Origin of the sequence: Mycobacterium sp. NPDC050551 (assembly GCF_040674075.1) — a bacterium.
GTDB lineage: Bacteria > Actinomycetota > Actinomycetes > Mycobacteriales > Mycobacteriaceae > Mycobacterium.
In genome coordinates, this window is record NZ_JBFARC010000001.1 from 225211 (window position 1) to 340553 (window position 115343).

General features: G+C 68.3%; 105 protein-coding genes, 1 tRNA gene and 3 pseudogenes (2 of these 109 only partly in view). 45 read left to right on the plus strand and 64 right to left on the minus strand.

The window, feature by feature from the left end:
* The 6 genes from AB0K11_RS01110 to fabG form a co-directional block, all read right to left on the minus strand.
* Positions 1–192 carry the start of a hypothetical protein gene (locus AB0K11_RS01110; RefSeq protein ID WP_364971525.1) on the minus strand. It extends 207 nt beyond the left edge of the window, so the window shows 192 of its 399 coding nt (coding positions 1–192); it begins with the start codon at positions 190–192; the stop codon falls past the left edge of the window.
* A gap of 198 nt (positions 193–390) precedes the next feature.
* Positions 391–1575 carry a CoA transferase gene (locus AB0K11_RS01115; protein ID WP_364971526.1) on the minus strand — a complete coding sequence of 395 codons (1185 nt, stop codon included), beginning with the start codon at positions 1573–1575 and terminating at the stop codon, positions 391–393.
* 13 nt (positions 1576–1588) lie between these two features.
* Positions 1589–2257, minus strand: a complete 669-nt coding sequence (locus AB0K11_RS01120; protein ID WP_364971527.1) for a GntR family transcriptional regulator — start codon at positions 2255–2257, stop codon at positions 1589–1591.
* Positions 2258–2260: 3 nt separating this feature from the next.
* The gene (locus AB0K11_RS01125) at positions 2261–3454 is read right to left on the minus strand and encodes an acyl-CoA dehydrogenase family protein (RefSeq protein ID WP_364971528.1); all 1194 of its coding nucleotides are present in this window, start codon (positions 3452–3454) and stop codon (positions 2261–2263) included.
* Positions 3451–4665: an acetyl-CoA C-acetyltransferase gene (locus AB0K11_RS01130; protein WP_364971530.1), complete on the minus strand. Its 1215-nt coding sequence runs from the start codon at positions 4663–4665 to the stop codon at positions 3451–3453. Before AB0K11_RS01130 ends, AB0K11_RS01125 begins: the two co-directional genes overlap by 4 nt.
* Positions 4665–5405, minus strand: a complete 741-nt coding sequence (gene fabG, locus AB0K11_RS01135) for a 3-oxoacyl-ACP reductase FabG (protein WP_364971531.1) — start codon at positions 5403–5405, stop codon at positions 4665–4667. Before fabG ends, AB0K11_RS01130 begins: the two co-directional genes overlap by 1 nt.
* A gap of 98 nt (positions 5406–5503) precedes the next feature.
* Between fabG and AB0K11_RS01140 the strand changes: the two genes are divergently transcribed.
* Both AB0K11_RS01140 and AB0K11_RS01145 read left to right on the plus strand, forming a co-directional pair.
* Positions 5504–6667, plus strand: a complete 1164-nt coding sequence (locus AB0K11_RS01140; RefSeq protein ID WP_364971533.1) for an acyl-CoA dehydrogenase family protein — start codon at positions 5504–5506, stop codon at positions 6665–6667.
* 49 nt (positions 6668–6716) lie between these two features.
* Positions 6717–7535: a mycofactocin-coupled SDR family oxidoreductase gene (locus tag AB0K11_RS01145; RefSeq protein ID WP_364971535.1), complete on the plus strand. Its 819-nt coding sequence runs from the start codon at positions 6717–6719 to the stop codon at positions 7533–7535.
* On the opposite strand, the gene AB0K11_RS01150 is transcribed toward AB0K11_RS01145, so the two are convergent.
* The 6 genes from AB0K11_RS01150 to AB0K11_RS01175 all read right to left on the minus strand — a co-directional run bounded on the left by AB0K11_RS01150 (position 7522) and on the right by AB0K11_RS01175 (position 12942).
* Positions 7522–8451 carry an alpha/beta hydrolase gene (locus AB0K11_RS01150; RefSeq protein ID WP_364971536.1) on the minus strand — a complete coding sequence of 310 codons (930 nt, stop codon included), beginning with the start codon at positions 8449–8451 and terminating at the stop codon, positions 7522–7524. The genes AB0K11_RS01145 and AB0K11_RS01150 overlap by 14 nt on opposite strands.
* A complete protein-coding gene (locus AB0K11_RS01155; RefSeq protein ID WP_364971537.1) occupies positions 8448–9086 on the minus strand; it encodes a TetR/AcrR family transcriptional regulator in 639 nt (212 codons plus the stop codon). Before AB0K11_RS01155 ends, AB0K11_RS01150 begins: the two co-directional genes overlap by 4 nt.
* Positions 9086–10429 carry an NAD(P)-binding domain-containing protein gene (locus tag AB0K11_RS01160; RefSeq protein WP_364971538.1) on the minus strand — a complete coding sequence of 448 codons (1344 nt, stop codon included), beginning with the start codon at positions 10427–10429 and terminating at the stop codon, positions 9086–9088. Before AB0K11_RS01160 ends, AB0K11_RS01155 begins: the two co-directional genes overlap by 1 nt.
* Positions 10430–10478: 49 nt before the next feature.
* On the minus strand, positions 10479–11573 hold the full coding sequence (locus AB0K11_RS01165; protein ID WP_364971539.1) for a phosphotransferase: 1095 nt from the start codon (positions 11571–11573) through the stop codon (positions 10479–10481).
* Positions 11570–12421 carry an SDR family NAD(P)-dependent oxidoreductase gene (locus AB0K11_RS01170; protein WP_364971540.1) on the minus strand — a complete coding sequence of 284 codons (852 nt, stop codon included), beginning with the start codon at positions 12419–12421 and terminating at the stop codon, positions 11570–11572. Before AB0K11_RS01170 ends, AB0K11_RS01165 begins: the two co-directional genes overlap by 4 nt.
* A gap of 68 nt (positions 12422–12489) precedes the next feature.
* Positions 12490–12942 (minus strand): MaoC family dehydratase, encoded by a 453-nt coding sequence (locus AB0K11_RS01175; RefSeq protein WP_364971541.1) that lies wholly within the window; start codon positions 12940–12942, stop codon positions 12490–12492.
* A gap of 1379 nt (positions 12943–14321) precedes the next feature.
* On the opposite strand from AB0K11_RS01175, the gene AB0K11_RS01180 reads away from it, so the two are divergent.
* Positions 14322–15068 carry a hypothetical protein gene (locus AB0K11_RS01180; protein ID WP_364971542.1) on the plus strand — a complete coding sequence of 249 codons (747 nt, stop codon included), beginning with the start codon at positions 14322–14324 and terminating at the stop codon, positions 15066–15068.
* Positions 15068–16906 carry an EAL domain-containing protein gene (locus tag AB0K11_RS01185; protein WP_364971543.1) on the plus strand — a complete coding sequence of 613 codons (1839 nt, stop codon included), beginning with the start codon at positions 15068–15070 and terminating at the stop codon, positions 16904–16906. The genes AB0K11_RS01180 and AB0K11_RS01185 overlap by 1 nt, the downstream gene beginning before the upstream one ends.
* Here AB0K11_RS01185 and AB0K11_RS01190 read toward each other — a convergent pair.
* Positions 16853–17650: a hypothetical protein gene (locus tag AB0K11_RS01190; RefSeq protein WP_364971544.1), complete on the minus strand. Its 798-nt coding sequence runs from the start codon at positions 17648–17650 to the stop codon at positions 16853–16855. The two genes, AB0K11_RS01185 and AB0K11_RS01190, sit on opposite strands and share 54 nt — an antisense overlap.
* A gap of 672 nt (positions 17651–18322) precedes the next feature.
* On the opposite strand from AB0K11_RS01190, the gene AB0K11_RS01195 reads away from it, so the two are divergent.
* Together AB0K11_RS01195 and AB0K11_RS01200 are read left to right on the plus strand one after the other, a co-directional pair.
* Positions 18323–19000: a TetR/AcrR family transcriptional regulator gene (locus AB0K11_RS01195; RefSeq protein ID WP_364971545.1), complete on the plus strand. Its 678-nt coding sequence runs from the start codon at positions 18323–18325 to the stop codon at positions 18998–19000.
* A gap of 56 nt (positions 19001–19056) precedes the next feature.
* Complete coding sequence (locus AB0K11_RS01200; protein ID WP_364971547.1) at positions 19057–19704, plus strand: TetR/AcrR family transcriptional regulator; 648 nt, start codon at positions 19057–19059, stop codon at positions 19702–19704.
* A gap of 10 nt (positions 19705–19714) precedes the next feature.
* Here the strand turns inward: AB0K11_RS01200 and AB0K11_RS01205 are convergent, their stop codons facing one another.
* The gene (locus AB0K11_RS01205) at positions 19715–20116 is read right to left on the minus strand and encodes a PAS domain-containing protein (protein WP_364973600.1); all 402 of its coding nucleotides are present in this window, start codon (positions 20114–20116) and stop codon (positions 19715–19717) included.
* Positions 20117–20338: 222 nt separating this feature from the next.
* On the opposite strand from AB0K11_RS01205, the gene AB0K11_RS01210 reads away from it, so the two are divergent.
* The 3 genes from AB0K11_RS01210 (at position 20339) to AB0K11_RS01220 (ending at position 23454) form a co-directional block, all read left to right on the plus strand.
* Positions 20339–21571 (plus strand): acyl-CoA dehydrogenase family protein, encoded by a 1233-nt coding sequence (locus AB0K11_RS01210; RefSeq protein WP_364971548.1) that lies wholly within the window; start codon positions 20339–20341, stop codon positions 21569–21571.
* Entirely contained in the window at positions 21572–22693 is a 1122-nt protein-coding gene (locus AB0K11_RS01215) for an acyl-CoA dehydrogenase family protein (protein WP_364971549.1), read from the plus strand. It begins immediately after the preceding gene.
* A gap of 158 nt (positions 22694–22851) precedes the next feature.
* Positions 22852–23454, plus strand: coding sequence for a TetR family transcriptional regulator (locus AB0K11_RS01220; protein ID WP_364971550.1), 603 nt, complete (start codon positions 22852–22854; stop codon positions 23452–23454).
* Between the two features lie 19 nt (positions 23455–23473).
* Here the strand turns inward: AB0K11_RS01220 and AB0K11_RS01225 are convergent, their stop codons facing one another.
* Entirely contained in the window at positions 23474–24145 is a 672-nt protein-coding gene (locus AB0K11_RS01225) for a nucleoside/nucleotide kinase family protein (protein WP_364971552.1), read from the minus strand.
* A gap of 204 nt (positions 24146–24349) precedes the next feature.
* Between AB0K11_RS01225 and AB0K11_RS01230 the strand changes: the two genes are divergently transcribed.
* The 3 genes from AB0K11_RS01230 to AB0K11_RS01240 all read left to right on the plus strand — a co-directional run bounded on the left by AB0K11_RS01230 (position 24350) and on the right by AB0K11_RS01240 (position 26830).
* Positions 24350–24799 carry a hypothetical protein gene (locus tag AB0K11_RS01230; protein WP_364971553.1) on the plus strand — a complete coding sequence of 150 codons (450 nt, stop codon included), beginning with the start codon at positions 24350–24352 and terminating at the stop codon, positions 24797–24799.
* Between the two features lie 65 nt (positions 24800–24864).
* Entirely contained in the window at positions 24865–25329 is a 465-nt protein-coding gene (locus tag AB0K11_RS01235) for a hypothetical protein (RefSeq protein ID WP_364971554.1), read from the plus strand.
* 7 nt (positions 25330–25336) lie between these two features.
* On the plus strand, positions 25337–26830 hold the full coding sequence (locus AB0K11_RS01240) for an NAD(P)-binding domain-containing protein (RefSeq protein WP_364971556.1): 1494 nt from the start codon (positions 25337–25339) through the stop codon (positions 26828–26830).
* A 1-nt stretch (position 26831) separates the two neighbouring features.
* Here the strand turns inward: AB0K11_RS01240 and AB0K11_RS01245 are convergent, their stop codons facing one another.
* A complete protein-coding gene (locus AB0K11_RS01245; RefSeq protein ID WP_364971558.1) occupies positions 26832–27296 on the minus strand; it encodes an ATPase in 465 nt (154 codons plus the stop codon).
* On the minus strand, positions 27293–27997 hold the full coding sequence (locus AB0K11_RS01250; protein WP_364971559.1) for a DUF899 family protein: 705 nt from the start codon (positions 27995–27997) through the stop codon (positions 27293–27295). Before AB0K11_RS01250 ends, AB0K11_RS01245 begins: the two co-directional genes overlap by 4 nt.
* Positions 27998–28091: 94 nt before the next feature.
* On the opposite strand from AB0K11_RS01250, the gene AB0K11_RS01255 reads away from it, so the two are divergent.
* The gene (locus tag AB0K11_RS01255) at positions 28092–29060 is read left to right on the plus strand and encodes an aldo/keto reductase (protein ID WP_364971560.1); all 969 of its coding nucleotides are present in this window, start codon (positions 28092–28094) and stop codon (positions 29058–29060) included.
* Between the two features lie 7 nt (positions 29061–29067).
* Here the strand turns inward: AB0K11_RS01255 and AB0K11_RS01260 are convergent, their stop codons facing one another.
* The 15 genes from AB0K11_RS01260 to AB0K11_RS01330 form a co-directional block, all read right to left on the minus strand.
* A complete protein-coding gene (locus tag AB0K11_RS01260) occupies positions 29068–31449 on the minus strand; it encodes an excinuclease ABC subunit UvrA (RefSeq protein WP_364971561.1) in 2382 nt (793 codons plus the stop codon).
* 59 nt (positions 31450–31508) lie between these two features.
* Positions 31509–32756 (minus strand): cytochrome P450, encoded by a 1248-nt coding sequence (locus tag AB0K11_RS01265; RefSeq protein ID WP_364971562.1) that lies wholly within the window; start codon positions 32754–32756, stop codon positions 31509–31511.
* On the minus strand, positions 32753–33931 hold the full coding sequence (locus tag AB0K11_RS01270; RefSeq protein WP_364971563.1) for a cytochrome P450: 1179 nt from the start codon (positions 33929–33931) through the stop codon (positions 32753–32755). The genes AB0K11_RS01265 and AB0K11_RS01270 overlap by 4 nt, the downstream gene beginning before the upstream one ends.
* Positions 33921–34274, minus strand: coding sequence for a hypothetical protein (locus tag AB0K11_RS01275; RefSeq protein ID WP_364973603.1), 354 nt, complete (start codon positions 34272–34274; stop codon positions 33921–33923). Before AB0K11_RS01275 ends, AB0K11_RS01270 begins: the two co-directional genes overlap by 11 nt.
* 68 nt (positions 34275–34342) lie before the next feature.
* Positions 34343–35407, minus strand: coding sequence for a dihydrodipicolinate reductase (locus tag AB0K11_RS01280; RefSeq protein WP_364971565.1), 1065 nt, complete (start codon positions 35405–35407; stop codon positions 34343–34345).
* A 14-nt stretch (positions 35408–35421) separates the two neighbouring features.
* Positions 35422–36474, minus strand: a complete 1053-nt coding sequence (locus AB0K11_RS01285) for a dihydrodipicolinate reductase (RefSeq protein ID WP_364971567.1) — start codon at positions 36472–36474, stop codon at positions 35422–35424.
* Positions 36471–37547 (minus strand): dihydrodipicolinate reductase, encoded by a 1077-nt coding sequence (locus tag AB0K11_RS01290; RefSeq protein ID WP_364971569.1) that lies wholly within the window; start codon positions 37545–37547, stop codon positions 36471–36473. The genes AB0K11_RS01285 and AB0K11_RS01290 overlap by 4 nt, the downstream gene beginning before the upstream one ends.
* Positions 37544–37897: a hypothetical protein gene (locus AB0K11_RS01295; protein ID WP_364973605.1), complete on the minus strand. Its 354-nt coding sequence runs from the start codon at positions 37895–37897 to the stop codon at positions 37544–37546. Before AB0K11_RS01295 ends, AB0K11_RS01290 begins: the two co-directional genes overlap by 4 nt.
* A gap of 96 nt (positions 37898–37993) precedes the next feature.
* Entirely contained in the window at positions 37994–38743 is a 750-nt protein-coding gene (locus tag AB0K11_RS01300; RefSeq protein WP_364971570.1) for a hypothetical protein, read from the minus strand.
* Complete coding sequence (locus AB0K11_RS01305) at positions 38740–38871, minus strand: hypothetical protein (protein ID WP_364971572.1); 132 nt, start codon at positions 38869–38871, stop codon at positions 38740–38742. The genes AB0K11_RS01300 and AB0K11_RS01305 overlap by 4 nt, the downstream gene beginning before the upstream one ends.
* Positions 38872–38883: 12 nt before the next feature.
* Positions 38884–39687 (minus strand): CbbQ/NirQ/NorQ/GpvN family protein, encoded by an 804-nt coding sequence (locus AB0K11_RS01310; RefSeq protein WP_364971573.1) that lies wholly within the window; start codon positions 39685–39687, stop codon positions 38884–38886.
* A 22-nt stretch (positions 39688–39709) separates the two neighbouring features.
* Entirely contained in the window at positions 39710–41242 is a 1533-nt protein-coding gene (locus tag AB0K11_RS01315) for a MorD protein (RefSeq protein WP_364971575.1), read from the minus strand.
* 211 nt (positions 41243–41453) lie between these two features.
* A complete protein-coding gene (locus AB0K11_RS01320; RefSeq protein WP_364971576.1) occupies positions 41454–42056 on the minus strand; it encodes a TetR/AcrR family transcriptional regulator in 603 nt (200 codons plus the stop codon).
* A gap of 192 nt (positions 42057–42248) precedes the next feature.
* A complete protein-coding gene (locus AB0K11_RS01325; protein ID WP_364973607.1) occupies positions 42249–42941 on the minus strand; it encodes a hypothetical protein in 693 nt (230 codons plus the stop codon).
* 183 nt (positions 42942–43124) lie between these two features.
* A complete protein-coding gene (locus AB0K11_RS01330; RefSeq protein ID WP_364971578.1) occupies positions 43125–43673 on the minus strand; it encodes a TetR/AcrR family transcriptional regulator in 549 nt (182 codons plus the stop codon).
* 302 nt (positions 43674–43975) lie between these two features.
* On the opposite strand from AB0K11_RS01330, the gene AB0K11_RS01335 reads away from it, so the two are divergent.
* Complete coding sequence (locus tag AB0K11_RS01335) at positions 43976–44764, plus strand: SDR family oxidoreductase (protein WP_364971580.1); 789 nt, start codon at positions 43976–43978, stop codon at positions 44762–44764.
* Positions 44765–44771: 7 nt separating this feature from the next.
* Here the strand turns inward: AB0K11_RS01335 and AB0K11_RS01340 are convergent, their stop codons facing one another.
* The 3 genes and pseudogenes from AB0K11_RS01340 to AB0K11_RS01350 all read right to left on the minus strand — a co-directional run.
* Positions 44772–45530 (minus strand): alpha/beta fold hydrolase, encoded by a 759-nt coding sequence (locus tag AB0K11_RS01340; protein ID WP_364971582.1) that lies wholly within the window; start codon positions 45528–45530, stop codon positions 44772–44774.
* A gap of 46 nt (positions 45531–45576) precedes the next feature.
* On the minus strand, positions 45577–45759 hold the full coding sequence (locus AB0K11_RS01345; protein ID WP_364971583.1) for a dihydrofolate reductase family protein: 183 nt from the start codon (positions 45757–45759) through the stop codon (positions 45577–45579).
* A gap of 46 nt (positions 45760–45805) precedes the next feature.
* Positions 45806–46141 (minus strand): annotated as a pseudogene (locus AB0K11_RS01350) (dihydrofolate reductase family protein); the annotation flags it as partial.
* A gap of 134 nt (positions 46142–46275) precedes the next feature.
* Here AB0K11_RS01350 and AB0K11_RS01355 point away from each other — a divergent pair.
* The 3 genes and pseudogenes from AB0K11_RS01355 to AB0K11_RS01365 form a co-directional block, all read left to right on the plus strand.
* Positions 46276–46815: pseudogene (locus AB0K11_RS01355) on the plus strand (sigma-70 family RNA polymerase sigma factor); the annotation flags it as partial.
* A 97-nt stretch (positions 46816–46912) separates the two neighbouring features.
* A complete protein-coding gene (locus AB0K11_RS01360) occupies positions 46913–47260 on the plus strand; it encodes a nuclear transport factor 2 family protein (RefSeq protein WP_364973609.1) in 348 nt (115 codons plus the stop codon).
* A 47-nt stretch (positions 47261–47307) separates the two neighbouring features.
* A complete protein-coding gene (locus AB0K11_RS01365; RefSeq protein ID WP_364973612.1) occupies positions 47308–48504 on the plus strand; it encodes an FAD-dependent oxidoreductase in 1197 nt (398 codons plus the stop codon).
* Positions 48505–48610: 106 nt separating this feature from the next.
* Here the strand turns inward: AB0K11_RS01365 and AB0K11_RS01370 are convergent, their stop codons facing one another.
* Positions 48611–49885 carry an HNH endonuclease signature motif containing protein gene (locus tag AB0K11_RS01370; protein ID WP_364971584.1) on the minus strand — a complete coding sequence of 425 codons (1275 nt, stop codon included), beginning with the start codon at positions 49883–49885 and terminating at the stop codon, positions 48611–48613.
* Between the two features lie 75 nt (positions 49886–49960).
* Positions 49961–51358 (minus strand): protein kinase, encoded by a 1398-nt coding sequence (locus tag AB0K11_RS01375; protein ID WP_364971585.1) that lies wholly within the window; start codon positions 51356–51358, stop codon positions 49961–49963.
* 96 nt (positions 51359–51454) lie between these two features.
* Here AB0K11_RS01375 and AB0K11_RS01380 point away from each other — a divergent pair, with 96 nt between their 5' ends.
* The gene (locus AB0K11_RS01380; RefSeq protein ID WP_364971586.1) at positions 51455–52333 is read left to right on the plus strand and encodes a peroxiredoxin; all 879 of its coding nucleotides are present in this window, start codon (positions 51455–51457) and stop codon (positions 52331–52333) included.
* A gap of 43 nt (positions 52334–52376) precedes the next feature.
* On the opposite strand, the gene AB0K11_RS01385 is transcribed toward AB0K11_RS01380, so the two are convergent.
* From AB0K11_RS01385 to pgm, 3 genes are all read right to left on the minus strand, one after another.
* Positions 52377–52449, minus strand: a tRNA-Ala gene (locus AB0K11_RS01385).
* 55 nt (positions 52450–52504) lie between these two features.
* Positions 52505–53773, minus strand: coding sequence for an MFS transporter (locus AB0K11_RS01390; RefSeq protein WP_364971587.1), 1269 nt, complete (start codon positions 53771–53773; stop codon positions 52505–52507).
* Entirely contained in the window at positions 53770–55404 is a 1635-nt protein-coding gene (pgm, locus tag AB0K11_RS01395; RefSeq protein ID WP_364971589.1) for a phosphoglucomutase (alpha-D-glucose-1,6-bisphosphate-dependent), read from the minus strand. Before pgm ends, AB0K11_RS01390 begins: the two co-directional genes overlap by 4 nt.
* Before the next feature lie 70 nt (positions 55405–55474).
* Between pgm and crcB (AB0K11_RS01400) the strand changes: the two genes are divergently transcribed.
* The 6 genes from crcB (AB0K11_RS01400) to mbtN are packed head-to-tail and all read left to right on the plus strand — an operon-like array spanning position 55475 to position 60334.
* The gene (crcB, locus tag AB0K11_RS01400; protein ID WP_364971591.1) at positions 55475–55870 is read left to right on the plus strand and encodes a fluoride efflux transporter CrcB; all 396 of its coding nucleotides are present in this window, start codon (positions 55475–55477) and stop codon (positions 55868–55870) included.
* Positions 55867–56235 carry a fluoride efflux transporter CrcB gene (crcB, locus tag AB0K11_RS01405; RefSeq protein ID WP_364971593.1) on the plus strand — a complete coding sequence of 123 codons (369 nt, stop codon included), beginning with the start codon at positions 55867–55869 and terminating at the stop codon, positions 56233–56235. Before crcB (AB0K11_RS01400) ends, crcB (AB0K11_RS01405) begins: the two co-directional genes overlap by 4 nt.
* Entirely contained in the window at positions 56232–57278 is a 1047-nt protein-coding gene (locus tag AB0K11_RS01410; RefSeq protein ID WP_364971594.1) for a DUF190 domain-containing protein, read from the plus strand. Before crcB (AB0K11_RS01405) ends, AB0K11_RS01410 begins: the two co-directional genes overlap by 4 nt.
* 40 nt (positions 57279–57318) lie before the next feature.
* Positions 57319–57588: an acyl carrier protein gene (locus AB0K11_RS01415; protein ID WP_364971595.1), complete on the plus strand. Its 270-nt coding sequence runs from the start codon at positions 57319–57321 to the stop codon at positions 57586–57588.
* 5 nt (positions 57589–57593) lie between these two features.
* On the plus strand, positions 57594–59168 hold the full coding sequence (gene mbtM / locus AB0K11_RS01420) for a long-chain-fatty acid--ACP ligase MbtM (protein ID WP_364973614.1): 1575 nt from the start codon (positions 57594–57596) through the stop codon (positions 59166–59168).
* On the plus strand, positions 59165–60334 hold the full coding sequence (mbtN, locus tag AB0K11_RS01425) for a mycobactin biosynthesis acyl-ACP dehydrogenase MbtN (RefSeq protein WP_364971596.1): 1170 nt from the start codon (positions 59165–59167) through the stop codon (positions 60332–60334). Before mbtM ends, mbtN begins: the two co-directional genes overlap by 4 nt.
* Here the strand turns inward: mbtN and AB0K11_RS01430 are convergent.
* A complete protein-coding gene (locus AB0K11_RS01430) occupies positions 60328–60957 on the minus strand; it encodes a GNAT family N-acetyltransferase (protein WP_364971597.1) in 630 nt (209 codons plus the stop codon). The two genes, mbtN and AB0K11_RS01430, sit on opposite strands and share 7 nt — an antisense overlap.
* Positions 60958–61019: 62 nt before the next feature.
* Complete coding sequence (locus AB0K11_RS01435) at positions 61020–61442, minus strand: hypothetical protein (RefSeq protein WP_364971599.1); 423 nt, start codon at positions 61440–61442, stop codon at positions 61020–61022.
* A 35-nt stretch (positions 61443–61477) separates the two neighbouring features.
* Here AB0K11_RS01435 and AB0K11_RS01440 point away from each other — a divergent pair, with 35 nt between their 5' ends.
* Positions 61478–61696, plus strand: coding sequence for a hypothetical protein (locus AB0K11_RS01440; RefSeq protein WP_364971600.1), 219 nt, complete (start codon positions 61478–61480; stop codon positions 61694–61696).
* A gap of 2 nt (positions 61697–61698) precedes the next feature.
* On the opposite strand, the gene AB0K11_RS01445 is transcribed toward AB0K11_RS01440, so the two are convergent.
* The 4 genes from AB0K11_RS01445 to AB0K11_RS01460 form a co-directional block, all read right to left on the minus strand.
* Complete coding sequence (locus AB0K11_RS01445; protein WP_364971601.1) at positions 61699–62394, minus strand: proteasome protein; 696 nt, start codon at positions 62392–62394, stop codon at positions 61699–61701.
* A gap of 18 nt (positions 62395–62412) precedes the next feature.
* Positions 62413–63081, minus strand: coding sequence for a TetR/AcrR family transcriptional regulator (locus tag AB0K11_RS01450; RefSeq protein ID WP_364971602.1), 669 nt, complete (start codon positions 63079–63081; stop codon positions 62413–62415).
* 46 nt (positions 63082–63127) lie between these two features.
* The gene (locus tag AB0K11_RS01455) at positions 63128–64648 is read right to left on the minus strand and encodes an FAD-dependent oxidoreductase (RefSeq protein WP_364971604.1); all 1521 of its coding nucleotides are present in this window, start codon (positions 64646–64648) and stop codon (positions 63128–63130) included.
* Between the two features lie 101 nt (positions 64649–64749).
* Entirely contained in the window at positions 64750–65727 is a 978-nt protein-coding gene (locus AB0K11_RS01460; RefSeq protein WP_364971605.1) for a LacI family DNA-binding transcriptional regulator, read from the minus strand.
* 95 nt (positions 65728–65822) lie between these two features.
* Between AB0K11_RS01460 and AB0K11_RS01465 the strand changes: the two genes are divergently transcribed.
* Positions 65823–66602, plus strand: coding sequence for a TIM barrel protein (locus tag AB0K11_RS01465; RefSeq protein ID WP_364971606.1), 780 nt, complete (start codon positions 65823–65825; stop codon positions 66600–66602).
* A 28-nt stretch (positions 66603–66630) separates the two neighbouring features.
* Here AB0K11_RS01465 and AB0K11_RS01470 read toward each other — a convergent pair whose 3' ends face one another.
* The 3 genes from AB0K11_RS01470 to AB0K11_RS01480 all read right to left on the minus strand — a co-directional run bounded on the left by AB0K11_RS01470 (position 66631) and on the right by AB0K11_RS01480 (position 72175).
* Entirely contained in the window at positions 66631–69513 is a 2883-nt protein-coding gene (locus tag AB0K11_RS01470) for an MMPL family transporter (protein ID WP_364971607.1), read from the minus strand.
* 163 nt (positions 69514–69676) lie between these two features.
* Complete coding sequence (locus AB0K11_RS01475; protein ID WP_364971609.1) at positions 69677–70921, minus strand: peptidoglycan DD-metalloendopeptidase family protein; 1245 nt, start codon at positions 70919–70921, stop codon at positions 69677–69679.
* Between the two features lie 72 nt (positions 70922–70993).
* Positions 70994–72175, minus strand: coding sequence for an acyl-CoA dehydrogenase family protein (locus tag AB0K11_RS01480; protein WP_364971610.1), 1182 nt, complete (start codon positions 72173–72175; stop codon positions 70994–70996).
* A gap of 90 nt (positions 72176–72265) precedes the next feature.
* Here AB0K11_RS01480 and AB0K11_RS01485 point away from each other — a divergent pair, with 90 nt between their 5' ends.
* Positions 72266–73072: an SDR family NAD(P)-dependent oxidoreductase gene (locus AB0K11_RS01485; RefSeq protein ID WP_364971612.1), complete on the plus strand. Its 807-nt coding sequence runs from the start codon at positions 72266–72268 to the stop codon at positions 73070–73072.
* 13 nt (positions 73073–73085) lie between these two features.
* Here the strand turns inward: AB0K11_RS01485 and AB0K11_RS01490 are convergent, their stop codons facing one another.
* Complete coding sequence (locus AB0K11_RS01490) at positions 73086–73868, minus strand: SDR family oxidoreductase (protein WP_364971614.1); 783 nt, start codon at positions 73866–73868, stop codon at positions 73086–73088.
* Positions 73869–73894: 26 nt separating this feature from the next.
* Positions 73895–75655: an amidohydrolase family protein gene (locus AB0K11_RS01495; protein ID WP_364971615.1), complete on the minus strand. Its 1761-nt coding sequence runs from the start codon at positions 75653–75655 to the stop codon at positions 73895–73897.
* A 76-nt stretch (positions 75656–75731) separates the two neighbouring features.
* Here AB0K11_RS01495 and AB0K11_RS01500 point away from each other — a divergent pair, with 76 nt between their 5' ends.
* Positions 75732–76370: a TetR family transcriptional regulator gene (locus AB0K11_RS01500; protein WP_364971616.1), complete on the plus strand. Its 639-nt coding sequence runs from the start codon at positions 75732–75734 to the stop codon at positions 76368–76370.
* A gap of 7 nt (positions 76371–76377) precedes the next feature.
* Here AB0K11_RS01500 and AB0K11_RS01505 read toward each other — a convergent pair whose 3' ends face one another.
* Positions 76378–77136, minus strand: a complete 759-nt coding sequence (locus AB0K11_RS01505; protein WP_364971617.1) for an alpha/beta fold hydrolase — start codon at positions 77134–77136, stop codon at positions 76378–76380.
* A gap of 262 nt (positions 77137–77398) precedes the next feature.
* On the opposite strand from AB0K11_RS01505, the gene AB0K11_RS01510 reads away from it, so the two are divergent.
* The 10 genes from AB0K11_RS01510 to AB0K11_RS01555 all read left to right on the plus strand — a co-directional run bounded on the left by AB0K11_RS01510 (position 77399) and on the right by AB0K11_RS01555 (position 88398).
* Positions 77399–78817 carry a DUF4185 domain-containing protein gene (locus AB0K11_RS01510; protein WP_364971619.1) on the plus strand — a complete coding sequence of 473 codons (1419 nt, stop codon included), beginning with the start codon at positions 77399–77401 and terminating at the stop codon, positions 78815–78817.
* A gap of 118 nt (positions 78818–78935) precedes the next feature.
* Positions 78936–80006, plus strand: a complete 1071-nt coding sequence (locus AB0K11_RS01515) for a GGDEF domain-containing protein (protein ID WP_364971620.1) — start codon at positions 78936–78938, stop codon at positions 80004–80006.
* Positions 80007–80028: 22 nt separating this feature from the next.
* Positions 80029–80478, plus strand: coding sequence for a universal stress protein (locus AB0K11_RS01520; RefSeq protein ID WP_364971621.1), 450 nt, complete (start codon positions 80029–80031; stop codon positions 80476–80478).
* 118 nt (positions 80479–80596) lie between these two features.
* A complete protein-coding gene (locus AB0K11_RS01525) occupies positions 80597–81034 on the plus strand; it encodes a hypothetical protein (protein WP_364971622.1) in 438 nt (145 codons plus the stop codon).
* A gap of 168 nt (positions 81035–81202) precedes the next feature.
* Positions 81203–81955: a CDP-alcohol phosphatidyltransferase family protein gene (locus AB0K11_RS01530; protein ID WP_364971623.1), complete on the plus strand. Its 753-nt coding sequence runs from the start codon at positions 81203–81205 to the stop codon at positions 81953–81955.
* A gap of 131 nt (positions 81956–82086) precedes the next feature.
* On the plus strand, positions 82087–82761 hold the full coding sequence (locus AB0K11_RS01535) for a lysophospholipid acyltransferase family protein (protein WP_364971625.1): 675 nt from the start codon (positions 82087–82089) through the stop codon (positions 82759–82761).
* A 12-nt stretch (positions 82762–82773) separates the two neighbouring features.
* Positions 82774–83682 carry a phosphatidate cytidylyltransferase gene (locus tag AB0K11_RS01540; protein WP_364971627.1) on the plus strand — a complete coding sequence of 303 codons (909 nt, stop codon included), beginning with the start codon at positions 82774–82776 and terminating at the stop codon, positions 83680–83682.
* A gap of 8 nt (positions 83683–83690) precedes the next feature.
* Positions 83691–85988, plus strand: coding sequence for an ATP-binding cassette domain-containing protein (locus AB0K11_RS01545; RefSeq protein ID WP_364971629.1), 2298 nt, complete (start codon positions 83691–83693; stop codon positions 85986–85988).
* A gap of 167 nt (positions 85989–86155) precedes the next feature.
* Positions 86156–87511, plus strand: a complete 1356-nt coding sequence (locus AB0K11_RS01550) for an NAD-dependent epimerase/dehydratase family protein (RefSeq protein ID WP_364971631.1) — start codon at positions 86156–86158, stop codon at positions 87509–87511.
* Complete coding sequence (locus AB0K11_RS01555) at positions 87508–88398, plus strand: SDR family NAD(P)-dependent oxidoreductase (RefSeq protein ID WP_364971632.1); 891 nt, start codon at positions 87508–87510, stop codon at positions 88396–88398. The genes AB0K11_RS01550 and AB0K11_RS01555 overlap by 4 nt, the downstream gene beginning before the upstream one ends.
* 115 nt (positions 88399–88513) lie before the next feature.
* On the opposite strand, the gene AB0K11_RS01560 is transcribed toward AB0K11_RS01555, so the two are convergent.
* The 7 genes from AB0K11_RS01560 to AB0K11_RS01590 all read right to left on the minus strand — a co-directional run bounded on the left by AB0K11_RS01560 (position 88514) and on the right by AB0K11_RS01590 (position 96629).
* Positions 88514–89233, minus strand: a complete 720-nt coding sequence (locus AB0K11_RS01560) for a DUF4189 domain-containing protein (protein ID WP_364971634.1) — start codon at positions 89231–89233, stop codon at positions 88514–88516.
* Positions 89234–89408: 175 nt separating this feature from the next.
* Positions 89409–90929, minus strand: coding sequence for an adenylate/guanylate cyclase domain-containing protein (locus AB0K11_RS01565; RefSeq protein WP_364971636.1), 1521 nt, complete (start codon positions 90927–90929; stop codon positions 89409–89411).
* A 94-nt stretch (positions 90930–91023) separates the two neighbouring features.
* A complete protein-coding gene (locus AB0K11_RS01570) occupies positions 91024–91545 on the minus strand; it encodes a PaaI family thioesterase (RefSeq protein ID WP_364971638.1) in 522 nt (173 codons plus the stop codon).
* Positions 91546–91637: 92 nt separating this feature from the next.
* Positions 91638–93056: an SDR family NAD(P)-dependent oxidoreductase gene (locus tag AB0K11_RS01575; RefSeq protein ID WP_364971640.1), complete on the minus strand. Its 1419-nt coding sequence runs from the start codon at positions 93054–93056 to the stop codon at positions 91638–91640.
* Between the two features lie 45 nt (positions 93057–93101).
* Positions 93102–94727, minus strand: coding sequence for a diguanylate cyclase (locus AB0K11_RS01580; protein WP_364971641.1), 1626 nt, complete (start codon positions 94725–94727; stop codon positions 93102–93104).
* 119 nt (positions 94728–94846) lie between these two features.
* Positions 94847–95623 carry an alpha/beta fold hydrolase gene (locus AB0K11_RS01585; protein WP_364971643.1) on the minus strand — a complete coding sequence of 259 codons (777 nt, stop codon included), beginning with the start codon at positions 95621–95623 and terminating at the stop codon, positions 94847–94849.
* Between the two features lie 82 nt (positions 95624–95705).
* Entirely contained in the window at positions 95706–96629 is a 924-nt protein-coding gene (locus AB0K11_RS01590; protein ID WP_364971645.1) for an SDR family NAD(P)-dependent oxidoreductase, read from the minus strand.
* On the opposite strand from AB0K11_RS01590, the gene AB0K11_RS01595 reads away from it, so the two are divergent.
* Positions 96592–98076: an NAD(P)/FAD-dependent oxidoreductase gene (locus AB0K11_RS01595; RefSeq protein ID WP_364971646.1), complete on the plus strand. Its 1485-nt coding sequence runs from the start codon at positions 96592–96594 to the stop codon at positions 98074–98076. The genes AB0K11_RS01590 and AB0K11_RS01595 overlap by 38 nt on opposite strands.
* A gap of 19 nt (positions 98077–98095) precedes the next feature.
* On the opposite strand, the gene AB0K11_RS01600 is transcribed toward AB0K11_RS01595, so the two are convergent.
* From AB0K11_RS01600 to lnt, 3 genes and pseudogenes are all read right to left on the minus strand, one after another.
* The gene (locus AB0K11_RS01600) at positions 98096–99181 is read right to left on the minus strand and encodes a transglycosylase family protein (protein WP_364973616.1); all 1086 of its coding nucleotides are present in this window, start codon (positions 99179–99181) and stop codon (positions 98096–98098) included.
* Between the two features lie 234 nt (positions 99182–99415).
* Positions 99416–99844: pseudogene (locus AB0K11_RS01605) on the minus strand (transposase); the annotation flags it as partial.
* Positions 99845–99875: 31 nt separating this feature from the next.
* Complete coding sequence (gene lnt / locus AB0K11_RS01610) at positions 99876–101390, minus strand: apolipoprotein N-acyltransferase (protein WP_364971647.1); 1515 nt, start codon at positions 101388–101390, stop codon at positions 99876–99878.
* A 103-nt stretch (positions 101391–101493) separates the two neighbouring features.
* On the opposite strand from lnt, the gene AB0K11_RS01615 reads away from it, so the two are divergent.
* Entirely contained in the window at positions 101494–102012 is a 519-nt protein-coding gene (locus AB0K11_RS01615; RefSeq protein ID WP_364971648.1) for a hypothetical protein, read from the plus strand.
* Between the two features lie 219 nt (positions 102013–102231).
* A complete protein-coding gene (locus AB0K11_RS01620; protein WP_364971649.1) occupies positions 102232–102609 on the plus strand; it encodes a hypothetical protein in 378 nt (125 codons plus the stop codon).
* A 97-nt stretch (positions 102610–102706) separates the two neighbouring features.
* On the opposite strand, the gene AB0K11_RS01625 is transcribed toward AB0K11_RS01620, so the two are convergent.
* Positions 102707–109951 carry an Ig-like domain-containing protein gene (locus tag AB0K11_RS01625; protein ID WP_364971650.1) on the minus strand — a complete coding sequence of 2415 codons (7245 nt, stop codon included), beginning with the start codon at positions 109949–109951 and terminating at the stop codon, positions 102707–102709.
* Between the two features lie 712 nt (positions 109952–110663).
* Between AB0K11_RS01625 and AB0K11_RS01630 the strand changes: the two genes are divergently transcribed.
* Together AB0K11_RS01630 and AB0K11_RS01635 are read left to right on the plus strand one after the other, a co-directional pair.
* The gene (locus AB0K11_RS01630) at positions 110664–111257 is read left to right on the plus strand and encodes a TetR family transcriptional regulator (protein WP_364971651.1); all 594 of its coding nucleotides are present in this window, start codon (positions 110664–110666) and stop codon (positions 111255–111257) included.
* A gap of 141 nt (positions 111258–111398) precedes the next feature.
* On the plus strand, positions 111399–112253 hold the full coding sequence (locus AB0K11_RS01635; protein WP_364971653.1) for an alpha/beta fold hydrolase: 855 nt from the start codon (positions 111399–111401) through the stop codon (positions 112251–112253).
* A gap of 21 nt (positions 112254–112274) precedes the next feature.
* Here the strand turns inward: AB0K11_RS01635 and AB0K11_RS01640 are convergent, their stop codons facing one another.
* Positions 112275–113897: an NAD(P)/FAD-dependent oxidoreductase gene (locus AB0K11_RS01640; protein ID WP_364971654.1), complete on the minus strand. Its 1623-nt coding sequence runs from the start codon at positions 113895–113897 to the stop codon at positions 112275–112277.
* 123 nt (positions 113898–114020) lie between these two features.
* On the opposite strand from AB0K11_RS01640, the gene AB0K11_RS01645 reads away from it, so the two are divergent.
* Together AB0K11_RS01645 and AB0K11_RS01650 are read left to right on the plus strand one after the other, a co-directional pair.
* Positions 114021–115076 (plus strand): ferredoxin--NADP reductase, encoded by a 1056-nt coding sequence (locus AB0K11_RS01645; RefSeq protein WP_364973618.1) that lies wholly within the window; start codon positions 114021–114023, stop codon positions 115074–115076.
* An 88-nt stretch (positions 115077–115164) separates the two neighbouring features.
* Positions 115165–115343: the 5' end (the start) of an acyl-CoA dehydrogenase family protein gene (locus AB0K11_RS01650; protein ID WP_364971656.1), read on the plus strand. It continues 1003 nt past the right edge of the window; the window shows 179 of its 1182 coding nt (coding positions 1–179); its start codon is at positions 115165–115167; the stop codon falls past the right edge of the window.

Genomic DNA, 115343 nt, shown 5'->3' on the forward strand with positions numbered 1-115343 from the left:
CTCGTCCCAGCGGACCGGGTTGACCCTCTTGTTCCCGGTCTCCACCGGCGGATCGCCCGGGCACCACGTATTGGGGCCGCCGGGAGGCGTCTGGGCTCCGGCGACGCCGGGGGACAGACCGAGACCGGTGGCGGCAAGGGACGCGGACAGCAGTGCTCCGGCGATCAGCCGCTTCCGGTGGTGAGTGGTCATGTGGCTTCTTTCTCGTCATGCGCCCGTCGGCCGCGGTGAGCCGAGTCGACAGCGGCGCGAGCGCTGCCGATCCCAACAAGCCGGTGATCCGAGTGTGGCAGTGCACGCGAACGTTGTGTCGGTATTCTGCGAGGCCGACGTGTGCCGGCACATGAGGTGATCACCTCATATTCGGTTCCCCGGCCACCCCGGGAAACGTCACACGATTTCCTGACGCCGCAGGTCGGCGATGTCCGTGGCACCGTAACCGATCTCACCGAGGATCTCGTCGGTGTGCTCGCCGAGCAGCGGCGCCCGCCGGCGGATCGTGCCGGGCGTCTCGGACATCCGAAACGGTGTGTCGAGGATCGGCACGTCACGCGATGCGCCGGGGAACGGGACGCGCTGCAGATAACCCATCGCCCGGACGTGCGGGTCATCGAGCACGTCCTGTGTCGAGTGCAGGGGGGCCGCAGGCAGTTTCGCGGACTCGAGCAGGGCGAGCACTTCGGCCTTCGTCTTGTCCGCGCACCATGCCGACATCAGATCGTTCAGTACGTCGCCGTGTTTCCACCGCTTGTCGTCGTCGGCGAACCGCGGATCGTCGAAGAGGTCCTCCCGGCCCATCAGCCGGCACCACCGCTTGAACATCGGCTGCCCCGCCACCTGCAACAGCACCCAGCCGTCGTCGGCGGTGCGGTACAGGTCGCAGGGCGCCACCGACGCCCCCTGGTTCCCCATCCGGGGTTTGTCGGTGCCGAGCAGTTCACGCTCGATCAGGAAGGCGTTGGAGAGCATCATCGCGGTGGGCAGCAGCGCGCCCTCGACGTGTTGGCCCTGACCCGTGCGCTCGCGGTGGTACATCGCCATCATCACGCCGATGGTCAGGGTCAGCGCCGTGCCGAAGTCGGCGTAGGGCACGACGGTCCGGATGGGCAGGTCGGGCAGCCCCTGCCGGAACACCGCGCCCGACATGACCTGTCCCGCACCGTCGAATCCGATGCGATCGCTGTAGGGACCGCCCTCGCCGTAGGCGGTGGCACTGGCCAGGATGATGTCGGGCCGGATCGCGCGCAGCGTCTCGTAGTCCAGCCCGTTGGCCCGCATGCCCGCAGCGGGCATGTTCGCCACGACGATGTCGGCGCCCGCCACCAGCGTGCGGGTGATCTGTGCGCCGGCGTCGGTGGTGGTGTCCAGCGTCAGCGAGCGCTTGTTGCGGTTGCACTGCAGGAACGTGCCGCCCTCGCCGCCCTCGGTGACCGCCTGCACCCAACGGTCCTCGCCGCCTTCGCGTTTCTCGACGCGGACGACGTCGGCGCCCATGTCGGCCAGCAGTGCGCTGCACCACGGAGCGGCGATGAATCGGCCGAAGTCGAGCACCCGCACACCGTCGAGGACACCCATCACGCGGCCCTCTTCACCGGACCACTCCGCGGGTCAGCAGGTGAGCGATCAACGGTTCCGCGCCCGCCGCGAGATGCTCTGACATCACCTCGCGGGCCAGTGATTCGTCGTGCGCCGCCAGCGCGGCGAGCAGCCTGCGGTGATGGTCGGTGGACTGGGCGGGCCAACCGGCGATCGTCGGGAACACCGCCTCCGGCGCATATCTGGTGATCAGCGACATCAGCTGCGCCAGCTTCGGCGAGTCCGCGGCGACGTTGATGGCGCGGTGGAAGTCGTGGTTGAGCCGCGTCGCTGCCTCGTCGTCGTCGCGGGCATACGCAAGCTCCAGCGCCTCCTGGATGGCGGCCAGCTCGCGGACCTGCTCGTCGGTGACCGCGCCGGCCGCTCGTGCGGCGAGCTCACCGCCGACGTGGGCCTGCAGGTTCGCCACATCGGCGATGTCACGGCTGGTGACCGGCAGCACCACGAATCCCCGGCGCGGCTGCTGGTCGAGCAGGCCTTCGGCGCGAAGCGCGAACAGTGCCTCACGCACCGGCGTGACACTGATCCCGAGCTCGACGGCGAGCTGGTCGAGGCGGATGTACTCCCCCGCCGGGTAGCTGCCGTCGAAGATGCGCCTGCGCACCAGCCGGGCGACGTCCTCCGAGAGCTGAGGGCGGACAACGAATTCGGGGACGGTCATCGGTCAGACCCGGTAGTCGGCCAGCAGGCGCTTGCTGATGATGTTCTTCTGGATCTCGCTGGTGCCCTCGCCGATGAGCAGGAACGGCGCATCGCGCATCAGCCGTTCGATCTCGTACTCCTTGGAGTAGCCGTAGCCGCCGTGTATCCGGAAACTCTGCTGGGTGACCTCCGAGCACACCTCGCTGGCGAAGTACTTGGCCATCCCCGCCGCGACGTCGTTGCGCTCCCCGGAGTCCTTGAGCCGGGCGGCGTTGACCATCATCAGATGCGCGGCTTCGACCTTCGTGGCCATCTCGGCCAGCTGAAAGGCGATCGCCTGGTGCTCGGCGATCGGCTTACCGAACGTCTGGCGCTGCTGTGCGTACCGGACGGCCAGCTCGAAGGCCCGCACACCGACGCCGCACGCCCTGGCGGACACGTTGACCCGGCCCACCTCGACGCCGTCCATCATCTGGAAGAAACCCTGCCCGGGCGCCTCCCCGAGCACGGTGTCCGCGGCGGCCTGGTAGCCGTCGAAGATCAGTTCGGTGGTGTCGATTCCCTTATACCCCAGCTTGTCGAGCTTGCCGGGGATCAGCAGGCCCGGCGCGACCTCGCCGAAGCCGGCCGGCTTCTCGACGAGGAACGCGGTCAGGTTGCGGTGCGGCTTGTCGGCGCCCTCGTCAGTGCGTACCAGCGCAGCCACCAGCGTGGAACTGCCGCCGTTGGTGAGCCACATCTTCTGGCCGTCGATCGTGTAGCCGCCGTCGCCGTTGCGCCGGGCGCGGGTGCGGATGGCGGCGACGTCGGAGCCGAGTTCGGGTTCGGACATCGAGAACGCGCCGCGGGTCTCGCCGGTGGCCATCCGAGGCAGGAAGTGGCGTTTCTGTTCGTCAGTGCCGTGCTGGCGGATCATGTAGGCGACGATGAAATGGGTGTTGATGACGCCCGACACGCTCATCCACCCGCGCGCCAGCTCCTCCACGCACAACGCATAGGTGAGCAGCGACTCACCGAGGCCACCGTACTCCTCCGGGATCATCAGCCCGAACAGGCCCATCTCCCGCATCGCATCCACGATCGCCTGCGGGTAGCTGTCGGCGTGCTCGAGTTCCTGAGCGGTCGGGATCACCTCTTTGTCGACGAACTGCCGCACGGTGGAAAGGATCTCGGTCTGAACCTCGCTGAGTCCCAGTGTCTGCGCGAGTCTGGTCATGCGTCCGCCCTCTCGAACACGGCCGCCAGCCCCTGCCCGCCGCCGATGCACATCGTCTCCAGCCCGTACCGCCCGCCGCGGCGGTGCAGTTCACGCGCCAGCGTCGCCAGCATGCGACCCCCGGTCGCCCCCACCGGGTGGCCGAGCGAGATCCCCGAGCCGTGCACGTTGGTGCGCTCCAGATCTCCTGCCGTGAAACCCCACTCGCGGGTGCAGGCCAGCGCCTGCGCGGCGAACGCCTCGTTCAGTTCGATGAGGTCCATGTCGGCGAGGCTGAGTCCGGCCTTCGCCAGCGCGGACGCGGTGGCCGGGACCGGGCCGATGCCCATCTCCTCTGGCGGTACGCCGGCGACGGCCCACGAGACCATCCGGACCAGCGGCGTGAGACCGAGGTCGGCGGCCCGTTGCGCGGTGGTCACCAGGCACATTGCGGCGGCGTCGTTCTGTCCGCTCGAATTCCCAGCCGTCACAGTGGCTTCCGGGTCCGTCCTACCGAGCACGGGTTTGAGTTTCGCCAGCGACTCCAGCGAGGTGTCGGCGCGGGGGTGCTCGTCGGTGTCGACCACCTCCGTCCCGCTGCGCGTGGACACCGTGACCGGGACGATCGTCTCGGCCAGCAACCCGTCGGTCTGCGCCCCGACGGCACGCCGGTGGGACAACACGGCCAGTTCGTCCTGCTCCTCGCGCGGGATCGAGTACCTGCGGCGCAGGTTCTCGGCGGTCTCCAACATTCCGCCGGGCACCGGGTGGTGCCTTCCGCCCGCGGTCGTCCTGCCGCGCGCGAGCGCGTCGTGCACCGTGATGCCGCCGCGGGCGCCGCCCCATCGCATGTCGGTGGAGTGGAACACCACGTTGCTCATGGACTCGGCGCCACCGGCGACGACGACGTCGTTGTGGCCGCCGGCCACCTGCATGCACGCCTGGATCACCGCCTGAAGTCCGGACCCGCAGCGACGGTCGATCTGCATGCCCGGCACCGTCACCGGCAGCCCCGCGTCCAGCGCGATCACCCGCCCGATCGCCGGCGCCTCCATGCTCGGGTAGCAGTGCCCGATGATCACGTCCTCGACCGCGTCGGGGGCGACACCGGTCCGTTCGAGCAGTCCCTGCAGCGCGGCGACGCCGAGGTCGACGGCGGTGAGCGCGGTGAGCGATCCGTGGTAACGCCCGATCGGGGTGCGCACGGGTTCGCAGATGACCGCCTCACCCATCACAGATGCCGTCCCCCGGTGACTTCGAGGACCGTGCCCGTCATGTAGGAGGACAGGTCGGAAGCCAAGAACAGGGCGACCTTGGCGACCTCCTCGGGCTCGCCGGCCCGGCCCATCGGGACCTCGGCCACCTTGGAGTCCCAGATGCGTTGCGGCATGGCCTCGGTCATCGCGGATCGGATCAGCCCCGGCTGAATGGCGTTGACCCGCACACCGAGATGGGCGAGCTCCTTCGATGCGGCCTTCGTCATCCCGACGATGCCCGCCTTGGCCGCCGAGTAGTTGGTCTGCCCGACCATGCCGACCTTGCCCGAGATGGACGACATGTTCACGATCGCGCCGCGCTTGTTCTCGCGCATCACCGCAGCGGCTGCCCGCAGGCCGTTCCAGGTGCCCTTCAGGTGGACGGCGATGACCTGATCGAACTGGTCCTCGGTCATCTTGCGCAGGGTGGCGTCGCGGGTGATCCCGGCGTTGTTGACCATGATGTCGAACCGGCCGAACCGTTCGGTCGCCGCGGCCACCAGCGCGTCGACGTCGGCGCCCGACGTCACGTCGCACCGCACCGCGACCGCCGTGGTGTCCCCGCCCAGCCGCTCGGCGGCGGCCTGGGTGGCTTCCAGATTCAGGTCGCCGAGCACGACGCGTGCCCCCTCGGCGACGAACTGTTCGGCGATGGCCAGGCCAAGACCCTGCGCACCGCCGGTGACGACCGCCGTCTGACCACTGAGCAACGACACTGACTGCCCCTCTCCTCGACCCCGGAACCGCCCCGGTTCGGGCGATCATATTTCATATACGATGCACGAGAACCGTGGCCCGCGGAAGGAGATGCTCCATGAGTGAAGTCGGCGACGAGGATTTCCGCGAGATCCTCGACCAGACGCGGCACTTCGTGCGCACCGCCGTCGTACCGCGCGAACAGGAGATCCTGGCCGACGACCGCGTCCCCGACGATCTGCGGGACCAGGCCAAGAAGATGGGACTGTTCGGCTACGCGATCCCCCAGGAATGGGGCGGACTCGGCCTCGACCTCTCCCAGGACGTCGAGCTCGCGATGGAATTCGGTTACACCTCGCTGGCGCTGCGGTCGATGTTCGGCACCAACAACGGCATCGCCGGGCAGGTGCTCGTCGGTTTCGGCACCGATGAGCAGAAGGCGCGCTGGCTCGAGGACATCGCTTCCGGCGCGGTCATCGCTTCGTTCGCGCTGACCGAGCCCGGCGCCGGTTCGAACCCAGCGGGCCTGCGTACCAAGGCGGTTCGCGACGGCGAAGACTGGGTGATCACCGGGAGCAAGCAGTACATCACCAATGCGCCGACGGCGAACCTGTTCGTCACCTTCGCGCGCACCCGGCCGGCGGACTCCGACGGGCCGGGCATCGCGGTGTTTCTGGTTCCCGCCGACGCCGAGGGTGTCGGGGTCGGCGCCAAGGACGCGAAGATGGGCCAGGAGGGCGCCTGGACCGCGGACGTCAACTTCGACGACGTCCGGGTCGGAGCCTCGGCGCTGATCGGCGGGGCCGAGGACATCGGCTACCGCGCCGCGATGACCTCACTCGCCCGCGGACGCATCCACATCGCCGCGCTGTCGGTCGGGGCGGCCCAGCGTGCGCTCGACGAGTCGGTCGCCTACGCCGCCTCCGCCACCCAGGGCGGCACGCCGATCGGTAGCTTCCAGCTCGTCCAGGCGATGCTCGCCGACATGCAGGCGGGGGTGATGGCGGGCCGTGCGCTGGTGCGCGACGCGGCCAGGATGTGGGTGACCGGTGAGGACCGCCGGATCGCCCCGTCGACCGCGAAACTGTTCTGCACGGAGATGGTCGGTAAGGTCGCCGACCTGGCGGTGCAGGTGCACGGCGGCAGCGGCTACATGCGTGACGTGCCCGTCGAGCGGATCTACCGCGACGTCCGGTTGCTGCGTCTCTACGAGGGCACCAGCGAGATCCAACGGCTGATCATCGGCGGCGGGCTGGTACGGGCGGCGCAGCGCCGAAGCTGAGCCACCTTCGATCGGCACCACATCACCCAGACCAATGAGGAGTACGAACTTGAGCGAGAGACTCACCGGCAGGGTCGCTTTCGTGACCGGCGCAGCACGCGGACAGGGGCGTGCACACGCCGTCCGGCTGGCCTCCGAGGGCGCCGACATCATCGCGGTGGACGTCGCGGGCAAGTTGCCGTCGTGCGTTCCCTATGATTCCGCCACGCCGGAGGACCTCGCCGAGACCGTCGATCTGGTGGAGGCGACCGGACGGCGGATCCTGTCCACGGTGGTCGACACCCGCGATCACGACGGACTCCGCGAGGCGGTTGATGCGGGGGTCGCCGAGCTGGGCCGGCTCGACGTCGTCGTCGCCAACGCGGGAATCACCGCACCGCAGGCGTGGAACACCATCACGCCCGAGGACTTCCGCGACGTGACCGACGTCAACATCACCGGCACCTGGAACACGGTGATGGCAGCCGCGCAGCATCTCATCGACGGTGGCCGCGGCGGGTCGGTGATCCTGATCAGTTCGGCCGCAGGGTTGAAGATGCAGCCGTTCATGGTGCACTACACCGCCAGCAAGCACGCCGTCACGGGCATGGCGCGGGCGTTCGCCGCCGAACTGGGCAAGCACCGGATCCGGGTCAACAGCGTGCATCCCGGAGCGGTCAACACGCCGATGGGCACCGGCGACATGGTGGAGGGACTGGTGCGCGCCGACGCGACGAACCCCGGCCTGATGAACATGGTCACCCCGTTCATCCCCGACATCGCCCAGCCCGAGGACATCGCCGACGCGGTGGCCTGGCTGGCCAGCGACGAGTCACGTTTCGTCACCGCCGCCGCGATCGCCGTCGACTGCGGCTCTACCCAGTTCTGACCGGCGGGGCCTGCTGCGCGAGCGCGCGCCGCAGAAAGCCGATCTGGTGTCCGGCGGCGGTCATGAACCAGTCGTGCCCCGGCCACACGTCGAAGTGGTCGCACGGGTAATGGTGCACCTGCGCGCGGGCCTGCGCGGCGGTCCTGGCCACCGAGTCCGCAGGCACGAACCGATCGAAGTCGGCGATCTGAACCAGGACGCGGGCACGAATCTGCTTGGCCTCCTTACCGGTCCGGATCTTCATCAGTTCGAACCCGATCCCGGCGTCGATCTCGTTGCGCCACGTCGGTCCGGCGATACGGCGGTAACTCTCGTAGGCGCCGTCGAGGGCGAGCGCACCCGACTCCCCCGGCGGCGCCGCCAACGGCATCAGGGACGGACGCCGCCCCCGCGCCACCTGCACCCGGCTCTTCACACCCACCAGGGTCCATCGCAGCGCTGCGAGGAGATCCCGGTGCGCCACCGCCGCACGGCTCGCGGCCAGTCCACTGGTCAACGGGGTCATGGCGATCACCGCGGCGACCTCCGGGCACTGGGCGGCCACCCGTAGCACGTGACTGCCCGAGAACGACGAGCCCCACAGCACGACGCGGCGGCGGTCCACGCCGGGTAGGCGCTGCGCGGCGGCCACTGCGGCCCGGTAGTCCGCCAGCTGTCGGGCGACGGAAACACTCTGGCGCGGTAGACCTTCCGATGAGCCGAAGCCGCGATAGTCGAAGGCCATCACCTGCAGGCCGGCGGCGCTGAACTGATCGGCGAACGGCGCCAGTCCCGAATCCTTGGTACCGCCGAACCCGTGCGCCATCACCACCACCGGACGCCCGCCCGGTGAGTCGAAGTCCGCGCCGCGCGCCGGGAAATGCCAGGCGCTGCAGGTGACGCCCTCCGATTCGAAGGAGATCTCGTTGTAGGTCATGCAAGCTCCTGCGATCGGTCGGGGGCGGTGTTGATGCCGTAGATGGCGCCCAGCCAGACCGCGGCGGCGCCGTCCAGGAGCTGTGCCGGAGTCAGCGTCCCGCCGAGTGTCAGCCGTTCCAGCAGCCGGTCGTTGAACTCCAACAGCACGGTCGCCAGCACCTCCGCGTCGGCACCGGCGGGCGCGACACCCGCGGCGCGGTCGGCACGGATCATCGCCGCGATCGAGTCGACGAAGGCCTCCCGCGCGCTGTCCCAGATGTGGCGCACCGAGGCGCTGGACCCCCGCGCCTCGAGCATCGCCGAGAACAGGTGCCGGTGACGCTCCCAGGTGTCGAAGAGTCCGTCGAGCATCGCCCGCACCCGCGCCGGCGGTGGCTGTCGCATCGCGGTGAAAGTGTCGTTGACGACGAAGGTCTCGTCGACGATGCGCTCCATCAGCGCCGCCACCGCCGCCGCCTTGTTCTCGAAGTAGAAGTAGAACGCCGACCGCGTGACGCCCGCCTGCTGCGCGATGTGGGCGATGTTGACGTCGTCGAGGGTCGTCTCGCGCAGCCATTGGTCGAGGGCGGACAGGATCGCGTCGCGCCGCGCGTCGCTACGGTTCGGTGGCCGGCGGTCGGTCGTCGACCTCATTACACCACCGGTATCCGCGGTGCGGCTGCGGCTCTCGTTGCGCCCGCGGGTAGCTCGCGGGTCCGGATGTCGTGTTCGTAGTAGAAGTAATCGACCTGCTGGGTGTGTCGCGGCCGGTCCGTGCAGTGCCCGACGTAACGCTGCTGATCGGCGTCGATCACCCGTTCCATCTCAGCGACCGGCGGCAGTGCGTAATGCCCGATCGCGTACGCCGCCAGCAGCCGGGACTGGCACTCGACGAACGGGAAGAGCGTCGGGACGGCCTGGGCGAAGCCGATGAACGCCAGATCGGTGATGCCGGGCAGGAACATCCGCTTGTAGAGTCGAATGGTGTTGTCGGGTGCGCTGATGACGTCAGGGTCGAAGAACGGGAACGTGATGTTGTAGCCGGTGGCGTACACGATCACGTCGAACTCGTCGCTGGTGCCGTCCTCGAAGTGGACCGTCCCGCCGTCCAGTCGGGCGACGTTCGGTTTGGGGATCACGTCGCCCGAGCCGAGACGCAGCGGCAGCTCCACCGACTGCGTCGGATGGGCCTCGAAGAGTTTGTGGTTCGCCGGCGGCAGGCCGTACCGGGTCGGGTCGGTGCCCATCGCCGGCGCCAGCATCTGCAGCGCCTTGCGCTGCCACGACAGCGGGAGGTAGGGGGTGGTGCGCCACATGGTGTCGCCGGGGCGGCCCGCGATGTACTTCGGCACGATCCAGGCGGATGACCGTGTGGACAGCGTGACGCGGTTCTGCAGCGCCTTGGACGACAGTTCGACGGTGATGTCGGCGGCGCTGTTCCCCAAACCGACGACGAGGATGCGCTTCCCGGTGAGCTCGAGCGGGGCCGTCGGATCGATGTAATGGTGCGAGTGGATCGACTCTCCGGTGAAGGTGCCCGCGAAAGCCGGGAGCCGGGGGTCCCAGTGGTGGCCGTTGGCGACCACCAGCAGGTCGAAACGGCGCCGCTCCCCACCCTCGTCGAGGATCTCCCAGCCGCCCTCGTCGAGGCGATCCGCGCGGACCACGCCGTTGCCGAACTCGATGTGGTCGAGCAATCCGAAGGTGTCGGCGTAGGCGTCCAGGTAGTCCTTGACGTCCGAGTGGTGCGGGAAGGTGGGAAAGTGTTCCGGCATCGGGAAGTCCTTGAACGACAACCGTTGCCGGGAGGTGTCGATGTGCAGCGAGCGGTAAGCGCTGCTGTGCCCGTTCGGGTTTCCGAATGCCCAGTTGCCGCCGATGCGGTCCGAACTCTCGAACGTGGTGTAGCGCACCCCGTAGTCGTTGAGCATCTTGCCGGCCGTCAGGCCACTGATGCCCGCACCGATCACTGCGACGTGCCGATGCTGTGTGGCCATGCCCACCTCCTGCTGTGATGCAGGACACTAACAGCGCGTTTGACACACGTCAATGAACATTGACGTGTGTCAAATACTGGGCGGCGGCCTGCTCGGCGGAGTCGGCCTCGGCGACCAGTTCGAGCGTCTGCAGGTCGCGGACGGCCACACAGGCGCGGTGCAGCATCGCGAGCACCAGATCCGCGGACCGTCCTCCGGGTTCCGTCGCGGCGAGTGCCGACCCGCAGCTCAGCACAGCCTGCAACATGGCGTACCGGAAATCGTGCCAGCAGGTTTCGAGGTCATATCCGATGACTCCGTGCTCGACCAGCGCGGTGTGATACACCGTGACGAGCTCGTGGTCGACAGCCGATCTGAGTCCGGGCTCCAGCCCGGTTCCGGCCAGGCAGGCGACGTCCCGCGCGGGCAGTCCGACCGTGAGTGTCCGCCAGCCGGTCACCCGGACCGCTGCACCGTCGGGAGAGAACAACAGGTGCTCGAGGCGGAAGTCACCGTGTAACAGGCTGTATCGTCCCTGGACCGCCGACACCCACGATCCGACCGCGGTCATCGCCCCGAGAAGGGTGTCGGTGTCCTCGGCGGAGATGCGCGCACCGAACCGCTCGACGATCCGCTGCCCACTCGCCCGCGCGGCGACCCCGAGCGCCTTGGCCGCGGCGCTGTCCGGCATCGACGCGACGAGACCAGGGAGACGCAACCATTCGGGCGCGCACCAGGTCGGTGCGTGCAATCCGGCGATGGCCGCGACGGCCACCCGTGCCCGCTCCTCGTCGCAGCCGTCCGAATGGTCCAGCGCGACCGCCGGCGCCGGATCAGCCAGCAGCAACCCGAAATCCCTTGTCTCGGGATCGATCTCACAGAGGTAACAGTCGGGCACCGGGACCTCCACGCAATCGCGGACCGATGCGTAGAACGCACACTCGCTGCGATATCCAGAGCCTCCGGGCATCTTCAGAACGAAAGTGTCCGGCAAGTCCGGCTGCGCAGCCGCATACGTCGGTCTCAGCCGGAACGCTCGGTCGTCGGCGGGACCGATCGGCGAAACGTCGACGGCGTCCACACCCACGTCACGGCCTCCCGCACCGAGCACCGCCGCCAGCCAGGAACCGGTGACCTCGGGAAGACGCGGGTGCGGCGGGCTCACGTCGCTGCTTTCTCCGCTCCTGCGGCGGCCCGTTGACGAGCGACGAACCGGATGGCCATTCGCTGCATCAGGCCCGGTGCGAAGCGGGCGAACAACCATCCGGCGTACGCCTGACGGGGTGTCACCAGTAGGGCGCGGTTGCGCTGCACGGCGCGCAATGTGTCGCGCGCCAGCCGGTCCGGGTCGTGGAAGTGCTTGCTGCCCTGACCGCTTCGGTAGAACTCCCGGCCGTCGAAGCGGCCCACCGCGCCCTTGTCCAGGATGGGCGTCTCCACTGCGGTCGGGCACACGGCAAGTACTCCGATACCGTGCGCCACCGCTTCGCTGCGCAGCGCCAGCGACAGCCCGACCACCGCGTGCTTGGTCATCACGTAACTCGTGATCTGGCCGGCGGCAGCCAGGCCTGCCATCGATGCGGTGTTGACGATGTGGCCGCCACCCTGGCGGATCATCTGTGGGTAGGCCGCCGCCACCCCGTGCACGACGCCCCGGATGTTCACGTCGATGATCGCGTTCCAGTGCGCCAGGGTCAGGAGTTCGGTGTCCCCCGCCCACGTGATGCCCGCGTTGTTGAACATCAGATCGAGCCGGCCGGCGCGTGCGACGACGCCGTCCACCGCGCCTTGCACCGCGGCGGCGTCGGTGACGTCCAGGCGGGCAGACCGTGCGGGCGCGCCCAGCCCGTCGGCCGTGCGTGCGGCGGCATCCGCGTCGATGTCGGTACAGAGCACCTCGGCCCCGGCGGCTGCGAGCGCACGGCACAGCGCGGCCCCGATACCGGAACCGGCGCCCGTGACGATGGCCTGTTTGCCGGAGAGATAGGACAACGTGCCTCCCAGTCGCGCCATGCCCAGCCGCCGTGACGATACGTCCACTGTAAGCAATACGGTAGCGACGCGGGCCGGCCCCGCCTGGGTCAGCCGATGAAACGGACGATCGACTCCGCGACCGCGGCCGGCTTGTCCGATCCGTCGACCTCGACGGTCACGGTCATGGTCGCCTGCACGGCGCCGTCGAGCTGCTTGACGTCGGCGATCTCGGCGCGTGCGCGCAGCTTCGCGCCGACCGGGACGGGGGTGATGAACCGAACCTTGTTGTAGCCGTAGTTGATGGCCATCGCGACGTTGTCGACGCGGTACAGCTGGTGGGTGAAGTGCGGCAGCAGCGAGAGGGTCAGCAGCCCGTGCGCGATGGTGCAGCCGAAGGGGCCCTCGGCCGCGCGCGCCGGGTCGATGTGGATCCATTGGTGGTCGTCGGTGGCGTCGGCGAACAGGTTGACCCGCTCCTGACTGACCTCCAGCCATTCGGTCGGACCCAGCTGGACACCCGACGCGGCGACGAGCTCGTCGAGACCGGCGAACACCTTCATGATTTCTCCTCTCGACGCCGACCTCGGCGGCAACCTGGACCACAAGATAGCTGTTCGCCGCCCGCGTGGGACCACCCGGCACGGCAGATCCGCAGTACCGTGCACAGGGCTGCGGTTCTCCGCTCGCGGGCACGAGCCGCCTCGAGACCGCGCCTGTGCGGGCCCACCCCTGCTCCAGGTCGACCGTCGAGTCGTGTGCTGCGACCTGTGCCAGCGTCCTCCTCTGACGGCCCCGCGTCTCGAGGCTCACCGCCCACGGGCAGACCGGCTGGTCGAATCGAATAATCAGTCCAGGATTTACGCCGCCGCCATTTTTTTGGTCGCATTAATTGGCGAAGCCGTCACACGACCGATAGATGTGGACGTTGACGCAGCGGACAATTGGACGGCAGTAACAGTTATTAGCCGGGTGTGAGCGAAGACACGTTGATTGGTCACCGCGCCGAGTGCCTGATCTGCGCTCTGGCGTCGATGGCGAACGATATTGCCGTTGCGTCGACGGCAAAACGCAAAGCCTGTCAACCTATCGTGCCGCCATCGTTTACCGGCGCACCCGGCAGTTTTGATCATGAATGGCACCCCGGCCCGGAGCGTCCTGGGACACCGTCCCGTGGAGCGAACGCGGTCACGGCTCGTGCGTCGTCGGCCGCGCCGGTGATAGCACGGGTCGCGGTGGACGCCCCGGGTGACCCGCGTCGTTCGGTACCCGACCGCATCGGCGAAACCTGTGCGTACGCCGAGAATCCACGCGCAGCGACGCGATCGGCACCGTCGCCGGTGAACCTTGTGAACGTTCAAGCATCGGCGGCGACCGGGCAAACACCACCAAACCGGTCGTACGGCGCCGCGAACGACCCCCGGAGGGCTCCGCGGGGTCATGACGCGGTGATGTCCCCCCGGGGGCGCTCGACCTTCGGCTCGCATTTCGGCCCGCCCGCCCAGGCCGGCGAATACGCCCGGCCACTCTTGCAGACGAATCTCACCGCGCCTGCCCGGACGCTGTGCGCCACTCTCCAATGGCGGTGAAATCGGCATCCCGGCTCATCTCCCGGGCAAACACGAAAAATTGTGATGCGGCCACTCGGCGGCACCTATCGGCCCACCGAAACTATTGCAAAGTTCGCCAGCCGGCGCCGATGAGGCAATACGACCAGCGGTGACGAAGATTAGCCGAGATTGCCATCTTTCGCGGCCTGGGTGCGAACTCCGATGCACGCTCGTCACCATTAAGCGCAATGCTGGACAAGTCTCTCTTGCTAGCTGGAATTGAAGTCGCCGCGGACGGGATACTCACTAACGCGTATTCGTAACCCCGCGTGATGCGCGCCAGAATCAGCCGCTTCGACCCCGGTGGTCGGCTGCCCGAAGGATGGACTCACATGACCGCTCCCCAGCTAGACACCTTCGGCGCAGTCGGCCTGGGCCTGGAGACGAGCCCCAGCTGGTGGGACCCTGACAGCGAATGCACCATTGTGGTGGCACAGCCGACGGCCGAACCGGAGCTGTGGGGCGAGTATGTTCGCGGCGCCGAACTCAGCTATCGGAAGCACGGTGTGGAGGCGGCCCTGGACGTCCCGGCATTGCGTCGCGGAAAAGACACGGCATTGTTTTGCGTGGGAATCAATACCGAGGGGCGCGTGGTCGGCGGCGTGCGAGCAAAGGGTCCCTATCGTAATGTCGACGAATGCCATGCCGTTGTCGAATGGAGCGGTCAACCGGGATTGGACGCGGTACGAAAAATGGTCAGCGATCGATTGCCGTTCGGCGTCGTGGAGATCAAATCGGCGTGGGTGTCCGATGACCCCGAACAGAGCCGTACGTTGACGAATGTGTTGGCGCGTATGCCGCTGCATTCGATGGTAATGCTCGATATTCAATTCGCCGTCGCCACCGCAGCGGCTTACGTGCTCAACCGCTGGCTATCATCGGGAGGTGTGCTGGCGGCCAGGATCCCGGCGACGCCGTATCCCGACGAGCGGTACCAGACCAAGATGATGTGGTGGGACCGTCGCACCTTCGCCAACCGCGCGGACGCCCATCAGGTGTCCACGTTCTTCACCGAGTTGCAGAAGATCGCGGCGTCGACCGGAGTCGCACAGCCTGCGGCAGCCGCCGCGAGCACGTGATGGCCGAAGGAGCCGACCCGGGCAGCCTCGACGATCTCGTCGCGGCCGTCGCCACCCACCTGATGGCGGTCGATGCGGCGACATCGGTGCCGGCCAGTGAACGGGTACTGGCCATCCTGACCGCTTACTTCGGCGTCGACGCCGGTTTCCTGCGGCACAACGACGACCGCGGCCGGGTGTCCCGCCTCATCGCGCAGTGGCCGCCTCGCGACACCGCCGACGTCGACCTGTCCACCGCCGTGCCGTTGGAGACGGACGCGGACCTCGGCCGTGGCCGGCTGCTCGGCGAGCCCCTCGTCCTCGAGCAGCGGCCCGACGCCCTGTCCCCCTCACCCGCACACGGATCGATCGAGACGGCCCTGGTGCCCCTGCTGTCGGGTGACATGACCACGGGCGTCCTCGGCTTCGCCACGACGGGCCACCGCGACTGGAAGCCGACAGAACTCAACGCCCTCAAAGCGATCGCATCGCTGTTCGCACAGGTGCAGGCGCGCATCGGCGCCGAGGACAGGTTGCGCTACCTCGCCGACCACGACGACCTCACGGGCCTCTACAACCGCCGGGCGCTGTGGTCGCATCTCGACGCCAGGCTGGCCGCGGGCCGGCCGGGGCCGGTGTCGGTGCTCTTCATCGACCTCGACCGGCTCAAGGCCATCAACGACTACCTCGGCCACACCGCCGGTGACTGGTTCATCCGGATCCTGGCCGAGCGCCTCCGCCAGGACGACGCGGACGACAATCTGATCGCGCGACTCGGCGGCGACGAGTTCGTGGTCGTGCCCGCCTCGCCGCTGGCGGCCGAGGAGGCCGAACGACTGGCCTATCGGCTGCAGGAGGTGCTCCGGGAGCGGGTCTCCATCGACGGCGAGATGCTGACCCGGACCGTCAGCATCGGCGTCGCCGTCGGGGTGCCGGGGCGCGACACCACGTCGAACCTCCTCAGTCGCGCCGATCAGGCGGTGCTGACCGCGAAGTCGCACGGCGGCAACCAGGTCGCGGTCTACTCGGCGGAGATGTCTCTCGACAGCGAGTTCCGCAACGACATCGAACTGCACCTGCAGAACGTGATCGAGAGCGGATCGCTGGTGCTGCACTACCTGCCGGAGGTGGACATGCGCACCGGCGAGATCCTCGCGGCCGAGGCACTCGTGCGGTGGCAGCACCCCACCCGGGGGCTGTTGTCGCCGGACGCGTTCATCGGCGTGGCCGAGTCCATCAATCTCGCCGGCGAGCTGGGCCGGTGGGTGATGCGCAACGCGTGCGCGGAGTTCGCGCGCTGGCGAGCGGCCGGCGTAGGACACGGAATCGTGCTGCGTATCAACGTTTCCCCAGTTCAGCTGGTCACCGACGGCTTCATCGATTCGGTCGCCGACATCGTCGGAGAGTTCGGTCTCGAGCGTGGTTCGGTCTGCCTGGAGATCACCGAGAGCGTCGTCGTGCAGGACATCGAGACCACGAGGATCACGATCGGCGGCCTGAAGGACGTCGGTGTGCAGGTGGCGATCGACGACTTCGGGACGGGTTACAGCGTGCTGTCGCTGCTGAAGTCACTGCCTGTGGACGCGCTCAAGATCGACAAGGGCTTCGTGCAGGACCTCGGCTCCAATCCCGGTGACCTCGCCATCGTGCGCGCGATCATCGCCCTCGCCGAGGCGTTCGATCTGCAGCTGGTCGCCGAGGGGGTGGAGACCGAGGCCGCAGCCCTCGCGCTGTTGCGGCACGGCTGTCACCGAGCACAGGGATTCCTGCTGTCCAGGCCGCTGCCCGGCGATGCGATGAAGTCGCTACTGGCCGGCGGGCGGGTACCGGTGCACTTCGCGCCCACGCCCAGCGTCTGACCGCAACGCCCTGCCGTCGCGGGGCGTGTGACGCAGCTGCCGGTTCACGGACTGACAGGTCAGCGCGCGCTCCGGGAGCGCGGTCCCGGTGTTCAGCAGTTCGAGCCGGGCGAACCGGCTGGCCGACTGACTCACCAGGCACAACTGCGCGTATCCGTCGTAGCCGTGCAGTGGCCGCTCACCGGCGGCCACCGCGTGACCGTCGGCCGGAGCGATCGTCACCCCGTGCCGGGCACGGACCGCATACGGGCCGTCGACGCTGTCGACGACCACACCGGCGACTTCGCCGTCCTCGAACACCACGCGCTCCAACGCGACACCGTCACGAACCCTGATGCGCCGGTCGCGCGCCTGCCCGGCGAGCCAGTCGGCCAGCGAGGGCGCCGCCGTCGCAGCCGTGGCCACCGCGCCGAGCGGCTTGACCTCGATCGCCCGCCCGCTGAGTGTGCGCATCGTGGTCGTCTGCCAGTCCGACACCCGTGAGTGCAGCAGCCCGTACGGCGAGCGGAGGCACTCCGAGGCCCAACCCCTGAGCTGTCCGCCATAGAAGGGCTCCACCCATCGGCCGTCCCGTTCGTCAGCGGTCTGGGCCCGCACCACCCGCGTCGGCAGCTCCATGTCGCCCGCGACGGGGTCGAGCCTCGCCAGGTCGTCCGACAGGGCCGTGAAGTAGTCGCGCGTCTCGTCCTCATCGGGTGCTTGGGTCAGCCATCCCCGCTCGAGATGAGAGGGAGGCGGCGCCATGACTTCGTCGGCGATCGTAAGCGGCGCTGTGGCGATGAACACCTCGGCGCCGGCGTCTACGGCGACGACGGCGCTCGCGAGGGCTCCAACGGCCCCTCCGACACAGACGACATCAACTTCTTCGTCCCACATTGTTAACTACCTCGACGTTGCTGATGGACGCGGACTCGAGAACGGGTGATCGAAGCGGCGGTCGATCGCGGCCGTCGATCGCGGCGAATCATGGTTGATGCGACGGTATTCGACGCTACGGAGGGCCGCCGCCGGACATCGGCGCGACGGCCGGGTGATTCAGTGATTTGAGTCACCACAGCCCGCACTGACCAACGAGGGGTTTTGCCAGGACGGGCGGTGGCAACAGCGCCACGGTATCACTCGAGCGACCTGCGCAAACGCTGCGGTTACCGGTTCGCCGACGCGCCGCCATGCTCGGGCGCATGCCGGGCCCTCTCGGGAGCCTCGAACCGAAAGTCATCACGATCGGGCACTTTACATACCTATGGCATGTTTTGCACCCTCTCAGATGACTTAGAGTATTGACGTGTCGTTAAATCACCAGCGACCGGCCATCCCTCGGGGATTCGGCGGGCGATCAATCCACCAGCGGGTCCCCTGCCCGTCCGCCGCACTACAGAGCGGATCGACCGTCCGTCCCGCCGCCGAGATGGCGCCGTGAGCGATCAGGCCGACCGGAAAGCCGACGCCACCCGCCTGCTGATCGTCCAGGCCGCGGCCCGGCAGTTCTCCCGGCGCGCATACGGCATGGTCAGCCTCGACGACATCCTGGCCGACGCGGCGGTGACCAAGGGGGCGATGTACTTCCACTTCCGGTCGAAGTACGCGCTCGCGGTGGCGATCGTCGACCACCGGGCCGAACAGAGTCGCGCCGTGGTGGCCGAGGTGCTCGCCCGGCGCCTGCCTGCGACGGAGACGCTCATCGACGTGATGTTCGTGATCGCCGTGGAGGACCTCGGCGACCACCTCGCCAGAGCCGGCCTGAACCTCCTCGAATCCATCGGCCGCACAGACGGACTGGCCACCCGCGTGCACGGTTCGTGGATCACCGGCTTCTCGGGCATCGCGCAACGCGCCATCGACGAGGGTGACCTGCTGGACGGTCGCGACGCCGATGGCGTCGCACGGCTGCTGGTCGCGATGTACCTGGGGATCCGGCAGACGAGCGACCTCGACGACCCCCAGCCGTTCCTCGAGCGGCTCGTCGACGCCTGGGAGGTCGTACTGCCCGGCATCGCACGGCCCGACCGGCTGAACTACCTCACCCAGTTCGCCCGGCGGCGCGGTGCGCAGGCGCTCAAGCGGGCCTCCCCGCTGCCCGCCGATGACTTATGATCGCCATCCGGGCTGCAGTCCGGAGAACACGAGGCCATCGCCGGAGGTGAGCGCCTATGCCGCGGCAGGCCCGCTCTGAGGCGACGCGGCGCCGAATCGTCGACGCAGCGGTCGACCTCATCGGCGAGATCGGTTATCCCGCAGTCGGTCTGGGAGACATCATCGAACGGGCCGCGCTGACCAAGGGCGCGCTCTACTACCACTTCGACTCCAAGGAGTCACTGGCCGTCGCCATCATCGCCGAGGGCGGGGCCAATTTGCTGGCCACGTTCCACAGCATCAGCGAATCGAACTCGCCTGCGCTGGAGAACATCATTCACGGCCTGTTCATGGTGGTCGACCGCGTCTCCACCGACCCGCTCACCCGCACCGCCGCTCAGCTGCTGCGGGTGTTCGGCGGATTCAGCGAGGTGTCCCGCCAGGTCTACGCGGGCTGGCTCGCCGAGATGGTGGGCGAGGTGCGCCGCGCCTCCACCGAGGGAGACCTGCGGGAAGGCCTCGATCCGGGCGCAGTGGCCGAGACCATCGTCTGCGCGATGCTCGGCGCCGAATTGTTGTCGGGTGTCGACGACGACCTGCGCAACCGGTTGACCCGGATGTGGCAAGTGCTTCTTCCTGCGGTCGTCGCCGACGAGTCGCTCGACTACTTCCGCGAGTTCCTCGCCCGCGAGGCGCTCCGCGCGCCGTCGCCACCGTCCGACTAGGCGCTCGACCTCAGAGTTCTTCCACCCACAGCCGCTCGGTGAGGTCCTGGAACGTGGCCAGCGCAACCGGGTCGTCGCCGCGCAACAGCGCGGACCGGCTCATCTGCGCGCGGACCACCGACCCTTCCCGGTCCACGAGCTCGACGATCATGTCCGCGTGCTCGTGCACGACTGACAACACGGACCCGTCGGCGGGAATCGTGGTGCAGATGTCCGCGAACCGCATCTGCTGGACATCGTCGGCGCTGCGACCCAGCATCGCGGCGAATGCGCCGTTGGCGAACAGGATGGCGCCGCCTTCGGCAACCGCCAGCACGGGCACGGGGAACCGCTCGAGCAGCACCAGCGCCGGCATCTGCTCGAGCAGCTCCCTGGGTGATCGATTGTCCTGACTGCTGCGGCGCCGATCCACGATGCGGGTCCTGTCCATGAGTGAGGTGGAGCCAGTGTGGCCTCCGGCCCGGCGTCACGCCGCGCACAGCAAAGCCTAGTCGGCCGTCATCATCACCGATCGCCGCCGCTGCGGCGGGTGATTGACCAACAATCGCCGCCCTGGGTGTCCGAGGGCCCGTTCACCTCACCTGACTAACTAGGTTTACTCTGTGCGTACCCACAACGACGCACAGGAGGTCCGATGGACCTGGACTGGTCACCGGACGACCTGGCCTTCCGCGACGAGGTACGCGCCTTCCTCGACGACCGGCTCACCCCCGAGCTGCGGCAGGCGGGCCAGTTGATGACGAGCGTGTACGCCGACCACGACGCCAGCATGGAGTGGCAGCGCATCCTCCACGAGCGGGGCTGGGCGGCGCCCGCGTGGCCCGTCGAACACGGCGGCTGCGACTGGACCCTGACCCAGCACTACATCTTCAGCCGTGAGACCACCCTGGCGGGCGCCCCGTCGCTGTCGCCGATGGGTATTCGGATGGTCGCGCACGCGATCGTCGAGTTCGGCACCGACGCGCAGAAGGAGTACTTCCTGCCGCGGATCCTGACCGGCGAGGTGTTCTTCTGCCAGGGCTACTCCGAGCCCGAGGCCGGCTCCGACCTGGCCGCGCTGTCGATGGCGGCCGTCGACGACGGCGAGCATCTGGTGTGCACCGGGAGCAAGATCTGGACCACCCACGCACAGGAGGCGAACTGGATGTTCGCCCTGGTGCGGACCACCCGCGCGGCGAAGAAACAGCAGGGCATCACGTTCGTGTTGATCGACATGACCAGCCCGGGCATCGAGATCCGGCCGCTGGTGATGACCTCCGGCGAAGAAGTCCAGAACCAGGTGTTCTTCGACGACGTCCGGGTGCCCAAGACCAACGTGATCGGCCGGATCGACGACGGCTGGACGGTGGCGAAGTACCTGCTGGAGTTCGAACGCGGTGGCGGCGCCTCGTCGCCTGCGCTCCAGGTGCTCGCCGAGGAGATCGCGACCGTCGCCGCCGGCCAGCCCGGTCCGGACGGCGGCAGGCTGATCGACGACGCCGCATTCGCGCTGCGGCTCGCCGATGCGAGGATCCGGACCGAGGTGCTCGAGATCCTGGAGTACCGGGTGCTGGCGGCCGTCGCGGCGGGGAAGAACCCGGGATCGGCGTCGTCGATGCTGAAGGTCCTCGGCACCGAGCTGAGTCAGTCGCTCACCGAACTCTCGATGGTGGCGGCGGGACCGCGAGCGCGGGTCTACCAGCCCCACGCGACCAAACCGGGCGGGCCGATCGCCGAATACGAACCGCCCGCGGACGGCTACGTCAGCGGCGAGCCATGGCAGGCCGTGGCGCCACTGCGCTACTTCAACGACCGGGCCGGCTCGATCTACGCCGGCAGCAACGAAATCCAGCGAAACATTCTCGCCAAAGCCGCATTGGGGCTCTAGATGGACTTCACGTTGACCAAGGAACAGGAACTCCTGCGCGACGGGCTGTCGAAGTACCTGTCGACGCGCTACGACCTGGAGAAGAGCCGAGCGGCGGCCAAGACCGGCGCCGGCTGGCAGCCCGAGATCTGGCGCGGGTTCGCCGAAGAACTGGGGATCCTCGGGGCGGGGCTGCCCGAGGACGTCGGCGGCATCGGCGGCGGACCGGTCGAGACCATGGTGATCGCCGAGGCGCTCGGCCGTGCCCTGGTGGTCGAACCCTACGTCGACACCGCGGTGGTCGCCGCGGGACTTCTGCGGCGGGCCGGCGGACCGGCGGCCACGGCGCTACTGGAGAAGATCGTGGACGGCTCGGCGATCGTCGCTCTCGCCGCCACCGAGGCGGCGTCGGGCGATGACTGGCAGCGGGTGGCGACCGAAGCGCGACGCGGCGAGACCGGATGGGAGCTGCACGGCGAGAAGGTCGTGGTGATGAACGCGCCGCTGGCCACCCACCTCCTGGCCACCGCACGCACATCGGACGACGGCGTGTCACTGTTCCTGCTCGAGCAGGATCGGCCGGGCCTGCGCACGCACGGCTACCGCACGATCGACGACCGTCGCGCGGCCGATCTGGTCCTCGACGGCGTGCAGGTATCGGCGGACGCGCTGATCGGGGCGCAGGGACAGGCGGGGCTGTCACTGGCTCAGGCACGCGACGAGGGTGCGGCCGCGGTCTGCTCGGAGGCGGTGGGCGCGATGCGACGGGTGGTGGCCGACACGGTCGAGTACTGCAGGCAACGCCAGCAGTTCGGTCAACCCATCGGCTCGTTCCAGGCACTGCAGCACCGCATGGTCGACATGCACATGGAGCTCGAGCAGTCGGTCGCCGCCACATATCTCGCGGTGCTCAGGCTCGGCGCCGAACCGGCTGAGCGGGCCCGCGCGGTGTCGGCGGCCAAGGTGACGGTCGGCCGCGCGGCGCGGTTCGTCGGTCAGAACGCCGTCCAGCTGCACGGCGGGATGGGCATGACCGAGGAACTCGCGATCGGGCACTACTTCAAGCGGTTGACGGCGCTGCAGTACGAATTCGGCTCGACCGACCACCACCTGAAGCGGTACGCGCAGCTGACCCGACCTTGAGGCACGCCGGCTGGACATGTGTCCGGTTGAAACCGTCCATACCGGCGTGCGATCTCCGTCGGCAGTGTCGACCCCCTGAGCAGTGAGCGAATCTTCCATCCGGCGCGAGTGATCCGGCCTTCATTGCGCTGCAATGGCCCACCGACTAACCTGGACACATGTCCAGTGCAGATGTGGTGCACGTCACTTCACTGCGAGACTCACACCTTCGACGCAGGCGCACCTGTCAGCGGGTGTTCACCGCCGCCGCCCAATTGCTCGACGAGTCGGGCGATGCACCCGGTGTCGTCGACGTGTCGCTCCCCGCGCTGGCCGCGCGGGCGCGCGTCGCACCGACCGCACTGCGGGCGCACTTCGACTCCCTCGACGCCATGTTCGCCGAGCTGTACCTGCACCGGATCTGCGCGCTACCGCTCGACGTCGATCCTGCGCTCGGTGCCGCGGCGCGGGTCAGCACCCAGCTCCGTGCCGTGACGATGGTGCTGGCCGACGAGCCTCGGCTCTCCGAGGCGTGCAGCCGCGCCCTGTTGCGCAACGACGATGACGTCGTGGCCGATGTCCGGGTCCGGATCGGCGCCGAGGTACAGCGTCGCATCGCCTCCGCACTCGGCCCGGGAGCCTGGCCGGAGGTGCAGGCCACCCTGGAAACCGTGTTCTGGGGAGCGCTGCTGCAGGTCCGTTCCCGGTCCGTGAGCTGTCACCGGATGGCCGATCGACTCGACACGATGCTCGCGCTGATCCTGTCCGACGCCGACCACTGACCGCTCCGGCGATCGGCCGTCACGCCGAGCCGTCCCGGATCAGCAGCACCGTGTCGCACGACGGCCGTGTCGCGGCGATCAGCCGGGCGTTGGGCTCGTCGACGGTGTCGACCCACCGCTGCGCCTCCATAGCGGCGAGGCCACTTCTCGTGTGCCGGTCCAGCAACCGCCTGCGCCGGACATCCGGTAGGGCGTCGACGTAGTACAGCCGCTCGAGCAGCGGTCGTACCGCGGCCCAGCCATCGGCGGCCAGCGCCAGGTAGTTGCCCTCGGTGACGACGACTCGCGCCCTTGCGGGCACCACCCGCGCAGCCGCGACCGGATCGTCGAGTCTGCGATCGAAGTCCGGCACGAAGACATCGGCCACCGCGTAGCTGTGCGTGAGGCGCGTGAGAATGGCCCGGTAGCCGTCGACGTCGAAGGTGTCAGGAGCCCCTCTGCGCTGCCGCGCACCCAGACGATCGAGCTGAACCTTCGCCAGGTGGAAACCATCCATCGGCAGGTACGCCGCCGATGAAGGCGACCACGCGTTGAGCTCGTCGACGAGGCCGGAGGCGAACGTCGACTTCCCGGCGCCCGGCGGCCCGGTCACCCCCGCGATCAGGCGCCGGACCGGGCGTCCGTCCACACCGGTCAGTTCGGCGGCCACGGCGCGCCGGGCTTCCTCGCTGGTCAGGGTCGCGGGGGCCATCGGCCTCACGGTACGTCGCCGTATGCCCAGGTGAGAGGCCGGTCGGCGAAATTTCTCCGCGACGAGTTCGCCAGGGCGGTTTACCTGCGCCCTGGACGGGGGAACCTCAACCGCATGACGGGTCGACATCGACTGCAAGAAGCTCCGGTCCGAATACCTGCGGCGACCGGTCGTAATGCCCCGCGGACCTCATCTCGGTCCAACGTGGTGATCGGCGCCATCTCCGCATCAGTCGCCGGTGCCGGCGTGGTGGCCGCCGCGGCCGTCCAGTTGCTGGCGCCCGCCGAAGCCCCCGCCCCACCCGCGGCGTCCACGGCCCCCGCCGCCGCCCATGCGCCGGCTCTCAACCACGAGGGTCGCCTGGTCGCCGTCACCGCCGATTCGGTGACCGCGCGCAGCGCCGACGGCGTCACGCAGACCTATCGCATCACTCCCGACACCACGGCGCTGACGGTGGAGGGCAACCACACCGTGAGCCCCGCAGCGACTTTCGACGTCGATGACGAGGTGGCCATCGTCGCGATCGTGCAGAACGGCACCCCGGTCGCGACCACCGTCGCCGACCGCCAGGTGGCCGGCCTCAACGGGCCGCCGATGGATGCCGTCGACGTCCAGCCCGCGAGCCACACCAGCGCCACCGCCGCGACCAGCTGATCTCCCGCCGACTCCCGTCGCGTGAACCCATCCGGGCCACCCGCGGTCCCATAGACTCGGCCCGCATGAGGCCGTTACTCGCGATCGTGCTGCTGGCCGGACTGCTCACCGGGTGCAGCACCGCGATCCAGGGCCGTCCCGTCGCCGGTGCGGAACTCACCGCTCCCGTACCCGTCACCGAAGCCTGGAAGCGGGACGTCACCTCGGCGGTCGCCGCCATCGGCAGGGCGCTGGGCACCGCCGGTGAAGCGATGATCAACAGCGAGTACTCCACGGTCCGTGAGGGGTGCAGGGATCTCAGGGATGCCACCGATCTGCTCGAGGCCCAACTGCCCAGCGAGGACGAAGACGTCAACGACGCCCTGCAGAACGCCGTGGACCAATACCGGTCGTTCGCCGACATCTGTGGCAGCCTGACGCCGAACAGCAGTGGCGCCGAGATCGACCGCCTCGAGGCGACACTCGACCGGGCGGACGCCAGCATCCGGGACGCCATGGCACTGCTCGACATCGACATGCCCCGGCGCTGAGCGTCCCATGCCGGAACGGGTCGCGGTCATCGGAGCGGGCCCGGGCGGCCTGGTCGCCGCGCGCTGGCTGTCGTCGTGCGGCTTCGAACCGACGATCTACGAACGCAATCCGGTTCTCGGCGGACAGTGGTCCGGACTGCCGGGCTGCAGCGGCGTCTGGCCGTCGATGCACACCAACACCAGCCGCATCCTGACGGCCTTCAGCGACCTCCCGTTCGGTGGTCACCTCGTGCATCCGCCGAACGCCGATGTGCTCCGCTACCTGCACCGCTACGCGGGATCATTCGGACTGACCGCCCGGATCAGATTCGGCACGGCGGTCGACTCAGTGGATCGGCAGGGCACCCGCTGGGCCATCCGGCACGCCGACGGCACCGAGGTCTTCGACCGGGTGGTGGTGGCCAGCGGCAGATTCCATGCCCCGGCCGTCCCGGCCGTTGCGGGGCTCGAGTCGTTCTCCGGTGACCCCGGCGTGAGCTCGACCTATGACTTCCGCGACCACGAGCGGTATCTGGGGAAGCGGGTGCTCGTGGCCGGCGGCGCCATCAGTGCGCTCGAGATCGCCTCGGAACTGGCACAACTCGGCGCGTCGCGCGTCGTCGTCGCCCAGCGGCGGCAACGCTACGTGCTGCCCAAGTTCGCCGCGGGTGTGCCGTCCGATCATCGGATCTTCACCCGCTACGGCACGCTGTCGAACGAGGTCCTACCGCCTGCGGAGATCGACCGCCAGTTGAAGGAGATCGTCACCGAGGCCGGCGGCAGCCCCGACCAGTACGGCGCCCCGGCACCCGATCCGTCACTGTTCGCCGCGGGCGTCACCCTGGGCCAGAGTTACCTTCCCCTCGTGGCGGAGGGCCGGATCACGGTGTGCCCGTGGATCGATTCCGTCGCAGGCGCCACCGTCACGTTCGCCGACGGACACGCCGAACCCTTCGACGCCATCCTGTTCGGCACCGGATTCCAGCTGAGCCTGCCGTTCCTCGGCGAGGACGTCAGGGCGACACTCGACCTCGACGGCGCCCACCTCGACACCGACCGCCACACCTTCCATCCCGACCTCCCCGGCCTGGCCATTGTCGGGATGTGGGATCAGTCCGGCGGGTACTTCGTGCCGCTGGAGTTACAGGCGAGGTGGATCGCCTACCTGTGGAGCGGAATCCTGCCCGCGGTGACCGAAGCAGAGCAGCGCGCATCGGTCGCGGCCTGCCGGTCACGTCGCGGTGCGTCGCAGAAGACCCGGATGAATTTGGCGGCGTTGACCTTCGCACGCGCCGCCGGTGTGGAACCAGATCCGTCGCGATGGCCGGATCTCCGCCGGGCACTCCTGTTCGGTCCGTTGGCGCCGAGCTGTTTCCGACTCGAAGGCCCCGATGCGTTGCCCGGCGCGGCAACGGATTTCGCGCAGGACGCCGCGGCGTTCGGCGCGATCACCGGCAACGAACTCACCGGACGCGAACAGCGGTACTGGTCGATGGTCGAGGGCGCTCGTCAGGCGCCGTGAGTCAGAGGCAGCGTTCCAGCGCCGCCAGTGACTCGGCGATGAAATCCTCCGGGAAGGGCGGCATCCCGCCGACTTGATCCCGGAAACTCTGCGGTGTCCCCGTCCAGTCGTAGGTGAGCGTGACCGCCGTTCCCTCGCCGTGCGGGACGAGGTCGTAACGCCAGGACCAGCCACCGGGAACATGGGCGCCCGACTCGTCGCGTTGTCCCGGCAGCCAGGCGATCACCCGGTCCGGCTCGAAATCGGTGACCAGGTTGTCCATCACGTAGTGCCCGCCTGCGGCGTCCAGGTACATGTTCACCGTGAAGATCTGTCCGGTGCCGGTGATCGGCGTCGGGTCCACCGCATCGCGCACCCAGTCCCCCGGCTCGGTGTCCTTGTGCCGCGCCGGGTCGGCGAGGACGGCGAACACCGCCGACGGCGGCGCCGCAATCGTCCGGCCTGCGACGAATCGTTCCGCGCTCACCTGTCGCCCTTCCCATAGAACCGGGCGATGTCCGGTGAGTCCAGCCAGCCCGAATAGGTCGGCCGGCTCGGCCAGCCGTCCGGCGAATCGAGCCACTCCTCCTGACGGCCGTACGGCAGGATGTCGATCAGCGGAAAACTGTGGCTGAGCTGTTCGGTGCCGCGGCCGTTGGTGTGCCAGGTGCGGTAGACGGTGTCCCCGTCGCGCAGGAAGACGTTGACCGCGAAGCCGCCGCCGGGCGGTGCGTCGACGTCGGCGCCGAACGAACTCTCCGACGACGAGTACCAGTCCATCGCGTTCCCCACCTTCTCCCGGTACGCCAGTGCCTCCTCGATCGGGCCGTTGGTGACGACGACGAACCGGGCGTCGTAGCTGTCCAGGAAGTCGAGCCGGGTGAACTGGCTGGTGAAGCCGGTGCACCCGCCGCACTGCCACTGCGCGCCGTCGCTCCACATGTGGTGGTAGGTGATCAGCTGCGAGCGACCGCCGAACACGTCTGCCAGTCGGACCGGACCGTCGGCGCCGATGAGCGTGTACTCGGGCAGTTCGACCATCGGCAGCCGCCTGCGCGCAGCGGCGATCGCGTCGAGCTCGCGGGTCGCCGCCTTCTCCCTACGCCGCAGGTCGTCGAGGGCGGCTCGCCACGTGCCCTCGTCGGCCACCGGCGGCTTCGCGGCCGTGGTGGTTTGGTTCCCTGTCATCACAGGCTCCCTTCCGAGCAGTCGGAATCCTCTTACGACTATCAGACTCGACGGCGACCCGGGACTCATCGCACACGCCGGTACCGTCGGAGGAATGAAGCATCTCGACGTCGAAGGAATCGGACCGGTGAGCCGCATCGGCCTCGGCACGTGGCAGTTCGGTTCGCGGGAATGGGGGTACGGCGACCAGTACGCATCGGGGCCCGCTCGCGACATCGTGCAGCGCGCCCGTGCACTGGGGGTGACCTTGTTCGACACCGCGGAGATCTACGGGTTCGGCAAGAGCGAACGCATCCTCGGTGAAGCGCTCGGCGACGAGCGCGCCGACGTGGTGGTGGCCAGCAAGATCATGCCGATCGCGCCGTTTCCCGCCGTGGTCAGGCAGCGCGCGCGGGCCAGTGCGGAGCGGCTCGGCGTGGACCGCATCCCGCTCTACCAGATCCACCAGTCCAATCCGCTGGTACCCGATTCGGTCATCATGCCCGGTATGCGGGATCTGCTGGAGCGCGGCGAGATCGGTGCCGTCGGGGTGTCGAACTACTCGCTCGAGCGGTGGCGCAAGGCCGACGCCGCACTGGGCAGGCCGGTGGTGAGCAACCAGGTGCACTTCTCGCTCGCCCATCCGCAGGCGCTCGACGACCTGGTGCCGTTCGCCGAACGCGAGGATCGCATGGTGATGGCGTACAGCCCGCTGGCGCAGGGCCTGCTGGGCGGCAAGTACGGACCGGACAACCGGCCCGGCGGTGTGCGCGCGATGAATCCGTTGTTCGGCACCGAGAACCTGCGCCGCATTCAGCCGCTCCTGAACACCCTGCGCGACGTCGGCGCCGAGGTGGGCGCCAAGCCCGCGCAGGTGGCATTGGCGTGGCTCATCAGCCTGCCCGGTGTGGTGGCGATTCCCGGCGCGTCGAGCGTCGAGCAGCTGGAGTTCAACGTCGCCGCCGCCGACATCGAGCTGAGCACGGAGTCCCGCGATGCGCTCACCGCGGCGGCGCGGGCGTTCCGTCCGGCGTCGGCGGGCCGGTTCTTCACTGACCTGCTGCGCGAGAAGGTCGGCCGCTAGGCGTTTGTCAGCCGCCGACGTAGCCGGCGAGGTGCTCGCCAGTCACGGTGGAGCGGTCGGCGATCAGGTCGGCCGGCGTGCCTTCGAAGACGATGCGTCCGCCGTCGTGGCCGGCTCCCGGGCCGAGGTCGATGATCCAGTCGGCGTGCGCCATGACGGCCTGGTGGTGCTCGACGACGATCACCGACTTACCGGATTCCACGAGCCGGTCGAGCAGGGCCAGCAGCTGCTCGACATCGGCGAGGTGCAGGCCGGAGGTCGGTTCGTCGAGGACGTAGACCTCTCCGCTCTCAGCGCCCCGGTCACTCATCCTGGTGGCCAGCTTGAGCCGTTGCCGCTCACCGCCGGACAGCGTCGTCAGCGGCTGGCCGATGGTCAGATAGCCCAGGCCCACCGCCTCGAGATTGGTCAGGATGCGATGAGCTGCGGGCAGTTTGGCGTCGCCGTCGGCGAAGAACATCAGGGCGTCGGACACCGAGAGGCCCAGCACGTCGCTGATGTCCAAGCCGGCGAAGACGTACTCGAGCACCGATGCGTCGAACCGCCTGCCCTCACAGACCTCGCAGGTGGCGGCGACACCGGCCATCATCGCCAGATCGGTGTAGACCACGCCTGCGCCGTTGCAGTTCGGGCATGCGCCTTCGGAGTTGGCGCTGAACAGCGCCGGCTTGACGCCGTTGGCCTTCGCGAAGGCCTTTCGGATCGGATCGAGTAGTCCGGTGTAGGTGGCCGGGTTGCTGCGCCGTGAGCCGCGGATCGGGGTCTGGTCGACCACGACGACCCCGTCGCGGCGCACCACGGACCCGTGGACCAGCGAACTCTTCCCCGAGCCCGCGACGCCGGTGATCACCACCAGCACACCGAGTGGGATGTCGACGTCGACGTCGGCCAGATTGTGCGTGTCGGCGCCGCGGATCTCCAGGACACCGGAACGCTCGCGCACCGCGTCCTTCACCGAGGCCCGGTCGTCGAGGTGGCGGCCGGTGAGCGTGTCACTTCCCCGCAGCCCGGCCACCGTTCCCTCGAAGACGATCTCGCCGCCTGCGGCGCCCGCGCCGGGCCCGAGGTCGACCACGTGGTCCGCGATGGCGATCACCTCGGGCTTGTGCTCCACGACGAGCACGGTGTTCCCCTTGTCGCGCAACTGCAGCAACAGTGCATTCATCCGGGAGATGTCGTGGGGATGCAGCCCGACCGTCGGCTCGTCGAACACGTAGGTGACGTCGGTGAGCGCGGAGCCCAGGTGACGAATCATCTTGACGCGCTGCGCCTCTCCACCCGACAGCGTGCCCGACGACCGGTCCAGCGAGAGGTAGCCCAGTCCGATCTCCACGAACGCGTCGAGACCCTGACGCAGCGCCGCGATCAGCGGCCCCACCCGTCCGCCTGCGTCACCGAGGTCGTGCACCCATTCGGTGAGATCGCTGATCTGCATCGCGCACAGGTCGGCGATGTTGCGGCCGTTGATCTTCGACGACCGGGCGGCCTCGGACAGCCGCGTCCCGTCGCATTCAGGGCACGTGGTGAACGTGACGGCGCGCTCGACGAAGGCACGGATGTGCGGTTGCATCGCCTCGACGTCCTTGGCGAGGTAGGACTTCTGGATCTGCGGGATCAATCCGAGGTACGTCAGGTTGACGCCGTCGATCTTGAGCTTGGTGGCCTCCTTGTACAGCAGGGCGTCGAGTTCCTTGGCCGTGAAGTCCCGGATCGGCTTGTCCGGGTCGAAGAAGCCGCAGCCGTTGAAGATCCGGCCGTACCAGCCCTCCATGCTGAAACCCGGGATCGTGAGCGCACCGCCGTTGAGCGACTTGCTGTCGTCGTACAGTGCGGTCAGGTCGATGTCGTTGACCGCTCCGCGGCCTTCGCATCGCGGACACATACCGCCGACGATGGCGAAGTCACGGCGCTCCTTGACGGTTCGTCCGCCCCGTTCGATGGTGACCGCACCCGCTCCGCTGATGGAGGCGACGTTGAACGAGAACGCCTGCGGCGACCCGATGTGCGGTTCTCCCAGGCGGCTGAACAGGATGCGCAGCATCGCGCCGGTGTCGGTGGCGGTGCCGACCGTGGACCGCGGGTCGCTGCCCATCCGCTGCTGGTCGACGATGATGGCGGTGGTCAGGCCCTCGAGCACATCCACCTCGGGCCTGCCCAGGCTGGGCATGAAGCCCTGGACGAAGGCGCTGTACGTCTCGTTGATCAGCCGCTGCGACTCGGCGGCGATGGTGCCGAACACCAGCGAGCTCTTGCCGGAGCCGGAGACGCCGGTGAACACGGTGAGACGACGTTTGGGCAATTCGACGTCGATGCCCTTGAGGTTGTTCTCGCGCGCCCCGTGCACGCGGATGACGTCATGGGTGTCGGCGGCGGGAAGTGCTCTGCTCATCGAGTCAGATGGTGCCACGGCGCGCCGGTCGCACCGGGAGTCGGGCGAGGGTCGCCGACTCAGTTCCGGGCGGCCACCGGTGTGTCGAACTCCACCGGCAGGCTGGTGGGGCCGCTCATGCCGAGCATCGGCTTCCACGGCGCCGGACCGGTCCGGCGCAGATTCGGCAGTCGGCCCGCCAGGATCCGCACGGCTTCGCCGAGCTCGAGCCGGGCCAGGTTCGCTCCGAGACAGTAGTGCACACCGCCGCCGAAGGTGAGGATCGCCGGCGGGTCGTCGCGCGTGATGTCGAATCGGTCGGGGTCGCGATAGACGGCCGGGTCGCAGTTGGCGGCGAACGTGTTGACGAGCAGGAACGTGCCCGCGGGGAAGGTGTGACCGGCGACGGCGACGTCGGCGTTCACCGTCCGCAGGGTGCTGCACACCGCCGGCGAGTGGCGCATGGTCTCCTCGACCGCGCGCATCGCCAGGCCGGGTTCGGCGCGCAGCATCGCCCACTGTTCGGGGTGGTCGCACAGCACCTGCAGGGAGGCGGACAGCTGATTGCGGGTGGTGTCGGTGCCGGCCACCAACAGGCTGGCGACCGTCATGCGCAGTTCGTCGGCGTTGAGCCGGTCGCCGTCGTCCTCGGCACGGATGAGGTCGGAGAGCAGGTCGTCGGTGAGATTGCGGCGCCGCGCGGCGATCATCGTGTCGACGTATGCGTCCAACTCGCTCCAGGCGGCCATGACGGCGGGGATCTCGTCGACGAGATCGACGTCGAAGCTGACCATCTTGAAGATCTCCTCCGCCCAGCGGGAGAACATCTGCCAGTCCTCACGGGGCGCGCCGACCAGTGCGCAGATGATCGGGATCGGGTAGTGCCTGGCGATGTCGGTGACGACATCGCAACCCTTCGCATCGGCGACAGCGTCGGCCAATTCGTTGACCACCGCGACGATCGTGTCGTGCAGCCGGGCCGTCGCGCGCGGTGTGAAGGCCTTCGACACCAGGCTGCGCAGCCGATGGTGGTGCGCGCCTTCGGCGCACATGATGCTGCCGACCACCCGGTCCCAGAGCGGTCCCGAGGTCACCCCTTGGGCCGCGAGATGGATGCCGGGCGGAATGACGAACCGGCTGTCCCGCAGGATCGTCCGGGCGAGTTCGTACGACAGCACCTCCGGGCCGAGCGGCCCGATGGCGACCGGTGCCTGCGCTTGGGCTTCCCGGATTCTCGGCAGCACCTCGCGCGGCGTCTCCGTCGCCTCGTAGTGCAGCGTCGGGAGCTCGGATTCGAACACACTCGGCGCCGCGGTCTCGACGTTCATGGTGCCTCCTTGGCGAGGAATCTGACGGGTAACCGCGGCAGGGTGCAGGTGGCGGCGGGCCAGGTGATCTCGGGTGTGTGGTCGGTGGCGAGCTCGAACTCCGGTATGCGGCGGAGCCATTCGGTGACCACCAGGTTCAGCTCCATCCGTGCCAGGTGCGACCCAAGGCAGCGGTGGGCGCCCCCGCCGAATCCCCAGTGTCTGTGCAGTCTGCCGTCGAGGATGAGGTCGTCACCAGAGGTCGCGTCGCTGCCGTCGCGGTTGATCGCGCCCAGGCAGAGCCGGACCTCCGCTCCGGCGGGGATCGTGTGGCCCGCCACGGTCACCGGCCGCGTCGTCACCCGTCCGACGACCGGGGCCGGGGGTTCGAGTCGCAAGATCTCCTCGACGAATCCGGGTATCGCAGAGGGGTTGTCGCACAGCTCGGTACGCAGGCCGGGACGCCTGGCCAACTCGAGCATCGCCGCGCCGATCGCCGAGGTGACGGTGTCCAGTCCGGCCAGGACCAGGACGAAGGCCAGGCCGAGCGCCTCGTGATCGGTGAGTGCATCGTCGCCGGTGAGCAGTCGCGACAGCATGTCGTCGCCCGGATCGTCCCGATGAGAGGTGACCGCGTCGCTGAGGTACTGGAGCAACTCGGCGGCGGGCACCAGTGCGGCGGGGTCGGGATCACTGTCGAGGCTGATGCCGATGACTGCGTCCTTCCAGGCGATCAGCCGCTGCCGGTCGCTGAGCGGCAGACCGAGCAGGGTGAGGAACACCTGGGAGGGATACGGGGTGGCGAGGTCGGCCATCACCTCGCACTCGTCACCGAGTGCGATGCGATCGATGATGTCGACGGCCTGCGCCTGCATCGACGGGAGCATGCGCCCGAGGGTCTGCGGACTGAAGTACGAGTGCAGCAGGCGGCGGTACCGGGTGTGGTCAGGGGGATCGCAGGCGAGCGGAATGAGAGGAACGGGACTGACCATGGTGTCGAAGGCCCGTGATGACGAGAAGGATTCGGAGTCGCGCAGTGCGGCGAGCACGTCGTCGCGCCGGGTGAGGTAGTACCACCCGTCGCCGGTCACCACGGGCCCGAGGTCGCGCAACACGGCCCACCCGGCGCCGCGGTCGCCTGCCATGGGCAGACCCTCGTAGAGGATGTGCGGCAGTGCGGACCGGTCAGGGCACATTGGTCGCGAGGAAGGTCAGCGGCAGATCGAGCACCGAGAGGTCGATCTCGTCGAGATACGTTCCGTCGCCGTCGAAGTGCTGCCGAAAGCGCACGGTCGCGCCGTAACGCGCGGCGACGGATTCGGCCGCCGCGGCCCCCGGGACCCGGATGACGACGGTGTACACACCGTCGCCGTGCTCCGCGAGGAACTCACGCACGGACCCGGCGACCGTGGCCGTTGACCCGGCAAGCGGACTGATCAGCTCGATCCCCCGGTCCCAGTCCAGGTGGACCTGCAGTCCGAGCTCGGTCAGCTGCAGATCCTGCAGGGTGAAACCGATCTCGCTGAACATCTGCGCCATCGCGTCGTGGCGTTCCAGCGCGACGGCGAACACCACGTGGTGCAGCTGTGCGGTCGGGGCGTCGTCGGTCACGGCCGGACCAGACCGCGTGGCCGGATGAGACCGAGGTCCAGATGGGTGATCCAGCCGGGCGCGGCGTCGCACACGTCGGGGATCGCGTTGATCGCGCCCATGGCGGTCCACGCATAACCAGGATGGGAGAAGGCGCCGCCCGGCTGTTCGACGCCCTGCAGCGTCAGCTCGGTCGGCGGGTCACCGTCGATCACGATGCGGTACCGCGTTCTGCCCCAGTCCCATGCGGGGTCGAGTCCGTCCGGCCCCGCGGTCAGGTAGATCGCGTGGAACACGATCAGGGGCCTGCCGTCGACCCACGCCGTCCACTCGTGATGCTGGGCGGCGACCGTCCCGCGTGCGATCGTGCCCTCGTCGTGCGGGATGTCCTGCGTGGCGGTGGCCGCCCGCAGATCCGCGGTCACCTCGCTGATGTCGACGCCGAGCCCGTCGGCGATCATGTGCATCGATTGCGCGAAGAACGGCACTCCGAGGCCGAGAATCGTCGGCGTGGTGAGGAACTCCTCCTTCGGCTTGCCGAAGCCCAGCCAGTCGATGTGGTCCACCGGCGCATCGGTGAGCACGTTCACCACCTCGTAGACCTCGATGCGCTCGATCCTGTCGACCACCCTGGCGAGGGTGAGGGGCAGGATGTCGCCCGCGTAGCCCGGATGTATCCCACCGCCGTGGAACGACACACCTCCCTCGGCGCACGCGGCCCGGATCTGCTCGCCGTACTCTGCGAAATCGGCACTCGGATAGAAGAATCCACTCGTGGTGACCATGTTCTTGCCCGATCTCAGCAGACGGCAGACGGTGTCGACGTCCATGATGACCGGCGTGTAGAAGACGCAGTCGGCGTCCAGCCCGACGATCGCGTCGATGTCGTCGGTCGCCAGGACGCCGTTCGGTGCGGTCCCGGCGATCTCCCCGGAGTCCTTCCCGACCTTGTCCGGCGTGTAAACCAGCACACCGACCAGGTCGAAGGTCGGGTTACCGGTGAAGTGCCGGACGCCGACCTGCCCGACGTCGCCCGTCATCCACTGGATGACCCGATATGTGCGTGAAGTCCTGTCAGACATCGAGCTTCGACCTTTCAGCGGGCGCTGAGAACGCCACGGGGCAGCATCAGCGGGAGAGTGGTGTACGTGGCGATGCCGGGCGGCGCCGCGACCACGGCGGGGATGGCGGTGATCGCCGGCATCGCCGTGATCGTCAGGCCGAGCATCACGAAGTCGTCGAGTGTCTCGGCCCGGAAGTCAGGCGGCGGCTCGAAACTCAGCGTGGTCCTGATCGTCGGGCGGCCCTGGACCTCGACGGTGTAGCCGAAGTCCATCGGCCAGTCCGGGTCCAGCGACTGGCCCTTGCGCCAGCGGCCGCGCACCTCGATCACCTCGCGTCCGCCGATGACGCCCTGCCAGCGCACATCGACCCCCGCGACGCAACCCTTGCCGATGGTCCAGCCGCCCGGGAGTTCGAGATCCTCTGTGGTCTGGGCGTAGTCGACGTCGCAGCGCACCTCGTCGAGGCGGGCGCCGAGCGCGTCGGCGACCAGGAGCACGGCCTCGCGGAAGATCCACGACCCCTTCTCGGTGATCGCGGGCAGATCCGGCTGATCGACGGGATAGCCGAAGCCCATCGGCTTCTCGGTCGCAGGCGAGTTGTAGATGGTGGTGTCGAAGGACTCCAGGATCGAGATGCGGTCCACCCGGTCCGACAGCCCCGCCGTGACGATCGAGAGCATCTGCATGAAGCCGGGGTTGATGCCACTGCCGAAGATCGTCGCGTCCCCACGCAGACAGGCCTCGACGATCCGCTCGCGGTCCGCGCCCAGTCCGTCTCCGGTGATGAACTCCGACGTCGTCACCACATTGGCTCCCGACGCGAGGATCCGGATGAGCTCCTCGACGTCGGCGAACATCGGGTTGTAGACCACGCAGTCCGGCCGCAGTGCGAGCAGGGCGTCGACGTCGTCGGTCGCCGTTATCCCCAGGGCGGGGATCCCGGCGAGCTCACCGGCGTCGCGGCCGACCTTGTCAGCTGACCAGGCGTAGCAGCCCACCAGTTCCAGCAGCGGGTTGGCCGCGATCGCCTGCACGGACTTGGTGCCGACGTTCCCGGTGGTCCACTGGACGACGCGGTGGGTCACCCGCCGGCGGACTTCCTCGACAGCACGCCGCGGCCCACGATCGTCGGCAGGTCGAGGAATGTGCGGATCCCCGGTTCCGCCGCGCAGACGGGGGCGATCGCGTGCACCGCGTGCATGGCGGTCCCCAGGCAGCCCTGATCGGTGTCGTCCTCACCGTGGGTGGCGATCCGGGATTCGAGGACCATCGACGGCAGACCCTCGACGGTGACCTTCCAGCCCCGGCCGTTCGGCCAGTCCGGCGCCTGCTCGGCTCCGAGGCGGGTGATGTGCTCGACGGTGAGCGCCCGGCGGCCCTCGATGATGGCGGTGTAGCTGAAGCGCTGCGCGGCAACGGTTCCGGCCTCGATCCGGCCGGCCTTGACCTCGATCGGCGTGTCGGTGACGGCGACCTGCCGTTCCCAGACGTAGTCGTCGATGGTCGCGCCGAGACCCTGGGCCAGCAACATCAGGGGGGCCTTGAACGACAACCCGCCGACGGCCTCCTCGTCCATCGGCACCTTCTCGTCGGGTGGCTTGCCGAAGCCCATGACGTCGAACAGCACGAACGAAACACCGTAGGTGCTGTAGTCCATCAATTCCTGGACCAGCAGCGAGTCGACGCGGCGGAACAGGCCGGACATCGTCAGCGGCAGCACCTCGGCGGCCCACCCCGGCTGGATGCCGGTGCCGTGGAACGACGTTCCCCCTTCATCGCACGCCGACTGCAGCCGTGCGACCACTTCGTCACCGACGCTCCACGGGTAGATCCAGGCGGTCACCGCCGTCGAGACCACGTTCTTGCCCGATGCCAGCAGGCGGCAGACGTCATCGAGGGCGACCGGCGGGTTCCACTCCCCCTCGGCCATGTACAGCACGCAGTCGGCGTCGAGTGCGACGATCTCGTCGGTGTCGTCGGTGGCCGTGACACCGACCGGGCCGATGCCGCAGATCTCGCCGACGTCGCGGCCGGCCTTGTCCGCGTTGTAGACCCGGGCGCCGACCAGTTCGAGATCGGGATGTTCCCGCACAGCTGCGACCGCATGGCTGCCGACGTTGCCGGTGGCCCACTGGATCACCCGCAGCTTCTTCGTCACGGCTGTTGCCCGCCCTGCTGTCCGGCCGCCTCGCGGGCCTGGCGTGCCTCATAGCGGTCGACGAGTTCGCGGAAGCCGAGCCTGTCGTACTTCGGGACCGGCTGGATGCCCCACTCGTCCTTCGCGGTGTCCTTGCCCTCTGCGCCCTCCGGCGGGCCCAGCGGCGGATAGGGGTATTTGCACTCGAGGGTGTCGTCGGAGTACCGGACCTTGAGCAGCTCACTGCAGATCTGGGTGAGGCTCAACGTCGGGTATCCGTAGTAGACGGCCATGAACGGCAGGGTGAAGGCACCCTCGATCACCAGTGCGACCAGGCACACCAGGACCGCACGTTTGATCCACTTGTGCATGTTCGCGTAGTAGGGCGTGGTGCCGGGCGGCAGATCCTCGGCGGTGGTCTGTTCCTCGGTGGGTGACGGTGTGGTCACAGTCGTAGCTCCTTGAGTTCAGTCTGAGAAGATCTCGCGGTTCACGGTGTGCAGGTACGGGATCGCGAGGAACGGGGTGATGTAGAAGATGTCGTAGAGCCACCAGCCGATGACGGGAAAGATGACGCCGGCGTACCTGACGTCGGCGAACATGGTCATGTTGAAGACATAGACGGTCCAGATGACGACGCCCATCCAGCAGGTGATGATCATCCACTGGTGACCCCACCGCTTCATCTGCAGGAATCCGATTGCCGCAGCGCACCGCATGGCGAAGACGGTGATGATCATGCCCATCACCATCGCCTTCTCGCCGGGGCCCGCCGCACCGCCGACCCACAGCTCGTTGTAGTGCCAGAAGTATCCGGCGTCGAACATGTGGCCCCAGCCGACCATCAGGACCCGGTTGATCAGGGTGTGATTGGCGACGAGATCCAGTGCCCAACCCAGGCTGTTGAGCATTCCGTCGATGAGCACCAGGTAGCCGATCAGTGTGACGATCATCGGCCGGACTGACAGTCCGGCCCGTAACGCCTGGCGCTGCAGCCAGACTCCGCGCATGAAGATCGGGAATCCGATCAGACCGGGCGCCCACATCCCCATCAGTGCGGCGCCGACGATCATCCACTTGTCGGCCCGGCGTTGTGCGGCACGCGATTCGTCGTGGTGGTCCTCGAACGACACCGACCCGCCCGCAGGCACCGCCCCGGCCGCTGCCGCCCCGGCCGTTCCGGCGACCGAACGCCGGCCGAGCAGCGGCAGGTTCACAGCTCCCACCACCCTCGGCTGAACGACATGTACAGCTGGATCAGGAACATCACCAACAGGTAGCCGTAGATGGCGATCTGGAAGACGATGAGTGCCCGCTTCCGCTTCTTCTCTTTCTGGTCGACCATCGGAGATCCTTCCTAGAGTGGTTGCGCGCTCGAGGTGTCGGCGAGCAGGCTGGCGGCCGCGACCTCGCGCAGGCCGTCGTTGATCGCGCCGTCGGTGCTCAGGGGTGCGAGGATGCTGGCTTCGGCCGCCTCGAGTTCCCCCGCGCCCGCCGCGATCAGCTGCGCCGCCGTGACCAGCACCCGGGTGGACGGCGGCTCGAAGTGGAATGCTTGGTCGGCGGTGCGGATGGCGATCGCACACTGCACCAGCCGCCGCGCCGCCGCCGGGTCGATGCCCGCCTCCGCGACGATCACCTCGGCTTCGCGGTCCGGCGGCAGATAGCTCATCGGCAGGGTGACGAACCGTTGCCGGAAGGAGGGTTTCAGCTCCTTGAGCGAGCTGCGGTACGCCGGGTTGTAGGAGCACACCAGCATGAACTCCTCGGGTGCGTGCACCACCTCACCGGCCCGGTCCAGGTACAGCGCGCGCCGATGGTCGGTCAGCGAGTGCAGGATCGCCAGCGAGTCGTGGCGGGCCTCCACCACCTCGTCGAGATAGCAGATGGCGCCGGTCTTCACGGCCCGGGTCAGGGGCCCGTCGGTCCAGACGACGTCGCCGCCGGTGACCATGAACCTCCCGACGAGATCCGAGCTCGTCAGGTCGTCGTGACAGCTGATGGTGACCACCGGCCGATTGAGCAGCGACCCCATGTGCTCGACGAACCGGGTCTTGCCGCACCCCGTCGGCCCGGTGAGCATCACCGGGATCCTGCGGCTGTAGGCCTGCTCGAAGAGCTGGACCTCATTGCGGTTCGCGTAGTAGGTGACTGGCGTCATTTCTCCCTCGGATCGTCTGCGGTCATGCGCTGACCAGTTCGCGGTGGACGTGTGCCAGCACCCTGGGCAACTCCTCCACCCGCCGGATGCGTTGCGAGCGGCGGGGTCCGAAGACCTCGGGCAGCGGATCGACGCGAGTCGGCCCGACACCGACGTAGTACACCGACACGCCGGCGTCGTTGGCCTCCTCCACCGCGTGCGCGGCGTCGGCCCAGGCGTAGCGCCCCTCGTAGCCTTCGTCGGAGATGAGCCCGTCGCCGATCACGATCAGCAGCCTCCGCTCGGACGGCTGCGCCAGCAGGCGGTTGGTGAGGTGGCGCAGTGGTGCGCCGAGCCTGGTGTATCCGCCGGTGGTCAGCCCGAGGCCGCCCGGCGGGACGAAACGGGCTTCCTCGAACTCCTTGAGGCAGCGCACCTCCACCCGGTGGCGGGTGTTGCCGGTGAAGACGAAGATGCCGTGCCGCTCACGGGCGTTCGTCATGGCTCGCGACAGCGCGTCGGCACAGGTCAGTTCCAGCCGGAAGATCCGGCCCCCGTGCACACCCAGCGACGAACTGCCGTCCAGCAGCAGGGCGGTGCTGACGTCGCGGTGCCGCGGCAGCAGTTCGCGGAACACCCGCGGTTCTTCGGCTTCCCCGGTCCTGCGGTCCATGTAGTGCCGGACGTACTGGTCGACGTCGAGATCCGAACCGTCCTCCAGGCGACCGGTCATGGCGCGGTGGGTGTGCTCCTCGAACCACTTCCGCAGATCGGCCGACTCGATTCTCGACTCGCCGACCTGTGCGTCGCGCGCCCGCTCCAGCACGGCGACATGATCGGGCAGGAACCTCTTGGTCCACGCGTTCCACTCGGGGTACGGGATCCCCGGGCGGTGCTCCGGGGTGATGTCGAGGTCGCTCTCGTCAGGCCGGCTCGGCGGTGGCAGGTTCGGATTGCGGACACCGCCGTCGCCTCCCACCGGCACCGAGTGTGGTTGCGGCATCCGCTTCTGAGTGGAAGTCCACGGCAGTCGGCCGAACTGCCGACGGAACTTGTCGACGAGTCCGGCGGGCGACGTGTACGCCGACGGCAGCCGCCCAAGCAGTGGATCGTCGACGAGTTCGGTGCGGCGCTGCGCCATCTCGACGGCCCGCTCGATCATGGAACGGGCGTCCATGTCGGCGTCGCCCGCTTCCAGCGCGGGCACGGCGCGGCGGAGCTCCGGCATCAGGCCAGGCCACCGGGCGGCCACCCAGCCGAGGGCGACGCCCGCCTCGACGAGCGTCAGCGCGTGCAGTTCCCGTCCGGTCAACTCGTTGAGCCGGTAGCCGGCCAGCCGATCCTTCGACGGGGCACATTGCAGTGCGATGCCGCAGGTCAGGGTTCGCCTCGACCAGTCGCGCACCGTCGGTGGATACGGAACGTGCACGAAGGTGCGGCCCGCGTTCAGGCTGAAGGCGCGGTGCGTGCCCGTCACGAGCCGCACACCCTCGCGGCGTTCGTCACTCAGCGCCACCGCCGTCAGCGAGCAGCTGCGTTCCATCTCGATCGCAGGCATGTCGGCGAGCCCGGTCACGGTCGGCCACCTCCGGTGACCTGCGGAGTGCGGCGCCCGGTCAGAAGGTCCCGATGTTGGAGAACATCCAGTACCAGAACCAGATGATGAGTCCTGTTCCGCCCCATGCGGCGACGTAGCGGAGGATCTCCCAGATGTAACCCATTGTTCGGCTCCCTCGTTGTGGGTTCGGAGGTCGGTGGCGGGTCGCAGGAGCGGATCGGTGAAGGTTTCACCGGACCTCCAGACCCCGCACCGCGGAGGCCACCAGCTTGGCCAGCACGGCGTCCCTGTTCGCGGGATCGTCGGTCGCGGTGAGCACTCCGTAGATCCCGAGCAGATAGAACACGGCGCTGTAGAAGGCGTCGACCTGTGGGTGCAGCACACCCTCGCCACGCGCCCGTTCGATCTCGCGGACCAGCAGCACGATCACCGGGTGGTCGGTCCAGCCGTCCGGTTGCGGACGTGACGGCGAGAAGTGCGACGCGAGAATGTCTTTGAAGAGACTCTCACCGAGCCGTTGCTGGAGACCGGTGACCAGCCGGGCGACTTCCGTCAGCGTCGCGGCCAGATCGTGAGAGCTGTCCAGGAACCGGGCGAGTTCGGCTGCGACCCGCGACTCCTCGCGGCGCTCCAGTTCGAGCAGCACATGCTCCTTGGTCGGGAAGTGGAAGTAGAACGTTCCGTGGGCGACGCCCGCCGCGGCCACGATGGTGGACACCTCGGCGCCGGCCATGCCCGACCGGGTGAACTCGGCGACCGCCGCGCCCAGGATGCGCTCCCGCGTCTGACGCCTGCGCGTCTCGCGCGTGGTCGGCTTGAGTTGTGCCGTCATGATGCGATCAGTTGTAACGCTTTTACTGATTCAAGTCAATGACTTGCTTCGCTGTGACGGTCTGGAGCACAGGACTCCGCTGCAAACACCATGTCTCGCCTGCGCAACAACGATCAATCGCCTCAGTCACCGATACGTGTCAGTGACTCATATCGGCCACAAAGACCCGGACGCAGCCTGTGACGGCGGCTGTCAGTCCGAGAAGATCTCGCGGTTCACCGTGTGCAGATAGGGGATGGCGAGGAACGGGGTGATGTAGAAGATGTCGTACAGCCACCAGCCGATGACCGGGAAGACCACGCCCGCAAACCGGACGTCGGCGAACATCGTCATGTTGAACACGTAGGTGGTCCAGATGACCACGCCCATCCAGCAGGTGATGATCATCCACTGGTGGCCCCAACGCTTCATCTGCAGGAACCCGATCGCCGCGGCGATGCGCATCGTGAAGACGGTGAGGATCATCCCCACCTCCATCGCCTTCTCCCCCGGCCCCGCCGCACCTCCGAGCAACAGTTCGTTGTAGTGCCAGAAGTAGCCGGCGTCGAACATGTTGCCCCACCCGTTGAGCAGGACGCGAGCCAGCAGAGTGTGATTCGCCACCAGGTCAAGCGCCCAACCGACCGTGTTGATGGCGGCGTCGATGATGACCAGGTAGCCGATCAGGGTGACGATCATCGGGCGTACCGACAGCCCATCGCGGGCAGCCTTGCGCAGCAGCCACACCCCGCGCAGGAACAACGGCAGGCCGAAGACCCCGAGAGCCGCGGTGCCGATCAGCAGGGAACCCGAGATCAACCACTTGTCGGCCTGGCGTTGCGCCTGCTGCGACCGTTCGTGGTGGTCCTCGAACGACAGCCCCGCCTTCGGCGGCGCCGAACTCACCGAGGACTTGCCCCTGCGCCCGCCGCCCCGCAGATTCACCGTTGGCAGATTCACGACCCCTCCTACCGACCGCCGACGGGCTCGTCATTCCCGGTGCACAGGCACCGGCCGCCAGACTACTGGCTGACTATAGTCATCAAGTCTGGCGCGATGGAAGGCCGGCGATTCCGTTCCGCGGGTCGGTCAGCGGGCGGACGCCGCCCGCAGGCTGCGCAGGGTCCGGATCATGTAGTCGTCGAGCAGCGCCCGGCGTGTCGGCCAGTCGTTGGTGGTGACCAGGAGCGCGTACAGGCCGAGGAGGAAGAACACCGCGCTGTTCATCGAATTCACGTCGGAATCGATGTCGCCCCGCTCGCGGGCCTTCTCGATCTGCTCGGCGACGAGCACGATGATGGGGTGGTCGTCACCGTCCTCGGCGGGAGGGCGGGTCTGCGAGAAGTGCAGCGCCAGGAAGTCTTTGAACAACGAGTCGCCCAGGCGCCGCTCGAGTCCGATGATCAGCCTGGCCGCTTCGGCCAACGCCGACGGCAGGTCGGACTTCGACTTGAGGAACTGGCCGAGCTGTTTGGCGATGCGGTCCTCTTCACGGCGCTCGAGTTCGAGGAGGACGTGCTCCTTGGTCGGGAAGTGGAAGAAGAAGGTGCCGTGGGCGACGCCCGCGGCGGCCACGATCGCCCCGACGTCCGCGTCGGCCATCCCCGACCTCTTGAACTCGGCGATGGCGGCGCCCATTAGGCGTTCCCTCGTCTGCAACCGCTTTGCCTCGCGCGCGGATAGACCGTTCGCCACCGCCCTACCGTTCTGCCGTGTGCCGACCTGAGCAGCCGCATCCAGCACGGCTGAACCATCGACAGTAGCGTCTCCGCCTCCCGGTCCGGGTCGGCTGCGGAACAAGTGGCTGGTCGTGCCGGTTCTTCGCACGTCCGCGACTGGCCGGCGCTCGGGATCGATGATCGTTCGCGCATTCCACTTACTGACTCAAGTCATCGAATGTAGGGTGGGTCGCAGTCCCGTCGAACGTCCTCAGGAGCAACATGGCACTCGAGCAATTCAACCTGGACGGCCAGGTCGCGATCGTCACCGGCGCCGGACGCGGCGTCGGCGCGGGCATCGCCAAGGTGCTCGCCGAAGCCGGGTGCACGGTGGTCGGTACGGCTCGCACGGAGTCGGAGATCGTCGGCACGATCGGCGAGATCGAGGCCGAGGGCGGTACCGGCCTCGCCCTGGTGGCCGATGCGATCAGCCGTGAGGACGGCGAACGCGTGGTGAATACCGCAATGGAGACCTTCGGCCGGGTGGACATACTGGTCAACAATGTCGGCGGCTCCACCTACGGGCGATTCCTGGACATCACCGACGAGGACTTCCGGCACACCTTCGACTGGTGTGTCACCTCGGCGTTCATCATGAGCCAGCTGGTGGCTCCGCACATGCTCGATGCCGGTCACGGCTCCATCGTCAACATCTCCTCGGGCTCAGCGCGTTTCGGGATCCGTGCGCTCGCCGCATACTGCGTGGCCAAGGGCGGCCTCGAGGCGCTCACCCGCGCGATGGCGCAGGAACTCGCACCGAAGATCCGGGTGAACGCCATCGCACTCGGGTCGTTCGCCACGGCGGGACTGCAGGGCAGCCTCGACATGATGCCCGGCTCGCTGGAGCGGATGCAGGAACTCACCCCGCTACACCGGCTGGGCGACGTCGCCGACCTCGGCAGGCTGACCGTCTATCTGTGCACCAAGGACTGCTACGCCACGAACGCGACATTCCACGTCGATGGCGGCATCGACTCGAACAACTCGCCGCTGCCGATCCCGGACTACTGACGCTCTGCTAGTCCCCGAGGTAAGCGTCGGCCCATGCGCCGATGATGCGGCCGGCACGGTGCGCCTGCCCGGGGCCGGTGAGCAGGTGCTCGGCGCCCTCGAGCGAGACGAAGCTGCGCGGGTGTCGCGCGGTGCGGAAGATCTCGCTGGCGTTCGCGATGCCGACGGTGTTGTCGGTCGGCGAGTGCAGGATCAGCAGCGGCATCCGCAGCTCGCGGATCTTGTCGCGCAGGTCGGCCGCCCGGACGTCTTCGACGAATGCCCGTTTCAGCGTCAACGACCGGCGTCCGGCCATCCACTCCGCGCTGCCCTCGGCCAGCACCCGCTCCACCACGGCGTCGTACTGCTTCTCGGCGTGCGCGGGGTCGAACGGGGCGCAGACGGTGACGACGGCCCGCACGCCGGGGCACTCCCTGGCGGCGGCGATCACGGCCGCTCCGCCGAAGGAGTGTCCGATCAGGATGTCGGCCGGGGTGCCGCCGTCGGCCATGAATTCGCAGGCCTGCACGATGTCGGCGACCTTGTGGGTGAACGACCCGTCGCCCCAGTCCCCCTCGGAGTCACCGAGGCCCAATGCGTCGAACCGCAGCATGCCGATTCCGTCCTTCGCCAGCTGCTTGCAGATGCGCGCCGCCGCGGGCGAGTCCTTGCCGAGGGTGAATCCGTGGGAGAAGACGCCCCAGCCGCGGGGCTCGCCGGCGGGCCGCTCGATGATGCCCGCGAGTGTCGGCCCGGTGGAACTGGAGAAGGTGACGCGTTCGGCCATGCCGGTGGTCTATCACGACTGACCCGGTCGACACCTGTCAACCGCGTCAGCGGACGTACCGCAGGAACACGAGGTTGCGACCGAGCGTGCGGTTGTCGACCAGTTGCAGGCGCGTCGCGAAGGCCGTCGCGCCGAGGAGGCGCGCACCCGCGCCGACCACGACGGGGTACACGGTGAGCCTCAGTTCGTCGACGAGGTCGCTGTCGATCTGCGTGCACCAGTTGGGCACTGCCGTAGACGACGATGTCGCCGTCGACCGTTCGTGTCAGTTCGGCGACCGCGGTCGCCACCTCGCCGTGCAGGACCGTCGCGTCGTTCCACCGGGGCTGCGGTGAAGTCGCGGAGACGACGTACTTGGGCATGCTGTTCAGCCTGTCCGCCCAGTCGCCGCTGCGGGCCGGCCACCGCGCCGCGAACCACTCATCGCTTCGCCTGCCGAGTAGCAGCGCCTGCGCCGTGCGGGCCTCGTCGAGCATGAGGGCCGTCCACGCGGCGCGGTCGTCGTCGCCTGCCGCCGAGAACCAGCCGCCACACGCGAAGCCCTCCTCTCCGGTGGGGTCTTGGATGACTCCGTCGAGCGTGATGTTCTCGCTGACGACGATTCGTCCCATCGCTGCTCCTCGATCGGTGTTGGCTGTCCCATGTACTGACACCGTGACGCCGGCGAAGGTGGCGTCAGTCCGGGTGCCCCCTGCGTCCGTCGGCCGGTGTCCATACAGATGTGTGGGAGAAAGAGACGCGATTGGTGGCCGACGACCTGGCGGCGCGGGCACGGACCGGGGACAGTGATGCGTTCCGCGAGCTGATTGAGCCGTATCGGCGCGAACTGCTGGTGCACTGCTACCGGATGCTCGGGTCGTTCCAGGACGCGGAGGACACGCTGCAGGAGACGCTGCTGGCGGCCTGGCGGGGGTTCGCGACCTTCGAGGGGCGGGCCTCGCTGCGCACTTGGCTCTACCGGATCGCCACCAACCGATGCCTCAATGCGCGGCGGACGGCCGGTCGACTCCCCGCGTCGGCTTGGGACGTGCCGGGTGTGGTGCCGCGGGAGCCGAGCCGGCTCGGTGAGGTCGTCTGGCTGCAGCCGTTTCCCGACGCCCTGCTCGAGGGTGTCGTCGACGCGCAGCCGGGTCCGGAGGCCCGCTATGCGCAGACCGAGGCCATCTCCCTGGCGTTCGTGACGGCGCTCCAGCTCCTGCCGCCCCGCCAGGTCGCGGTTCTCGTCCTTCGCGATGTGCTCGGGTTCCGCGCCGACGAGGTTGCCGCCATGCTCGACTCGACCGTCGACTCGGTGAAGAGCGCACTCAAACGGGCGCGGGCCGGCGTCGAGCAGCGCAGGCCGGTGACCGCCGTCCCGCCGTCCACCCTCCACCGGCACGGTGGTGGCTCGATTCGTCGACGCGTGGGAATCCGCCGACGTCGGCGCACTGGTGACCCTGCTGACCGACGACGTCTTCATGTCGATGCCGCCGATGCCGTTCGAGTACGTCGGGCGGGATCTGGTCGCGGGATTCTGCGCCGACATCTTCGGTGCGGGACGCCGCTTCGACCTGGTGCCGACGCGGGCGAACGGGCAGCCGGCGTTCGGCGCCTATCTGCGCGCACCCGGTGGGATCCGGCACGGCACCGGCATCTACGTTCTCACCCTCGCCGGGGACCGGATCAGCGCGATGACGCGGTTCGACAACTCCGTCCTCCCGTCGTTCGGCCTGCCGCGGTCGCTGCCATAGCCGTCGTCCCCCTTGTGCCGGGCCTGTCGCGGCGTGACGATAGGCCGATGCCGGACACCGCACGCATCCTCGTCCTCGGGTCGGGGTTCGCCGGGCTGTGGGCGGCACTGGGCGCCGCCCGGCGGCTCGACGAACTCGGCACGCCCCGGGACGCGGTCGACGTGACGGTGGTGAGTTCGCAGCCGTATCACGACATCCGAGTGCGCAATTACGAGGCCGACCTCGCGCCGTGCCGAATCCCGTTGCCGCAGTTGCTCGAGCCGGTCGGCGTCACGCATGTCACCGGCCAGGTGGCCGAGATCGACGCGTCGGCGCGAAGCGTCGGCACCACCGACGGCACGACCCTGGGGTACGACCGCCTGGTGCTTGCGGTGGGCAGCCGGGTGGTGCGGCCGGAGCTTCCCGGCCTGGCGGAGTTCGGATTCGACGTCGACACGTACGACGGGGCGATGCGGCTGCAGGATCACGTCCACTCGCTGAACCCGGACGACCCGGCAGCGGCGACAGCGGTGGTCGTCGGCGCGGGCCTTACCGGCATCGAGACCGCCTGTGAGTTACCGGAGATGCTCGCCGGCGCCCTCGGTGTCCCGCCGCGGGTAGTCCTCGTCGACCACAATCCGCACGTCGGTTCGGACATGGGCGAATCGGCGCGGCCCGTCATCGAGGAGGCGCTGGCCGGGAACGGCGTGGACACGGTCACCGGTGTCCGCGTGACCGCTGTCGGCGAGCGGGGCGTGACGCTGTCTACCGGGGAAGAGATCCCCGCCGCGACCGTGGTGTGGTGTGCCGGCATGCGGGCGAATCCGTTGACAGCGCAGCTCGGCGTGCCGTGCGACCGACTGGGCCGGCTGCCCGTCGACGACTTCCTGAGGGTGCAGGACGTGAGCGGTGTGTTCGCCGCGGGCGATGTGGCAGCGGCGCGAATGGACGACGAACACCTCTCGGTGATGTCGTGTCAGCATGGTCGGCCGATGGGCCGTTATGCGGGATACAACGTGGTCGGCGACCTGCTCGGCGCCCCGATGCTGACGCTCCGGATCCCCTGGTACGTCACCGTTCTCGACCTCGGGCCTGCTGGGGCCGTGTACACCGAGGGTTGGGACCGCCGGGTCGTCAAGCGCGGCGCCGAGGCGAAGGCCACCAAGCGGGTGATCAACGGCGAGCGGATCTACCCGCCGCTCGACGGTGACCGTGCCGCGCTGCTGGCCGCGGCCGCGCCGGAGTTGCAGGCCGCACCGAAGTGACCAGCGGTCTCTCACTCGTCAACAATTGTTGACGCAGACCAAATTGCAAATGCACAAGACGCGACGGTGTGCACCGGCAGGCCATGGCGGCTCACCGGTGCCCGCCTCAGGCGGCTGCCGGTGGCGGTTGTGGTTCGAATGGTGAGTACCACCACCAGTCGGCCCGTTCGCCGGTGGGTCCGGGACAGGGAGGTACATCGGGTGGCGGTTTCGTTGGCGGGCGGGCCAATGACGCCGAACTCAGCTGTCGCCCATCGCAATCGGTCACGATAAGGTTCTGTGCGGGTCCGGTGATGGTGATGCCGCCTTTGTGGTGCATCCGGTGGTGGTACGGACACACCAGGACCAGGTTGTCGAGTTCGGTGAGGCCGCCGTCCTCCCAATGCTCGATGTGGTGGGCGTGCAGACCTCTAGTGGCTCCGCATCCGGGCACCACGCAGCAGCGGTCCCGGTGCTCGAGCGCCCGGCGCAGCCGGCGGCTGATCTGACGGGTGTCGCGCCCGGACCCGATCACCTGCCCGTGGCGTTCCAGCCACACCTCGAACGTGGCGTCGCACAGCAGGAAGCGGCGGTCGGCGTCGGTGAGCAGCGGACCCAGATGCAACGAGGCGCTGTTCTGCTCGACGTCGAGGTGGGCGATCACGGTGGTGCGGTGTCCGTGCGGGCGCCGCGCCACCTCGGCGTCCCAACCGGCATCTACGAGACTCAGGAACGCATCAGCCGTGGTGGGCATCGGCGGCGCCTGCTCCGACGCGCCAGCGGGGTCGCCGTCGCCCTCGGCGTGGTCGCGTTTCCAGTCGGCGACCATCCCGTCGAGATGTGACTGCACGGCGGCGTCGAACTTCGCCGCCTCCAGGTGTGGCAGCCAGATCCGGTAGCAGGTGCCCTTGTCGTCGGTGGTCTTGCTGTACGACGGTGCGGGTTCAGGCTTGGGGTCGGGTTGCGGTGGGGGTGGAGGTGGGGGTTCGAGCTTGGTCGCGGTGCGCAACTGGTTCACCGTCGCGGCGGTGATCAATTGGGCGTAGTGCGCATCGGATCCTGGCCCGGCCTTCTCGGCGATCACCCCGACCTGATCGAGTGACACCCGACCCTCGCGCAGGAGTTGGGTGCAGCGCGGCAATTCTTCCCACCGCTGCGCGACGGCGGTGACGATTTCAGCGTTCCTCGGTGACGAGCCGGTCTTCCACGCCACCATCGCCGCCACCGACCGCGCGCCGGTCATGCCCCACAGTCCGTCGCGGTCGATCTCGGCGACGATCTCCACCAGCCGCCCGTCGATCGCATTGCGCTGACCGCACAACTCCGCGATCTCGTCGAACAACTCCGCGAGCCGGTCCTTCGGCCTCACCAAAGGAGCGAAAGACGTTGCGCTCGAGGACATGACCCCATCATCGCAGAGGGGTCCGACAAATATGGATCACCAGAAGCGGGGCGCGACGTGCTCGGGCCGCTTGACTCATTTCGGCTTCTTGTTGCCGTTCCCGTTGCCTCGGCCGTTGCCATTGCCCTTGGGGCGCTTCTGTTCCTGGGTCGCCTGTTCGATCACGGGGGCGGGTGCCGGCTGAGGTTCGAACACCGGTGCCTGCTCGAGCACCGGCGCCTGCTCAACCACAGGTGCCTGCTCGACCACCGGAATCTGCTCGGCCACCGGTGCCTGCTGGAGGACGGGCGACGGTACGGCCGTCGCGCTGATCGGGGCGATGTTCGGCGTGCTGACGCTGACGGACTCCGGTCGGGTCGGCGCCGGCGCGGACGGCGATTCCAGCGTGAAGACCACCACCGCGATGGCCAGCGCCCCCATCGCGGCCGCGGCGCCGACGGCCTGCCGGGATCGATTGTGCGACCGGCGATGTCCGACCGGCGGCAGAACCACTGTGTCCAGCGAGGAGTCTGCCCGGGCAACCGGCGCTTCGACCGGAGGCATCGCCCATCGACGGTGAGGGATGGTGGTGACGGGCGGCGGCACTGCCTTGCCGGTCAACGCTGCCAGCATCGCGTCCGCACTCGCGAAGCGTTGCCGTGGGTCCCGTGACATCGCCCGTTCGACGACCTGCGCGAGGCTCGGATCGAGGTCGGGACGAAGTTGGGTCAGGGGTGTCGGCTGCTCCTCGACGATGGCGCGCGCCAGGGGCGCGATGTCCTCCTGGTCGAAGGGCTTGCGACCGGCGAGCGCCTCGTAGCCGACCACTCCCGCGGCATAGAGGTCGTCGGCGACCGACGCCGGCTCGCCGGCCAGCCGTTCGGGGCTGAGGTAGGCCAGCGTCCCGACGATCTGACCCGTCGTGGTGTGGGCGGCGCCCGGCGTCTTCGCGATCCCGAAGTCTGCGACCTTCACTGCACCGGATTCGGTCAGCAGGATGTTGCTCGGCTTGATGTCGCGGTGCAGCATGCCTTCGCCGTGTGCGGCCGCCAGCGCGGAGAGCACACTGCGCATCACGGTCGACACCTGAGCCTGGGGTAACGGGCCGCACTCGATCTGATCGCCCAGGGTGTCCCCCGGCAATCGCTCCATCACGATGAACGGTGTCTTGTCCCCCTCGCCGAAGTCGTACACCCCGACGATATGAGGATGGTTGAGCGCCGCGGCCGCGCAGGCCTCGATCTTGAAACGCTCGCGGATCTCGGGCTGCGCGCTCAGGTGGGAGTGAAGAATCTTGACCGCTACCGGTCGGTTCAGGCGGATGTCCCAGCCGTCACGCACCTCGGCCATCCCGCCGAAGCCGAGGACTTCTCCCAGCTCATAGCGGTCGCCCAGAAGCCCACGACCCTCCATGGCGAGCAGATTTCCCGCGCTGACGCGTGTGTAAACCCTCAGAGAAAACTTAGGAGTCTGCCAGCTCTGCGTCAGCGGCATCGCCGACAGGATCGTGGTTCCCGCGTCCCAGCCGTTCAGCGAGCCAGATTCCCGAGTCGTGGGTCATGCAGGGCGTGCCCGCGCTAGTCTCTGCCGATGATTGCGGGCGAGAAGGCGCCTGACTTCACTCTCTACGACCACACCGGCCGTCCTCGGACCCTGTCCGAGTTTCTTCGCGACGGACCGGTCGTGCTGTTCTTCTTCCCGATCGCGTCCTCGCCGATCTGCACGGCCCAGGCGTGTCATTTCCGGGATCTGAGCAACGAGTTCGCCGCGGTGGGCGCTCAGCGGGTGGGCATCAGCACCGACACCGTCGACAAGCAGGCCCACTTCGCCCAGCAGCGGTCCTTCGATTACCCGCTGCTGTCCGATTCGGACGGCGTGGTGTCCGAGCTCTTCGGGGTGCGCCGAGGCAGGCTCGCCAGGCTGCGTGGCTCCGTCGTGCCGCGTGCGACGGTGTGGCGTGGCCGGCACACGCGGCGTCGAGGGTTGCTCGGCCGATTCATGCCGGTCAGGCGCGCCACCTTCGTCATCGACACCGACCGCACCGTGCTCGAGGTCATCTCCAACGAGGTGCGCGCATCGGTGCACGCCGACCACGCCTTGCGTTTCCTGCAGAACCGGAACGTTCTCGAGCGGCGCGAGGTCGCGCCGCCCACCGAGACGCCAGGCCGTGACGACACTCACGCCGAACTGCCGCTGGAAGCTTTCGTCGAAGCGGCCGACACCGCGGAGCCGCCGCACTGGCCGAAACACGATGTGCGCGGCCAGGTCCTGACGTGTTGCAGGCAGAGCCGCTCGGTCGCGGAGATCGCGGCGCACCTGTCCCTACCGCTCGGCGCGACGCGGTACCTGGTGGGCGAGCTGGTGACCCAGGGTTATCTGCGGGTGCAGGCCATGCCCGGTGACTCGATGACGATCGCCGAGCGACGTGAACTGATCAGACGGACGCTGCAGGGCCTGCGGGCACTCTGAGGGTGCGGAGGCGTGAACGAACGGCCCGTACTGCGGAGAAAAGTGGAGCTAAGGGGATTCGAACCCCTGACCCCCACACTGCCAGTGTGGTGCGCTACCAACTGCGCCATAGCCCCTGAAGTTGTGCCCACCGAAGTTACACCACGCTCGGCAGCCGCTCAAAATCGCAGGTCACGGCACCTCGCCGCCGGCTTCCGGGCCGAGCGGCCGGGCCGGGCCGTGTTCCCTCGTCGGCCGCGGACGGGTCTCCGGGGCGAACGTCCAACTCACCGCCGCCACCACCAGGATGGCGCCCGACACCACGAACGCCCAGCCGAAAGAGAAGTACTGCGCGATCAGCCCCACCAGCAGCGACCCGCCGATCGAACCCACGTCGGCCATCATTTGGAACGTCGCCACCGCCGTCCCGCCACGCGCTTTGTTGCCGATGATGTCGGCCACCGCGGCCTGCTGCGGCGACGTGAAGATGCCGGTGGCGAATCCCGCGATGACGGCGCTGACCAGGAACAGCGGCAGCGCGTCGGTGAACCCGACGAGCGCGGTCGCCACCCCTGCCGCCGCCAGGCCGACGATCAGCAGCATCTTGCGGCCCACCCGGTCGGACAGGTAGCCGCTCGGGATCACGGCCGCGACGTTGCCGATCGCGAAGGTCGCCAGCGCGAGCCCGGCGACACCCGCCCCGCGGTGCAGCACGTCGGTGATGAACAGCGGCACCAGCGCGATCCGCAACCCGAACGCCGACCACCCGGTGGCGAAGTTCGACAGCAGCGCGGCACGGTAGGCCCGGTTGCGCCAGGCGACCCGCACCGTCACCTTCTCCGTGGCCTCGGCTTCTGGAGCGGCCAGCGAGGAGTTGCGCAGGCTGATGAAGACCACCGCCGCGGCGACCAGCAGCGCGCCGCCGTAGATGAGGAACGGTGCGCTCAGTCCCAGGCCCGCGGTCAGGCTGCCCAGCACCGGTCCGCCGACCGAGCCGACGAGGAATGCCGACGAGAACATGCCCGCCACCCGGCCGCGGGCGTTCTCCGGGCTGATCCGGATCATCAAGCCGAGCGCGGAGACGAAGAACATGGTCGACCCGATGCCACCGAGCGACCGGAAGATCAACAGCTGCCAGTACGTCTGCGCGAATGCACACGCAGCGGTGGTGAGCGCGACGATGACCAGCCCGCTGGTGTAGATCCGCCGCTCCCCCAGCCGCTGGATCAGCAGTCCGGTGGGCCACGCGAAGCACAGCCGCATCAACGCGAAGGCGGTGATCACGAAGGTCGCGGCGCTGATGCTGACGCCGAAGTGGCGGGCGTAGGCCGGCAGCACCGGCGCGACGACGCCGTAACCCAGTGCGATCACCGCGTTCGAGACGATGAGGACCCAGACTTCGCCCGGCAACTTCTCCTTGGCGACGGCTTGCGAACAGTCGCCCTCCGCAGAGGCACTCACGAGATGACTGTATTCACCACCTCGCGCGCGGCCTCCTGCACCTCCGCCAGATGCTCGGGCCCCTTGAACGACTCCGCGTAGATCTTGTAGACGTCCTCGGTGCCCGACGGCCGCGCGGCGAACCAGGCGTTCTCGGTGGTCACCTTGAGGCCACCGAGCGCGGCGCCGTTCCCGGGCGCGGTGGTCAGCTTCGCGGTGATCGGCTCCCCCGCCAGCTCGGTGGCGCTCACCTGTTCGGCCGACAACTTCGCCAGCCGCGCCTTCTGCTCGCGGTCGGCGGGGGCGTCGATGCGGGCGTAGGTCGGCGCGCCGTACTTCTCGGCCAGCGCCTGGTAGCGCTGCGACGGCGACTGCCCGGTCTTGGCGAGGATCTCCGACGCCAACAGCGCCAGGATGATGCCGTCCTTGTCGGTGGACCACACCGTGCCGTCCTGCCGCAGGAAGGACGCACCGGCGCTCTCCTCACCGCCGAAACCGATTGTCCCGCCCAGCAACCCGTCGACGAACCACTTGAACCCGACCGGTACCTCGAGCAGTTCGCGGCCGAGCCCGGCCACCACCCGGTCGATGATCGAGGAGCTGACCGCGGTCTTGCCGACGGCCGTCGAACCCGGCCAGTCCGGGCGGTGGGTGTAGAGGTACTCGATGGCCACCGCGAGGTAGTGGTTCGGGTTGAGCAGGCCGCCGTCGGGGGTGACCACGCCGTGCCGGTCGGAGTCTGCGTCGTTGCCGGTGGCGATCTGGTAGTCGCCGATCTTGGAGATGAGCGAGGCCATCGCGTTCGGCGAGCTGCAGTCCATCCGGATCTTGCCGTCGGTGTCCAGCGTCATGAACCGCCACGTCGCGTCGACGAGCGGGTTGACCACCGTCAACTGCAGGTCGTGGCGTTCGGCGATCGCCGCCCAGTAGTCGACGCTGGCGCCGCCGAGCGGGTCGGCGCCGATCCGGATGCCCTCGGCGCGGATGGCGTGCACGTCCACGACGTTGGGCAGATCGCTCACATAGGCGTCGAGGTAGTCGTGCCGCTGCGCGGTCTGCAGCGCCCGGGTCAACGGGATCCTCTTCACCGCCCGCAGGCCGTCGCGCAGGATCTCGTTCGCGCGCTTGGCGATCACCCCGGTGGCGTCGGTGTCGGCGGGGCCGCCGTTGGGCGGGTTGTACTTGAAGCCGCCGTCGCGCGGTGGGTTGTGCGACGGCGTGACGACGATTCCGTCAGCGAGGTCGGCGTCCCGGCCGCGGTTGAACGCCAGGATCGCGTGGCTCACCGCGGGGGTCGGGGTGTAGCGGTCGGCCGAGTCGATCATCGCGACGACGTCGTTGGCGGCGAGCACCTCGATCGCCGACGCCCACGCCGGTTCGGACAGCGCGTGGGTGTCACGGCCGATGAACAGCGGTCCGGTGGTGCCCTGCGCCGCGCGGTACTCGACGATGGCCTGTGTGGTGGCCAGGATGTGCGCCTCGTTGAAGGCCGTGTCCAGGCTCGACCCGCGGTGCCCTGACGTGCCGAACACCACCTGTTGAGCCACATCGTCGGGATCGGGTTGCTTGGTGTAGTACGCCGTGACCACCTGGGCCACGTCGATGAGATCGTCGGGTTGCGCCGGTTGACCGGCACGAGGGTTGGCGGCCATGGTTCGATTCTGCTCCCGGTGCGCGCGGCGTTGACGGGCGGCCGGGTGAACAGCCGCGATACTTTGCATCGTGCCCGGATTCGACCGCCGCGAACTGGCCGCCGTGTTCGTCGGCGGCGCGCTCGGCACGCTGGCCCGCGCGGGGCTGGAGACCCTCGCACCCGCGGATCCGGGCCGGTGGCCGTGGCCGACGTTCACGGTCAACATCGTCGGCGCGTTCCTGCTCGGCTACTTCACCACCCGCCTCCTCGAGCGCCTCCCGGTCTCGGCCTACCGCCGTCCGCTGTTGGGCACCGGTCTGTGCGGCGGGCTGACGACGTTCTCGACCATGCAGGTCGAGACGCTGCGCATGCTCGAACACGGCCACCTCGGCCTGGCCGCCGGCTACCTGACCACCAGCATCGCCGCGGGCCTATTGGCGGTGTACGTCGCCACGGCGCTGGTCCGCCGGGCCAGGCTGCGGTGACGACCGTCGCGGTGTGGGCGGGCGTCGCGCTGCTCGGCGGCGTGGGCGCGGTGCTGCGCTTCACGGTGGACCGCACCGTCTCGACCCGCGTCGGCCGCCCGTTCCCGTACGGCACCCTCGCGGTCAACCTGACCGGGGCCTGGCTGCTCGGCCTGCTCGGCGCGCTGGCCCTCGCGCCGCACCACGCCCTGCTGGCGGGCACCGCGTTCGTCGGCTCCTACACCACGTTCTCCACCTGGATGCTCGAGACGCAGCGCCTCGGCGAGGAGCGGCGGGGATGGCCCGCCGTTGCCAACATCGTCGTCAGTCTGGCGCTGGGGCTCGCCGCGGTGTGGTCCGGCCACTGGCTCGGGGGACGGCTGTGACCGAACTGCACCGGCTGACCGCCTACTTCGGCGAACGCGCCCGCCACGACGGCCATTTCGTCGCCGACGCCCTGCTCGATGTCGGCGCCGTGGAGGCCGCGGTGGTCCTGCGCGGAGCCGCCGGATTCGGTCCGCGCCACGACATCCGGACCGATCTGACGCTGAGCCAGTCAGAGGACCTGCCGATCGCGCTCGTCGCCGTGTGCGACGCCGAGCGCATCGCCGCGTTCGCCGCACGGGCGACGGAGGTGCTGCCCCGGGGCACCCTGGCCGTGGAGCGGGTGCGGCATGCCGATGACACCGTGACGGCGGACCACGTGGAGTTCAGGGTGCTCACCGGGCGTGCGGACCGGCTGAACGGGCGACCGGCCCACGCCGCGGTGTGCGATGTGCTCCGACGGGGCGGATTCGCCTCGGCGGCATCGTTTCTCGGCGTCGACGGCGTCACCGCCGGACAGCGCCGCCGCGCCACCTTCTTCGGTCTCAACGCCGCGGTTCCGGTGCTGACGGTCGCGGTCGGATCCGCGGCGGCCGCCGGCGACGCGGTCCGGACTCTCCGGCCGCTGCTGCCGTCGGCCCTGATGACGGTCGCGCCGGTCCAGCTGTGCAAGGGGCGCGGTGTGCCGGTGAGCCGTCCGGCGCCGGTGCCCGCGACCGACGACCTCGGACTGGCTCGGTGGCAGAAGCTGACGGTCTACACCTGCGAGGCGGATCTGCACCGCGGACTGCCCGTGCACCGGACTCTGCTGCGCCGCCTACGGGAGTCGCCGACGACGGCCGGGGTGACGGTCCTGCGGGGCGTGTGGGGTTTCACCGGCGACGCAGAACCCGGTGGCGACAGGCTGTTTCAGCTCGGCCGCCATGTGCCGGTGACGACCGAGTACGTCGACACACCGGATCGGATCGCGGCGTCCTTCGACCTCGTCGACGAGGTGACCGAGGGGCAGGGCGCGGTGACCTGCGCGGTGGTTCCGGCGGTCGTCTCGATCGACAGCGGCCTGCGGCGCGGCGGCATCCGGCCGGCGTCAGCGCCCGAGATGTAAGCCTAGCCTAAGTTTAGTACGCCGTGTACCGTCCCACGTCATGCAGTCGACTACCCCTGATGCCGTGAGCGCCGCGCTGTCCGAAATTCTGCGTGACGACATGAACGTCGATATCCGTCGTGTCACCCGAGATTCACGCCTCATCGACGACGTCGGCCTCGACTCCGTGGCGTTCGCAGTCGGCATGGTGGCCATCGAGGACAAGCTCGGCGTCGCACTGACCGAGGAGGATCTGCTGAGCTGCGACACCGTGGGTGACCTGGAAGCCGCGATCCTGGCGAAAGTCCCGGCGGCACAGAGCAACCAGTGAACCCTCTGGCGGCGGCCCTCGCCGAAGCCCTGACCTCCGCCGGTCACCACCTGGTCGTCTTCGACCATCCGAGTCAGACCTGGACCCCGCATCCGTGGGCCGAGGTCTACGCCCGCGCGGAGAATGTCGCGACCCGCATCCTCGACGAGGACGCCCCGGCCGTCGGCCTCGTCGGTGATCCCACCGTCGAGCTCATCTCGGCCGTCTTCGGCGGGATGATCGCCGGCGCCGCGGTGTCCCTGCTGCCCGGCCCGGTCCGCGGCGCCGACACCGCGCAATGGGCGCAGGCCACCTTGCGACGCTTGCGCGCCATCGGGGTGAGCACGGTGTTCAGCCACGGCGAACAGCTCGAACTGCTGCGCGCGGTGGACAGTACGGTCGCCGTCCACGATGTCGCCACAGTGGGCCATGCCCGTCGTTCCGTCACGTTCGTGGCACCGGGCGGCCGCGGTGAGGTGGCGGTGTTGCAGGGCACGGCCGGATCGACCGGCTCGCCGCGCACCGCACGACTGTCGCCGCAGGCGGTGCTGGCCAATCTGCGTGGCCTGGTCACCCGGGTGGGCGTCACCCGGGCCGACGTCGGCTGCTCCTGGCTGCCGCTCTACCACGACATGGGACTGACGTTCCTGCTCACGATGGCCCTCGGCGGTGGCGATCTCTGGCAGGCGCCGACCACCTCGTTCTCGGCTTCGCCGTTCAGTTGGGTGCAGTGGCTCAGTGACAGCCGTTCGTCGATGACCGCGGCGCCCAACATGGCTTACAACCTGGTCGGCAAGTACGCCCGGCTGATCGACGGCGTCGACCTGGGGACGTTGCGGTTCGCGCTCAACGGCGGTGAACCCGTCGACTGCGACGGCACCCGGCGGTTCGCCGACCAGATGGCCCGCTTCGGCTTCGACGACGCGGCGCTGTGCCCCTCCTACGGACTGGCCGAATCCAACTGTGCGGTCTCGGTTCCGGCGCCCGGGACGGGACTACTCGTCGACGAGATCCGCGTCACGACCGAGGGTGGGACGGTCGTGCGCAAGCAGGCCCTACTCGGTGAGGCGATCCCAGGCGTGCAGATCCGGATCACCCCGCTCGAGCAGCGCAGCGACGGCATCGAGGACCGCGAGGTGGGCGAGGTCGAGGTCCGCGGCTCGTCGATGATGACCGGCTACCTCGGCGAGGCGCAGCTGGCGGCCGACAGCTGGTTCCCCACCGGCGATCTCGGCTACTTCGTCGACGGCGGACTCGTGGTGTGCGGTCGCGCAAAGGAACTCATCACCGTCGCCGGGCGCAACATCTTCCCCACCGAGATCGAGCGGGTGGCCGCCCAGATCGACGGGGTCCGCGAAGGTGCCGTGGTGGCGGTCGGCACCGACGAGACGTCGGTCCGGCCCGGCCTCGTCATCGCCGCGGAGTACAAGGGATCCGACGAAGCAGACGCCCGCAGTGCCCTGGTGCAGCGGGTGGCCACCGAATGTGGTGTCGTACCGTCCGACGTCGTGTTCCTGGCGCCGGGCTCGCTGCCGAGGACGTCTTCGGGCAAGCTGCGCCGCCTGGAAGTCAAACGAAATCTGGAAGCGGTGACACCATGACCCTGTCCCTGACGACCGTCGAGGACTACCGCACGCTGCTCGACCGCGTCTTCGACGAGCAGGTCACGGCGTGGACAGCCGAGGCGGAGGAGACCGAGCGCTTCCCCCGTCAGCTCATCGAGCACCTCGGCCGTTCTGGGGTGTTCGCCGAGAAATGGCGCGACGCAGTGCAACCCGACGTGGCCAAGCTGGTCGCACTGGCCACTGCGCTCGGCGGGCTCGGCTCGGCCGGCATCGGCGTCGGGGTCAGCCTGCACGACTCGGCCATCGCGCTGCTGCGCCGGTTCGGCCGTTCGGACTACCTGCGCGAGATCTGTGAGCAGGCCATCCGCGGTGAAGCGGTGCTGTGCATCGGCGCGTCGGAGGAGTCCGGCGGTTCCGACCTGCAGATCGTCCAGACCGAGGTGCGTTCCGCCCGGGACGGTTTCGAGGTCCGCGGCGTCAAGAAGTTCGTGTCGCTGTCGCCGATTGCCGACCACATCATGGTGGTGGCGCGCAGCATGGACCAGGATCCGACCAGCAGGCACGGCAATGTCGTGGTGATCGCCGTGCCGACCAGCCAGGTCGAGGTGCAGACCCCCTACCGCAAGGTCGGTGCAGGCCCGCTGGACACCGCCGCGGTCCACATCGACACCTGGGTGCCTGCCGATGCGCTGGTGGCCAGGGCCGGCACCGGGCTGGCCGCCATCTCGTGGGGACTCGCGCACGAGCGGTTGTCGATCGCCGGCCAGGTCGCCGCCGCCTGCCAGCGGATCATCGGAATCACGCTGGCGCGCATGATGAAACGTCGCCAGTTCGGGCAGACGCTGTACCAGCACCAGGCACTGCGCATGCGCATCGCCGACCTGCAGGCCCGCGTCGACATGCTGCGCTACGGGCTGGCCGGGATCGCCGCGGAAGGCCGGCTCGACCTGCGCGCCGCCGCCGCGATCAAGGTGAGCGCCGCCCGCCTCGGCGAAGAGGTGTTCTCCGAGTGCATGCACATCTTCGGCGGCGCAGGCTATCTCGTCGACGAGACCCCGCTGGGGCGGTGGTGGCGGGATATGAAGCTGGCCCGGGTCGGCGGCGGCACCGACGAGGTGCTCTGGGAACTCGTCGCCGCTGCAATGAAGCCCGACTACGAGGGCTACGCCGAGCTGATCAACTCGCCCGACTGGGACTACTGACCCGGCACGTCCTCGGGCGTGCGGGGCAGCGCGTACAGCGCCATCCGGCGGTTCGACATCTGGTGCTCGCCGAGAAAGGCGCAGCCCGCGAACTCGCACAGCCGGCGCGCGCCGGAGTTGCGGTGATCCGGGTCGAACATGATGCGGCGGCACCGCGGCTCGATGTCGAAGATGCTGGCGACGAGGCGCGGCAGCAGGATCGGGGCGAATCCCCGGTTGACGAACCGCAAATCGGCGATCGCCGCATGCAGGCCGAGATCGTAGGGGTCGGCGGCATAGCGCGGCGCGATGGAGTCCTTGGCCGCGCGATACACCTCGACGTAGGCGAGTTCAGTGCCGCGGAAGCTGCCGATCAGCGGTCGGGAGTACTCGCCGTCCAGCTGGGCCTGCAGGTAACGCCGCCACCGCTCGGGCGGCCACGGGTACTCCCAGGCCTCGACCAGGTGCGGCCGGTTCATCCACTCCGAGATCATCTCGGCGTCCCGGTCGGCGTCGACGAGGCGGATGGAATACGGCTCGGCGAGCGCCGGCATCGGTGGCGCGGGCACCGCGCGAACCTCGTCGGCGATCGACGCCAGCTCACGGGGCAGGACGGGCTTGATCGCCTCATCGGTGTCGGTCATCGAGCGACGAGCCTACCGCAGCAGATGAGGGTAGGTTTACCTACCTAAAGCCGTCGGCGGGTTCACGCCAGCAGTGTCGCGCCCGCGGTGAGCAGTGCCGCGACCTTGCCGATCTCCAGGCCGATGTAGAACCAGTGCGCCCGCGATCGCGGGCCGTCTCCGCCCGCCAGCACCGCGTCGGAGCGCCGGGTCAGCGCAGGCCGTATCACCAGCACCTGCGCCAGCAGCGCCCCCACGGCAACAGCGACCGCGAACGCCGGGAGGATCGACGGGCGGTCGAACGCGAACGACGCCGTGACGACGGCGCTCAGCGCGAGTTCGCACACATTGAGGGCCCGGAACACCAGCCGGCCGATGCCCAGTCCGACCTGCAGCGTGACGCCCGGGGCGCGAAACTTGAGCGGCGCCTCGAGGAAGGAGATCGCCAGGACCATGCCGAGCCACACGAAGACCGCGGCCGCCGCGACCGCTGACGCTGCACCCACGTCAGCAGACTATGACAGCGTGTCATCGTGGAGACATGACCCACGCACCCGACGATCGAGACCGCGTGGAGGAACTGCGGCGCTGGCAGGATTCCGGCGCGGTGTGGCGGGTGGACGCCCGCACGCCGGACGCGGTGACGATCGCGCTGTTGCAGTGCGACGGCGGTGAGGAGGTCGAGCGATTCCGGTCCGACGACCCGGATCTGCTCGCGTTCATCGGCAACCGCTTCAGCAGCGAGGAGAAGGAATCCTGACCTCAGGCGAACAGGTCGTCGAGTGCGGTGCGCTCCAGCTCCTGCCAACGGCCGACATGGCGGCGCACCTCGCCGATCTCGTCGTCGTCCAGATGGTGGGCGCCGTCGGGGGTGATGCGGCAGAGGTCCATCGGACCGCCGACGCTGGGCGAGGACAGGTCGAGCGCGTCGAGCACGCGTAACGCGGCCACCACCCCGTAGTCGACGCCGCGCTCCGTCATGCGGAAGTTGGCCAGCAGCGCATAGGCCTGCTGCGCCATCGGTGCGCCGCTGCCGACCGCCTGGAACCCGATGTCCTCGTAGTGACCGACGAGCCCGTGCGGGTCGACGTCGACGATGAACGGGTTCTCACCGGCGTAGCCCGCCGCCAGGACGTAGGTGGCGGGAGTCGCACCGGGTTTGGCCTCGGGCACGTCGGAGATGAAGTTCGCGTAGTGGTGCTTGAAGATCGGCAGCACCCGTTCCTGGACGGCCCGGCCGACGTCCTGCGCCTCGACCACCGCGTCGGGTTCGGCGTCGAACAGCCGCTGGATGTCGTGGAGCACCGCACGCGAGCCACTGCCGCCCCAGGCGGCGTGCGAACCGAGCGGGTGCAGTTTCTGCGCCGGGTAGGACAGTCCGCGACCGGGATCGGTGATCTGCGAATCGGAGGCGAGCACCAGGCCGTCGGCGCAGCGCAGGGCGAGGACGACGGTCACGGCACCAACGATAGAGACTCAGCCGAGCCGTGCGGGCTCGTCGCGCCGATCTTCACTGGTGCTGGTGAACAGATCGCCGCTGACCAGCGCCATCAGCGCATCGGTCTGCGCCTGGCGGCGACCGTGGTCTCCGACCGCACCGACGCGGAACGCCATGCCGCTCAGCACCGCGTGCAGCGCGTCGACCACCGACGCGAGGTCGACGTCGGCCCGCAGCTCGCCGTCCTCCATCGCGGTGGCCACCGATGCGGACAGGAAGTCCCGCAGCGCCGAGGCGACGTCCCAGCCGTCGGCGCGCAGTTCGGGGTGCCGCTGACAGTCCAGTTCGGCGACGGTGAGGAAGCCCGTGGCGGCGCGCACGTCGGGGTCGGTGTCGGCGGAGATCATGAGCGTTCTCAACCGGTCGCGCAGGCTCCGCTCACCCGCCGCCTCGCCGATGGCCCGCCCGAGGATCGCGAGATTGGCCTCGACCACGGTGCGGAAGAGTTCCCGCTTACTGGTGAAGTGGTAGTTGATCGCGGGGCGGGTGAGACCCGCGTGCGTCGCGATCTTCATGTTGGTGGTGCCCTCGTAGCCGAGCTCACGGAAGACGTCGCGCGCCGAGCGCAGAATGCCCTCGCGGGTGTCGGTGCTGTCCGAGGCGCGGGGCCGGCCGCGAAGACGTGGCTGTCTTACTTCGGTGTACACAACAGTTCTTCGTCACCGTGCGGCGACCGGATGGATGTGATCTGACTCACATGGCTGCGTGGCCGTCGGCATCCGCCGGCTGGTCGTGACGCAGCGGCCCGCATCGGATGTCGAAGCGTTCGCGGACGGTGTCCAGCGTGCGACGCTGATGCTCGCGTTCGCGGCGGTGGGTCAGCATGAACTCGACCATTCGGACCAGCCTGCGGTGCGGCGGATAGTGCCGGTCGAAGTCGAGACCACAGTCGGTGAACACCTTGAACGGGACCCGGTCGGCGATCAGGCCCAGGTTGTACTGCGCCACTGTGAGCACCGCGTACGGGAACGCCGTCCGCGACCGGTGCACCATCTCCTGGAAGTCGAACTCATAGAGCGGCGTCTCGTCGAACTTGTCGAGCATCAGCAGATGGGTCATGAAGTAGCCCATATAGGTACTCAGGTGCAGGGTGGCCGACCGCGTCTGAATGGAGACGACCGAGCCCCCGGGCGATACGTACGGTTCGTAGGGATGATCGCTGCCGGTGACGTAGCCCGTGCAGTTCACGATCCAGGATCCGGCAGGCACCGTCGTGGTGTCACCGCTACGGAACTGCAACTCGACGCCGCCGTCCCGGTCGACCGCGTCGACGAGGTAGTCCATCGCGACCCGGTTCAGCCCGTTCCTGATCGTGCGACTTTCGTCTTCGGACAGCACACCCAACAGGAAGCTGGCAGCGTCCGGAGTGACCCAGGTGCCGATCATCCCGCGTTGCCAGCGCCACACCTCGTCCTCGTTGGTGCCGTCGAACCGCCGGCACGCCTCACCGGCGAACGAACTGACCGGCGTGCCCCCGTACCAACGCCGCAATCCGTCCGGGAAGGCGCGATCCCGGATGGTGAACAGCGTGCCGCGGCCGGCGACCAGGTTGACCTCACGCCCGGGGCGCGCCGTGATCAAGGCATGCGCGGTGTCCATCGCCGTCTTGCCGCCCCCGATGATCCACACGGGTGCATCGTCGGCGGCGAGGTCCCCCGTCCGCACATCGCAGGTGTCCGGCGACACCGACCGCGCCCGGGTGCTCGACAACGGCAGCGGGTCGTTCGGGGTCACCCGGAAGCCGTAGGCCTTGACCACCTTGCGGGCCTCGACCACGAGTCGCTCACCGGTCGACGAGCGACAGGTGACCTGCACGCGGCCCGGGTGTTCGTCGACCGATTCCACGTCGTGGCCGAAGAAGGTGTCGACGCGGACCGAACGGCGGATCTCGTCCAGGCAGTGCTCGAGGTGGTCGAGCACCTCGTCCTTGTTCGCGAGATACGAGCGTTCGCGTCCGAGCGTCCACTTGACGTTGCCTGCGGTGAACATGGCGTGCGGCTGGTGCAGCCGGACGTAGGGATAGGTGTCGACCCACATGCCGCCGACCCGTCCGCGCCGGTCGACGAGAATTATCCGCTGGTCGCGGGACAGGTGGCGGCTGGCCGCGAACGCGGCGTTGAGCCCGGCGACTCCCGCTCCGACGATGCAGACGTCGCAACGCTGCACCGATGTCGAGCTCGCCGGTCCGGTCATCTCTGAAGCGGTCATGCGCATCCCCCTCGAACCGTCCCATTATCGGACGGGACCCGACCAAGATCACGCTTTTCGCGCTACGCCTCAGCCGGCGGTTGCAGGCGCAAGCAACTGTGGCGCGTTCAACGTGGCGGCGCCGTCGTGCCGCGGACGATCAACCGCGGTGCCATCACGTCGTCGCCCACGTGCGGCTGCGCGGCGTCCAGGCGGGCGACCAACCGGGACACGGCGAGGTCGGCGAGGCGGGCGGTGTCCTGTCCGACGGTGGTCAGGTCGATGTGGGAGAACCCCGCCAGCGGGCTGTCGTCGAATCCGATGACGGACACGGCCTCGGGCACCGCGATGCCCGCCCGGATGAGTACGTCGAGCACGCCGAGCGCGCAGCGGTCGTTGAATGCGAACACCGCCGTGGGCAGCGTGTCCGATGCCACCAGCGTCGCGGCGGCCGCCGCTCCCTCACGCTCGGTCAGCCCCCCGGGCACCACGGTCGCCGACATCCCGCGACGACGGGCGGCCGTGCGGAATCCCCGCCGTCGGTCCGCGGCGCCGGGTGCACGGGCGCCGTCGACGTGCACGGCGGCCAGGTGGCCGAGATCGGCCAGATGGTCCACAGCGATTGCCGCTCCCCCGGCGTCGTCGCTGCGAACTGAGGCCACGCCGCGCACCCGGCGGGCGACCGACACCACCGGGATGTCGAGCGCGGTCAGCTCCGATGTGGACAACTCGGTGCCGATGAGTACGAGCCCCTCGCAGCGGTCGTCGAGAAGCGTCTGCACCGCGCGTGTCTCGTCGCGGTGCGGCGTCACACAGCTGAGCAGTACGTCGTATCCCTGCTCCTCGGCGGCCCGGTACACACCGTCGACGAGGCCGGCGTGGAATTCCTGGCCGGCGGTGAAGACGAGGCCGAGCAGCCGGGTGCGCTGCGAACGCAGCAGCCGTGCGCGCGAATCGGGCCGGTAACCGATCTCCTCGGCCGCCTTGCGCACGCGGGCCCGGGTGGCCGCGCTGGCGCCCGGGACGTCGCGCATGACGATCGAGACGAGCGCCCGGGACACCCCGGCTCGGACGGCGACGTCCTGCAGGGTGGTTCTGCGCTGCATGTCAGACAGCCTAGAACGTTCTAGTACCGCTCTTGACCGACACGCGCGCGAACCGGTTTACTAGTGCGGCCTAGAACGTTCTAGTAAGGAGTCCGATGAGCCCGTTCGACCTTGCCGTCTGCGCGGAGATGGTGTTCGTCGATCTCGACATCGCCGACCGGGTGCGCCGCATCGACGAGCTCGGTTTCGCCGTCGAGATCTGGAGCTTCGACGACAAGGACCTCGACGCACTGGCGGCGACGGGTGCGCGGTTCTCCTCGATGACGGGGTATCTGAACGGCGACCTGTGGGACGCCGACGGGGCGGCAGAGGTGGTGCGCACCGCCGAGCAGGCCGTGAAAGCCGCTGCGGTGTTGGGTGTCCCGCGGCTGGTGGTACATCCGGGTCAGCTCGTCGCAGGACAGGCCGCCCGCCCGCGTCACCGTGTCGACGGCACGATGTGGGCGTCGGCGCTGCGCGGTCTCGAGGGACTCGGCCAACTCGGCGCCACGGCCGGTGTGACCTTCTGCCTGGAGAATCTGAACACGATCGTCGACCACCCGGGCGTGCCGTTGGCGCGCGCGAAGGACACGCTGGCGCTGGTCGAGGGCGTCGGCCATCCGCATGTGAAGATGATGCTCGACCTCTACCACGCGCAGATCGGCGAGGGGAATCTCATCGACCTGGTGCGCCGGTGCGGCGACGCCATCGGTGAGATCCAGGTGGCCGACGTGCCCGGTCGCTGCGAACCGGGAACGGGTGAGATCAACTACCGCGCGGTCGCAACCGCACTGCGCGACAGCGGGTATCGCGGTCCTGTCGGCATGGAGGCCTACCCCGCAGGAGACGATGTCACGGCGCTGGAGTCGTTCCGCTCGGCGTTCACGCTCGAGTGACCCGGCCGGTCCGGAAGCAACTGGTCCGTCAGACGCCGGAGGTCTGCCGCATCGACTCGAGCCGGCGTCGCGACGCCGGCGTCTGCACGCGCTGAGGCCACCAGAACCATCGGCCGAGCAGCGCCGCGATGGACGGCGTCATGAACGACCGGACGATCAGGGTGTCGAACAGCAGCCCGAGCGCGATGGTGCTGCCGACCTGCGCGATGCTGAGCAGATCGCCGAACACGAACGACGCCATGGTCGCTGCGAAGACCAGCCCCGCCGAGGTCACCACCGAACCGGAGCCGGCCATCGCCCGGATGATCGCGACCTTGAATCCGTGGTGGAGTTCTTCCTTGAAGCGGGAGACGAGCAACAGGTTGTAGTCAGAACCCACCGCCAACAGCAGGATCACCGACATCACCAGCACGATCCAGTGCAGGCGGATACCCAGGATGTGCTGCCAGACGAGGACGGACAGCCCGAACGAGGTGCCGAGTGAGAGCAGCACCGTGCCCACGATGACGGCCGACGCCACAACGCTGCGGGTGATGATCAGCATGATGATGAAAATCAGTGCCACCGCCGACAATCCGGCGATCAGCAGGTCGTAGTTGGAGCCGTCGCGCATGTCCTTGTAGGTGGCCGCCGTGCCGCCGAGATAGATCCGCGATCCCTCCAGCGGGGTGCCCTTGATGGCCTCCTTCGCCGCCAGCTTGATCGCGTCGATGTGCTCGATGCCCTCCGGCGTGGCGGGGTCGCCCTCGTGCTCGATGGTGAACCGCACCGACTTCCCGTCGGGCGAGATGAAATTCTCCATCCCCTTCTTGAAGTCGGCGTTGTCGAACACCTCGGGCGGCAGATAGAAGGAGTCGTCGTTGCGGGACTTGTCGAACGCGTCTCCCATCGCGTTCGACTTGTCCTGCATCGCCGACTGCTGATCCTGCTGACCCTTCTGCGACGCATGCATCGTCAGCATCATGGTCTTCATCGACTTCATCGTCTCGATCTGCTGGGGCATCAGCGAGATCAGTTGCGGCATCAGTGAATCGAGCCGCTCCAGCTCGGGCACCAACGCCTGGATGTCGTCCGTCAGAGTGTCGATGCCGTCGAGGGTGTCGAAGACCGACCGCATCGACCAGCACAGCGGGATGTCGTAGCAGTGCGGTTCCCAGTACAGGTAGTTGCGCAGCGGCCGGAAGAAATCGTCGAAATCGGCGATGTGGTCCCGGAGTTCGGCGATGTCGATCGTCATGTTCTTGGTCTTGGCCACCATCGAGTGGGTGACCTCGGACATCTGGCCCATCAGAGCCGACATCCGCTCCATGGTGTCGATCGTGCTCTGCATCTCGTCGGCCTGCACCAGCATGTCGGACATCCGGTCCTGCATGTACTTCTCGTTCATCTGCTGATTCGTGCCCTGCATGCTGAGCAGGAACGGGATCGTCGAGTGCTCGATCGGCTTCCCGTCGGGGCGGGTGATGGCCTGCACCCTGGCGACCCCCGGCACGTGGAAGATGCCCTTGGCGATCTTGTCGATGACGAGGAAGTCGGCGGAGTTCCGCAGGTCGTGGTCGCTCTCGACCATCAGGAGTTCCGGGTTCATCCGGGCGGCGTCGAAGTGCCGGTCGGCGACGTCGTAGCCGATGTTGGCGGGGGTGTCGGCCGGCAGGAAGTGGCGTCCGTCGTAGTCGACCTTGTAGCCGGCCAGCGCCAGCAGCCCGACCAGCGACAGGGCGATCGTCGCGACCAGAACCGGTCCCGGCCAACGCACCACCACGACGCCCACCCGGCGCCACCCGCGGGAGTTGATCGCGCGCTTGGGTTCGAACAGGCCGAACCGGCTGCCCACCACGATCACCGCGGGGCCCAGCGTCAGCGCGGCGATGACGGCGACGAGGATGCCGACCGCGCACGGCACCGCCATCGTCTGGAACCACGGCAGTCGGGTGAACTTGAGGCACAGCAGTGCACCGGCGATCGTGAGACCCGAGCCGAGCACCACATGGGCGGTGCCGTGGAACATCGTGTAGTACGCGGTCTCCCGGTCCTCGCCGTCTCCCCGGGCCTCCTGATAGCGGCCGATCAGGAAGATCGCGTAGTCGGTTCCTGCGGCGATGGCGATCAGCGTCAACAGGCTGGTGGCGAAGGTGGACAGGCCGATGACCCCGGTGTTGCCGAGGAAGGCGACGATCCCGCGGGAGGCGCCGAGTTCGATGAACACCATGAACAGGATCAGCACCATGGTGGCGATCGACCGGTAGACGATCAGCAGCATCACGGCGATGACGACGAGCGTGACCACCGTCGCCTTCATCGCTCCCTTGTCGCCGGCGACGCGCTGGTCGGCGTTCAGCGCCGCGCCTCCGGTGGCGTAGGCCTTCACACCGGGCGGGGCCGGAATCTCGGCGATGATGTCGCGTACGGCGGCGACCGATTCGTTGGCCAGCGTCTCGCCCATGTTGCCGCGCAGGTAGAGCTGTACGTAGGCGGATTTGCCGTCGGCACTCTGGGCGCCCGAGGCGGTCAGCGGATCGCTCCAGAAGTCCGCGACGTGCTCGATGTGCGCAGGGTCGGCCCGGAACTTCTTGATCAGCTCGTCGTAGTAGTGGTGTGCGTCGGCGCCGAGGGGCTGCTCGCCCTCCAGGATCACCATCGCGTTGCTGTCGGAGTCGAACTCCTCGAAGTTCGCCCCCACCCGCTGCATGGCGATGAACGCCGGCGCGTCGTGGGCGTTCATCGAAACGGTGTGGGCCTCGCCCACCTTCTCCAGCGACGGCACGAAGACGTTCGTCACGACGGTGAGCGCCACCCAGCCCAGCAGGATCGGCACCGCGAGGATCCGGATGGCGTGCGCGATCTTCGATCGCTGCGCCGGCGGCGAGCCGGCCGAACCGGTCCGCTCCACCGCGGGCAGCCTGCCGCTCATCCCAGCGTCCCCACTTCGCCCCCTCGATCAGGCCACACCCGGCCCGCTGGGGACCGTTCGCGTGACACAGACAGTCACGCGTGTCATATATCTAGCCTGTCAAACTGACCACTGTCAATCTGAGAGTTGCCAGCATCTTCACAGGTCGAGGCCGCGAGATCTCTCAGGATCCGAAGTCGACGATGTTCTGGTCGAGGATCAGCTGATCGGTGTGCTCAGCGCGTTCGACGCCCGGCACGGTGACCAGCGGAACGCCCTCACCCTCGGCGGCGTCGAAGTCCTTGGTACTGGCCACCTGCCCGGACAGCGAGTACCGGTCGTAGAGGTAGGGCAACCCCTGCGCTGCGAGCGGCGAGGGCCCATCCATCACGTGCAGGTGGAGGTGCGGCGCGACCGAATTGCCGGTGTTCCCGACGAGACCGATCACATCGCCACGGGCCACCCGCTCCCCGACCTCGGGCCGGACGCTGCCCGGCTGCATGTGCGCGTAGTTGACGTAGAAGCCGTCACCGATGTCCAGCACCACGAAATTGCCGTCGGCCTCCTCGATCGGGATCCCGGACGGGTACACGCCGGGCGTCTGTTCCGGTAGGTCGTTGCGGGTGCCGACCACGGTGCCGTCGGCGACGGCCAGCACCTCCTCGCCGTAGATCGCGTAGCGACCAGGATCGCGCGGATTCCCGGTGAAGATCCGGTTCTGCGCGTCGGCCTGTTCGTAGTCGATCGCGTAGCGCTGCGCGAGGTACGGCCGCCCGTTGACGGGCAGCAGTGCGCGGGTGTGCCGGACGGCGTCGCAGCAGGCGTCGGCGGCGATGAACCGCTCGCCGCGCAACGGCGCCGACACCACCGGCAGTGTCCGCTCGTCGACCGCCGTGGTCGCGATCCGCTCGGTGATCCGGTTCCCGTCGGTCGGTATCGCCGCGCCGGTGACCCCCACCTCGTGCGCGAGGGTGGTGTGGGCGGTGGCGTCGTCGAGGATCAGGTGGATGAAGATCGTCGCGGCCTGACCTGGTTCCAGGTGATCGGCGCCCTCGCGGCTGCCGGCCGGCTGCATCCGGTCCCGCAGTGCGGCGGCATCGAGTTCACCCAACACAGCGCCCGTGGAATCGTCGAGCACCTTCAATCGGTCCACCGTCAGCCGCGCAGCGGTGAAATTCGTGACGGCCAGCTCGTAGACCATGTGCGTCCTGCCGTCCGAGCCGGCGAACGGAACAGGCGCGAAGGGCACCGATCCCACCAGCGGCGTGACCGCGTCAGGACGCGGCGCCGCCGCGGTGGTCTGCTGCGGGCTCTGCGGTTCGGCGGCCGGAGCGGCATCGGGGCCGGCGCAGCCGGCGGAGGCGACGATGAGGACGGCGCCCATCGCCGGCGCCAGCGATCGGCGGAGGGCGTTGCGCACGTTGTACATCCGGTCAGCCTTGCAGACGCCGGCCGGGCGGGCAGCCGAACGCGGGCAGCGCCAGGCCGATTCGTCAACGGATCACAGCGAGAAGTGGTCCTCGATGACGCCGAGCCACACCTGGGCCGCGTCGATCGCGACCTTCTCGCTGATGAAGGCGTGCTGGGTCCCGGTGTAGATGTCGCGGAATCCGCGTTCGAGGCGGCTGCCCTCCCGGATCGAGGTGGTGCCCGCCGCGAGGTGCGCCCACTCCGCCGCGGCCCTGGCGACGCCGGTGGCGTACACCGCCGCCACCCGCATGTCCGCGCGGTGCGTCGGCGTCAACTCCCCACCCGCATCGACGGCCGCCTCGGCCGTGCCGAAGGTGTCGAGCACGAGAAGGCGGGCGGCGCGCCACGCCGCGACGTGGTGGGCGAGATCCTTCTGGAAGGTGGGGCGGCTGGCGAGCGACGCCATGTCCGACATCCGGAATTTGGTGGCCGCCAGCGACTCGACGTCGTCGAGCGTGCTCTTCGCGACGCCGAGCGCCCATGCGGCGTGCCCGGCCGCCGTCACCGGCATCATCCCCATCCGGCCGGCGGCGAAGGTACCGCGCAACGGTTCCCGGGTGAACAGCCGGAACGTTCGCGACGCCGGCACGAACAGGTCGGCGACGTTGTAGTCGTAGGAGCCGGTGCCCTTGAGTCCCTGCACGTGCCACCCGTCGGTGAAAGTCACCTCCTCGCGGGGGACGACGGCCACCATGAGCTCCGGCTCGCCGTCGCGGATCCACCGCATCTCGCCGTTCTCCATCGGGATGAAGCCCGCGGCGATGTAGGCGGAATGCCCGGTGCCGGAACCGAAGTTCCACGCTCCGGTCAGCCGGTAACCGCCGTCGGTGACGATGCCCTGGCCGTTGGGCGCGAACTGCCCGCCCATCGTCACGCGGTTGGCGTTGGCCGTGAAGACCTCGGCGAAGCCCGCGTCGGGCAGATAGGCCGCCGCGGCGAACGACGACGGCAGGTTGGCGATCCCGATCCAGCCGAACGACCCGTCCTGCCAGGCCATCTCGATCCAGGTCTCGATCATCTCGGCGATCGAGGGTTCGACACCGCCCGCGGCCGCCGGATTGAACGACGTCATCAGCCCGCTGTCCCACATCGCTTCCACGACGGGTGGTGACAGTGTGCGGTCCCGCTCGCAGGCGCCCGCTTGCTCGGCGACGAGGTCCCTCATGCCTCTCGCCAGATCGACGGGGCTCAACCGCACCGGCGTCGTCGTCATCTGAACTCCTCTTCCTGGTCAGCTGTCGTGAGCGCACGGTTGTCGTACGCGTCGGTCGGGAAAGGGCGCGAACGTGCGTGCGCTCGCCGTATGTTGGCCGGTGTGAACAGATTCGAATCCAAGGGTGTCCTCGTCACCGGCGCCGCGTCGGGAATCGGGAAGGCCACCGTCGAACGGCTGCTCGCCGAGGGCGCAAGCGTCGTCGGTGTCGACATCGCCGAGCGGACCGATGTCGCGAACGACCGGTATGCCTACCGGCAGGCCGATGTGCGTGACGGTGACGCCGTCGGTGCGGCGGTGGGTGCGGTGGTGGACGCGGTCGGCCGCCTCGACGGGGTGGTGCACGCGGCGGGCGTGGCCGGTGGTGGCCCGGTCCACCTGGTGCCAGACGAGGAGTGGGACCGGGTGGTCGACGTCAACCTCAAGGGCACGTTCGTCGTCACCCGCGCCGCGCTGCGGCAGATGATCGCGCAGGACCGGGTCGGCGGCGAACGCGGTGCCCTCGTGCATCTGTCCAGCGTCGAGGGGCTGGAGGGCACTGCTGGGGGCAGCTCGTACAACGCGGCGAAGGGCGGAGTCGTGCTGCTCACCAAGAATGTCGCGATCGACTACGGGCCGAGCGGGATCCGGGCCAACGCCATCTGCCCCGGCTTCATCGAGACGCCGCTGTTCGACTCCGTGGTGGGCATGCCGGGTATGGAACAGGCCCGCGACGGGCTCCGCCACGAACACAAACTGCGCCGCTTCGGGCAGCCCCACGAGATCGCCTCCGTCGCAGCCTTTCTGCTGTCTGCAGACGCGAGCTTCGTCAGCGGACAGGCGATCGCGGTGGACGGCGGCTACACCGCGGGGCGCGACCACGGCGTCACCGAGCTGATGGGGCTGGGCGAGCAATAGCGCGCGTCGCACCTCACGTGATCCACTCCGGCTGCGGCTCGGTCTCCACCGTCGCGAAGTCCTTGTGGCCCAGCCCGGCGATGCATCCGCCGTCGACGACGAACTCCGAGCCCGTCGAGTAACTCGACTCGTCGCTGGCGAGATAGACGACGAGGTTGGACACCTCCACCGGCTCAGCGGCGCGCCCCAGCGCGGTCTGGAAGATGTCGTCGGGCACCCAGTCGGTCATCGGCGTCTTGATCAGCCCGGGATGGATCGAGTTCACCCGGATTCCGCTGGGCCCCAGTTCCAGTGCACACGACTTGGTCAGCCCGCGTACCGCGAACTTCGTGGCGGTGTACCCGTGGCAGGCGGCGGTGCCCGCCATTCCCTCGATGGACGAGATGTTGATGATCGATCCCCGGCCGGCACGCTTCATCTGCGGCGTGACGGCGCGGATCCCGAGGAACACGCCGGTCAGGTTCACATCGATGATGCGCTGCCATTCCGACAGCGGATAGTCCTCGATGAGTCCGATGTTCAGGATGCCCGCGTTGTTGACCAGGATGTCGACCGAGCCGAATTGCTCGACGGCGGTGGCCACGACGGCGTCCCAGTCATCGGGCCGCGTGACGTCGAGGTGGACGTAGCGGGCGCGCTCGCCGACATCGCGGGCGACCAGTTCGCCTTCGTCGTCGAGGATGTCGCCGAACACCACCTCGGCGCCCTCGGACACCAGCGCCCGCACGTGCGACGCACCCATCCCGCGGGCTCCACCACTGACCACGGCGACCTTGCCGGCCAGACGTCCTGCCATCTATTCCTCCTGTTTCTCAGTCGTGTTCAACGTGCGCCCCGCACCAGCCGGCCGGGGCGGGCCCCGGTGTCGGCACCGTCACGCCGGGTCACCACGCCGCTGACGACGGTGGCGCGGTATCCGGACGCGCCCTGCACGAGCCGGTGCCCGCCTGCGGGCAGGTCGTAGGCCATCCTCGGCGCGTGCAACGTGAGCGCGTTCATGTCGATCACGTTCAAGTCGGCCTTCTTCCCGACCTGGATGACGCCGCGGTCGGTGAGCCCGAAAAGTGCTGCGGTGTCGTGGGACTGCTTGCGCACGACGTACTCCAGCGGCAGCCGCTCCCCGCGGTGACGATCGCGCGCCCAGTGCGTCAGCAGGAAGGTCGGATAGGACGCATCGCAGATCATGCTGCAGTGCGCACCGCCGTCGGACAGTCCCAGGACGCCTGCGGGATGGGTCATCATCTCGCGGATCGCGTCGTGGTTGCCGTCGGAGTAGTTGAACATCGGCAGCATCAGCATCGTGGCGGCATCGCCCTCGAGCATCAGGTCGTACATGGTGGTCAGCACGTCCTCGCCGCGGTCGCGGGCGATCGCGGCGACCGTCCGGTCGGCGGTCGGCTCGTAGTCGGGCGGCTCCCCGATGGCGTACAGCCGGTCCGCTGAGTACTGCGCCAGGGCGAACATGCCGTCGAACAACACGTCCGGATTGATCGGCAGATCCTCTTCGGCCAGGATCGCCGCGCGCACAGCGGGTTCGGCCAACCGGGCAGCCAGCTCCTCGCGCGTGCACTGGGCCTCGAGCCGCCGGTAGGTCGGCCGGTGGGTGAAGGCATGGTGGCCGGGGAACCCGAGGAGCATCCCGAACGGCCGGGCGGCGACCTGCGGGTGCAGCCGGCTGCCCGCCTCGTGCGCGGCCGCCGACATGTCGAGTTGCTCACGCCACAGGTTGGGGTCGGCGTCGACCTGGATGAGCGCGAAGCTCAGCGCGCAGTCGATCTCGCCGCCGAGGCGCCGCATCCACTCGAGTTCCTTCTTGGGCGCGACGATGTCCTCGCCGGCTGCCCCCTGCGGCGCCAGTTCGAACACCGCTCCGCCGCCGGCCGCCATCGCCCGGCCGAGCGCGAAGAGTTCGTCCTCGGCCGCAAACGTGCCGGGCACCGGCTCACCGTCCATGGCGCGGTGGGCCAGCGTTCGCGACGACGAGAAGCCCAGCGCCCCCGCCTCGGCCGCCTCCCGCACCAGCCGGCTCATCGCCGCGATGTCCTCAGGTGTGGCGGCCTCGTTGCGGGCGCCGCGTTCGCCCATCGCGTAGGCGCGCACGGTGCCGTGTGCGACCTGGCTGCCGACGTCGACCGCCAGTTCGCGCCTGCCGATGACGTCGAGGTACTCGGCGTAGCTCTCCCAGCCCCACGTGATGCCCTCGGTGAGCGCCGACCCCGGGATGTCCTCGACGCCTTCCATCAATTCGATGAGCCACTGCTCCTGGCCCGGGCGCACGGGTGCGAACCCGACACCGCAGTTGCCGGCGACGACCGTGGTCACGCCGTGATTGCTCGACGGCTCCAGCAGGCTGTCCCAGGTGACCTGACCGTCGTAGTGGGTGTGGATGTCCACGAACCCGGGGGCGACGACGGTTCCCGTCGCGTCGATGGTCTCGGCCGCCTCGCCTGCCAGCGTCGGGTCGTTGGGACCGCGGCGGCGAACCTCGACAATCTTGCCGTCACGGACGGCCACATCCGCCAGATAGCGGTCTGCGCCCGTGCCGTCCACCACGGTTCCACCGGTGATCTTGAGGTCGAACACGAATCACTCCCTCACGAGGCTGCCAGCCGTTACCGTGGCGAATGTAACACCGTTACAGAGCGGGGAAAGGCGAATCGTGGCGGACAAGAAACGGGAATCGGTCAACGCCGACGCGATCCTCGACGCCGCCGCGCACCTCATCGAATTGCACGGCGTCGGGGCGTTCACCATGCGCAGCCTCGCCGAGGCGCTGGGAGTCGCGGTCACGTCGATCTACTGGCACGTCGGCGGCAGGGACAAGGTGTTCGACAGCCTGGTGGAGGGACTGCTGGGCCAGATGGCGAACCTGCCGACAGAGGGTCGGAGTCCGGTCGATCGCATTGCCTCCCTTGCCCGTTCGCAACGCCGGGTACTCATCGAGCGCCAGCATCTCCTGAGCATCGCCCATGAGCGCGACCGCACGCCCGCACTGTTCCTGCCGGTGCAGCAGACGCTCGCAGCGCAGCTGGCCGAACTGGGCGTGACCGGGGCGGACGCGGCCCTGGTGCTGCGTGCGATCCAGGTCCACGTCATCTCCTCGGCGGTCATGCAGTTCTCCGCCGTGCGTGGGGCCAAGCACGACGAAGAGGACCCGTCGCTGTGGACCGACGACTGGCCGGACCGGGCGCTCGTCGAGGCGTTGCAGTCACCCACTGACTACGACGCGGTATTCGAATACGGGCTCGACGCGCTGCTGGCACCGCTGCGCGCAGGCGCCGCGGCCACCGGTCGGTGAGCCGGCCTCAATTCGGGGTCAGCGGTCCAACCGGTCGCGTGGCGGTCGCCGCGACCAGCAGTTGCGCCAGGTCGCCCGGCCGACTGAGGAACGGCGAGTGCGACGCGTCGATGGTCAGCGGTTCGACGCCGAGGCGGTGCGCGACGGTGTCGGCCAGCCAGCGCGGCATGGCCCGATCCTGTTCGCAGCGAATGAAACTGCGCGGCAGGTCGGCCGCCCAGAAATCAGGCGTCGACACCGGGGCGACCGTCGTCTCACCGAACCGTTCCGGGCCCAGCCGGTCGAAGGCCCATCGCGCCGTCGGCTCGTCGCAGTCGTGGTAGAAGTACTTCCACGCACCCTCGAAGTCCGCGAACGTCATCGCGCCGTCCTCGTCGAAGTGCAGGTAGCTCAACATCTCTCCGACATCGCCGTCGAGATCGCCGTCCTCGGCATTGGTCATCGTCATGGCCTCGGTGTAACTGCGGCCCTCGCGCGGCAGGGCGGCAGCGAGGTAGATGACGTGGCTGACCTTGTCCGGCACCGAGTCGACACCCAGCGTGGCGTCGAATCCTCCGCCGGAGTGGCCGACCACGACGTCGCCGCGCTCGATGACCGTCGCGACCGCCTCGCGGCGATTCGCCAGCGTGGACTCCTCGTCGACGCGCGAGCCGTGGCCGGGCAGATCCACGGCCACGGCATCATGGCCGAGCGCACGGAGTTTGTCTATGGTGTGCGTCCAACACCATGCGGCGTGAAATCCCCCGTGTACGAGTACGAAACGCACGTCGTCCTCCCTTGGGTGCATCGTGCGGGTGCGCCGAGGCGGCGGGCCGAAGATTACGCGAGGCGGTCCGTCGGTGGTGAGCTTTCGGGGCCAGGTCGCGACACGGTCACGGATGCGCATCCATTGGCCCTCGAGTGCCAGTAGTCGTCACTCCAGTCACTATCGTCACAGTGTCTACTGCTGACGTCATCGCGGCGTCCCGCCCCTCGAGAGGTGTGACATGTCGCTGCGTCGTCGATTGTCCACGGTGTCAACCGCATCCATGGCGTCCGCAGCCGTCGTCGGACTGACACTGGCGATCGGCGTCGCCCCGACCGCGTCCGCCGAACCCTGCACCGGGGCTGCGGCGGCAGCCAAGCCGCCACCGACTCCCAGCGGCGCCGCGGCGCCCGCCCTGCCCGGCTCCGACATTCCGCCCCGGGGACACCGGCCCGCAGGCACCGATGACGACGCCCCATTGCCAAGGATGGGCCAGTTCTCCCGGGCGATGCTCGACGCGGTGTCGCCCCAGCCCGGCCGGCTCGAGCAGCAGGCGCGAGCGGTGCCTGCGCCCGCCCCCGCACCGGGCACGGCGAATTCGCCGTCGGCGCAGACCGACACGCCGGCCCAGGCGGCCGCTCCCCCGGCACCACCACCGGCGCCACCCGGGACCTCGCTCGTGGGCTGGGTGACCGGACCGGACAGCCCGAACCAGACCGTCAACCGGTTCGCCATCACCGGTACCGACCTCGGCATCATGTGGGACAACGGCGATTCCTCGAACCGCCAGGTGCTGATGGCATTCGGCGACACCTATGGCTACTGCAGTGTCCGCGGTCAGCAATGGCGGTACAACACCCTGTTCCGCAGCCAGGACGGCGCGCTGTCGAAGACCGTGGCCGTGCCCAACGCGGGCCTGTCGAACCGGTATTCGGGCGCACCGATCTGGCCGTCGGGGATGGCCAAGCAGGTCGTCAACAGCCCGAAGTGGGCGGAGACCGAGCGTGGCATCATCCCCACCGCCGGGGTCGCGATCGGCAACACCCAGGTGATGAACCTGATGTCGATCCGCAGCTGGGACAGCGACGGCCGATGGACCACGAATTTCTCCGCGATCGCGGCGTCGTCGGACAACGGTGAGAACTGGACGGTGCACCCGGGCACGGTGAGAGCGGCGCGAGCGGACGGCGTGCCGGGCGCCCGGTTCGCGCCGGGCAACGAGAACTTCCAGCAGGGCGCATTCCTCAAGCCCGGTCCGGGTGACCCGTACCTCTACTCTTTCGGTACCCCGGCAGGCCGCGGCGGTGCGGCATACATCTCCCGGGTCGCCCAGAACCAGGTACTCGACCTCGGCAAGTACGAATACTTCAACGCGGGGCAGAACGCCTGGGCGCCGGGCAACCCCGCGGCCGCCACGCCCGTCATCCCCGGCCCGGTCTCGGAGATGTCGGCGCAGTACAACACCTACCTCAAGCAGTACCTCGTGCTGTACGGCAACGGCGCTGACGACATCGTGGCCCGGACGGCGCCGGCCCCGCAGGGCCCCTGGGGACCCGAACAACTGCTCGTCCGGTCCGCCGACATCCCTGGTGGCATCTACGCCCCCTATCTGCACCCGTGGTCGGTGGGCAAGGAGCTGTACTTCACCCTGTCGCTGTGGTCGGCGTACAACGTGATGTTGATGCGCACCGTCCTGCCGTAACCGCCTCCCGAAGTCGCCAGCAATTTGTGCGACCCTGTGCCCACGGCGCGCTTCTGCAGCTACAGTCGGTTCAAACGATGCGCTGCACCGCGCTGAGCAACGTCGCCGGAGGGTACGAGTGTCACGACTGAGGACGTGGTGGACTCAACCCGACCCGTTCGACTGGATCACGAGTTTCCTTCGGCAGCGCCGACTCCTGCGATCGGCTCAGCTCATCATGGGCGTGGTCACCACGTCCTCGGCACTGGTGCCGCTCAGTGTGCTCGCCAGTGGCCGGCCAACTATCAACGAGTCGCTTGTCTGGGGCGCCGTCACGGCTGTATTCACCGCCGGGGTCACGGCGTTGTGGTTGACGCGCTGGCCGACCCGCAGGCAGTCCGAACTCGTCTGTGTCGTGGGCGCCCTCTCGACAGCCGCCTGGAGTCTGACACAACCCAATCCCACCCTGACCGCTCTCGGCGGCGCAGGCATGGCCGTGATCGCCGGCTACATCGCGTTCTTCCACACCACGAGGCTGCTGCTGGTCAACTTCGTGCTGGCCCTCATGATCGCCGTCGCCGCTGCAGTGCGCCTCGGCCGGGACGCCGGCCTCGTCACCGCGATGGGAGCGTTCTGGCTGATCTGGTTCCTCAACGTCTCGGTGTCGATCGGCGTGTGGGCGATGTCGCGGGCCCTCGTCCGGTACGCGGCCCGGTCGGACGAGGACCCCCTGACCGGGCTGCTGAACAGGCGAGGGTTCATCGACACCCTCGACCGCCAGCTCGCCGCGATGCAGGCCACCGGCAACCGTCTGTCGCTGTTGATGATCGACCTCGACGACTTCAAGCGCATCAACGACACCGACGGCCATGCGGCGGGCGACACCGTCCTGATCGCCGTCTCCGATCTGCTCCGCTCGCACGCCCCGCCCGGTGCCGCGATCTGCCGTGCCGGTGGCGAGGAATTCCTGATCGCCGACATCTCCACCGGCTGCGACGTCTCGATGCTGGCCACGAATCTGTGCGCCGCCATCGCCGCACTGCCGCAGCGGATCACGGCCAGCATTGGTTCCACCACCGCCGAGATCACCGACGCGGACGCCTCGACGAGGCACATCGAGCACCTGATCGCCGTTGCCGACGCGGCGATGTACGCCGCGAAACGCGACGGCGGGAACCGGCCGCGGCACACTTACGCAACCATCTGCTGACACGGACAACTCTGGAGGAAACATGAGCGACTACAAGATCATCGTCGTCGGCACCGACGGCTCGGATTCGTCGTTGCGCGCGGTGGACAAAGCCGCCGCCATCGCCGCCGAGTCCGGCGCGAAGCTCATCGTCGCCACCGCGTATCTGCCTGAGCAGGAACATCATTCCGGCGAACCCGATCAACCGACCGGCGAGGGCTATCGAACCCACGGCGGTGCGCCGACGTACGCGATGCTGCGCGAGGCCAGCAACCGGGCGCGGGAGGCGGGAGCCAAGGACGTCGACGAAAGGGCCATCGTCGGCGCGCCGATCGACGTACTCGTCGACCTGGTCGCCGACGTGAACGCCGATCTGCTGGTGGTCGGCAGCGTCGGGCTCAAGTCGATCGCCGGGCGCCTGCTCGGATCCGTTCCGAGCGCGGTACGACGTCGCGCGAAGACCGAGGTGCTGGTCGTCGACACCAAGGACTGACGTCCGTCACGTTCGAGCAGCCCACGACGTCGGCGAAGTTGTGATCGGTAGGCACCAGAACCGAGTTCACTGATCGCAGGTGACGCCCCCGGCGCGCCACACGGCGTGAGGAACGACCATGAACCGAATCGCACGAATCGCGACGGCGCTCGCGATGGCCGGTGCCGCGATCGGCCTCGCCGGTCCCGCACACGCCGACGATCTCAGCGGTACCTACACCCTGCTGAGCGACCAGAGTCAGCGAGCGGTCAACGGCACGCTGAATCCGTACCCGAGTTCCTCGGCGACCTGGATCATCACGTCCTGCGGTGCGGGCTGTGCCCGTGTCGCCGCCACCACAGGGTGGACCGCCGACGCCCGACTGGTTCACGGCCGGTGGGGATTCAGCCGCGAGGCCGTGTGGTCGTGCCCCGACGGCAGGCAGCTGCCGAACACCATCGGCTACTCGTTCGATGCGGTGACCCTGACGGGCACGTCGACCGGCCGGATCCCGGCCGGCTGCGAGGGTTTCCCGGTGAACGTCGACGGCATCCGGGTCTCGCTGACCCGCAGGTAGCGACCAACGCGCAGCGCGCATCGGCCGGCTCGGTGACGAGCCGGCCGTTCCGCTGTCGCCCGTGGCTCTGACGTTCTTGGGATCGGTAGCCCCTCGCACTCGCTTGACTCATCGCATCGACGACGCCACCGAGGCGCGCACGAGCAGGCGACACGAAAGGAGCCGGCCATGAACACGTCCGTCCCCACCCACACCCCCGCCGCGGTGGCGCCACGCCGGGCCCGGATGTCCGGCCTCTACGCGCTCAAGCCGTGGTTCACCCGGCAGCTGACGCCGATCCTGGACGCCGCGGTCGATCGGCAGATCTCCCCCGACGCCTTCACCGCCGCAGGCGTTGTGGCCGCAGCGGCCGGCGGCGTCGCCGTCGCCTACGGCTGCTGGCCGCTCGCGGCGCTGTTCATGGTGCTGCGGCTGGCCGGGGCGAACCTCGACGGCGCGGTCGCCCGCGCCCGCGGCGTGAGCCGTCCGTGGGGCTTCGTCGTCAACGAGATCGGCGACCGCGCCGCGGATCTGCTGGCCTTCGCCGGCCTGGCGGTGTGGGCGGCGCGCCAGGGCGGCCCAGGGCTCGACTGGCTGTCCTGGCCGGTGCTGCAGGTGCTCCTGGCCGCACTCGCCGCGACACTGCCGACGTTCGCGTCGCTGGCGGCGGCAGCAGCCGGCGGCACCCGCCGCAACGGCGGCCCGCTCGGCAAGACCGAACGGTGCCTGCTCGTGGTGCTGGCGACCGCGTTCCCGGTCATCATGCCCGTGCTGCTGGCTCAGCTGGTGAACGGTTCACTCATCACCACGGTGCTGCGACTGCGCGCCGCGCACCGCGAACTGAAGGCGCAGCGCAGTTCCCAACCCGAGCCGGTGGCCGAGATCCTGCCCATCACCCGGCCCCTCACGGTGCCACTGGGGGTGCTGACTTCGGCGGCCTGATCAGGCGCCGGCCACCACGGCTGCCCAGACGGCGGCGACGAACCTCAGTGGAGGTCGTCGCCGCCAGTCGGCGTTGCAGCGTGCGCGATTTCTTGGGATCGGTAGCCCGCCGGGGCCGATCTACTCATGGCATGAACACGCACCGCACCGGCACGTCACTCACCTCCCGCAGCACGTCGTCGGGCGCAGGAAGCGTCCTGCGGCACTGGCTCTGGCGGACTGTGTGTGGCGTCTCGGGCGGACTGACGGTGACCGGCCGCTGGGAGGCCCGGGGCGGCTGCGTGATCGTGGCCAACCACGCGTCGCACGCCGACACCGCGGCCCTCCTCGCTGCGCTTCCGCCGACGGCCCGCCCTGTCTTCGGCGCAGCCGCTGACTACTGGTTCGACGTACCGGTGCGGCGTTTCGTCGCCACCTCGCTGGCGGGCATCCTCCCGGTCCGGCGAACCGGTGACGGTGGCTACGCCGCACTGCTGGCGGCCGCCGGGCCGGCGCTGAGGGCCGGACGCACCGTCGTGCTCTACCCCGAGGGAACGCGGTCGACCGACGGCACAATCGGCGAATTCCGCTCCGGCGCGGTGCGCTTGGCGCGCGAATGCGGCGTGCCGATCGTTCCGGTCGCCATCGCGGGCACGGCCGATGTACTGCCCAAGGACGGCCGCTACTCCCCCGCTCCGATGCGGGTGCGTCTCGGCGCGCCACTGGATCCCCACGACACGTCGGCAGCGCAACTGCGGGCACATGTGTCGGCCCTGCGGGAAGATTTCGAGGGCCGGGCCGGTGACCGATACGCGCTCGCATCCTGAGACAGGCGCCTGATGACGATCTTCGACCAGTACAGCTCATTCCTCCACCTCGATCGGCGGATGGCGCTCGACATCGACCTGGGCCCGCTGCACGTGCATCTCTTCGGCCGGTCGGTGTTCCTGATGTGGATCACGGTCGCCATCCTCGCCGCGGCCGGCATCGCAGTCCTGGTCTCCCGCAGGCCGGAGCTGATCCAGAAGTGGCGGACCTGGGTGCTGATCGCTCCCGCCGTCGGGTTGCCGGTGTGGTTCGGCCACGGCACCACCGCGGTACTGGCGGCGGTGCTCGCCGTCGTCGCGGTGATCGAATACGCGCGGCTGGTCCGGCTCGAACGGGCCGACACCTACGTCCTGCTGGCGCTGGCGGTGCTGTACCCCCTCGCTGCCTGGCTGCGCCCGACGCTGCTGCAACTGGCACCGGTCGTCCTGCTGTTGTGCGCGCTGCCCTCGGTCCTCGGCGGCGACGTCGAAAACGGCGCCAGGCGCACCGCTTTCACCGCCTTCGGGTCCGTGTGGATCTGCTGGTCGCTGTCCCATCTCGTGATGGTCCTGCCGGACACGTATCTGCTGTGCTTCGCCGTCGCGGCCACCGATGTGGCGGCCTGGTGCGGTGGAAAGGGGTTGCGCCGCATGGCCTGGGCGCGCCGGCCGCTGTCGCCGTTGAGCCCGAACAAGACGGTCGGCGGCCTCGTCGGCGCGATCATCGGCGCCTTCGTCATCCTCAGCCTGCTCGGCAGCATGTCGATCGGGCTGCTCGTCGCCGTCTCCATCGGCGGCGTCTTCGGCGACCTGCTGGAGTCGATGCTCAAGCGGCAGGCTCAGGTCAAGGACGCCGGCGACTGGCTGCCCGGATTCGGCGGCCTGCTCGACCGCATCGATTCGCTGTTGCTCGTCCTCCCACTGGCGTACTTCCTAGGATGAACGGACACATGAGCCCTTCCGCGGTACCCACGCTGACGCCCACGATCACCGTCTGCTCGGCACATGGGCGACACACCTTCGCGCCCGGACAGGACGTCGTCATCGGACGCGATGTGCGGGCCGACGTCCGCATCCCGCACCCGAAGGTGTCTCGGTCACATGTGGTCCTGCGCCATCTCGACGAGAGCTGGGTCGCCGTCGACGACACGAGCCTGCACGGCATCTATGCCGACGGGCGACGCGTGCAGTCCGTCGAGGTGCGCGGCGGCCAGACCATCCATCTCGTCGCGCCCGACGGTCCGCAGCTGCGATTCGAGCTCGGCGCACCGGCTTCTCCGGCCGACGCGGAGACCACGCGGATGTCGCGGCAGCCCGACCGGCAGGGTTCCCTCACGATCGGACGCACACCCGACAACGACATCGTGGTCCCCGATGTGTTGGCGTCACGCCACCACGCCACTCTGATCGCCACCGACCGCGGCGTGCGGCTCTCGAGCATCGACGGCCGCAACGGCACATTCGTCAACGGTGAACGCATCACCGACACTCCCCTCGCCGACGACGACATCGTGACGATCGGCAACGTCGACTTCGTCTTCACCGCGGGTGTTTTGGTGCGCCGTACTCAGCCGGCTGCCACCACCGGCGGCCTGGAGGTCAACGAGGTGAGTCTGGCGATCGAGCGCGACACCGTGCTGCTGGACCGCATCACGTTCACCGCCAGGCCGGGCACGCTGACGGCGGTGATCGGCCCGTCGGGCTCGGGCAAGTCCACGCTGGCGAAGACGATCGTCGGCGCCGGGCGGCCGACCAGCGGCACGGTGTCGTTCGAGGGGCGCGACCTGAACACCCGCTACGCGGCGTTGCGCAGCCGCATCGGCATGGTGCCGCAGGACGACATCGTGCACGGTCGGCTCACCGTCGCTCAGGCACTGGATTTCGCCGCGGAGCTCCGGATGCCCGCCGACACCGCGGCCGAGGACCGCCGGCAGGTGATCGCCGCGGTGCTCGAGGAACTCGAGCTGGCCGGCCATGCCGACACCCGAATCGACACGCTGTCGGGTGGTCAGCGCAAACGGGTGTCGGTCGCGCTCGAACTGCTGACCGGTCCGTCGCTGTTGGTGCTCGACGAGCCGACCACCGGGCTGGACCCCGCGCTGGACCGGGCGGTGATGGGAATGCTGCGCAGGCTCGCCGACGCGGGCCGGGTGATCGTGGTGGTGACCCACTCGCTGTCGTTCCTGGACGTCTGCGACCAGGTGCTGCTGCTGGCGCCGGGCGGCAAGACCGCCTTCTGCGGACCACCCGACGAGCTCGGGCCGGCAATGGGTTCGACCGACTGGGCGGACATCTTCACCGGCGTCTGCGCCGATCCCGACGGTGCGCAACGCCGGTTCCTGGCGGGTAGAGAGCTCTCGGCCGCATCCGGCGCCGTCGACGACGCGCCCATGCACCCCGTGACCGCGGCGGCGCCGTCGTTCACCGGGTTGCGCCGCCAGGTGTCGACGATCGCCCGCCGTGAGGTCCGGCTGCTGATGGCCAACCGCGGCTATCTGGTCTTCCTGGCGGTGCTGCCGTTCATCGTCGGCCTGCTGCCGCTGACAGTGGCCGGCGGCGCCGGCCTCGGCGGGCCCCCGCCGGACGGTGCGCCACCCTTCGAGGCGAAACACGTCATCGCGCTGACCAGCTTCGCCGCCATCCTGATGGGTGTCACGCTCACCGTGCGCGACCTGGTCGGTGAACGTGCGATCTTCCAGCGTGAGCAGGCTGCGGGGTTGTCCGCCTCGGCGTACCTGCTGGCCAAGATCGCGGTGTTCGGCGCGGTGGCGGTGATCCAGTCGGCGATCCTGGTTCTCGTCGTCACGGCACCCGGGTTCGGCAAGCCCGCCCCCTCGCGCGCCGTGGTCCTGGGCAGCCCGATGCTGGAGTTCTTCGCCGGCATCGCGGCGACGGCCGTCGCGGCAGCGGTGCTGGGACTGGCGGTCTCGGCGCTGGCACGGACGGGTGACCAGGTGATCGTGCTGCTGGCGGCGACCTTGATGGCGCAGCTGGTGCTCGCAGGCGGCTTCATCCCGGTGACGGGCCGGCCGCTGTTCGAGACGCTGGCCTGGATCACGCCCGGCCGGTGGGGATTCGCCGCCACCGCGTCGACCGCCGATCTGAGCTCGCTGGTCGCCGGGATCGCGGACGACCCGCACTGGCAGCACACCCCGTCGCGTTGGCTGTTCGACATGGCCATGCTGGCGGTGCTGACCGTGCTCTTCGCCGCGATCGCCCGCTGGCGGCTCCGGCTCAAGGTCGCCTAAGACCGCCGCGCGGCGCGCCGTTTGCCGCCCACGGCCCCGGGTATGGCTCAGGTGCCGGACGCTTTCTGAAACGTGTGAGCAACTCGCAGCCTCGTTGGCAGCACCCTGCGCCATTCGGCTCCGAATACCGGGCAGCCGCTGCCCACACCCTGTTCAGGAGGCATTACATGCGCGTTGTCGTCACCGGCGCATCGGGCAACGTCGGCGCCGGCGTGCTGCGGGCGCTACACGAACGGCTGCCCGACGCTCAGGTGGTGGGGGTCTGCAGGCGCCCACCCACGACGGGTGAGAAGTACGAACGGGTGCGGTGGCACGCCGTGGACCTGGCGTCGCCCGACGCCGCGGCCGACCTCGAGCCGGCGATGCGAGACGCCGACGTGGTGGTCCACCTCGCGCTGGCGATTCAGCCGGTGCGCGATACGGACTATCTGTATCGGGCCAATGTGATTGGCACGCAATCCCTTCTGTCTGCGATGACCGCGGCCGGGGTCCGGCAGCTGGTGTATGCCTCCAGCCTCGGCATCTACGCCCCCGGCCGGGGCGAGCCCGTCTCGGAGGACTGGCCGGACACCGGCCAGCCCGCCTCTACGTACAGCCGGCACAAGGTGATGGTGGAACGGATTCTCGACCGGTTCGTCGAGGAACATCCCGATACGGTGGTGGCCCGATTCCGTCCCACTGTCGTGGTGCAGCGCGAAGCGGCCTGGCTGATCCGTTCGCTCTACCTCGGCCCCCTCGTGCCCCGCGCCGCCCTCGAACTCCTCCGCCGCGGCGCGATTCGTGTGCTTCCACTACCCAGAGGTATTGCGCTGCAATTCGTTCACGCCGACGACGTCGGTGACGCGGTGGTCCGGATGATGCAGCACCGCGCCCACGGCTCCTACAACATCGCGGCGAACGTGCTGGACAGCACCGCGCTCGCCGCCGTGGTGGGGGCGCGGGCCGTCGGCGTCAACCCGAAGCTGATGCGCGCGGTGGTCAGCGCACTCAGCGTGAGCCGCGTGGTCGCGCTGACCCCGGGCTGGTACGACGTGGCCACCAACTCACCTGTCATGGACACGTCGAAGGCGCGCCGCGAACTCGGGTGGGCACCCACCCGGACGTCGGCGGAGAGCGCGATCGAACTCCTCGACGGGATGGCCGACGGCGCCGCAGGCACGAGTGCGGCGATGGGATGGAACACGGAGGAGAAACGCATGACCTCGCGCACGATTCAGTACGTCCACGATGCTTCCCTGCTCACATGGAGCGGCTTGGCTCTCGCCCGTGCGCTGGGTGTCGGCCGGGCCGGCGCTCCGGACGCGGCGGTCGTCGCGCTCAATCTGGCGTCCGGCACACCGATGGCACTGGACCGCGTCCTCGCACGACGTCGCGATCCCGCCGCTCTTCTCGCGCCTCTCGCTGTGGTCACCGCCGTGGTCACCAGCCTCCGTGGTGGGTGGGCGCCGGTCGCCGCCACCACGGTCCTCAGCCTGCTCGCCGCGAGCGAACGCCGCCGGGCCAAGAGAGGTGGACAACGATGAACACACAGAACAATGGCTCCCAGGTGGTCGTCGTCATCGGCGCTTCGAGTGGGATAGGACGGGAGACCGCGTTGCACTACGCCAGACGCAATGCCGCCCTGGTGCTCGCGTCGCGCTCGAAGGACGCGCTGAACGACGTCGCGGACGAATGCCGATCGTTCGGAGCCGCCGATGTGGTGGTGCAGGCGACGGACATCGCCGTCGCCGACCAGGTCCAGGAACTGTTCGACGTCACGATCGCGCGATTCGGACGGGCGGACGTCGTGGCCCAGTGCGCGGCCATCACCGCCTTCGGCCGCTTCGAGGACGTTCCGGCGGACGTCTTCGACGACGTGGTGAAGACGAATCTCCTCGGCGCCGCCAATGTGGCGCGCTCGGCACTGCGCCACTTCCAGGAACGGCGCTCGGGGCACCTGGTGCTTGTCGGTTCACTGCTGGGAACGATCGCGGTCCCATACCAATCTCCCTACGTCCTCAGTAAATTCGCTTTGAGTGCGCTCGTTCGGGTGTTGCGTCAGGAGAATCGTCATCTGCCGGAAGTCAGGATTCACGGCATCTACCCGGGACCGGTCGACACCCCGGTGTACGGGACGGCGGGGAACTACTCCGGCCTCACCCCACGGGTGCCGCCGACCGCAGACGCCCCCGCCATAGTCGCGGCCGCCATCGTGCGCGCCACTGACAGGCGGCGCTCCAGCGAGCGTCAAGTCGGTCTGCTGAACTGGCCGGCGATCGCCGCCTTCCGGTTGCTGCCTGCGGTCTTCGACGCCGTGGTCGGGCCGTTCGTCCGCGCCACCTCCTTCGATTCGGAACCCAGCGACGCCAGCGCCGGGAACGTGCGGTACGAGTCGATCGAACCCGCGCGAATCGGCGTGGCGTTGTCCTGACGTGGCTCGCAGGCGGTCCCGAGGTGACAGAGGCACTGGATCGGTAGGGTCGTGCAGCAACAGATCACGCCCGGACCGTGTTGTCACGGTCCGGGCGGATCGGGTCGGCGGCGACTCAGAAGTAGGTCGTCGTCGTCGTGCTGGTGCCGTTGTCGCAGGCGATGGTGACCGTCCAGTTCCGGAACCGCGGAACAGCGGGCACGACCTTCATGTCGTACCTGGAGTTGGCCGGCAGTGCGAAGGCACGGTTGAAGTTCTCCGCCGTGTAGGTGCACTGCGACGACACTCCACTGCGGTCGGTGATGTGAGCCACGAAGCCACCCAGCACGGTGTCGAACGAGACCGTCGGCCCCTGCTTGGGCGCCGGCGGAGGCGGCGGCGGGTCGTTGGGCGGCGGCGGGGTGGACCCGTTCGCGCACCCGGACACGATGACCTTGGCGCCCTGCTGGTTCTGCAGCTTCGCCATGGCCTTGCTCTGCGCGCCGGACAGCGACGGGTCGGACGCGCCGGTCATCTCGCCGTAGTCGTTCGAGGCCGCCGCCGCACACTCGTTGGTCGCGATCACCTGGGTGACACAGTGGCTGCCGCCATTGCTCACACAGTTGGACAGCGCCCCCTGCCCGGCCTGGTCCTGGCCGGCGCCGATCGCCGATCCGCCGGCCATCGTGACGGGAGGGTTCTCGCTGACGAAGCCGATGGCCAGTGCGATGTACTGGTCGGCAGCGCTCGCCGGTGCGGCGGCACTGACCATTCCGACGCCAGATGCGAACGCGGCCAGAAAGATCAATGCTGCGGTTCGGCTGCGTCGGCCTGCTGCACTTGCTGAAATGGTCATGATGTCCTCCGTTGGTGATTGAGCCGTTGATGCGGACCCTCGTGGGCTACTCGAATACTCGGCTTCACGGAGCGGCCGGGTAATCGCCGGCAAGCCAGACTTCAGCGAAGGATGGGAAGGGTTTCCTGTCTGCGGGGTAAGGGGCGGTGGCGGGCAGGAGCCGCTGCCGACGAGCTCAGCTTGTCGCCGCGTTCCTGGTGTCGAGTCCGAACACCTCGACGGCAGCCGCCTTTCCTTTCAGCGCGTAGGACCCTCGGTCGACGAGTTCTGCGGGCCGGACGTCAAGGGCATCGACGGTCTGCCGGGTCAGAAGTATCACGTCGCCGGTGGCTTTGGTGAGCTGCTCGACCCGGGCTGCGACGTTGACGGTGTCGCCGATCAGCGTGAACTCGAGCTTGCCTCCCCCGCCGATGGTGCCGGCGATGACGACACCGGTGTTGATCCCGATACCGATTCGCAGCGCGCTGCCGAATCGCTCTGTCACGTAACGGTGAATCAGCACCGCGGCTTTCACGGCGGCGTCGGCATGGTCCGCAAGATCGTTCGGGGCACCGAAGACGGCCAGGGCGCCGTCGCCGAGGAATTTGTTGACGTGTCCGCCGGCGTCGACGACCGCAGGCACCACGATCCCGAAGAGTGCGTTGAGGCGGGCGACGGTGTCCTCGGCGGTATTGGTTTCGGCGAAAGGGGTGAAATCTCTGATGTCGACGAACATCACGCTCACCTCGCGGCGCTCGCCGGTGAACACATCGTCCCCCTGCTCGAGCAGTCGCCCCGCCAAGGTGGGGTCCACATAAGTTCCGAAGGCCGTCTGAAGTCTTTGGCGCTCAGCCAATCCCGCCTGCATGCGGTTGAACGACGCCGCCAGCGCGCCGAGATCGTCGTCTTGAACCACTGGCAGCCGTTGGCCGTAGTCCCCCGCCGCAACGCGTTCAGTCCCTTCGGCGAGATCGCGAACGGGCTGCAGGGACGGCGAGAACGCGGCGCCGACGGTGATCGGCACTCCGTAGCCGAGCGTCACCGCACCGCCGATCACGAGGGCAAGCACGGGGACCGCGGTGGCCCCGTGGAATACGGCCGCCAGCATCGCGCCCGCGGTGGCGAATGCGAAGGCGGTCGCGAGGATGCAGACATTCGACCACCCGGCAAAGCTCGGGCGGGAGCGGGGCAGGGAGTCACCGATCCCCGTGTCACCGGCAATGGCGACCCTGGCCGGCCGAAGCGCGGCTTCCGTATAGCTGTGCACGGCAATCAGCTGGACGGCAGTTGCGAAGGCGGCGCCCAGGATTCCGTACTGAACGAGGCGCCACCCGCTCGCCCCGGCGACCGCGCCGACAACGACCAAGAGGAGGGTGACTCCCACAGCGTTGGCGGCCATGGTCCGGGCAACTATCGCCCGGCCCCAGGCGTAGGTGGCGTCCAGCGCCCTTCCCCGGTCGACGTCCTGACCGGCTGCCCACTGATCGACCAGGCGGCTCGGACCCTGGCCGGGAAGGACCATCACGTACACCAGCACGAGCACGGCGATGGAGGTGACGCCGGCCGCCTCGACGTAACGATCGGACTCCTCAGTCGCGACGACGACGAACGACGGAAGAAGGTAGACCGGCAGGATCGCGGGAATCGCGCCCGCGTAAGCCGCCCACGAGTATCTCGCTCGGTACCTGTCCCACGCCCACTGCCAGATGCGGTTCATGGCGGGAGACTAGAGAACCGCGGCATTCGGGCGTGGGGGTTGACGCAGAATGGCCACGAGTCAGGGCGGGGTCGTGCACGCGGGCGAACCGAGGTCAGCCTTGAGTCTTGGTGTCGAAGACGAGCAATGTGCTCGATGCGGTCGCCACCAGCGCGCCCGATGCGTTGACAACCGCGCCTTCGGCGAAGGCGACGCGTGAACCGGACTTGACCACGGTTCCGGTTGCGGTGAGCATTCCGCTGGAATGCTGAACCGCCTTGAGGTAGTTCACCTTGATCTCGACCGAGGAGAAACCCCGGCCCTGGGACATCGTGGTGTGCGTCGCGCCGCCCATCACCGCATCGAGCAGCGTGCAGACGAGACCTCCGTGCACGGTGCCGATGGCGTTATAGGCCGATTCGTCAGGCCGGCACGTGAAGACCACTTTGCCGAATTCCACAGACGCGATGGAGATCTGCATTAATTCGTGCATGGGCGCCGTCGGGAGCTGCATGTCCTGCACGGCTCGCACGAAGTCGAGACCGGCCATGGAGGCACCGGCGACCGCGGTCGGCTTCGGGTCGTGCCACGTCACCACGCGTGTCCTCGGCGTCGATTCGCCGTCCGCAATGCTCATCTCGCAGCCCCCGCTCAGATGATTCGGCAATCTACTCCGATTCATCACCGTCGCGGCGCGATCAGAGGTTTCCCGCAACGACGGCGCTCCGGCTACCAGTTGCTCGGCGAGTAGTCCTTCAGGAAGCAGCCGTGCAGATCTTCGCCGGCCTCGCCGCGGACGATGGGGTCGTACACGCGAGCGGCACCGTCCACGAGGTCGAGCGGGGCGTGGAAACCCTCCTCGGCGAGCCGCAGTTTCGTCGGGTGCGGCCGCTCGTCGGTGATCCAGCCGGTGTCGACGGCGGTCATGAGAATGCCGTCTTGCTCCAGCATCTCGGCGGCGCTGGTGCGGGTGAGCATGTTCAGCGCGGCCTTTGCCATGTTGGTGTGCGGATGCCCCGGGCCCTTGTACGCGCGGCTGAACTGCCCCTCCATCGCCGACACGTTCACGACGTAGGTGCGACGGGCGGGTGAGGCGGCCATCGCCGGGCGCAGGCGACTCACCAGGATGAACGGCGCGGTCTGGTTGCACAGCTGGACCTCGAGCAACTCCATCGCGTCGACCTCGTGCACGCGTTGGGTCCAGCTGTTGACGGACGCGGTGTCGGGCAGCAGCCCGCCCGCATCGATGGCGGTTCCCGCTGCGATCCGTTCCGGCGAGGCGCTGCGGGCGGTGAGGGCCAGTTCCGTCACCACATGAGGGGTCTGGTGTTCGGAGAGGCTGCCGGCGAGCGCCGCCGGATGGGCGTCGCTGACGCGGTCGAACGTGATGACGTCGACCAGTCCCGGCGCCGGGGTGCGTTCCGCCTCGACGAGCGCCGCATAGGAGCCGGGGGCTCGCCGCACGGTCTGGGCGGCGTTGTTGATCAGGATGTCCAGCGGGCCCTGGGCGGCGACGCTGTCCGCGAGCGCGACGACCTGCGCGGGGTCGCGGAGGTCGATGCCCACGACGCGGAGTCGGTGCAACCAGTCGGCACTGTCGGGCATCGCGGTGAAGCGGCGCACGGCGTCGTTCGGGAAGCGGGTGGTGATGGTGGTGTGCGCCCCGTCGCGAAGCAGTCGCAACGCGATGTACATACCGATCTTGGCGCGGCCACCGGTGAGCAGGGCGCTTCTGCCTTCGAGGTCGGTGCGAGCGTCGCGCTTGGCACGGTTGAGCGCGGCGCATCCGGGGCAGAGTTGGTGATAGAAGGCGTCGACCACCGTGTAGCGGTTCTTGCACGTGTAGCAGGCCCGCGGCCGGAGCAACGTCCCCGCGGTGGCGCCGACCGCGGTCGACACCAGCGGCAGGCCCTGCGTCTCGTCGTCGATGCGGCCCGGCGCACCGGTCGCGGTGGCGGCGGTCACTGCCTGGTCGGCCGCCGCCACCGCGTCGCGCTTGGCGTGCCGGCGAGCCTTCCTGACCGACTTGAAGATGCCCGCGGTCGCGCGGCGCACGGCCACGGCGTCGGGATGCTCAGGAGGTAGCGACTCGATGTCGGCCAGCACCTGCAGGCACATGTCGAGTTTGTCCGGGTCTATCGCGTTCACCAGGGAAGAGTACGGGGCGGTGCGATGCCGGGCGTCGAAGAACAGCTAGCGGCTTCGTCGTCGGCCGCGCGCGCGTTTGGCCTCGTACATCGCCAGGTCGGCGTCGCGCAGCAGTTCGTCAGCCGTTCGACGATCTGACCGGTCGACCTCGACGACACCGATGCTGGCGCCGATCGGGCCCTGCACGGCGGGGAGGGCGAGCGCCGAGTGCAGCCGGTCCACCAGGTCGTCGATCTCGGCGGACGTCACGGCGCGGCAGACGAGAACCACGAATTCGTCACCGCCCCAACGCCCTACGACGTCGTCGGCAGCGACGGTGCGGCGTAGCCGTTCTGCGGTGGTCCGCAGCACGTGATCTCCGGCATCATGACCGTGCGTGTCGTTGGTCGTCTTGAGGTGGTCGACGTCGATGAAGAGCACCGCCCGCAGCCGGACGTCGCCCGAGTCCCCGCTCAGCGCGTCATTGATCCGCAGAAGTACCGCGGCACGGTTGGGAAGGGACGTCAGACCGTCGTGAGTGGCGAGGAACTTCATCTCCTCGGCCTCTGCACGTTGCGCGGTGACGTCGGTGAAGGTGACGAGCATGTCCGACAATCCCGGCTTGTCGGGGTTGAGCAGTCGACAGCTCGACAAGATCCACCCCCTGCCCTCCGGGCGGTCCCACCCGTACACCAGCTTGTCGAACGACACACCGGTACGCAGTACCGCGAGAGCGGGACGGTCCTCTGGCGCGATGTTCACGCCGTTCTCGTCGTAGAACGGGGACTTCTCGGTCGCTTCGAAGAAGTTGACACCCACGAGGTTCGCCCCTTCCGGAGCACCCAGGATTCGCAGGCCGGCGGGGTTGATGGACTTGATGGTGCCATGCATGTCGGTCACGATCAGGCCCTCGATCATCGACGTGACGACGGCTTCGAAGTGCTGCTCGGCGCGGTGTAGTGCAGTCAAGTCACAGCACACCAGGACGTAGCCCTCGGCCATCGTCGCGGCAGAGACCCGCACATCGAGGATGTGGCCGCCGGCGGAGCAGTGTTGATCCGCGACGACGCCACCGGACGCGACGATCCAGGCGGGCCTGAGATCTGCGCCTACCGCGACCGCGACGGGCAGTCCCACCGCGTCGGCCGCGGAGCGTCCGTAGATGGCCTCGGCCGCTGGGTTCCAGCTGGTCACAGTGCCGTCTGCGGTGGTGCCGATGATGGCGTCGCTGACATGGTTGACCAGCGCGGCCTGATTCCTCATCACCGACTGGGCGGCGTGCCGCACACTCACGTCCCGGGTGATGATCTGCCAGGAGTCGGTGCCCGTCGGGCCCAGCTTGACCGCGACGACCTCGACCGCGAGCGTGGTTCCGTCGCTCCGAATCATCTCGGCCGGAAGGTGGGGCGAGCAGTCGCCGGGCCTCGCCACCTCGGCGAGGTCGGCGAGCATCGGCCCCATCGACTCGCCTGTGACGAAGTCGCTGATCGGGCGGCCGACGAGCTCGGCACTCGTCTCGGCTCCCATGAGACGCACGCCGGCCGCGTTGACATAGGTGACGCGCCCGGCTGCGGTCACGCAGATCCCGTCGGGGCTCTGTTCGACCAGTTGCCGGTACCAAGGCTCACCCGGCCGCAGCAGCTCCCCGTCGGCCCGCGGCGCGAGCGTGGGCGAGGGCGGCGAGTCGGACATAGATCACCAACGTACCTGCCCATCTTTTGCCGAGATAGGCGCGAGCGACGCTCGGTAAGACAATTCTTTGCTGCTGAGCAGCATTTCTGCGGCGATCGCAGACAGCGGTGATCAATTGCTCACGGCAGTGTGTCCGTCAGCCAGCGAAGAACCGGCGGGGCGACCCGGTCGACCGCCGACGCGGCGACGATCCAGTGCGGCAGGTCGGGATGCACCTGATGCTCGGCGCCGTAGCGCTTCGCGATCCGGCGGGAGAGCCACGGCGCGACGTTGCGGTCGGCCCCGCCGCTGACGCACAACACGGGGCAGATGACATCCGCCGCCCTCACCCGCGTCGGAGCCATGCCGAACGACATCTGGCGGAAGACGCGCCCGGAGTCGCGAACCAGCTCGGGAATGAGCCGATCCTGCTCGGCCGACGGGAGCGTCACCAGTGGCACGTCGCGCATCGTGCGCGGACCGGGCAGGAACGGGCGGCCACGCAGCACCGCCGGCAGGATCGGCAAGAGATGAGGAGTCATCCGCGGCTGAACCCACAGGATCCCCGGCGGCACCGATGCGAGGAGCACGACCGCGACCGGTCTGCGCTCAGCGGCGATCTTCTGAGCGAGGAGACCGCCCATGCTGTGCCCGATGACGATCGCAGGTTCGCCGAGTGCGTCGTAAGCCGCCGACGCGACGGCGAAGCACTCGTCGATGCCCGTCCGCATCAGCGCCGCGTCGTCGGAGGGGTCCCGTCCGGGCAGCGTCGGCGTGGCCACGCGGTAGCCGGCGGACTGTAGGACGTCGATCCAGGGTTGCATGAGTGCCGGCTTGCCGAACACGCCGTGCAACAACAGAATCGGTGGCTTGGTGGACATCGGGGTGTCGCCCTGGTGCTTCGCGTTCTCCTGCACATCGTGAGTGTCGCGGATCGACGTGCGCTGCGCGATTACCCGTCAGGTAATGGCGGTCGCCCCCTGAGTCGACGCACCGCGGCTATTGCGCCAGGTATCCGCCGTCGACGGGCAGCACGGCGCCGGTGATGAACGAGGCGTCGTCGGAGGCGAGGAAGACGATGGCGCGTGCGACTTCGTCCGGTTCTCCGAGACGGCCCATCGGGTGCATGCGTTCGATCGCCGCCAGATAATCCGCGCCACCCGGCTCGTCCGGAATCCGCCTGACAGCGTCGGTTCGGATCGTCCCGGGGGCGACGGCGTTGACTCTGATCCCCCGGTCGGCCCACTCGACCGCCAGGTGTTTGGTCAGCCCGGTGGCGACAAACTTGGCCGGCCCGTAGGCCGCCTGCCGCTTCTGTCCGGCCAGCCCGGAGATCGAGGAGAGGCAGACGATGGCCCCACCACCGGTCGCCAGCATCGCCTCGATCGCGAACTTACAGGTGAGGAACATGCCGCGGCCGTCGATGGCCATCACGTCGTCCCAGTCGGCGGCGGTCATCTCCAGCACGTCGCCGAGCGGGATGACACCGGCGTTGGCCACCAGCACATCGAGCCGCCCGAAACGCTCGGCCGCCGCCTCGATCATCCGCCGCGCGTCCTCCTCGATCGAGACGTCGCCGATGACGGTCTCGACCTCCGCGCCGGCGTGCCGCAGCTCGTCGGCGAACGCCAGCAACGGCTCACCCTGAACATCGGTCACCACCAGGCGGGCGCCCTCGCGCGCGAACAGCTCGGCGGTCGCCCGACCGATGCCGAAGGCCGCGCCGGTGATCACCGCGGACTTCCCGACGAGGCGTCCTCGTCCTTGGTTCCTGTCCGGGGCGCTGATGGTCACGCCAGAAGCGTACGGGCCTGTCAGGCCGACGACGGTGAAGCTTCGTTCGCCATTTCGCCAAAGCCCGCGAACCTGCGGTGGGACCGTCAGTATGCAGGGATGGCATCGGGTCTCGTCCGATGCAGCCACGTCGCGAAAGGGTCTGGTCCACATGCATGTTGTCGTCATCGGAGGTGGCCCCGCCGGCGTGTCCGCTGCCCTGCACGCCGCCGGGCTGGGGGCACAGGTCACGCTCATCGAGCGGGACCGAGTCGGTGGAACCGCCCTGAACAGCGGTCCTGCGCCGGTGCGCACCCTGGCTCGCGCCGCACGACTGGTGCGCGACTGGAACTCTTGGGAGAGATTCGGTCTGCACGGGCCGCGACCCCAGGTCGACCTCGCCGCCACCCTAGCGAACGCGCAGCGGGTGGCCGACTACCTGTATGAACGCAAGCGGCTCGCCGACCACATCCGCTCCGCCGGAGTCGATCTCGTCGAGGAGGCCGGCGACGCCCGGTTCCTCGACGCCGAAACCGTCGCCGTGGCCGACGGGCGCAGATGGAGCGCCGACCGGGTGATCATCGCCGCGGGCGGCAGGGCCGGGCGACTGCCGATTCCCGGAGCCGAGCTCGGCCTGACCTATGAGGACATCCGCGGCCTGACCGCCCTACCCGACCGGGTCTGCGTCATCGGCGCCGCCGACACCGGCTGCCAGCTCGCGTCGATCCTCGCGGACTTCGGCTGTGACATCACGCTCGTCGAGTACGCGCCGCGGATGGTGCCGCGGGCCGATGCCGACGTCTCGGCCGCGCTGGAACACGCGTATCGCGCGCGCGGCATCAGAGTCGTCACCGGCGCTGCCGTGTACCGGATCGACGCGCTCACCCCCGGTGTCCGCGTCCTCTACCGCGTCGGCGAGGAGGAAGGGACGGTCGATGTGGACGCCACGTTCTTCGCAGTCGGCTGGCCCGGAAACGCCGACCGGGTCGACGCCGCCGCAGCCGGCCTGATCACCGAGCGCGGCTACGTGGTGGTCGACGAGCACACGGCAACGAACGTGCCGCACATCTTCGCCGCCGGCGACGTCGACGGGAACAGCATGGTCATCAGCAGCGCAACCCTCGAAGGCCGTGTCGCGGCCGAGAACGCGGTGCTCGGCAGGCGTCGCAAGGTGGTGCACGAGATCGTTCCCGGCGGCAGTTTCACCGACCCCGAATACGGCAGCGTCGGACTGACGGAGGAGCAGGCCCGCGCGCGCTACGACTGCACTGTCGCCGTGGCCCGCTACGAGGACATGTTGCGGCCCGTCGCCGACGGACACCCGGAAGGGTTCTGCAAGTTGATCGTCGAGACCGCGCGCAGGCAGATCGTCGGCGCGCATGTGCTCGGCGAGTACTCCGCCGAGGTCATCCAGATGGTCGCGGCCTGCATGGCGGCAGGCATGCGTGTCGAGGACGTCGCCGAGCTCCAGTTCGCGTTCCCCACCTTCACCGAAGGAGTCAGCCAGGCCGCGCAGATGGTGGTCAGCCAACTCGGCGTCCGTCCGGTCCCCCATCTCTGGACTCGCTTGCATTCCATGCCGTCGAACCTGGAATAGCTGCTCCGCCTCGGAACGGTCAGCGTCGCACTCTGGTGCTGCATACCGGCCACGCGCCCCAGCCCTGCTTCGCCCGAGTGACCTCGGCGATCGCGATCTGCTCTTCTCGACTGGCCAGGTCGGCCCGCGGCGCATAACGCAGTCCGCCGTGGCCCTCCCAGGTGCTCTGCGTGAACTGCACGCCGCCGTAGAATCCGTTGCCGGTGTTGATCGCCCAGTTGCCGCTGGATTCGCAGGACGCAAGCGCGTCCCACGTGGCGCTGTTGCGCACCAGAGGCACCTGGGTGCCCGGCTTGGCACCGACCCGCTGTACCTGCGCCCGAGCGGGTGTCACGACATTGTGAGCGACCAGCCGCCGGCCGACCTCGCGCCCGTTGACCGTCGAGACGGCATAGGTGACATCCTGGGTGCCGGGCCTTCCGCGGTCCTCGACGACGCGGCGGCTGAGGTTCATCGTCGGGTCGTGGATGCGCCGCAGCGGCGCCTGCAGGGGCATGCGCGCGTCGACCTCATGAGTCCTGATGCGGGTCACCACGATCCGCATGCCAGCACTGACTGGCGTAGACATCGGGGGCACCACCGTGTCGTCCTGCTGGAGCGGCGCGCCTGCCGCTGTCAGCAAATGCCCCACCGTGGTTGCCGCAATGCGTCGATCGCCGGCCACGCCGCCGTCGTTGATGTGCACCTGTTTCGGGCTCACCAACGGCAACGCCATGCCGGCCAACGGCAGGCGGCCGGCGCGGGACGCCGCAACGGGCGCATGGTCACTCATCGACAGCTGCTCGAGTGCCTCGTCAACGGTCAAGGCGGTCGTCCACACCTGCTTGCTCGGTTGACCGTCGATCGACACCTGCAGCGGGCGACCGCGTCTCAACACGATGGTGTCGGACTCGTGGATCCGATGATCGGCGGCTGGGTGGAGTTCGTCGTGCTCGCCCACGGCGAAGCCGTTCTCCCGCGCCACGTCGATCACGCGCGACTTCATGGTCGATACCGTCATCGACACGTCGTCAACGGACAACGTGACGCTCTTGTGGACCACCACGGCGTAGCCGCCCGCGAACATCAATGCCGACAAGAGTGCGCCGACCAGCGCACGTTGCACCTTCGATGTTCCGGTGTCCGTTCTACTCTCGGTCGGGGCGGGCTGCTGCGGCGCCTTGCCGATCTGCGCTCTACTGCACGCCGCGTCCTCGGCCGTATCGGTGTGTTCGGCGTCGGCCAACAGGGTCACGACCTTCTCGGCCAGTCTGTTCGTCGTCCCGTTCAGCGCGATCCGGCCTAGCCGGAGCACACCCGCGGCCCGGCACAACACCAACGCGTGAACGAAAAGCGGCGTCAGCTCAGCCAAGTGCCGCCTACGGAACCGTGCGATCTCTCGATGGTCCAGGAGCTGCCCTGCGGCCAGCCACCGGAAGTTCCCATCATCGACGCACCTGCGTTCGATAAGCCGCGACGAGCGCACGCCGGTGGTGTAGCCGTACAACAGGATCCCGACCAGCAGACGCGGATCACATGGCGGCGTATCGCGCCCGTCGGCGTAGGCGGCCCGAATGGGGGCGAGTTCCAGGTGCTCGTCGACCAATACCGCAATCAACCGGGCCAGCTGCGCGGACGGCATCCCGCCGTCCGGCGACGGCGATCTCCGAACGTGGGCGGATACCCGAAACGCACTGCGCAGCACGAGGCTTCGACCTCGCGAGCCGCGCACCTGCCCGCTGACCACGACTAGCTCGAACAATCCACCGTGATGGGGTTCATCAGCCATCAATCATGCCCCCGAACCGATTCGGGGGCCGTCATCCCGCCCGGCGTGTTGAGCGCCGATGGCGCATGGTCGCTACGACGACGGCGCAGGCGAAGATGCAAAAGGCGAGCGCCAACACCCAGTCCCCGAACCGTTGGAACACGGTGGTGTGTGAATCGAGCGGGACGTCGACCACGATCGCGCCACGTTCGGTGGCGGGGTACCAGGCGAGTTGCCGGCCGCGTGCGTCGAATGCAGTGCTGATTCCTGACAATCCGGTGTGCACCGCTGGGTGACCCACCTCCGCGGCGTGTACCGCGGCCTGGCTGGCCAACTGCGCCTGCGCCCAGGTTCCTTGGTACGTCGAGGTGGAACTCTGATACACGAGCAGCTGCGCACCACGCTGCACCTCCCGGCGGGGAAGATCGGAGAACGTCGTCTCGAAACTGATCAGCGGTCCGATGGCGAGCCCTCCGACGGGCTTTTCCGAGTCGGCTTCCGACGGACCGGTGTGCAACACGACCTGCCCACTGCCGCGCCGTCGGTCCTCGGCCGCCGCCTCGGTGTTCCGGGTGGCCCAACCGAGCAGCGGGCGCAGCGGCACGTACTCGCCGAATGGGACGAGCCGCGTTTTCGTGTATGCGCCGTGCGATCCGTTCGGTCCGATGAGGACCGACGATTTCGAGATTCCGCCCGTGCGGTCGCGGGCGTCGACGTTGACGAGCAGGTCCGCGCCGACCCGTTGGGACAATGCGGCCAGGCGCGCCATGGCCTCCGGCCGTCCGGTGAGATCGACCCCGACGCTGCTCTCGCCCCAGACGACCACGTCGAGCCGCCGACCTCCCAGAGTGGCGGTCAATGCTTCGGCGGCCGCCTGACGGGCGGCGGAGTCCTCGATGTCGCCCGGCTGAACGAGCGCCACCCGTACCGTCGAACCCGCCGCAGGAGCTGGTCCCAGCCAGAACCACGCCGGACCGAGTGCCGCACACGCCACTGCCACCGCTGCCGTGGCGACGCGGAAGGACATGCGCCGATGCAGGATCACACCGGCGATCGCGGTGTTCGCACCGACGATCGCGAAACTGGTGAGCCACACGCCGCCGAGTGATGCCGAGGCGAGCGTGGCCGGCTGGTTCCACTGCGACGCGCCGAGCAATGCCCATGGACCGCCGAGACTCGGCCATGATCGCACCGCTTCGGCCATCACCCATGCACTCGGCAGCACCACCATGGCCGCGAGCGTTCCGCGGGCCGTGATGGGTTCGCGCAGTAGCAGATACGCGGCCATACCCCACGGCACCCACAACGCGCCCAGTCCGATGGCCAGCACGATCAGCAGCGGCCCGGCACTCGGCAGCAGCCAGTACTGGGTGGCCAGCACGAAGCCGGCCATTCCGCAGCACGCCCGCAGAGCGGCAGCGCGGGCAGTAGCCGCCGCACGCACCACCAACAGCAGGGGGACGATGCCGAACCAGGCCAGCCACCACCACGACGGCGCAGGGAACGCAAGCGCCGGCAGCGCTCCGGCGAGCGCTGCCGCCGCGAGGCCTGACCACGTTCGGCCCAAAACACGCACCGCCTATGCGTCACTCGACGTCTCCGGTCCCACCGGCTGGTCGGTCACCCAACCCCAGTCTGCCGGGCGCCGGGCGCGCTACGGTGGATCGACCATGCAGGTCTTGACCGCTCCTGCGAGTTTCGGTCACTCGGACTGCGAGCGCATCCTCGCCGCCGCGCTGGCGCAGCCCGTCCTGGCCGTCACCAGCCTGGCGTACGTCGTCGCCGGGATGGCCGTGCTGTGCTGGGCCGTGCGGTGGAGGGCTCCGCTTGCCGGTGCCGCCGGAGTGGCGCTTGTAGCGGTCGGGGCCGGCAGCGTCGTCTACCACGGGCCTCAGCCGTCCTGGGCCGAGCCCGCGCACGACTGGCCGATCGTCGCCGCAATAGCGGTGTACGCCGCCGTTCTCGCCCGTAGCCGGCGCCCGGGATGGCGGTCGGCCTGGGCGGGAGCGGCCGGGGTCTTCGCGCTGGGGCTGGCCGCCTACGCCGCAGGACGCTCGGGATCACCGCTCTGCCGACCCGACAGCGTCTGGCAGTACCACGGCGCCTGGCACGTCCTCTCCGGCGCCGCGGCCGTATTGGCCGCCCGTGCCATGGCGCCGGGGCGGGCACCGTCGGACATGTACCCGTGACGTCGAACCGGACCCCGGTGGCGCGGCGCGGGACGAAGCAGCATGCCGGCCGGCCGGTCGCCGAAGTGCGCCACCCACAATTTGTCGAAATTGCGATCGGCAGCAACCTCGGCGGGGTCTAATTACCTCGGCCGAGCAGGGCAAATTATCTGACCCGTCAAATATCAGCAAACGCAAGATATTCGCAGCCCGGTGGCCGCGGCGGACAAAGGACACGATATGCACACCACCAAGATGATGGCGCACACGGTCGCCGTGGCCGTGATCTCGGGCGCCATCGCGGCGGCCGGGCTGGGGCTGGGCGCAGGTTTCGCCGCCGCCGAGAATCCGACCGGAACGTGGTGCCCCGGCCAACCGGTGCCCTTGGGTCCGTTGGCCGACTTCGGCTGGGACGACAACGTCTGCCACGACTACTGGTACGTCCCGTTCGGGGAAGGCAACGTCCCCATCACGAACATTCCCACCGGCGAACCGGTGAAGAGCCATATCTGGATCGGTTCCCCACCCGGGCGGACGCCGCCTCCACCGCCCGCACCACCGGCACCGGGTTCTTACTGCGCGACCAACCCGGTTGGATGCCATTTCTTCGGCCCATAAGGACCGGGCTCATAACCGCTTGAAGAGATGGCGCGTGTCAGAGGCACCGCTGAGCAGAGGCCGGCACGAGCGCGAATGGCTCTCGGAAACTGGCGTTTCAGGCTTCGATAGGTGCGGTGACGTTCAAGGTGACCGTGGCAGTCGGGCTTTCGAGTCTGCCGTCGCTGACCTTGTAGGTGAATGAGTCCTCACCGACGTAGTCGGTGTTGGGCCTGTAGCTGAACGTCCGCTGGACGCCGTCGAAGGTCAGCGTTCCGTGCGTGGTGCCGCTGATCAGGGTTGCGGTCAGGGTGTCGCCGTCGACGTCGGAGGATCTGTTCTGCAGGCTGAAGCCGATGAATCCGTTCTTGGGGAAGGGGATGGTGTCGTTGTTTATCGTCGGTGCGTCGTTGACCGGTGTGACGGTGATGTTGACCGTCGTCGGCGCCGACTTGTCGATGCCGTCGGACACTTGGTAGCTGAAGGAGTCGGGGCCGTTGTAGTTGAGCGACGGGGTGTAGGTGAAGGAGCCATCTGGGTTGATGCCGAGGGTTCCGTGCGCCGGGGCGATGGCATCGGTGATGAACAACTGCTGGCCGTTGGCGTCGGTGTCGTTGGTGAGCAGTCCGGGGGCGGGGATGTTCAGCGTGGTGTCCTCGGCGGTGGTGTAGGCGTCGGTGTTGCCCACCGGGGGGGCGTTGTCGGGGTCGGCGACCGGGGTGATGGTGAAGTTCACCGTGATCGGCGCCGAGGTCACGGTGCCGTCGGACACGCGATAGGTGAAGGAGTCGGTGCCGTTGTAGTTGGCCGTCGGCGTGTAGGTGAACGAACCGTTCGACAAGACTTCGATCGTGCCATGCGAAACCGATGTGCGGTTGCTGATGAACAGGGGCCCTTCGGCGTCGAAGTCGTTGGTGAGCAGTCCCGGAGCGGCGACAGTCAGCGTGGTGTCCTCGGCGAGGGTATAGGAGTCGTTGGTCCCGACCGGGGCGTCGTTGACCGGGTTGACGGTGACGGTCACGGTGGCGACGTTGCCGACGGTGGCGCCGTCGTTGGCCCGGTAGGTGAAGGAGTCGGACCCGAAGTAGTTGGCCGTGGGGGTGTAGGTGAACGATCCGTTCGCGTTGAGCGTGACCGTCCCGTGGGCGGGATCGGTGACCTTGACGGCGGTCAGCGGATTGCCCTCGACGTCGGCGTCGTTGCCGAGCACGCCGGCTCCGGTGATGACCAGCGCGGTGTCCTCGTTGGTGCTGAAGGCGTCGTTGGTCGCGGCCGGGGCGTCGTTGACCGCATTGACCGTCAGGTTCACGGTGACCGTGTTGCTGTAGAGGGTGCCGTCGCTGACTTTGTAGGTGAACGAGTCGGGCCCGTTGTAGTTGGCCGCGGCGAGGTAGGTGAACGTTCCGTCCGGGTTGAAGGTGACGATGCCGTGGGCGGGGTCGGTGACCTTCTCCGCTCTCAGCGGGTTGCCGTCGACGTCGGTGTCGTTGCGCAACACGCTTTGGGGCGCCGCGACGAAGAGCGTGGTGTCCTCGATGGCGGTGTAGCTGTCGTTGGTCGCTGTCGGCGCATCGTTGACCGGGTTGACCGTGATGTTCACGGTGGCCACGTTGCTTTCCAGGACACCATTTCCGGCCTTGTAGGTGAATGAATCCTGTCCGGTGAAATTGGGCGCGGGGGTGTAGGTGAACGATCCGTTCGCGTTGAGCGTGACCGTTCCGTGCGCGGGATTGCTGAGCTTCACCGCGGTCAACGCATTGTTTTCGGGATCGGTGTCGTTGCTCAGTACGCCAATGGACACAGCCACGTTGAGTGCCGTGTCCTCGTTGGTGGTGTACGCGTCGTTGGTCGCTGTCGGGGCGTCGTTGACCGGGTTGACCGTGATGTTGACGGTGGCCGTGTTGCTGTCGAGGTCGCCGTCGTTGACCTTGTAGGTGAAGCTGTCCGGTCCGCTGTAGTTGGCGTTGGGGGTGTAGGTGAACGATCCGTTCGCGTTGAGCGTGACCGTTCCGTGCGCGGGATTGCTGAGCTTCACCGCGGTCAACGCATTGTTTTCGGGATCGGTGTCGTTGCTCAGTACGCCAATGGACACAGCCACGTTGAGTGCCGTGTCCTCGTTGGTGGTGTACGCGTCGTTGGTCGCTGTCGGGGCGTCGTTGACCGGGTTGACCGTGATGTTGACGGTTGCCGTGTTGCTGTCGAGGTCGCCGTCGTTGACCTTGTAGGTGAAGCTGTCCGGTCCGCTGTAGTTGGCGTTGGGGGTGTAGGTGAACGATCCGTTGGGGTTGACCGTGACGGTTCCGTGGGCGGGGTTGGTGACCTTGACCGCGGTCAACGGGTTGCCGTCGACGTCGGTGTCGTTGCCCAGCACGCCGGGCCCGGCGACGACCAGCGCGGTGCCCTCATTGGTGCTGTACGCGTCGGTGGTCGCGACTGGGGCGTCGTTGACCGGAGTGACGGTGATCGTCACGGTCGCTTCATTGCTTTCGGCGTAGGGAACGCCCGGTTCGCCCGAGGCGCCTTGAACGACGGTGTAGGAGATGGTGATCGGGCCGTTGTAGTTGGCCGGCGGCGTGAGGATGAGTGACAACGAGCCGTTCTCGTTGACCGTTTGGACGGTGACGTCCGGCGGAGTTGTGATGTGTCCAAACGTCAAAGCGTTGTTCTCCGCGTCGGTGGCGAGCAAGTCGATTCTCACCGACGTGTCCTCCGCCATGGCGAGACTCTGGTCTGCGACGACCGGCCTCTCGTTGGGCCTGGTGATCGTCACCGTGGCTGTGTTGCTGATGGCCCCGGCGTTGTCCTCGACGGTGTAAGTGAAGCTGTCATTTGCCGTGCTGGTGGCGGTGTACCTAACACTGCCGTCCTCGACGGTGAGGACTCCCCCCGAGGGTTGTTTGGTGATGACGATCGTTTCCGGGTTGATGGTGCCGTCGACGTCGGTGTCGTTGGCCAAAAGCGCGATCTTCTTCGTTTCACCTATTTCGACGGTGGCGGTGTCGTTGTTGGCCACCGGGGCGTCGTTGACGGAGGTGATGGTGATCGTGACGGTGGCTGCGTTGCTGGTCTTGCCCTTGTTGTCGTTGACCTGATACTGGAAGCTGTCGGAGGTCACCTCGGTGCCGTCGGAGGCGTAGGTGACCGAACCGTTCGGGTTGACGGTGAGGCTTCCGGCTGAGGGCTGCTGGGTAATGACTACCGTCGACGTGTTGATGGTGCCGTCGACGTCCATGTCGTTGGCCGTGAGCGGGATGGTGGCGGTTGCGCCTTCGGCGACGATGGCGGTGTCGGGGTTGGCTACCGGGGAGGCATTGGCCGGGGTGACCGAGACCACGTACACGACTCCTTCACTCGCAGAGACGTAGGCGCGGGTGCCGTCGGGGCTGAACGCTAGGTAGGCAAGGCGATTCTGGAGGGGCGCCGTGGCGATGATGGTGTTGTAGGTGGGGCTGGCCGGACTGGCGTCGATCACCGATACCACTCTGGTGAAGTAGCTGATCGCGTACGCCAGTGAGTCATCCGGCCTGAGTCCCGCCCCGTCCGCGACAGCGACCGGGATGGTGGCGATGACGGTGTTGTAGGTCGGGCTGGTGGGATCTCCGTCGATCACCGAGACGACACCGATTCGGCTGGCGATGTAAATCTGCTTGCCATCGGAGGTGATCTCCACCGTATTGGGAGCGACCGCGACGGGAATGGTGGCGACGACGCTGTTGTACGTCGCGCTGGTGGGATTGATGTCGATCACCGACACGGAGTCACTGGAATTGTTGGTGACGTAGGCGCGGGCGAAGTCTGGAGTGATCGCTACCTCAAAGGGTCCGGAGCCAACACGGACTGTCGCGACCACGGTGTGATAGGTCGCGCTGGCAGGGTCGGTGTCGATCATTGCCACCGTGCCGTTGATTGAGTTGGCGACGTAGATGCGCTTACCGTCGGGGGTAGTTGTGATGTCGCGAAGAGGAAGACGGACGTCCCCGACCGGGACGGTCGCGATGACCGTGCGGTAGGTCGCGCTGGCAGGGTCGGTGTCGATGACCACCACGGCATTGCCAGTTGAAGTGATGGTGCTGACGTAAAGGCGGTTGCCGTCGGGACTGACCTCGACGCCCCCGGCGTAGGTGCCGGCCGGGATCGTGGCGAGGACGGTGTTGAAGGTGGCGCTTGCGGGATCGGTGTCGAGAACGCTGACGTACCCACTCTGAGCGAAGTTGACGACATAGGCACGGGTGCCATCGGGACTGAAGGCGATCGCATATGGGTCCCCGCCGACGGAGACGGTGGCGGTGACGCTCAGTTCTGCCGGGGAGACCGGAACGGAGTTGACGGTGACCGTCACGGGGTCACCGACGCCGTCGCTGACGGAAACGGAGAAGCTGTCGGTGATCGGGTCGGCGGACGCACCGGCCTTTAGCCGTGCGGTATCGCTGGGTGTGTAGGTGACGGTGTAGGTGCCGGTGGCCGCGTCCACCAGCACCGGTGCGCTGACCGTTCCGGATGCACCCGCCGGCGGGCTGACCGTCAACGAGAGTGGGTCGCCGTCGGCGTCCGTCGCGATGACCGTAACCGTCACCGCGCCTGTGACCTCGTCGGGCGCACCGGCAGTCGCGTTGATCACCGGGGGTGCGTCGTTGACCGGGGTGATGGTGATAGTGACGGTGGCTGCGTAACTGGTGGCGCCGATGTTGTCGTTGACGCGGTAGGTGAAGCTGTCGGTGGTCACCTCTGTCCCGTCGGAAACATAGGTGACAGTGCCGTCGGGGTTGACGGTGACGCTTCCGGCAGTGGGCTGTCCGGTGATGACGACCGTGGCCGCGTTGATGGTGCCGTCGGCGTCGGTGTCGTTGGCGATGACCGTGATGGTGGCGGTGGCGCCTTCGGCGACGGTTGCCGTGTCGTTGGTAGCCACCGGGTGAGCGTTGAAAGGGGTTGCGGTAGTGGAGGAGAACAACATCGTGAGGTCTTGACCGACTGCGACCTTGGTGTACGTGACGCCGTTCGGCAGCGTCGGGATGGCGCCCTGCCCGGCGAAGGCGCTGCCGATGGTCACCGCAGTACCATCGGAGCGCAGCAGAACCGTGTGGTCCTGACCGGCTGCCACTTCGGCGTAGGTGACGCCTGCGGGTAGCGCCGGGATGTTGGTCTGCCCTAATCGGTTGTCGCCGATGGCCACGGCGGTGCCGTCGGAGCGCAATAGCACCGTTTGATCGTTGCCGGCCGCCACCTGCGTGTAGGTGACGCCTGCGGGCAGCGCCGGGATGTTGGTCTGGCCATTCGAGTTGAGGCCGAAGGCGACGGCGATGCCGTCGGAGCGCAGCAACACCGTGTGGTTCAAGCCCGCGTCTGCCTGGATGTAGGTGACCCCGGCGGGTAGCTCGGGGACGTTGTTCTGCCCGTAGGCATTGGCGCCGACGACGACGGCGGTGCCGTCCGAGCGCAGCAACACCGTATTCCGGGCGCCGGCGACCACCTGCGTGTAGGTCAGTCCGGCTGGCAGCTCGGGGATGTTGGTCTGCCCGAAGTCGTTGTTGCCGAAAGCCACCACGGTGCCGTCCGAGCGCAGCAATGCAGTGTAAGTTTGGCCGGCGGCCACCTGCGTGTAGGTGACCCCGTCCGGCAGCGCAGGGATATTGTTCTGCCCGTAGGAATTGAGGCCGACGGCGACGGCGGTGCCGTCCGAGCGCAGCAGCACTGTGTGAACGTACCCGGCGGCGCCCTGGGTGTAGGTGACGCCGGCCGGAAGCGCCGGGATGTTGGCCTGCCCGAAGTCGTTTCGGCCGACAGCGGTCACGTTGTTGACGGTGCCGATAATCAATCCGGTTGTGGCGATCAAGTTTTGAGCGTCGGTGACGGTCACGGTGACCGGCACCTGGGCTCCGGGGTGGGCGGCTGCCCAGGTGGGGTCGGCCACGACCTGAATGCCACCGCCTGGAAGATGAGTCACCGTGAGCGGGATACTGGCATCGGCGCTCGCGACCGTTGTCGTCAGCGCGTCACCGTCGATGTCGTTGCTGCCGTTGACCGACACCACCCAGGTGTTGCCGACTCCGGGTGTGAGGGTGACCTGTCCGAGGACGGGGGCATCGTTGACCGGGGTGACGCTGATGGTGGCGGTGGTGGTGGAGGTGTGTTGGCCGCCGTAGAGCAGGCCCTCGGTGCCGTGGACGTGCCAGGGGCTGGCTTCATCGGAGACGGTGTAGGTGAACGAATCGGTGCCGGTGTAGTCGGCGGTGGGTGTGTAGGTGAACGTGCCGTCCTCGTTGAGCACCACCGCGCCGTGGGTGGGTTGGGTGTAGTTGGTGATGGTGAGCACGTCGCCGCCGGGCAGGCCGGCGACCGGGGTGCTCAGGTCGGCGTCGGTGTCGTTGGCCAGCACCGCGATGTCCACGGGGGTGTCTTCAGAGGTGGTGATCGCGTCGACCACCGCGGTGGGAGATTGGTTGAAGAGGCTGCGTTGCAGTTCGCGTTGCACCCAGCCGAGCACGATGAACAGCATCATCGGCGGGGCGGGGGTGGTCGGGCCGGGGGAGAAAATCGAATTCAGCAGGGTGGTGATGGCGGTGTTGAAAATATTGCCCAGCACTTCTGAGGCTCCCAGCAGCGCTTCTGACAGGTTGGCCGGCTGAGCGGTCAGCGGGGCTGGGGCGCCGGGCGCGGCCGCGGCGGCGATGAACATCTGCGGTGTTGCGGCGGGGTCATCGAGGGTCAACGTGCTCATCGTGCGTGCGTTGGATTGGCTGTCGCTGAACTGTTCGGCGTCGGCGTCGGCGTCGGTGTCGCTGTCCTGGTCGGTGGGGCCGGTGGCGTCCTGGATCAAAGCGGTGGTGGTGTCGGCGGGTGCGAGATAGTCGATAGGCGGCTCGGTGAGCACCGGCGGGTCGGGTGTCACGACCGCGGTTTCGATTACTGCGACCGGTGTGGGGGTCCCGGTCTGCGGCGTGGTGTTCTGCGGGGTGTCAACCACCGGGGTCGGGGTGATGACATCCTGCTCGGCGCCCTCCTCGTCGAGATCGGAGTCCTCGTCGAGATCGGAGTCCTCGTCCAGATCGGAGTCTTCGTCCTCATCGGAGTCTTCGTCCAGATCGGATAGGTGTGCGCTGCCGATGTTGGCGTCGGCATCTGATTTCGGCGTATCGGTATCGGCTTCGTCGTCGGACGGATTGTCGGCCTCGTCGTCGGACGGCTTGTCGGACGGTTTGTCGGAGTTGTCGGAGTCATCCGAGTTGTCGCCGGTGGACTGCGAACCCTCCTCGGCCCATGCCACCGCCGGATTGCCGATGCCGTATCCGGTGGCCGCCGCCGCCCCGACACCGAGCGCCACCGCCAACGCGCCAACCCGGCCGATGTGCATCGCATAACCCATGTCTGCATCCCCGATGACCCAGACGTCGCCGCGAAACCGGGGTCGGTGAAGTTTCGGTCGGTGCCAGCCCGATCACGCCACTCCGAGAGCAGCAGCAAATTGACTGCGCCGTCAAACCCTAGCGGAAACCGGTGTGACATGTGTCTCTTTTGTGATCGATTCTCGGTGCCGCCGAAATTGCGCCGTCCCTGCTCGCCGCAAGTAGAGCAAACCGAACCTGACTAGGCGCCGTCCTTATGCTCGCCACCGCGCCAGTTAAGGACGGTGCGGCATCGTGCTCATAAACAATGCAAAACAAGGCGGGCGAGGCCTTGCGTCCGGCCGGCCTGGCTGGTGGAGCTGCCGGGAATCGAACCGGACGCTGAAACGCGATGAGCTGGGCGAACGCCTCAGATCACCCGCCAAACGACGCAAACTGACTCGAAGCCCACTGCGAAGATGCAGTTTGTGTTGATGGCATCAACACATCCTCGACCCACTCCGGCAAATCAGGTATTCAAGCTCCTCATCCGTCCGATCCGGTCACCCGGACAACATCCCGATGACCGGAAGGCGACCGTCGGTGAATGCGTCTCGCCCCTTAGCGTCAGGAGATCACCGCCGCCTCGAGGTGCGACACCACTGCGCGGCTGCAACGCCTCAAGCTAGGAGGAGTGTCGTCATTCCCAGGGAGCTTCGTCTTATCGACGGCCGCCGGCAATCGGTTGAATCGGTGACCGACCAGGCGGCAATCAACAGGGAAGCGCTTCCGGCGGTGCCGTCGGAACGGGGACCCCAACGTGAGCGCATCGTCGCCTCGGCACTCGCGCTCGCCGCTGAGGGCTACGACGCCGTCCACATGCGAACGGTTGCCGAACACGCGAAGGTAGCGACCGACACGGTGTACAAGCACTTCGCGTCGAAGGACGACCTGCTGGTTGCGGCGCTCGATCGTTGGCTGACCACCTTCGAACCGGCATCCGAGTCTGGATCGCAAGCAGTCACCGATCCGTCGCGTCAGCTGTCCCACGTGCTGGAGGTCCTCACCCGGCGGCTGTGGGGTAACCCGCTCTGCGCGGATGCGTTGATGCGCGCGTACCTGTTGTCCGAAAATTCAGCAGCATCAAACGTGGATCAGGTTCGCGACACCTTGACGCGCATCTTCATCTCAGCCATCAGCCCTCGTCCGGCACCGGCGGAACAGACCGAGATCGCCGGCCTGATTGCCGACGTATGGGTATCGAACATGCTCGCCTTGGTGCAGGGCCGCGCGACGACGGCCGAGGCAAGGCAACGCCTACAACGAATCGCTAAAGTGCTCAGCTGACCTGACAGCGGCGGTAAGTCACTACGTGCTGGTCATCGAGCACCGAGTCATCGTGGACCGTCGCGCGCACGACGGCAGACACGGCGTCCGCTGACCGGAAGTCGCCTACCCCACATCAGCGGCCGATGAAAGGCTTGGGCCATGACCACCGATCTCGAGATCCCTCTTCAGGAAGTGTCGACGCCGGCCGGAACGCTGCGCTACTACGACACCGGTGCCGGCTCGCCACTGTTGTTCTTGCACGGTTCTGGGCCGGGCGTCACGGGGTGGCGCAACTTCCGCGGCATCCTTCCCGCATTCAGCAGCGACTTTCGTTGTCTCATACTCGAATTCCCCGGCTTCGGCGTGAGCGATGACCAGGGCGGGCATCCGATGGTCAGCGCACAGGGTGTCGTCGCGCCCTTCCTCGACGCGCTCGGAGTGGACCACGTCGACATCGTGGGCAACTCGATGGGCGGCGGGGTTGGCATCAACTTCGCCATCCACCATCCGGACCGCGTTCGGCGCCTGGTCACGATCGGCGGTATCGGGACGAACGTCTTCAGCCCCGGCCCCAGTGAGGGCATCCGGCTGCTGCAGGAATTCACCGAGGACCCCACCCGGCAGCGGCTCGTCGACTGGCTGCATTCGATGGTGTACGACCCCGAATTGGTGACCGGCGAGCTGATCGAGGAGCGCTGGCAACTGGCGACCGATCCTGACACGCTCGCCGCAGCGCGACGGATGTACGGGAAGGCGGCGTTCGCCCAGATGATGGCATTCATGCGCAGTTCCGATGTGCCGTTGCCGTGGGCGCAGATGCACAAGGTGACGGCGCCGACGCTGCTGACGTGGGGCCGTGACGACCGGGTCAGCCCACTGGACATGGCGCTGATCCCGATGCGCACCATCCCGAACGCCGAACTGCATGTGTTCCCGAATTGCGGCCACTGGGCGATGATCGAGGCGAAGGCGGCGTTCGAGGCCACGGTCCGGTCGTTCCTGCTGCGCGAATAGCGTTCCGGACGGGAGGCGGACTCAGTCGGACTTCAGCAGAGCGAATCCTTTGTAACCGGCGTCGGCGACCTCCGCGCAGATGTCAAGGTAGACACCGAATCCGCCGATGAACAGCATGAACACCCGCGGCTTGCCGGGCACATTGGCACCCATGTACCAGGAGTTGGCCTTGGTGAACAGCGTCGCCTCGGCGCGGCGCGCCAGCTCTGCGCCCCACTCGTCGACGGCTTCCTTCGTCGCCTCGATGGCCGCGTAGCCGTGATCGTCGAGGTAGCGGATGCAGTCGGCGATCCAGTTCACATGTGCTTCGGCGTGCAAGACCATGTTGGCCAGCACGGCCGGGGCCCCTGGTCCGGAGACGACGAACAGGTTCGGGTAGCCGTCCACTCCGAGCCCGAGGTATGTGCGTGGCCCGTCGCGCCAGTCGTCATTGAGCGTTTCACCGCCGCGCCCGACGATCTGCATCTTTCCCAATGCTCCGGTCATCGCGTCGAAACCGGTTGCCAGCACGATGGTGTCGATGTCGTAGTGCGCGTCGGAGGTGTTGATCCCATCCGCGTCGATCGAGGTGATCGGGGTTCTGCGGACGCTGACCAGCTCCACGTTGGGGCGGTTGAAGGTTTGGAAATAATTGGTATCGGTGCAGATGCGTTTGGTGCCGATCGGGTGATCAGAGGGGATGAGCAGCTCGGCGACGTCGGGGTCGTCGATGACGGCCCTGATCTTCTCCTCGTAGAACTTGCGAGCTTCCTCGTTGGCCCTCGGATCGATCATCTGATCCCGGAACGTCTTGGAGAACAGGACCCCGCCGAGTTGCCAGCGCTTCTCGAACGCGGCCCTGCGCTCTTCGTCGGACGCCTCCATGGTGAGCTTCGGGTGCGCGATGTGCGGGGAGCCGCCGCCGCTCCGCCAGGAGAGCCGGCGCCGTTCGGCGTAGGTGGCCTTGATACGGGCGACGTCCTCGGTGCAGAGCGGGCGGTTACCGGCCGGCACGCTGTAGTTGGGCGTCCGCTGGAACACGTAGAGCTGTTCGGCTTGATCGGCGATGATCGGAATCGATTGCACTCCCGATGATCCGGTGCCGATCACCGCCACTCGCCGACCGGTGAAGTCGACGCCTTCGTGCGGCCAGTCGGCGGTGTGGTAGATCCTGCCGCCGAAGGTGTCCAGTCCGTCGAACTGCGGAGTGAGCGCCGCCGACAGCGGGCCGGTGGCCATGAGACAGAACCGGGCGCAGACCACAGCGCCGGTGTCCGTCGTGACCGTCCACCGCAGCGACTCCTCGTCGAGGACGGCCGAGGTGACCCTGGCGTTGAACGTGATGCCTCGGCGCAGATCCAGCTTGTCGGCGACCCAGTTGATGTAGCGCAGGATCTCGGCCTGGGTCGCGTACTTCTCGGTCCACGTCCACCCCTGCTGGAGGTCCTCGGAGAACGAGTAGCAGTAGTCGACGCTCTCGACGTCGCATCGCGCTCCTGGATAGCGGTTGTAGTACCAGGTGCCGCCGACGTCGGGCGCCGCCTCGAACACCCGAACCGTCAGCCCCTGTTCCCGCAGCTTGTGGAGAGCGTAGAGGCCGGCGAAGCCGGCGCCGACGACCACGGCATCGACGGCTTCGGTTAGCAAGTCAGCGGTGGTGTCCACGAAAGTCGAAGGTAGGCGTCCGACACGCGCGGAGGGTGAGCCCGTCCCGGTCACCGGACGTCGCGGTCATCGCTTCCCAGCCATCGGACTCGGCACTCGCGCACCGCTTGAGCCGCCAGCACCATCACCGTTGTGTCTTCGCCACCCGAGTCCCGCAGCGTGAAGCTCACCGTGGCCGATGTCGTCGAAGAGAGCCACGATGCCCGCTCCCTGATCTTCGCCGTCGCGGAACACGAACAGCACCGGCTGAATTACCGGCCCGGCCAATTCCTGACGCTACGGGTACCCGGCCGGGGCAGTACGTCGGTGGCCCGCTGTTATTCGCTGTCGAGTTCACCGCACACCGATCACGTGCTCAAGGTGACGATCAAGCGGGTTGACGGCGGCTACGGATCGAACTGGTTGTGCGACAACGTCAATCCAGGGGACGTCATCGAGGCGCTACCCCCGTCTGGGGTCTTCACGCCAGCGGACCTCGACGCCGATCTGCTGCTGTGGGCGGGGGGCAGCGGTATCACCCCGGTGATATCGATACTGAAATCGGCGCTGGCTGAGGGCACCGGCCGGGTGACGCTGATCTATGCCAACCGCGACGAGCGTTCGGTCATCTTCGCCGAAGAGTTGGCTGACCTCGCGATCCGCCATCCCGACCGGTTGACGGTGGTGCACTGGCTGGAATCCGTGCAGGGGTTGCCGCAGCAGCCGCAACTCACCGGCCTCGCGCGCCGTCTCGGAAACGCCGAGTCCTACATCTGCGGCCCCACGCCGTTCATGGCCGCCGCTGCGGCCGCGCTCACGAACGCCGGTGTCCCACGCAGCGCCGTGCACACCGAGGTCTTCCAGTCGCTGACCGGCGATCCCTTCGCGATCGCAGAACCACCGGTCGTCGCCCCCGCCGTCGATCGCGAGTCGGTCACCGTCCGGGTCGGCCTCGACGGACAACAGCACACGTTGCGTTGGCCTGCCATGTCGACCCTGGTGGACGCGATGTTGGCGGCGAATATCGATGTGCCGTACTCCTGCCGGGAGGGCCAATGCGGCTCCTGCGCCGCGACCCTGCTACGCGGCGAGGTCGACATGCCGACCAGTGACATCCTCGAGTCCGACGACGTCGAGGCCGGAACCATCCTCGGCTGCCAGGCGCGGCCGCTGTCAGACGACATACACGTCGAATTCTGACGCGCCGTCCATTCACCGGGATCAGCCCACACGTCGGCCCCCTTCGCGGTAGACCATCCAAGACAGCCTCACGAGAGAAGGACACCTCATGACCGAGCGGGTAATCGACCGGGTGATGGAACTGGCCGACCAGTTCAAGGAGCAGGCCGTCGAGGCCGAGAAGCTCGGCCAGCTGTCGGATGCCACCGTCAAGAACATGAAGGCAGCCGGATCTATCCGCCTGCTGCAGCCGGCCGAATACGCCGGGTTCGAGGTGCACCCCCGCGA

Bases quoted from the DNA above. Each gene is read 5' to 3' on its own strand.
- AB0K11_RS01440 (WP_364971600.1), top strand. From the start codon at position 61,478: ATGACCCACGCACCCGACGATCGAGACCGCGTGGAGGAACTGCGGCGC.
- AB0K11_RS01570 (WP_364971638.1), bottom strand. From the start codon at position 91,545: ATGAGCATTGCGGACGGCGAATCGACGCCGAGGACACGCGTGGTGACG.
- AB0K11_RS01295 (WP_364973605.1), bottom strand. From the start codon at position 37,897: ATGCACAAGTGGATCAAACGTGCGGTCCTGGTGTGCCTGGTCGCACTG.
- AB0K11_RS01520 (WP_364971621.1), top strand. From the start codon at position 80,029: ATGAGCGACTACAAGATCATCGTCGTCGGCACCGACGGCTCGGATTCG.
- AB0K11_RS01560 (WP_364971634.1), bottom strand. From the start codon at position 89,233: ATGACCATTTCAGCAAGTGCAGCAGGCCGACGCAGCCGAACCGCAGCA.
- AB0K11_RS01555 (WP_364971632.1), top strand. From the start codon at position 87,508: ATGAACACACAGAACAATGGCTCCCAGGTGGTCGTCGTCATCGGCGCT.
- AB0K11_RS01175 (WP_364971541.1), bottom strand. From the start codon at position 12,942: ATGAAGGTGTTCGCCGGTCTCGACGAGCTCGTCGCCGCGTCGGGTGTC.
- AB0K11_RS01255 (WP_364971560.1), top strand. From the start codon at position 28,092: ATGAAGCATCTCGACGTCGAAGGAATCGGACCGGTGAGCCGCATCGGC.
- AB0K11_RS01415 (WP_364971595.1), top strand. From the start codon at position 57,319: ATGCAGTCGACTACCCCTGATGCCGTGAGCGCCGCGCTGTCCGAAATT.
- AB0K11_RS01155 (WP_364971537.1), bottom strand. From the start codon at position 9,086: ATGAGGTCGACGACCGACCGCCGGCCACCGAACCGTAGCGACGCGCGG.
- AB0K11_RS01260 (WP_364971561.1), bottom strand. From the start codon at position 31,449: ATGAGCAGAGCACTTCCCGCCGCCGACACCCATGACGTCATCCGCGTG.
- AB0K11_RS01485 (WP_364971612.1), top strand. From the start codon at position 72,266: ATGTTGGCCGGTGTGAACAGATTCGAATCCAAGGGTGTCCTCGTCACC.
- AB0K11_RS01615 (WP_364971648.1), top strand. From the start codon at position 101,494: ATGCAGGTCTTGACCGCTCCTGCGAGTTTCGGTCACTCGGACTGCGAG.
- AB0K11_RS01180 (WP_364971542.1), top strand. From the start codon at position 14,322: ATGACCGCTCCCCAGCTAGACACCTTCGGCGCAGTCGGCCTGGGCCTG.
- AB0K11_RS01475 (WP_364971609.1), bottom strand. From the start codon at position 70,921: ATGTACAACGTGCGCAACGCCCTCCGCCGATCGCTGGCGCCGGCGATG.
- AB0K11_RS01335 (WP_364971580.1), top strand. From the start codon at position 43,976: ATGGCACTCGAGCAATTCAACCTGGACGGCCAGGTCGCGATCGTCACC.
- AB0K11_RS01240 (WP_364971556.1), top strand. From the start codon at position 25,337: ATGCCGGAACGGGTCGCGGTCATCGGAGCGGGCCCGGGCGGCCTGGTC.
- AB0K11_RS01380 (WP_364971586.1), top strand. From the start codon at position 51,455: ATGATTGCGGGCGAGAAGGCGCCTGACTTCACTCTCTACGACCACACC.
- AB0K11_RS01130 (WP_364971530.1), bottom strand. From the start codon at position 4,665: ATGGGTGAGGCGGTCATCTGCGAACCCGTGCGCACCCCGATCGGGCGT.
- AB0K11_RS01220 (WP_364971550.1), top strand. From the start codon at position 22,852: ATGTCCAGTGCAGATGTGGTGCACGTCACTTCACTGCGAGACTCACAC.
- AB0K11_RS01190 (WP_364971544.1), bottom strand. From the start codon at position 17,650: ATGGCGCCGCCTCCCTCTCATCTCGAGCGGGGATGGCTGACCCAAGCA.
- AB0K11_RS01535 (WP_364971625.1), top strand. From the start codon at position 82,087: ATGAACACGCACCGCACCGGCACGTCACTCACCTCCCGCAGCACGTCG.
- AB0K11_RS01160 (WP_364971538.1), bottom strand. From the start codon at position 10,429: ATGGCCACACAGCATCGGCACGTCGCAGTGATCGGTGCGGGCATCAGT.
- AB0K11_RS01620 (WP_364971649.1), top strand. From the start codon at position 102,232: ATGCACACCACCAAGATGATGGCGCACACGGTCGCCGTGGCCGTGATC.
- AB0K11_RS01465 (WP_364971606.1), top strand. From the start codon at position 65,823: ATGAGCCCGTTCGACCTTGCCGTCTGCGCGGAGATGGTGTTCGTCGAT.
- AB0K11_RS01115 (WP_364971526.1), bottom strand. From the start codon at position 1,575: ATGGGTGTCCTCGACGGTGTGCGGGTGCTCGACTTCGGCCGATTCATC.
- AB0K11_RS01265 (WP_364971562.1), bottom strand. From the start codon at position 32,756: ATGAACGTCGAGACCGCGGCGCCGAGTGTGTTCGAATCCGAGCTCCCG.
- AB0K11_RS01545 (WP_364971629.1), top strand. From the start codon at position 83,691: ATGAGCCCTTCCGCGGTACCCACGCTGACGCCCACGATCACCGTCTGC.
- AB0K11_RS01280 (WP_364971565.1), bottom strand. From the start codon at position 35,407: ATGTCTGACAGGACTTCACGCACATATCGGGTCATCCAGTGGATGACG.
- AB0K11_RS01480 (WP_364971610.1), bottom strand. From the start codon at position 72,175: ATGACGACGACGCCGGTGCGGTTGAGCCCCGTCGATCTGGCGAGAGGC.
- AB0K11_RS01170 (WP_364971540.1), bottom strand. From the start codon at position 12,421: ATGGCGCGACTGGGAGGCACGTTGTCCTATCTCTCCGGCAAACAGGCC.
- AB0K11_RS01530 (WP_364971623.1), top strand. From the start codon at position 81,203: ATGAACACGTCCGTCCCCACCCACACCCCCGCCGCGGTGGCGCCACGC.
- AB0K11_RS01580 (WP_364971641.1), bottom strand. From the start codon at position 94,727: ATGTCCGACTCGCCGCCCTCGCCCACGCTCGCGCCGCGGGCCGACGGG.
- AB0K11_RS01490 (WP_364971614.1), bottom strand. From the start codon at position 73,868: ATGGCAGGACGTCTGGCCGGCAAGGTCGCCGTGGTCAGTGGTGGAGCC.
- AB0K11_RS01430 (WP_364971597.1), bottom strand. From the start codon at position 60,957: ATGACCGACACCGATGAGGCGATCAAGCCCGTCCTGCCCCGTGAGCTG.
- AB0K11_RS01625 (WP_364971650.1), bottom strand. From the start codon at position 109,951: ATGGGTTATGCGATGCACATCGGCCGGGTTGGCGCGTTGGCGGTGGCG.
- AB0K11_RS01270 (WP_364971563.1), bottom strand. From the start codon at position 33,931: ATGTGCCCTGACCGGTCCGCACTGCCGCACATCCTCTACGAGGGTCTG.
- AB0K11_RS01305 (WP_364971572.1), bottom strand. From the start codon at position 38,871: ATGGTCGACCAGAAAGAGAAGAAGCGGAAGCGGGCACTCATCGTCTTC.
- AB0K11_RS01470 (WP_364971607.1), bottom strand. From the start codon at position 69,513: ATGAGCGGCAGGCTGCCCGCGGTGGAGCGGACCGGTTCGGCCGGCTCG.
- AB0K11_RS01320 (WP_364971576.1), bottom strand. From the start codon at position 42,056: ATGACGGCACAACTCAAGCCGACCACGCGCGAGACGCGCAGGCGTCAG.
- AB0K11_RS01200 (WP_364971547.1), top strand. From the start codon at position 19,057: ATGCCGCGGCAGGCCCGCTCTGAGGCGACGCGGCGCCGAATCGTCGAC.
- AB0K11_RS01210 (WP_364971548.1), top strand. From the start codon at position 20,339: ATGGACCTGGACTGGTCACCGGACGACCTGGCCTTCCGCGACGAGGTA.
- AB0K11_RS01215 (WP_364971549.1), top strand. From the start codon at position 21,572: ATGGACTTCACGTTGACCAAGGAACAGGAACTCCTGCGCGACGGGCTG.
- AB0K11_RS01540 (WP_364971627.1), top strand. From the start codon at position 82,774: ATGACGATCTTCGACCAGTACAGCTCATTCCTCCACCTCGATCGGCGG.
- AB0K11_RS01225 (WP_364971552.1), bottom strand. From the start codon at position 24,145: ATGGCCCCCGCGACCCTGACCAGCGAGGAAGCCCGGCGCGCCGTGGCC.
- AB0K11_RS01340 (WP_364971582.1), bottom strand. From the start codon at position 45,530: ATGGCCGAACGCGTCACCTTCTCCAGTTCCACCGGGCCGACACTCGCG.
- pgm (WP_364971589.1), bottom strand. From the start codon at position 55,404: ATGGCCGCCAACCCTCGTGCCGGTCAACCGGCGCAACCCGACGATCTC.
- AB0K11_RS01525 (WP_364971622.1), top strand. From the start codon at position 80,597: ATGAACCGAATCGCACGAATCGCGACGGCGCTCGCGATGGCCGGTGCC.
- AB0K11_RS01235 (WP_364971554.1), top strand. From the start codon at position 24,865: ATGAGGCCGTTACTCGCGATCGTGCTGCTGGCCGGACTGCTCACCGGG.
- AB0K11_RS01635 (WP_364971653.1), top strand. From the start codon at position 111,399: ATGACCACCGATCTCGAGATCCCTCTTCAGGAAGTGTCGACGCCGGCC.
- AB0K11_RS01510 (WP_364971619.1), top strand. From the start codon at position 77,399: ATGGCGTCCGCAGCCGTCGTCGGACTGACACTGGCGATCGGCGTCGCC.
- AB0K11_RS01185 (WP_364971543.1), top strand. From the start codon at position 15,068: ATGGCCGAAGGAGCCGACCCGGGCAGCCTCGACGATCTCGTCGCGGCC.
- AB0K11_RS01275 (WP_364973603.1), bottom strand. From the start codon at position 34,274: ATGGCGCAGATGTTCAGCGAGATCGGTTTCACCCTGCAGGATCTGCAG.
- AB0K11_RS01375 (WP_364971585.1), bottom strand. From the start codon at position 51,358: ATGCCGCTGACGCAGAGCTGGCAGACTCCTAAGTTTTCTCTGAGGGTT.
- AB0K11_RS01565 (WP_364971636.1), bottom strand. From the start codon at position 90,929: ATGAACCGCATCTGGCAGTGGGCGTGGGACAGGTACCGAGCGAGATAC.
- AB0K11_RS01595 (WP_364971646.1), top strand. From the start codon at position 96,592: ATGCAGGGATGGCATCGGGTCTCGTCCGATGCAGCCACGTCGCGAAAG.
- AB0K11_RS01120 (WP_364971527.1), bottom strand. From the start codon at position 2,257: ATGACCGTCCCCGAATTCGTTGTCCGCCCTCAGCTCTCGGAGGACGTC.
- AB0K11_RS01150 (WP_364971536.1), bottom strand. From the start codon at position 8,451: ATGACCTACAACGAGATCTCCTTCGAATCGGAGGGCGTCACCTGCAGC.
- AB0K11_RS01550 (WP_364971631.1), top strand. From the start codon at position 86,156: ATGCGCGTTGTCGTCACCGGCGCATCGGGCAACGTCGGCGCCGGCGTG.
- AB0K11_RS01455 (WP_364971604.1), bottom strand. From the start codon at position 64,648: ATGCGCATGACCGCTTCAGAGATGACCGGACCGGCGAGCTCGACATCG.
- AB0K11_RS01330 (WP_364971578.1), bottom strand. From the start codon at position 43,673: ATGGGCGCCGCCATCGCCGAGTTCAAGAGGTCGGGGATGGCCGACGCG.
- AB0K11_RS01365 (WP_364973612.1), top strand. From the start codon at position 47,308: ATGCCGGACACCGCACGCATCCTCGTCCTCGGGTCGGGGTTCGCCGGG.
- AB0K11_RS01250 (WP_364971559.1), bottom strand. From the start codon at position 27,997: ATGACAGGGAACCAAACCACCACGGCCGCGAAGCCGCCGGTGGCCGAC.
- AB0K11_RS01310 (WP_364971573.1), bottom strand. From the start codon at position 39,687: ATGACGCCAGTCACCTACTACGCGAACCGCAATGAGGTCCAGCTCTTC.
- AB0K11_RS01370 (WP_364971584.1), bottom strand. From the start codon at position 49,885: ATGTCCTCGAGCGCAACGTCTTTCGCTCCTTTGGTGAGGCCGAAGGAC.
- AB0K11_RS01140 (WP_364971533.1), top strand. From the start codon at position 5,504: ATGAGTGAAGTCGGCGACGAGGATTTCCGCGAGATCCTCGACCAGACG.
- mbtN (WP_364971596.1), top strand. From the start codon at position 59,165: ATGACCCTGTCCCTGACGACCGTCGAGGACTACCGCACGCTGCTCGAC.
- AB0K11_RS01125 (WP_364971528.1), bottom strand. From the start codon at position 3,454: ATGACCAGACTCGCGCAGACACTGGGACTCAGCGAGGTTCAGACCGAG.
- AB0K11_RS01460 (WP_364971605.1), bottom strand. From the start codon at position 65,727: ATGCAGCGCAGAACCACCCTGCAGGACGTCGCCGTCCGAGCCGGGGTG.